Source organism: Luteimonas aestuarii (genome assembly GCF_004357985.1).
Lineage (GTDB): Bacteria > Pseudomonadota > Gammaproteobacteria > Xanthomonadales > Xanthomonadaceae > Luteimonas > Luteimonas aestuarii.
On record NZ_SMTF01000002.1, the window covers coordinates 115,343 to 230,089 of the forward strand.

At 67.9% G+C, this 114,747-nt stretch carries 93 protein-coding genes, 1 tRNA gene and 3 pseudogenes (2 of these 97 only partly in view); 47 read left to right on the forward strand and 50 right to left on the reverse strand.

What is annotated here, in order from left to right:
- On the forward strand, positions 1–269 hold the final stretch of the coding sequence (locus tag E2F46_RS02940) for a cupin domain-containing protein (protein ID WP_133320683.1). The gene continues 859 nt to the left of window position 1, outside the view; 269 of the gene's 1,128 nt are visible here — the last part of the coding sequence; its start codon lies beyond the left edge, outside the window; it ends in the stop codon at positions 267–269.
- On the opposite strand, the gene E2F46_RS02945 is transcribed toward E2F46_RS02940, so the two are convergent.
- Positions 266–484, reverse strand: a complete 219-nt coding sequence (locus E2F46_RS02945; RefSeq protein WP_133320684.1) for a hypothetical protein — start codon at positions 482–484, stop codon at positions 266–268. The genes E2F46_RS02940 and E2F46_RS02945 overlap by 4 nt on opposite strands.
- 62 nt (positions 485–546) lie before the next feature.
- Between E2F46_RS02945 and E2F46_RS02950 the strand changes: the two genes are divergently transcribed.
- Together E2F46_RS02950 and E2F46_RS02955 are read left to right on the forward strand one after the other, a co-directional pair.
- Positions 547–1,323 carry an SDR family oxidoreductase gene (locus E2F46_RS02950; protein ID WP_133320685.1) on the forward strand — a complete coding sequence of 259 codons (777 nt, stop codon included), beginning with the start codon at positions 547–549 and terminating at the stop codon, positions 1,321–1,323.
- On the forward strand, positions 1,313–1,801 hold the full coding sequence (locus E2F46_RS02955; protein WP_243720283.1) for a methyltransferase family protein: 489 nt from the start codon (positions 1,313–1,315) through the stop codon (positions 1,799–1,801). Before E2F46_RS02950 ends, E2F46_RS02955 begins: the two co-directional genes overlap by 11 nt.
- 30 nt (positions 1,802–1,831) lie before the next feature.
- Here E2F46_RS02955 and E2F46_RS02960 read toward each other — a convergent pair whose 3' ends face one another.
- The 9 genes from E2F46_RS02960 to E2F46_RS03000 all read right to left on the reverse strand — a co-directional run bounded on the left by E2F46_RS02960 (position 1,832) and on the right by E2F46_RS03000 (position 10,118).
- A complete protein-coding gene (locus E2F46_RS02960; RefSeq protein WP_133320687.1) occupies positions 1,832–2,380 on the reverse strand; it encodes a lipocalin family protein in 549 nt (182 codons plus the stop codon).
- Positions 2,377–3,456 carry an SAM-dependent methyltransferase gene (locus tag E2F46_RS02965; protein WP_243720306.1) on the reverse strand — a complete coding sequence of 360 codons (1,080 nt, stop codon included), beginning with the start codon at positions 3,454–3,456 and terminating at the stop codon, positions 2,377–2,379. The genes E2F46_RS02960 and E2F46_RS02965 overlap by 4 nt, the downstream gene beginning before the upstream one ends.
- Before the next feature lie 17 nt (positions 3,457–3,473).
- Positions 3,474–4,286, reverse strand: coding sequence for a DUF1295 domain-containing protein (locus E2F46_RS02970; protein ID WP_207949504.1), 813 nt, complete (start codon positions 4,284–4,286; stop codon positions 3,474–3,476).
- Positions 4,283–5,563 carry an SAM-dependent methyltransferase gene (locus tag E2F46_RS02975; protein WP_133320688.1) on the reverse strand — a complete coding sequence of 427 codons (1,281 nt, stop codon included), beginning with the start codon at positions 5,561–5,563 and terminating at the stop codon, positions 4,283–4,285. Before E2F46_RS02975 ends, E2F46_RS02970 begins: the two co-directional genes overlap by 4 nt.
- Complete coding sequence (locus E2F46_RS02980; RefSeq protein ID WP_133320689.1) at positions 5,560–6,333, reverse strand: DUF1365 domain-containing protein; 774 nt, start codon at positions 6,331–6,333, stop codon at positions 5,560–5,562. Before E2F46_RS02980 ends, E2F46_RS02975 begins: the two co-directional genes overlap by 4 nt.
- Positions 6,330–7,619, reverse strand: a complete 1,290-nt coding sequence (locus tag E2F46_RS02985; protein ID WP_207949505.1) for an NAD(P)/FAD-dependent oxidoreductase — start codon at positions 7,617–7,619, stop codon at positions 6,330–6,332. Before E2F46_RS02985 ends, E2F46_RS02980 begins: the two co-directional genes overlap by 4 nt.
- Positions 7,616–8,539 carry an acyl-CoA desaturase gene (locus tag E2F46_RS02990; RefSeq protein ID WP_243720307.1) on the reverse strand — a complete coding sequence of 308 codons (924 nt, stop codon included), beginning with the start codon at positions 8,537–8,539 and terminating at the stop codon, positions 7,616–7,618. The genes E2F46_RS02985 and E2F46_RS02990 overlap by 4 nt, the downstream gene beginning before the upstream one ends.
- Positions 8,540–8,820: 281 nt before the next feature.
- Complete coding sequence (locus E2F46_RS02995) at positions 8,821–9,492, reverse strand: ChrR family anti-sigma-E factor (protein ID WP_133320690.1); 672 nt, start codon at positions 9,490–9,492, stop codon at positions 8,821–8,823.
- Entirely contained in the window at positions 9,489–10,118 is a 630-nt protein-coding gene (locus tag E2F46_RS03000) for a sigma-70 family RNA polymerase sigma factor (protein WP_133320691.1), read from the reverse strand. Before E2F46_RS03000 ends, E2F46_RS02995 begins: the two co-directional genes overlap by 4 nt.
- Positions 10,119–10,283: 165 nt before the next feature.
- Between E2F46_RS03000 and E2F46_RS03005 the strand changes: the two genes are divergently transcribed.
- On the forward strand, positions 10,284–10,718 hold the full coding sequence (locus tag E2F46_RS03005; protein WP_133320954.1) for a VOC family protein: 435 nt from the start codon (positions 10,284–10,286) through the stop codon (positions 10,716–10,718).
- Positions 10,719–10,769: 51 nt separating this feature from the next.
- Here E2F46_RS03005 and E2F46_RS03010 read toward each other — a convergent pair whose 3' ends face one another.
- The 4 genes from E2F46_RS03010 to gltB form a co-directional block, all read right to left on the reverse strand.
- Positions 10,770–11,435 carry a DUF4124 domain-containing protein gene (locus E2F46_RS03010; protein ID WP_133320692.1) on the reverse strand — a complete coding sequence of 222 codons (666 nt, stop codon included), beginning with the start codon at positions 11,433–11,435 and terminating at the stop codon, positions 10,770–10,772.
- Positions 11,432–12,169, reverse strand: coding sequence for a DUF4124 domain-containing protein (locus E2F46_RS03015; protein ID WP_133320693.1), 738 nt, complete (start codon positions 12,167–12,169; stop codon positions 11,432–11,434). Before E2F46_RS03015 ends, E2F46_RS03010 begins: the two co-directional genes overlap by 4 nt.
- A gap of 82 nt (positions 12,170–12,251) precedes the next feature.
- Entirely contained in the window at positions 12,252–13,733 is a 1,482-nt protein-coding gene (locus E2F46_RS03020; protein ID WP_133320694.1) for an FAD-dependent oxidoreductase, read from the reverse strand.
- 151 nt (positions 13,734–13,884) lie between these two features.
- A complete protein-coding gene (gene gltB / locus E2F46_RS03025; RefSeq protein ID WP_133320695.1) occupies positions 13,885–18,342 on the reverse strand; it encodes a glutamate synthase large subunit in 4,458 nt (1,485 codons plus the stop codon).
- A gap of 447 nt (positions 18,343–18,789) precedes the next feature.
- On the opposite strand from gltB, the gene E2F46_RS03030 reads away from it, so the two are divergent.
- Together E2F46_RS03030 and E2F46_RS03035 are read left to right on the forward strand one after the other, a co-directional pair.
- Positions 18,790–19,551, forward strand: coding sequence for a hypothetical protein (locus tag E2F46_RS03030; protein WP_133320696.1), 762 nt, complete (start codon positions 18,790–18,792; stop codon positions 19,549–19,551).
- Between the two features lie 15 nt (positions 19,552–19,566).
- A complete protein-coding gene (locus tag E2F46_RS03035) occupies positions 19,567–21,219 on the forward strand; it encodes a hypothetical protein (protein ID WP_133320697.1) in 1,653 nt (550 codons plus the stop codon).
- A gap of 41 nt (positions 21,220–21,260) precedes the next feature.
- Here the strand turns inward: E2F46_RS03035 and tsaC are convergent, their stop codons facing one another.
- The 5 genes and pseudogenes from tsaC to E2F46_RS03060 all read right to left on the reverse strand — a co-directional run bounded on the left by tsaC (position 21,261) and on the right by E2F46_RS03060 (position 27,523).
- Positions 21,261–21,824 carry an L-threonylcarbamoyladenylate synthase type 1 TsaC gene (gene tsaC / locus E2F46_RS03040; RefSeq protein ID WP_133320698.1) on the reverse strand — a complete coding sequence of 188 codons (564 nt, stop codon included), beginning with the start codon at positions 21,822–21,824 and terminating at the stop codon, positions 21,261–21,263.
- A 109-nt stretch (positions 21,825–21,933) separates the two neighbouring features.
- Positions 21,934–24,417, reverse strand: a pseudogene (locus E2F46_RS03045) (DNA topoisomerase I); the annotation flags it as partial.
- Between the two features lie 219 nt (positions 24,418–24,636).
- On the reverse strand, positions 24,637–25,110 hold the full coding sequence (locus E2F46_RS03050; RefSeq protein ID WP_133320700.1) for a DUF494 family protein: 474 nt from the start codon (positions 25,108–25,110) through the stop codon (positions 24,637–24,639).
- 33 nt (positions 25,111–25,143) lie between these two features.
- On the reverse strand, positions 25,144–26,310 hold the full coding sequence (dprA, locus tag E2F46_RS03055; RefSeq protein WP_133320701.1) for a DNA-processing protein DprA: 1,167 nt from the start codon (positions 26,308–26,310) through the stop codon (positions 25,144–25,146).
- Positions 26,311–26,383: 73 nt separating this feature from the next.
- Positions 26,384–27,523, reverse strand: coding sequence for a LysM peptidoglycan-binding domain-containing protein (locus E2F46_RS03060; RefSeq protein WP_133320955.1), 1,140 nt, complete (start codon positions 27,521–27,523; stop codon positions 26,384–26,386).
- Positions 27,524–27,664: 141 nt separating this feature from the next.
- Here E2F46_RS03060 and def point away from each other — a divergent pair, with 141 nt between their 5' ends.
- The 6 genes from def to E2F46_RS03090 all read left to right on the forward strand — a co-directional run bounded on the left by def (position 27,665) and on the right by E2F46_RS03090 (position 33,746).
- The gene (def, locus tag E2F46_RS03065) at positions 27,665–28,177 is read left to right on the forward strand and encodes a peptide deformylase (RefSeq protein WP_133320702.1); all 513 of its coding nucleotides are present in this window, start codon (positions 27,665–27,667) and stop codon (positions 28,175–28,177) included.
- A 10-nt stretch (positions 28,178–28,187) separates the two neighbouring features.
- Complete coding sequence (gene fmt / locus E2F46_RS03070) at positions 28,188–29,129, forward strand: methionyl-tRNA formyltransferase (protein ID WP_133320703.1); 942 nt, start codon at positions 28,188–28,190, stop codon at positions 29,127–29,129.
- 1 nt (position 29,130) lies between these two features.
- Complete coding sequence (rsmB, locus tag E2F46_RS03075; protein WP_133320704.1) at positions 29,131–30,459, forward strand: 16S rRNA (cytosine(967)-C(5))-methyltransferase RsmB; 1,329 nt, start codon at positions 29,131–29,133, stop codon at positions 30,457–30,459.
- Positions 30,460–30,477: 18 nt separating this feature from the next.
- Positions 30,478–31,497: a glycosyltransferase family 2 protein gene (locus tag E2F46_RS03080; RefSeq protein WP_133320705.1), complete on the forward strand. Its 1,020-nt coding sequence runs from the start codon at positions 30,478–30,480 to the stop codon at positions 31,495–31,497.
- 96 nt (positions 31,498–31,593) lie between these two features.
- On the forward strand, positions 31,594–32,619 hold the full coding sequence (locus tag E2F46_RS03085; protein WP_133320706.1) for a glycosyltransferase family 2 protein: 1,026 nt from the start codon (positions 31,594–31,596) through the stop codon (positions 32,617–32,619).
- On the forward strand, positions 32,616–33,746 hold the full coding sequence (locus tag E2F46_RS03090; protein ID WP_207949506.1) for a glycosyltransferase: 1,131 nt from the start codon (positions 32,616–32,618) through the stop codon (positions 33,744–33,746). The genes E2F46_RS03085 and E2F46_RS03090 overlap by 4 nt, the downstream gene beginning before the upstream one ends.
- A 4-nt stretch (positions 33,747–33,750) precedes the next feature.
- Here E2F46_RS03090 and E2F46_RS03095 read toward each other — a convergent pair whose 3' ends face one another.
- The 3 genes from E2F46_RS03095 to E2F46_RS03105 are packed head-to-tail and all read right to left on the reverse strand — an operon-like array spanning position 33,751 to position 36,774.
- Positions 33,751–35,340: a PH domain-containing protein gene (locus E2F46_RS03095; protein WP_133320707.1), complete on the reverse strand. Its 1,590-nt coding sequence runs from the start codon at positions 35,338–35,340 to the stop codon at positions 33,751–33,753.
- Positions 35,327–35,851, reverse strand: coding sequence for a PH domain-containing protein (locus E2F46_RS03100; RefSeq protein WP_243720284.1), 525 nt, complete (start codon positions 35,849–35,851; stop codon positions 35,327–35,329). Before E2F46_RS03100 ends, E2F46_RS03095 begins: the two co-directional genes overlap by 14 nt.
- Positions 35,848–36,774 carry a lauroyl acyltransferase gene (locus tag E2F46_RS03105; protein ID WP_133320708.1) on the reverse strand — a complete coding sequence of 309 codons (927 nt, stop codon included), beginning with the start codon at positions 36,772–36,774 and terminating at the stop codon, positions 35,848–35,850. The genes E2F46_RS03100 and E2F46_RS03105 overlap by 4 nt, the downstream gene beginning before the upstream one ends.
- Before the next feature lie 214 nt (positions 36,775–36,988).
- Between E2F46_RS03105 and dtd the strand changes: the two genes are divergently transcribed.
- The 6 genes and pseudogenes from dtd to E2F46_RS03135 all read left to right on the forward strand — a co-directional run bounded on the left by dtd (position 36,989) and on the right by E2F46_RS03135 (position 49,108).
- Positions 36,989–37,429 carry a D-aminoacyl-tRNA deacylase gene (dtd, locus tag E2F46_RS03110; protein ID WP_133320709.1) on the forward strand — a complete coding sequence of 147 codons (441 nt, stop codon included), beginning with the start codon at positions 36,989–36,991 and terminating at the stop codon, positions 37,427–37,429.
- A gap of 196 nt (positions 37,430–37,625) precedes the next feature.
- Positions 37,626–39,497: an RNA polymerase sigma factor RpoD gene (rpoD, locus tag E2F46_RS03115; RefSeq protein ID WP_133320710.1), complete on the forward strand. Its 1,872-nt coding sequence runs from the start codon at positions 37,626–37,628 to the stop codon at positions 39,495–39,497.
- A gap of 540 nt (positions 39,498–40,037) precedes the next feature.
- Positions 40,038–41,158: pseudogene (locus E2F46_RS03120) on the forward strand (IS3 family transposase).
- Positions 41,159–41,639: 481 nt separating this feature from the next.
- Complete coding sequence (locus tag E2F46_RS03125; RefSeq protein WP_165967334.1) at positions 41,640–47,219, forward strand: RHS repeat protein; 5,580 nt, start codon at positions 41,640–41,642, stop codon at positions 47,217–47,219.
- Between the two features lie 12 nt (positions 47,220–47,231).
- Positions 47,232–48,212, forward strand: coding sequence for an RHS repeat domain-containing protein (locus tag E2F46_RS03130; protein WP_133320712.1), 981 nt, complete (start codon positions 47,232–47,234; stop codon positions 48,210–48,212).
- A 161-nt stretch (positions 48,213–48,373) separates the two neighbouring features.
- Positions 48,374–49,108, forward strand: coding sequence for a hypothetical protein (locus tag E2F46_RS03135; RefSeq protein WP_133320713.1), 735 nt, complete (start codon positions 48,374–48,376; stop codon positions 49,106–49,108).
- Between the two features lie 151 nt (positions 49,109–49,259).
- Here the strand turns inward: E2F46_RS03135 and E2F46_RS03140 are convergent, their stop codons facing one another.
- The 8 genes and pseudogenes from E2F46_RS03140 to E2F46_RS03175 all read right to left on the reverse strand — a co-directional run bounded on the left by E2F46_RS03140 (position 49,260) and on the right by E2F46_RS03175 (position 58,012).
- On the reverse strand, positions 49,260–49,469 hold the full coding sequence (locus E2F46_RS03140) for a hypothetical protein (RefSeq protein WP_207949507.1): 210 nt from the start codon (positions 49,467–49,469) through the stop codon (positions 49,260–49,262).
- A 263-nt stretch (positions 49,470–49,732) separates the two neighbouring features.
- Positions 49,733–50,865 (reverse strand): annotated as a pseudogene (locus E2F46_RS03145) (IS3 family transposase).
- Between the two features lie 330 nt (positions 50,866–51,195).
- Positions 51,196–51,834: a ligase-associated DNA damage response endonuclease PdeM gene (gene pdeM, locus E2F46_RS03150; RefSeq protein ID WP_133320714.1), complete on the reverse strand. Its 639-nt coding sequence runs from the start codon at positions 51,832–51,834 to the stop codon at positions 51,196–51,198.
- The gene (locus tag E2F46_RS03155; RefSeq protein ID WP_133320715.1) at positions 51,827–54,295 is read right to left on the reverse strand and encodes a ligase-associated DNA damage response DEXH box helicase; all 2,469 of its coding nucleotides are present in this window, start codon (positions 54,293–54,295) and stop codon (positions 51,827–51,829) included. Before E2F46_RS03155 ends, pdeM begins: the two co-directional genes overlap by 8 nt.
- Positions 54,292–55,989, reverse strand: coding sequence for an ATP-dependent DNA ligase (locus E2F46_RS03160; RefSeq protein ID WP_133320716.1), 1,698 nt, complete (start codon positions 55,987–55,989; stop codon positions 54,292–54,294). The genes E2F46_RS03155 and E2F46_RS03160 overlap by 4 nt, the downstream gene beginning before the upstream one ends.
- Positions 55,989–56,990, reverse strand: coding sequence for a ligase-associated DNA damage response exonuclease (locus tag E2F46_RS03165; protein ID WP_133320717.1), 1,002 nt, complete (start codon positions 56,988–56,990; stop codon positions 55,989–55,991). The genes E2F46_RS03160 and E2F46_RS03165 overlap by 1 nt, the downstream gene beginning before the upstream one ends.
- Positions 56,991–57,055: 65 nt before the next feature.
- On the reverse strand, positions 57,056–57,268 hold the full coding sequence (locus E2F46_RS03170) for a hypothetical protein (RefSeq protein ID WP_133320718.1): 213 nt from the start codon (positions 57,266–57,268) through the stop codon (positions 57,056–57,058).
- 99 nt (positions 57,269–57,367) lie between these two features.
- Positions 57,368–58,012: a helix-turn-helix domain-containing protein gene (locus E2F46_RS03175; protein ID WP_133320719.1), complete on the reverse strand. Its 645-nt coding sequence runs from the start codon at positions 58,010–58,012 to the stop codon at positions 57,368–57,370.
- A gap of 199 nt (positions 58,013–58,211) precedes the next feature.
- On the opposite strand from E2F46_RS03175, the gene E2F46_RS03180 reads away from it, so the two are divergent.
- The 8 genes from E2F46_RS03180 to E2F46_RS03215 all read left to right on the forward strand — a co-directional run bounded on the left by E2F46_RS03180 (position 58,212) and on the right by E2F46_RS03215 (position 70,591).
- Positions 58,212–60,224 carry a serine hydrolase domain-containing protein gene (locus E2F46_RS03180; RefSeq protein ID WP_133320720.1) on the forward strand — a complete coding sequence of 671 codons (2,013 nt, stop codon included), beginning with the start codon at positions 58,212–58,214 and terminating at the stop codon, positions 60,222–60,224.
- Between the two features lie 51 nt (positions 60,225–60,275).
- The gene (locus E2F46_RS03185) at positions 60,276–61,313 is read left to right on the forward strand and encodes a dipeptide epimerase (protein ID WP_133320721.1); all 1,038 of its coding nucleotides are present in this window, start codon (positions 60,276–60,278) and stop codon (positions 61,311–61,313) included.
- Positions 61,310–62,458, forward strand: coding sequence for a DUF819 family protein (locus E2F46_RS03190; RefSeq protein WP_207949508.1), 1,149 nt, complete (start codon positions 61,310–61,312; stop codon positions 62,456–62,458). Before E2F46_RS03185 ends, E2F46_RS03190 begins: the two co-directional genes overlap by 4 nt.
- A gap of 56 nt (positions 62,459–62,514) precedes the next feature.
- Positions 62,515–64,245: an N-acyl-D-amino-acid deacylase family protein gene (locus E2F46_RS03195; protein ID WP_133320722.1), complete on the forward strand. Its 1,731-nt coding sequence runs from the start codon at positions 62,515–62,517 to the stop codon at positions 64,243–64,245.
- A 142-nt stretch (positions 64,246–64,387) separates the two neighbouring features.
- A complete protein-coding gene (locus tag E2F46_RS03200) occupies positions 64,388–66,727 on the forward strand; it encodes a TonB-dependent receptor (protein ID WP_133320723.1) in 2,340 nt (779 codons plus the stop codon).
- 74 nt (positions 66,728–66,801) lie between these two features.
- Positions 66,802–67,842 (forward strand): N-acetyltransferase DgcN family protein, encoded by a 1,041-nt coding sequence (locus tag E2F46_RS03205; protein WP_133320724.1) that lies wholly within the window; start codon positions 66,802–66,804, stop codon positions 67,840–67,842.
- A gap of 21 nt (positions 67,843–67,863) precedes the next feature.
- Positions 67,864–68,997, forward strand: coding sequence for a YkvI family membrane protein (locus E2F46_RS03210; protein ID WP_133320725.1), 1,134 nt, complete (start codon positions 67,864–67,866; stop codon positions 68,995–68,997).
- A gap of 4 nt (positions 68,998–69,001) precedes the next feature.
- Entirely contained in the window at positions 69,002–70,591 is a 1,590-nt protein-coding gene (locus tag E2F46_RS03215; protein WP_133320726.1) for a serine hydrolase, read from the forward strand.
- A 433-nt stretch (positions 70,592–71,024) separates the two neighbouring features.
- On the opposite strand, the gene E2F46_RS03220 is transcribed toward E2F46_RS03215, so the two are convergent.
- Together E2F46_RS03220 and E2F46_RS03225 are read right to left on the reverse strand one after the other, a co-directional pair.
- Positions 71,025–71,828 (reverse strand): S1/P1 nuclease, encoded by an 804-nt coding sequence (locus tag E2F46_RS03220; RefSeq protein WP_133320727.1) that lies wholly within the window; start codon positions 71,826–71,828, stop codon positions 71,025–71,027.
- Between the two features lie 48 nt (positions 71,829–71,876).
- A complete protein-coding gene (locus E2F46_RS03225; RefSeq protein WP_133320728.1) occupies positions 71,877–72,518 on the reverse strand; it encodes an OmpW/AlkL family protein in 642 nt (213 codons plus the stop codon).
- 160 nt (positions 72,519–72,678) lie between these two features.
- On the opposite strand from E2F46_RS03225, the gene gap reads away from it, so the two are divergent.
- The 7 genes from gap (at position 72,679) to E2F46_RS03260 (ending at position 82,372) form a co-directional block, all read left to right on the forward strand.
- Positions 72,679–73,683 carry a type I glyceraldehyde-3-phosphate dehydrogenase gene (gap, locus tag E2F46_RS03230; protein WP_133320729.1) on the forward strand — a complete coding sequence of 335 codons (1,005 nt, stop codon included), beginning with the start codon at positions 72,679–72,681 and terminating at the stop codon, positions 73,681–73,683.
- Positions 73,684–73,799: 116 nt separating this feature from the next.
- The gene (locus E2F46_RS03235; protein ID WP_133320730.1) at positions 73,800–76,475 is read left to right on the forward strand and encodes a DUF2339 domain-containing protein; all 2,676 of its coding nucleotides are present in this window, start codon (positions 73,800–73,802) and stop codon (positions 76,473–76,475) included.
- Positions 76,472–77,839: a DUF3999 domain-containing protein gene (locus E2F46_RS03240; RefSeq protein WP_133320731.1), complete on the forward strand. Its 1,368-nt coding sequence runs from the start codon at positions 76,472–76,474 to the stop codon at positions 77,837–77,839. Before E2F46_RS03235 ends, E2F46_RS03240 begins: the two co-directional genes overlap by 4 nt.
- Positions 77,840–77,905: 66 nt before the next feature.
- Entirely contained in the window at positions 77,906–79,078 is a 1,173-nt protein-coding gene (locus tag E2F46_RS03245; protein WP_133320732.1) for a phosphoglycerate kinase, read from the forward strand.
- A gap of 131 nt (positions 79,079–79,209) precedes the next feature.
- Positions 79,210–80,676 carry a pyruvate kinase gene (gene pyk / locus E2F46_RS03250; protein ID WP_133320733.1) on the forward strand — a complete coding sequence of 489 codons (1,467 nt, stop codon included), beginning with the start codon at positions 79,210–79,212 and terminating at the stop codon, positions 80,674–80,676.
- 81 nt (positions 80,677–80,757) lie between these two features.
- Positions 80,758–81,762, forward strand: coding sequence for a class I fructose-bisphosphate aldolase (locus E2F46_RS03255; RefSeq protein ID WP_133320734.1), 1,005 nt, complete (start codon positions 80,758–80,760; stop codon positions 81,760–81,762).
- A gap of 124 nt (positions 81,763–81,886) precedes the next feature.
- The gene (locus E2F46_RS03260; protein WP_133320735.1) at positions 81,887–82,372 is read left to right on the forward strand and encodes a hypothetical protein; all 486 of its coding nucleotides are present in this window, start codon (positions 81,887–81,889) and stop codon (positions 82,370–82,372) included.
- Between the two features lie 146 nt (positions 82,373–82,518).
- Here the strand turns inward: E2F46_RS03260 and E2F46_RS03265 are convergent, their stop codons facing one another.
- From E2F46_RS03265 to cysK, 3 genes are all read right to left on the reverse strand, one after another.
- The gene (locus E2F46_RS03265) at positions 82,519–83,631 is read right to left on the reverse strand and encodes an AI-2E family transporter (RefSeq protein ID WP_133320736.1); all 1,113 of its coding nucleotides are present in this window, start codon (positions 83,629–83,631) and stop codon (positions 82,519–82,521) included.
- A gap of 132 nt (positions 83,632–83,763) precedes the next feature.
- Positions 83,764–84,495 carry an SDR family NAD(P)-dependent oxidoreductase gene (locus E2F46_RS03270; protein WP_133320737.1) on the reverse strand — a complete coding sequence of 244 codons (732 nt, stop codon included), beginning with the start codon at positions 84,493–84,495 and terminating at the stop codon, positions 83,764–83,766.
- Positions 84,492–85,451, reverse strand: coding sequence for a cysteine synthase A (cysK, locus tag E2F46_RS03275; RefSeq protein ID WP_133320738.1), 960 nt, complete (start codon positions 85,449–85,451; stop codon positions 84,492–84,494). The genes E2F46_RS03270 and cysK overlap by 4 nt, the downstream gene beginning before the upstream one ends.
- A 161-nt stretch (positions 85,452–85,612) precedes the next feature.
- Here cysK and E2F46_RS03280 point away from each other — a divergent pair, with 161 nt between their 5' ends.
- From E2F46_RS03280 to E2F46_RS03295, 4 genes are all read left to right on the forward strand, one after another.
- Positions 85,613–86,722 carry an efflux RND transporter periplasmic adaptor subunit gene (locus tag E2F46_RS03280; RefSeq protein ID WP_133320739.1) on the forward strand — a complete coding sequence of 370 codons (1,110 nt, stop codon included), beginning with the start codon at positions 85,613–85,615 and terminating at the stop codon, positions 86,720–86,722.
- 3 nt (positions 86,723–86,725) lie between these two features.
- Positions 86,726–89,860, forward strand: a complete 3,135-nt coding sequence (locus E2F46_RS03285) for an efflux RND transporter permease subunit (protein WP_133320740.1) — start codon at positions 86,726–86,728, stop codon at positions 89,858–89,860.
- A gap of 217 nt (positions 89,861–90,077) precedes the next feature.
- Positions 90,078–91,544 (forward strand): alanine/glycine:cation symporter family protein, encoded by a 1,467-nt coding sequence (locus tag E2F46_RS03290; protein WP_133320741.1) that lies wholly within the window; start codon positions 90,078–90,080, stop codon positions 91,542–91,544.
- Positions 91,528–92,376 (forward strand): TrmH family RNA methyltransferase, encoded by an 849-nt coding sequence (locus E2F46_RS03295; protein ID WP_133320742.1) that lies wholly within the window; start codon positions 91,528–91,530, stop codon positions 92,374–92,376. The genes E2F46_RS03290 and E2F46_RS03295 overlap by 17 nt, the downstream gene beginning before the upstream one ends.
- A 177-nt stretch (positions 92,377–92,553) precedes the next feature.
- On the opposite strand, the gene E2F46_RS03300 is transcribed toward E2F46_RS03295, so the two are convergent.
- The 4 genes from E2F46_RS03300 to E2F46_RS03315 form a co-directional block, all read right to left on the reverse strand.
- The gene (locus tag E2F46_RS03300) at positions 92,554–93,948 is read right to left on the reverse strand and encodes a M28 family peptidase (protein ID WP_243720285.1); all 1,395 of its coding nucleotides are present in this window, start codon (positions 93,946–93,948) and stop codon (positions 92,554–92,556) included.
- Between the two features lie 70 nt (positions 93,949–94,018).
- Positions 94,019–94,432 (reverse strand): large-conductance mechanosensitive channel protein MscL, encoded by a 414-nt coding sequence (gene mscL / locus E2F46_RS03305; RefSeq protein WP_133320744.1) that lies wholly within the window; start codon positions 94,430–94,432, stop codon positions 94,019–94,021.
- Between the two features lie 37 nt (positions 94,433–94,469).
- Complete coding sequence (locus tag E2F46_RS03310) at positions 94,470–95,171, reverse strand: fumarylacetoacetate hydrolase family protein (protein ID WP_133320745.1); 702 nt, start codon at positions 95,169–95,171, stop codon at positions 94,470–94,472.
- A 7-nt stretch (positions 95,172–95,178) separates the two neighbouring features.
- Positions 95,179–95,478: a hypothetical protein gene (locus tag E2F46_RS03315; RefSeq protein ID WP_133320746.1), complete on the reverse strand. Its 300-nt coding sequence runs from the start codon at positions 95,476–95,478 to the stop codon at positions 95,179–95,181.
- Positions 95,479–95,582: 104 nt separating this feature from the next.
- Here E2F46_RS03315 and E2F46_RS03320 point away from each other — a divergent pair, with 104 nt between their 5' ends.
- Positions 95,583–95,894 carry a Rieske (2Fe-2S) protein gene (locus E2F46_RS03320; protein WP_243720286.1) on the forward strand — a complete coding sequence of 104 codons (312 nt, stop codon included), beginning with the start codon at positions 95,583–95,585 and terminating at the stop codon, positions 95,892–95,894.
- A 43-nt stretch (positions 95,895–95,937) separates the two neighbouring features.
- On the opposite strand, the gene E2F46_RS03325 is transcribed toward E2F46_RS03320, so the two are convergent.
- From E2F46_RS03325 to thiS, 4 genes are all read right to left on the reverse strand, one after another.
- Positions 95,938–97,779 carry an SLC13 family permease gene (locus E2F46_RS03325; RefSeq protein WP_133320748.1) on the reverse strand — a complete coding sequence of 614 codons (1,842 nt, stop codon included), beginning with the start codon at positions 97,777–97,779 and terminating at the stop codon, positions 95,938–95,940.
- An 18-nt stretch (positions 97,780–97,797) separates the two neighbouring features.
- Positions 97,798–98,538: a tRNA (guanosine(46)-N7)-methyltransferase TrmB gene (trmB, locus tag E2F46_RS03330; protein ID WP_133320749.1), complete on the reverse strand. Its 741-nt coding sequence runs from the start codon at positions 98,536–98,538 to the stop codon at positions 97,798–97,800.
- Positions 98,539–98,626: 88 nt separating this feature from the next.
- Positions 98,627–99,424, reverse strand: a complete 798-nt coding sequence (locus tag E2F46_RS03335) for a thiazole synthase (RefSeq protein ID WP_133320750.1) — start codon at positions 99,422–99,424, stop codon at positions 98,627–98,629.
- Positions 99,425–99,616: 192 nt separating this feature from the next.
- Positions 99,617–99,817, reverse strand: coding sequence for a sulfur carrier protein ThiS (gene thiS, locus E2F46_RS03340; RefSeq protein ID WP_133320751.1), 201 nt, complete (start codon positions 99,815–99,817; stop codon positions 99,617–99,619).
- Between the two features lie 183 nt (positions 99,818–100,000).
- Between thiS and E2F46_RS03345 the strand changes: the two genes are divergently transcribed.
- From E2F46_RS03345 to qatD, 7 genes are all read left to right on the forward strand, one after another.
- Complete coding sequence (locus tag E2F46_RS03345) at positions 100,001–101,815, forward strand: autotransporter domain-containing protein (protein WP_207949520.1); 1,815 nt, start codon at positions 100,001–100,003, stop codon at positions 101,813–101,815.
- 46 nt (positions 101,816–101,861) lie between these two features.
- Positions 101,862–101,935, forward strand: a tRNA-Gly gene (locus E2F46_RS03350).
- Between the two features lie 238 nt (positions 101,936–102,173).
- Positions 102,174–104,027 carry a tyrosine-type recombinase/integrase gene (locus E2F46_RS03355; RefSeq protein WP_033470438.1) on the forward strand — a complete coding sequence of 618 codons (1,854 nt, stop codon included), beginning with the start codon at positions 102,174–102,176 and terminating at the stop codon, positions 104,025–104,027.
- 319 nt (positions 104,028–104,346) lie between these two features.
- The gene (gene qatA, locus E2F46_RS03360) at positions 104,347–106,305 is read left to right on the forward strand and encodes a Qat anti-phage system ATPase QatA (RefSeq protein ID WP_033470440.1); all 1,959 of its coding nucleotides are present in this window, start codon (positions 104,347–104,349) and stop codon (positions 106,303–106,305) included.
- 236 nt (positions 106,306–106,541) lie between these two features.
- Positions 106,542–107,189: a Qat anti-phage system associated protein QatB gene (gene qatB, locus E2F46_RS03365; protein ID WP_207949509.1), complete on the forward strand. Its 648-nt coding sequence runs from the start codon at positions 106,542–106,544 to the stop codon at positions 107,187–107,189.
- A complete protein-coding gene (qatC, locus tag E2F46_RS03370; RefSeq protein ID WP_033470447.1) occupies positions 107,186–108,535 on the forward strand; it encodes a Qat anti-phage system QueC-like protein QatC in 1,350 nt (449 codons plus the stop codon). The genes qatB and qatC overlap by 4 nt, the downstream gene beginning before the upstream one ends.
- An 8-nt stretch (positions 108,536–108,543) precedes the next feature.
- Entirely contained in the window at positions 108,544–109,296 is a 753-nt protein-coding gene (qatD, locus tag E2F46_RS03375) for a Qat anti-phage system TatD family nuclease QatD (protein WP_033470450.1), read from the forward strand.
- A gap of 162 nt (positions 109,297–109,458) precedes the next feature.
- On the opposite strand, the gene merB is transcribed toward qatD, so the two are convergent.
- The 5 genes from merB to E2F46_RS03400 are packed head-to-tail and all read right to left on the reverse strand — an operon-like array spanning position 109,459 to position 112,459.
- Positions 109,459–109,644: an organomercurial lyase gene (gene merB, locus E2F46_RS03380; protein ID WP_088384460.1), complete on the reverse strand. Its 186-nt coding sequence runs from the start codon at positions 109,642–109,644 to the stop codon at positions 109,459–109,461.
- Between the two features lie 12 nt (positions 109,645–109,656).
- On the reverse strand, positions 109,657–111,342 hold the full coding sequence (gene merA, locus E2F46_RS03385) for a mercury(II) reductase (RefSeq protein WP_088384461.1): 1,686 nt from the start codon (positions 111,340–111,342) through the stop codon (positions 109,657–109,659).
- Between the two features lie 22 nt (positions 111,343–111,364).
- Positions 111,365–111,799, reverse strand: a complete 435-nt coding sequence (gene merC / locus E2F46_RS03390; protein ID WP_088384462.1) for an organomercurial transporter MerC — start codon at positions 111,797–111,799, stop codon at positions 111,365–111,367.
- Positions 111,800–111,808: 9 nt separating this feature from the next.
- Positions 111,809–112,102 (reverse strand): mercury resistance system periplasmic binding protein MerP, encoded by a 294-nt coding sequence (merP, locus tag E2F46_RS03395; protein WP_088384463.1) that lies wholly within the window; start codon positions 112,100–112,102, stop codon positions 111,809–111,811.
- Positions 112,103–112,114: 12 nt separating this feature from the next.
- Positions 112,115–112,459 carry a mercuric transporter MerT family protein gene (locus E2F46_RS03400; RefSeq protein ID WP_088384464.1) on the reverse strand — a complete coding sequence of 115 codons (345 nt, stop codon included), beginning with the start codon at positions 112,457–112,459 and terminating at the stop codon, positions 112,115–112,117.
- Positions 112,460–112,517: 58 nt separating this feature from the next.
- On the opposite strand from E2F46_RS03400, the gene merR reads away from it, so the two are divergent.
- Complete coding sequence (gene merR / locus E2F46_RS03405; protein ID WP_088384465.1) at positions 112,518–112,928, forward strand: mercury resistance transcriptional regulator MerR; 411 nt, start codon at positions 112,518–112,520, stop codon at positions 112,926–112,928.
- Positions 112,929–113,269: 341 nt separating this feature from the next.
- On the opposite strand, the gene E2F46_RS03415 is transcribed toward merR, so the two are convergent.
- Positions 113,270–113,866 (reverse strand): GNAT family N-acetyltransferase, encoded by a 597-nt coding sequence (locus E2F46_RS03415; RefSeq protein ID WP_088384467.1) that lies wholly within the window; start codon positions 113,864–113,866, stop codon positions 113,270–113,272.
- Entirely contained in the window at positions 113,863–114,441 is a 579-nt protein-coding gene (locus E2F46_RS03420) for a MarR family winged helix-turn-helix transcriptional regulator (RefSeq protein ID WP_088384468.1), read from the reverse strand. The genes E2F46_RS03415 and E2F46_RS03420 overlap by 4 nt, the downstream gene beginning before the upstream one ends.
- 119 nt (positions 114,442–114,560) lie before the next feature.
- On the opposite strand from E2F46_RS03420, the gene E2F46_RS03425 reads away from it, so the two are divergent.
- Positions 114,561–114,747 carry the 5' portion of a thioredoxin family protein gene (locus E2F46_RS03425; protein WP_088384469.1) on the forward strand. Its footprint extends 50 nt past the window's final position, so the window shows 187 of its 237 coding nt (coding positions 1–187); its start codon is at positions 114,561–114,563; its stop codon lies off the right edge, out of view.

Here is a 114,747-nt window from a genome sequence, read left to right on the forward strand (position 1 = left end):
ACGCCACCGGGTTCGACGTGGTGTTCCGCAAGCGCGCGCTGCACCCGGGCGCGACCATCGGCGCGCACGTCAACGACAAGGACGAGATCTACTACGTCCTGTCGGGCCGGGGCGTACTGACCCTCAACGGCGAAATGCGCGACGTCGGGCCGGGGGATGCCATCCTCACCCGCAGTGGCGACAGCCACGCACTGCGCCAGTCTGGCGACGAGGACCTGGTGGTCTTCATCGTCTTCGACAACGCATCGCGGACCTCCCGCGCACCCTAGGGCGCAGCCGCTTCCGCTTCATCGCTTCGCCGGTCCGCGGCCTCCTGCAGGGTGTTGCCGACGGCCCTTGCGGCGTCGATCGGCGCCAGGATCGCGTCGTGCACGGCGCCCACCTGCGGCTCGGGCGGGCGTTCGTCGGGTGGATCCACCGGCGGCGAGCATGCGGCGCAGCAGGCCAGTGCAGCGGGAACGATCAGGCGGGTGAAGGCGCGCATCGCGGTCTCCATGCGGGGGGACGGCGCTATGCTACGCAGGACGGGGTTCGGGAGACGCGAAGATGGATCCGCATCGCTGGCGGCTCGATGGCCAACTTGCACTGGTGACCGGCGGCAGCGCCGGGATTGGCCTGGCCGTGGCGCGTGAGCTGCTCGGTTTCGGCGCTACCGTGCTGGTGGTCGCGCGCAATGCCGATGCGCTGGAATCGGCGCGCGATGAACTGGCGGAAGAGTTTCCGTCGGGCGACATCCGCGCCATGGCCGGCGACGTCGCCGACGAGGAGCAGCGCCGCGAGATCCTCGACTGGGTGGAGGACCAGGGTGACGGGCTCAACATCCTGGTCAACAACGCCGGCGGCAACCTCACCCGCGCCGCGACCGACTACGCCGAGGACGAGTGGCGCGAGATCTTCGAGGTCAACCTGTTCAGTGCGTTCGAACTCTCGCGCTACGCGCACCCGCTGCTCACCCAGCATGCCGCGTCGAGCATCGTCAACGTCGGCAGTGTGTCCGGCGAAACCCACGTCCGCAGCGGCGCACCCTATGGCATGAGCAAGGCCGCGATGCACCAGATGACGCGCAACCTGGCCGTGGAGTGGGCCGAGGATGGCGTGCGCGTGAATGCGGTGGCGCCGTGGTACATCCGCACGCGGCGAACCTCCGGCAAGCTGTCCGATCCCGACTACCTCGACGACGTGCTGTTGCGCACGCCGATGGGACGCGTGGGCGAACCCGAGGAAGTGGCGGCCGCGGTCGCGTTCCTGTGCCTGCCCGCCGCGGCCTACATCACCGGCGAGTGCATCGCCGTGGATGGTGGTTTCCTGCGCTATGGCTTCTGATCGCGCCGCGCTGCGCGCGCCCTTGCTGGTGCGTTCGACCTCGCCATTGCACTGCCTGCTCGCGTTCGCCGCCGGGGCAGGCTTGCAGCAGGCATTGGGCCTGCCGTTGCCGCAGGGCGTGGCTCGCGAAGCGATGCAGGCCATCGGAACCGGGCTTGCCAATGCCGGACTGGTCCTGGTGCTGTGGTGCTTCGTGCTGTTCGCGCGTGCGCGTACCACGCTGCTGCCCGGCGATGCGCCTGCGCGGCTGATCCTGCACGGACCGTTCCGCTGGTCGCGCAACCCGATCTATGTCGGGATGCTCGCCAGCTACATCGGGCTCGCGCTCATGCTGGACGTGCCTTGGGCACTGGCGACCCTGGCCGTCCCGGTCCTGGTCCTGCAGCGCTCCATCGTGCCGTGGGAAGAGGGTCGGTTGCACGCGCGATTCCCCCGCGAGTACGCCGACTACGCGCGTCGCGTGCGACGCTGGCTGTGAACCGGGGGCAGGCGTCGCCTGCGTCCGCGTTCAATCGCCCGCCGGTAGCGGATTCCCGGACTGCGGCACGCGCCGCACCTGCGACACGTCGTAGCCGAGTTCGCCGATGCGGCGGATCGCGGCGTCGTACTGTGCGTCGCTGACCGTGGGCGTGCGCGCCATGAACCAGACGTAGTCGCGCTTGCTGCGGCCGACGATGGTGCGCTGGTAATCGGCATCCAGGTCGACGATCACGTACTCGGCCTGGATCGGCCAGAAGAACTGCATTCCCCAGACCGCGCCATTGGTGCCCTCGCGCACGGTGCCGATCGGGTGCATGGTCTCCACCGGCGCATCGAAGCTCTCCTTGCGGAAGCGGAAGGTGGTCTGGATGCGGCCGTCGTCGCGCAGCGCGTAGGTTTCCACCGCGTCGTGGGCGGTGCGCTCGGGTCGGGTGGGGATGTGCGCGATCACGTACCAGTCGCCCATGAAACGCGGGATGTCCACTCCGGCGACGGGCGGGATGGTCGGCGGACGCGATGCGCAGGCAACCAGCAGCGCAACGGCCAGGCCGGTGATGATCCAACGGTGTGCGGTCATGGCAGGGTCTCCGGTTGGGGGCGGCGGTCGAACAGGTAGTGGGCGACGCCCCATTCCTGGCCGTCGCGGTAGCCGAACAGTTCCGCGCACGCCATCCAGAACATGCGCCAGCGCTGGAACCACAGCGATGCGGCCTGCGCGCCGTAGGCCTCGCGCAGGACGGCCATGCAGGCTTCGCGGTTCTGGTCCTGGTTCCGCAGCCAGTCGTTGGCGGTGTTGCGGTAATGGGTGCCGTCGAGCAGCCAGCGCCGCGACAGCAGCAGCTCGTCCTGGAAATGCAGCAGGGTATCCGCGGCGGGCATCAGGCCGCCGGTAAAGAAGTGCCGGCCCATCCAGTTGTCCTCGCCCTCGGTTTCGTATGGATACATCAGCGTGCGGTGCACGAAGATGTGCACGAACAGCTTGCCGCCGGGGCGCAGGCTCGCGGCGATGCGCGACATCAGCGTGCCGTAGTTGCGCATGTGCTCGAACATCTCGATCGAGATGCAGCGGTCGAACGCGTCGCGCGGTAGTTCGACGTGGTTGACGTCACCGGTGATGATGGTGATGTTGCGCAGGCCGCGCGCCTCGGCTTCGGCCTGGATGTGCTCGCGCTGGCCACGTGAGTTGGACACGGCGGTGATCCTCGCGTTGGGATAACGCTCGGCCATCCACAGCGTCAGCGAACCCCAGCCGCAGCCCAGCTCGAGGATGTCCTGGCCGTCTGCCAGCTGCGCGCGCTCGCCGTACAGCGCCAGCATCGCCTCTTCGGCGGCATCCAGCGATTCGTTGCCGGTGGGGTAGTACGCGCTGCTGTACTTCAGGCGCCGGCCCAGGCAGAGGCGGAAGAACGCCGGCGGCACTTCGTAGTGCTGACGGTTGGCGGCATCCACGTGCAGCGCGACCGGGCTGCGGCGCAGTTCGTCGATCAAGGCCGCATAGCGCGCCGACTGGGCCTCGAGGCCGCCGCCCTGCTCCTCGCGCAGGCGCTGCGCGCACAGCCTGCGCATGCCGAGGCGCAGCAGCGCGTCGGGCAACAGGCCGCGTTCGGCCAAGCCCGCCAGGCCGGAGGCATAGTCGAGCGGGGCAGCGTGCAGGTGTCCGGTATGGGTGCTCACGATGTGCGCTCCTTCGCGCCGGGCGCGTCGTCTACGGAGGGGAACCACGGGAACAGCATCGGCGTGGTGCGCTGGTACTGGCGATAGTCCTCGCCACGGGTGCGCAGTGCCTGCTGCTCGGTGAAGGGGATGCCGCTCACCCAGCGCAGGAACACGAACATCACCACCGGGCCGGCCAGCGCCAGCCACCACAGCGGCGACCCGATCGCCAGCAGCACGTAGGCGAACCAATGCAACCATTCAAAGAAATAGTTGGGATGGCGCGAGTAGCGCCACAGGCCGTTCCGGCAGGTCTTGCCGCGGTTTTCCGGGCGTGCGCGGAAGCGGGCCAGCTGGCGGTCGGCGATGGCTTCGCCGCCCACGCTGCCCAGCCAGACCACGATGGCCGCGATCCACCAGCCGAGCCCGTCGTCGCGCGGATTGGCGGCCACGGCGACGAACGGCAGCGCGAACAGCACGACCAGCCCCGCCTGGAACTGGAAAAACCCGAAGATCTTGCCCTGGTGGCTGTTCCAGTGTGCGCGCAGGTACTGGTAGCGGCCATCCTCGGGCTCGCTGCGCACGCGCAGCCACAGGTGCGCGGCCAGGCGCAGGCCCCAGGTGGCGCCGAGCACCGCCAGCAGCACTCGCGGCGTGGTGGCGCCGTCGCCGAGGGCTGCCGCCACCAGCGCCGCGGCCGCCACGCAGGCCGACCACAACACATCGACGATGCCGATGTTGCGGTGGCGCTTCTGCCAGGCCCAGCCGAACGTCATTACCACCATCGACAGCGCGAGCACCGCGCCCAGGGTCAGCCATGTCGTACTCATGCGCCTGCCTCCACCGCATCCGTCGGACGCGTGATGCCTGGCGGGGCACGATAGCCCGGCCGCGCCATCAGCAGGTGCGACACGCCGATCGAGCGCTCGCGGAATCCGCCTTCGCAATAGGCGAGGTAGAACTCCCACAGCCGGATGAAGCGATCATCGAAGCCTTGCGCGCGCACCGCGGGCAGCTGCGCCAGGAAGCGATGCCGCCAGGCCTGCAGGGTCAGCGCATAGGACGCCCCGAAATCCTGCTGCGCCAACAGCTGCAGGTCGCTGGCCCGTGTCTTGGCCTGGACGATGGCCTCGATCGACGGGATGAAGCTGCCGGGGAACACGAAGCGCTTGATGTAGTCCACGCTGTCCAGCGCCTGCCGGTAGCGGTGGTCCTCGATGGTGATGGCCTGCAGCAGGGCGAGGCCGTCCGGCTTGAGCAGGCTGCCGATCTTGCCGAGGTAGGTTGGCAGGTACCGCGCACCCACGGCTTCGATCATTTCGATCGACACCAGCTTGTCGTACTGGCCGTCGAGGTCGCGGTAGTCCTGCAGCAACAGGGTCACGCGGTCCTGCAGCCCGGCTTCGGCCACGCGCTGCCGGGCCAGTGCGTGCTGCTCGCGCGAGATGGTGGTGGTGGTGACATGGCAGCCATGGCGCCGCGCCGCGTGCAGTGCAAAGCCGCCCCAGCCGGTGCCGATCTCGACCACGCGGTCGCCGGGCTGCAGGTCGAGCCATGCGCAGATGCGGTCCAGCTTGCGGGTCGAGGCCGTCTCCAGCGTGTCGTCGGCCTGTTCGAACAGCGCCGAGGAGTACATCAGGTCACGGGACAGGAACAAGGCGAAGAACGCATTGCCCAGGTCGTAGTGGGCCGCGATGTTGCGGCGGCTGCCGGTGCGCGTGTTGCGCCGCGCCGCATGCCACAGACGCAGTGCCATGCCGCCGGCACGCGAGATCCCGCCTTCCATCGCGTCGAGCAGGTCGCGGTTGCGCACCAGCAGCTGCACCAGCGCGACCAGGTCGCTGCAGCGCCAATAGCCTTCGATGTAGGCCTCGCCCGCGCCGACGCTGCCACTGGCCGCGGCCAGCCGGTAGAAGCGCATGTCGTCCACGACCACATCGACGCGCTGCGGGGCATGCGCGTCGCCGACGACCGTGGTGCCGCAGGCGTCGGACAGCACGACGGCGCCGCCGCGCAGTCCGGAAAGCGTATCGACCAGGCGTCGGCGCAACAGCTTGTCCAGCGCGGTGGGTGCCGCCGTGGGCAGGGCATCGGCAATGCGGTTCATGCAGCGGTCCTGCGGGTGTCGTCGTGGTCGGGATGGTCGAAGACCGGGGTGCGCTTGAGCCACAGCCGCAACGCCTGCCAGTGGATGCCGGCCACCACCTGCAGCGTCATCAGCGGGTAGCGCGCCAGCACCATGGCCAGGCCGCGACTGTCCAGCGGCCTGCGCTCCATGGCGATGCCCGCATCGAATTGCAGGACATCCTCGCGCCAGACCTGCATGTGCACCCTCAGGTCGTCCCCGGGCGCGGTGAAGCGCCAGTCGTAGCGGCAATCCATTGGCAGGAAGGGCGAGACGTGGAAACGCTTGTCGAAATCCCAGTGCCAGGCGCGGCCCTGCATGCGCGCATCGGCGAGCGGCAGCACGTACTGGTGGCGTTCCTGCCACGGTGTGTTGGTGATTTCGGCGACGATGCTGTGCAGTCGGCCGCTGGCGTCATGGCAGTAATAGAAGCTGACCGGATTGAAGACGTGGCCGCCGTAGCGCAGGTGCGTCAACAAGCGCACCGGCCCGCCCGGGCGATGGCCGGTGGCGCGTTCCACGCAGTCACGCACTGCATCGGGAAGCGGCTGGTGCGCATCGCCGAGGTAGTCGCTGCGCCGGAATTCGGCGAGGTTGCGGCGGTCCGTCGACCACAGCCAGCGATCGCGGAACACATCGTCCACCTCGTCCAGGTCCAGCAGCAGCTGGGCAACGCCATACTCGAACGCATGCGCGCGCGGCAGGTGCCGCTGGTGGCGTACGCGGCCGGTATAGATGGCGCTGGCGGTCATGCCGCCACTCCAGCCGGCGTGCCCGCCGGTGCCGGATGCGCGCGCGTCGCCTCGAATGCGTCCACCATCTGGCGAGCGCTGCGGATGCCATCTTCGTGGAAGCCCCAGCCCCAATACGCGCCCGCGAACCAGGTATGGCGCTTGCCCTGGATCTCGTGGCGCCGTGCCTGCGCGCGCGCGGCGGCGTGGTCGTGCACGGGATGCGCGTAATGCATCGTGCGCAGGATGCTGGCGGGGCGGATGGCATCGGTCCGGTTGAGCGTGACCACCAACGGCTCCGCGCAGTCGATGCCCTGCAGCAGGTTCATGCAGTAGCTGACGGTGCACGCGGAGGTGGGCGATGCCGGGACGTGCGCATTCCACGCCGCCCAGGCCTTGCGCCGGCGCGGCAGCAGCCGCACGTCGGTGTGCAGCACGACTTCGTTGGACTGGTAGCGGATCGCGCCGAGGACATCGCGTTCGCACGCGTCGGCGTCGTGCAGCAGCGCCAGCGCATCGTCGCTGTGGCAGGCCAGCACCACGTCGTCGAAGTGCTCGTGTCCCGCGGGGCTGTCGAGCACCACGCCCCCTGCCTGGCGACGGACCGCGTGGACCGGATGCCCGGTGCGGACCCGTACCTTCCAGCGTGCCTGCAGTGCGTCGATGTAGCGCGAAGAGCCACCGCGCACCACGCGCCAGGGCGCGCGGCCCCGCAGCTGCAGCATCTGGTGGTTGGCCATGAACTGCACGAGGTAGCGCGCCGGGAAATCCAGCACGTTCGCCACCGGCGAGGACCACAACGCGCAGGCCATGGGCACCAGGTGGGCCTCGATGAACAGCGGTCCGTATCCGTCCTGTGCGAGGTACTCGCCAAGCGTCGGGCCGGGATCGTCGCTTGCCAGCAGCGCGGGCGCTTCGCGATAGAAGCGGCGCAGGTCCAGCAGCATCCGCCAGAACGCGGGCGAGACCAGGTTGCGGCGCTGGCAGAACAGGGCGTCGAGCGAAGTGGCGTTGTATTCCAGCCCGCTGGCCTCGTCGTGCACCGAGAAGCTCATCGTGGTCGGCTGGCTGTCCACGCCCAGTTCGTCGAACAGCGCGGACAGCAGCGGGTAGTGCGTGCGATTGAAGACGATGAAGCCGGTGTCGACCGCGTACTGCCGGCCCCCGAGATCGATATCGTGCGTGTGGGTGTGGCCACCGAGACGGTAGCTGCGCTCGAACAGCGTGACCTCGTGGCGCTGCGACAGCCACCACGCGCTCGCCAGCCCGGCGATGCCCGACCCCACCACGGCGATGCGCCGCCTCACCTGCGCGCTCGCTCGCGCGCGTGCGCATGCACCCAGGCCGGGACCGGTTTGAGGTCGTGCACCAGGCCGAGCGCCGCCATCGCGCGCAGCCCGTACCAGGTCAGGTCGAGTTCCCACCAGCGGAAGCCCTGCCGCGCCGAGCCCGGGAAGAAGTGGTGGTTGTTGTGCCAGCCCTCGCCGAAGGTGATCAGCGCCAGCCAGCCATTGTTGCGGCTGTCGTCGCGGGTCTCGAAGCGGCGCGTGCCGAAGCGATGCGCCAGCGAGTTGATCGTGACCGTGGCGTGGAACAGCACCACGGTCGACACGAAGAAGCCCCACACCAGCAGCTGCGGGCCGGTGGTGCCGAGCGCGGGCGCCCAGCGTTCCAGCGCCACGCCCAGCAAGTAAAGCGCCACCGCCAGTGCGACTGGCACCACCGTGTCGAATCGATCCAGCCAGCGCAACTCCGGGTACCTGGCAAGGTCCGGGATGCGGCTCCAGTCGGTGTGGAACCCGGCGCGGGTCAGGAACCAGCCCGCGTGGCTGCGCCAGAAGCCGTGCCGCGGCGAGTGCGGGTCCTGCGGCAGGTCGGCATGGCGATGGTGGTTGCGATGTTGCGCTGCCCACCACAGCGGCCCGCGCTGCACGCTGGCCGCGCCGATCAGGGCGAACACGAACTGCAGCGCGCGAGAGGTGCGGAAGGTGCGATGCGAGAAGTAGCGGTGGTAGAAACCGGTGATCGCGAACATCCGCACCGCATACAGCGCGACCGCGACACCCATGGCAAACCACGACACGCCCACCCAGAGCACGCCGAGGCAGGCGAGGTGCATGCCCAGGAACGGCAGCGCGCGCACCCAGTCGATGCGATCGTCTGCAACGCTGGCGGCATGGCCTCGCGATGCATCGCCTGCATCGGAGGTATCGAACCAGCGCCGCAGCGCAGACGCCCGTCCAGGGCGGTTGGCGGCGTCATCGTGTGCTGCCTGGTCGCGAGGCTCCAAGTGCAATCCCTGGTCGTACGGCTGCACATGCATACGCACGTAGTCGTCATGCGGATGCAGTCGCGCGCGATAACGCCCGGTCTGCTCAGTTTCGTGCGCAACGCGTGAAACGGAAGCCGGGTGCGCGCCGCGAGCGTGGCTGCGACATGGGGCAGGTGTCTGCCCGCAAGCGCTCGTGCACGGCGATGCGCGAATGGCTGTGCGACGCACGCCGCGCTTCAGAGCTTGAACAGCGGCTGCAGCTTGCGTGCGATCCAGCCGCGGAACTCCAGCGGTGCGTCCAGTGCAGACACGCAGATGCAGGCCGTGCCCGGCGTAGTCACGGGCTGGTGCTCGATGTCGCTGTCGAGGTCGGCCACGTCGCCCGGGGCGAAATGGCCCAACGCATCGTCGTAGGCGCCCTGCAGGATCTGGGTGACCTCGGATGCGCCGTGGCTGTGCAGCGGCATGCTCTTGCCAGGTGCGATCTTGAGCAACAGCAGGTTGGCGCTTTGCGGTGAGCGGATGCAGTGGACACCCGGCGACATCCAGCGCCAGCGCAGCGCGCGATACGACGTGCCGAAGTAGGGATGCAGCGGTGCGGGCAACCGGTCGGGGTCGTGGCGGTCCACGTCCACGACTGGCGGTGCCGCCCGCGCCGGAACATCGGTGGCACTATCGAGTCGCGCCAGCATGCGCTCGCGGAGTTGCGCTGCATTCGGCAGTCGCGCCGCCGCCGGTTGCTGGTGCTCGACCAGCGCTCCGCCGATGCGTTCGGCGTCCGCGATCCGTTTGCGGCAGGTGGCGCAGCCGTCGAGATGGGTGGCCACCACCACGTTTACCTCGGGCGGCAGCGCACCCGCGGCGAAACTCACCAGGGTGGAGGGGTCGAGATGATGCCGGGGACTCATGGCCGGCCCTCGATCTCGTCCTGCAGCTTGAGGAACGCACGGCGCAGGTGCGACTTCACCGTACCCAGCGGCATGTCGAGCTCGGCGGCGATCTCCTGGTGGCTCTTGGACTCGAAGTACGACATGCGGATCAACCTGGCCTGCACCGTCGACAGCGCATCGATGCGGCGCTTGAGCTGGGCCTGGTCCACGTAGGACTCGGCCGACGACGGGATCGCCATGCCGTCCTCGGCCGCGGCGACCGCCAGCGCATCCTGCGCTTGCATCCAGCCCGGCTCGCGCCGCACCCGGTCGATGTACAGGTTACGGGCGATGCGGAACAACCAGGTGGACAGGCTGCTGCGCGCAGGGTCGTACAGGTCGGCGCGCAGCCAAAGTTTCAGCAAGGCTTCCTGCGCCAGTTCTTCCGCCACCGCCGGCGTGGTGCCCAGCCCGCGCAGGTACAGGCACGCGCGCGGCATGAAGTGATCGTAGATCCGCATGAAGCTGTCGCGGTCGCGACGCCGCGACACCGCCTCCATTTCGCTGGACCAGTCGCGGGACTCGCGCAGGGGTTGCACGATGCTGGCCACGATGCGGCTCGCCTCGAAGGGCGATGCGGTCCTGTCTGCGGGGCGGGCATTCATCGTAGGCGAAACGGATGTGGGCGTGGTGTGTACACGGCGTGCATACGCGCGGCAGGGACGATTGGATGCAGCAGGCGGGCCGGCGCGCTGGCGGGCTGGCATGTCCATTCACCGTCCGGCGCCCCGGATCTGGGATCATCCCCGTTCCCGATCCGGATCATGTCGATGGAAACCCAGGAACTCCACCGCGGCCGCCTGATCGACCACCTGCACCTGGTGGTCGCTGACCTCGAAGCCAGTCATGCGTTCTATTCGGCGGTACTCGACGCCTTGGGCGTGCCCGTGGGAGGCCGCGGCGAGGACTGGTTCTGGGCCGATGAGCTGTTCGTCTCCAGTGCCGACAGCCAGGCCGCACAGGGCACGTTGACGGGGCGCCAGCACTTCGCCTTCCAGGCCGACAATCGCGAGCGGGTGCAGGCCTTCCATGCCGCGGCACTGGCCGCAGGCGGCCGCGACAACGGCCCGCCCGGCGAGCGCCCCTACCATCCGGGCTACTACGCCGCCTTCGTGCTGGACCCGGACGGCAACAACGTCGAGGCGGTCTACCACGGACCGGCCAGACGCAGTGCGGCCTCGGTGCACATCACCTTCGACGACTGAGGGCCCGCGCGCCCGGCGCTCGTCCTGCCTCGACCATGCTCGCGCGATCGATCAGGGCGGCAGCGCGCAGCTCGAGTCGGTGAGGATGCGCGTCACCCGCGCGAACTCTTCCTGCAGTGGCTGGCGTTCGTTGCCGCGGGCGTGGCGCCAGCTGGACTCGATCTCGCGCTGGCGGCGCTTCCAGCCGTCGCAGGCCGCCCGGTCCCCCACGCGTGCGCAGCGGTCGTACTTCATCTCGCAGGCCTCGCCGACACCGCGGGTATCCAGGCGGACGCAGCGCGGCTTCGGTGCCGGGTCCTCGCTGACGTAGCTGTCGTTGTCCCAGGTTTCGCACTGGTAGATCGGCGGCGGTGGCAGGCGCGCATTGTCGGCGATGCGCGCGGCAGCGGGCAGCTGCGGGCGTTCCGGACCGGCGATGGATTCGTCCGAGGGACCGGCGACCTGTACGAAGTCCGCCAGCGGGGGCGGCGCGAGTATGGTCTGGACCGGCGCCGCGGCGGGCGGCGGAGGCGGCATCGACGGCAGCGCCTCGACGCGGCGGATTTCCTGCCGGCTGCCGGCCGGGCAGGGCGTGTCGTTCTGGATGCTCACCGCACCGCTGGCATCGGTGCAGCGGTAGATCACCGGCGCCTGCGCATGCAGCAGGGCAAGGCCGCCGGTCACCGCGAGGGCGAGGGTGGCGGCGAGGGTGCAGGCAAGCATGCGTGTGGGTGTCATCGACAGTCCGAATCCAGGCGTGCGTTGATGCCGCGTTCCTCGACGCGCAGCGTGCTGCGTTCGGTTTCCTGCGCGTTGAAGAAGCGGCGGCGAATCTCGTCGCGACGGTCGCGCAGCCGCGCGCACACCTCCGCGGGTGGCAAGGCATGGCAGGTGTCCTGCACCCAGGTGCCGGGCGTGCCGACCGGATACGCCGGCGGTCGCGGACCGGGTCGCGGCGGTCCCGCCGTTGGCGGCGGCGCCGTGGGGGTTGGCGCGCCGACGTAGCCGCCCAGCGGGCGGTTGGCGTGGTATTGCGCCAGTGCGTTGGTGGCAGTACCGGAGGGGCCGGGCGCGGGACGGCCATGGCCGCGATAACCCAGCGTCCACAGCGGCACCCAGCGCGGGCGGCCGTCGGCGGTGTCGCTGGTGTAACGCGATCCGTCGGGTGCGATGCACTCGTACATCGGCTGCGGCGGGCGCAGCATCACCAGTTGCGGCGCTGGCGCTGGCGGCGCTGCCGACGCAGCAGGCTGCACGACGGGGCGCGGCCGTTCCGGCGCATCCTGCGGGCGCTGCATGGTGCGCGCTTCCCCGGACGAGCCGGCCGGGCAGGGCACGTCGCCAAGCGTCACGTGGCCCTTGCCATCGACGCAGCGATACACCGTGACCTCGCCCGCCTGCCGCGCCTGCGCATGACCGGCTGCCAGCAGCAGGCCTGCAAGGGCGGTGGCGAGGGTCGGGAGGGTGCGCATGCCGCCATCTTCGGCGCGATGGTGCGGCAGGGAAAGTCCGGCATCGCGCCGGCGTTCACGAACGGTACGCCTGAATGCGGCCTCAGGCCGGCTGCAGCCGGGCCTCGATGGCACGGGCACCGCGCAGCAGGCGCGCGATGCTGGCGGCGGCATCGCGGCCTTCCTGCACGGCGGTGACCACCAGGTCCGCGCCGCGCACGCAGTCGCCGCCAGCGAACAGCCGCTCGTGCGTGGTCTGGTACGGCAAGCGGCCCTGCCCACCGACCACCAGGCGGCCATTCTCCTGCGCGTCGACGCCTGCCGAAGCCAGCCAGTCCGGCACCCGCGGCGAGAAGCCGAAGGCGATGATCACCACGTCCGCGTCGATCACCGATTCGCTGCCGGCCACCGGTTCCGCACGGCGACGGCCGTTCGCATCCGGCGCGCCCAACCGCGTCTGCACCACGCGCACGCCGCTGGCGCGGCTGCCGTCGCGGCTTTCGATGGCCAGCGGCTGGCGGTTGAACAGGAAGCGCACGCCTTCCTCGCGGGCATTGGCCACTTCGCGCGCGGAACCGGGCATGTTGGCCTCGTCGCGGCGATAGGCGCAGGTGACGCTGGCCGCGCCCAGCCGCACGGCGGAACGCACGCAGTCCATGCCCGTATCGCCGCCGCCCAGCACCACCACGCGCTTGCCCCGCAGCGAAGGCAGCGCCAGCTTGTCTTCCCACCCGGCGATCGGCCGGCCCCACGGGTCCTCGCCGGTGACGATGCGGCCGTTCTGCACCAGGAACGGCAGCGCCGGCAGCACGCCATGCAGGTCCTGCCCGGGCAGCCCGCCATCGGTATAGCGATACGCGCCCAGCCCCAGGAACACTGCATCGAAATCGTGCAGCAGTGCGTCCAGCGATACATCGCGTCCCACTTCCACGCCGAGCCGGAACTCCACGCCCATTCCGGCCAGCACCGCGTGCCGCGTTGCGATCACCGCCTTGTCGAGCTTGAAGCTGGGAATGCCGAACTGCATCAGCCCGCCGATCCGCTCGTAGCGGTCGAACACGGTGGCGGCAATGCCGCTGCGCGCCAGCCGGTCCGCGCAGGCCAGCCCGGCGGGGCCTGCACCGACGACCGCGACGCGCTTGCCGGTGGCGCGGACCTTCGACAGGTCCGGCCGCCAGCCCTGCGCGAACGCGGTATCGACGATGTACTTCTCGACCGCGCCGATGGTGACCGCGCCGAACCCGTCCTCCAGCGTGCAGGCGCCCTCGCACAGGCGGTCCTGCGGGCACACGCGGCCGCACATCTCCGGCAGCGGGTTGGTCTGGTGGCACAGTTCGGCCGCTTCCAGGATGCGGCCTTCCTCCACCAGCTTCAGCCAGTTGGGGATGTAGTTGTGCACCGGGCACTTGGCTTCGCAGTACGGGTTGCCGCAATCGAGGCAACGCCCGGCCTGGTGCGCCGCCTCGGGCTGGCCGAAGCGGCCATAGAGTTCGTTCCAGTCGCCCGCGGTGCGCTCGACCAGCGGCACTTTCACCGGCATTTCGCGCGGCGCGTCGAGGAACTGGAAGGCGTTCTTCTTGCCCATCAGTGGATGCTCCTCTCCTTCCCCCGCATGCGGGGGAAGGTCGGGATGGGGGTGTTTCCGGCAAGCATGGTCGCATCGGCCTGCCCCCACCCCAACCCTCCCCCGCGGGCGGGGGAGGGGGCTATGGCCGCGCGTGCGATGCAGTCATCCATCACGCCGCCCGCCGCAATTCGTTGGCCAAGGCCTCGAGGCTCGCGGCCTTCGGCTTGACCAGCCAGAACTTGCCCAGGAAATCGCGGATGTCGTCGAGGATGCGCGCGCTCCAGGCGCTGCCGGTCAGGCGCGCGTGCGTGGCCAGCAGGTCGCTCAGGTGCTGGCGGTAGTTGTCGAAGCTTTCCGGCGAGATGCGCACGATGTCGATCAGCTCGTGGTTGTAGCGGTCGACGAAATCGCGGTCCAGGTCGAGCACGTAGGCCATGCCGCCGGTGAAACCCGCGCCGAAGTTCAGGCCGGTGCGGCCCAGCACCGCGACCACGCCGCCGGTCATGTATTCGCAGCAGTGGTCGCCCGCGCCTTCGATCACCGCGGTGGCGCCGGAGTTGCGCACCGCGAAACGCTCGCCCGCGCGGCCAGCCGCATGCAACTCGCCGCCGGTGGCGCCGTACAGGCAGGTGTTGCCGAGGATCGGTGCGTCCTGCGATGCGAACGTGCTCGCGGCCGGCGGCCTGATCACGATGCAGCCGCCGGCCATGCCCTTGCCGACGTAGTCGTTGGCCTCGCCCTCCAGCTGCAGGTGCAGGCCGCCCGCGTTGAACGCGCCGAAGCTCTGCCCCGCACTACCGGACAAGCGCAGCGTGACCGGGCGATCCGCCATGCCGGTATTGCCGTGGTGGCGCGCGACCAGCCCCGACAGTCGCGTACCGATGCTGCGATCGGTATTGCGGATGGTGCCGGTGAACGCGCCGCCTTCACCGCGTTCGATGGCCTGCGACAAGGCTGTATCGAGTTGTGCGGCAAGGCCGTCGCGCGGAGGCTGCAGCGCGGGCGTGCCGCAGTACGCCGCAGGTTGCGACGGGTCGCGCTGCAGCAGCTTCGACAGGTCGATGCGCACCGCATCGCGCGGGTTGTCGATGGTTTGCTGCAGCAGGTCGGTGCGGCCGATGATCTCGTCAAGCGAACGCGCACCCAGCGATGCCAGCAGTTCGCGCACGTCCTCGGCGATGTTGCGGAAGAACGTCTCGACGCGTTCGGGAAGTCCCTTGAAATGGTTCGCGCGCAGGCGGTCGTCCTGCGTGGCCACGCCGGTCGCGCAATTGTTGAGGTGGCAGATGCGCAGGTACTTGCAGCCCAGCACGATCATCGGCGCGGTGCCGAAGCCGAACGTGTCGGCGCCCAGCAGCGCCGCCTTCACCACATCCAGTCCGGTCTTCAGGCCACCGTCGGTCTGCAGCAGCACCTTGTCGCGCATTTCGTTGAACTGCAGCGCCTGCCGCGCTTCCGACAGGCCCAGTTCCCACGGCACGCCGGCGTAGCGGATCGAGCCGAGCGGGCTGGCGCCGGTGCCGCCATCGTGGCCGGAGATGGTGATGAGGTCCGCGCCGGCTTTCACCACGCCCGCGGCAATCGTGCCCACGCCCGCGTGCGACACCAGCTTCACCGAGATCAGCGCCTGCGGATTGACCTGGCGCAGGTCGTAGATCAGTTGCGCCAGGTCTTCGATGGAATAGATGTCGTGGTGCGGTGGCGGCGAGATCAGGCCGATGCCGGGCTTGGCGTAGCGCAGGCGCGCGATCAGTGCATTGACCTTGCTGCCCGGCAGCTGGCCGCCCTCGCCGGGCTTGGCGCCCTGCGCCACCTTGATCTGCAGCACCTCGGCATTGATCAGGTATTCCGGCGTCACCCCGAAACGTCCCGACGCGATCTGCTTGATCTTGCTGCGCCGGTCGGTGCCGTAGCGTGCGGGGTCTTCGCCGCCTTCACCGGAATTGCTGCGGCCGCCGAGCCGGTTCATGGCGATGGCGAGCGCTTCGTGCGCCTCCGGCGACAGCGCGCCGAGGCTCATCGCCGCGCTGTCGAAGCGCCTGACGATCGACGACACCGGCTCGACCTCGTCCACGGGAATCGCCGCTCCGAGTGGTTTGTGTTGCAGCAGGTCTCGCAATGCGGCGGCCGGGCGCTGGTTCACATGGTCGGCATAGATTTTCCAGTCCGCGCGCTCGCCGCTCAGCACCGCGCGTTGCAACGATTGCACCACGTCAGGGTTGTACTGGTGGTACTCGCCACCGTGCACGTAGCGCAGCAGGCCGCCGGGTTCGGGCAGCGCGTTCTCGTCCTCGGCGTGGTCGGCGAGCTGGCGCGCGTCGGCCTCCAAGCGTTCGAAGCCGAAGCCGCCGATGCGCGACGGCGTGCCGTCGAAGCACTTCGCCACCACGTCGTCGTCCAGGCCGACGATCTCGAACAGCTGCGCGCCGCGGTAACTGGCGATGCTGCCGATGCCCATCTTCGACAGGATCTTCAGCAGGCCCTTCTTGACCCCGCGCCGGTAGCTGCGCCCGATCTGCAACGGCTCGTTGCTAGTCTTGCCGCCCAGCAGGTTGCGGCGACCCAGCGCGTGCAGCGTCTGGTAGGCGAGGTACGGGTACACCGCGGTCGCGCCATAACCGATCAGGCAGGCGAAATGGTGCGGGTCGCGCGCGGTGCCGGTTTCGACCAGCAGGTTCACGTCGCAGCGCAGGCGCCTGTCGATCAGGCGCTGGTTGATCGCGCCGGTCGCGAGCAAGGCATGGATCGCGGAAGCACCCGGGCGCGGGTAGCGATCGGACAGCAGCAGGAGTTCCACGCCGTCGCGTGCCGCGTGTTCGGCCTCGTCGCAGATGCGGTCGATGGCATTCGCCAACGATTCGCCGGCATCGAAGTACAGGTCGATCAAGCGATTCGACGCCTGGAAGCGATCGCTCGCCAGCAGCTGCCGCAGCTTGCGTTGCGACAACACCGGCGAATTGAGCATGACGTGGTCGACGTTCCCGGGGCCGTCATGGAACAGGTTGCCTTCCTTGCCGATCTGGGTGGAGAGCGTCATCACGCACTCCTCGCGCAGGGGGTCGATCGGCGGGTTGGTGACCTGCGCGAAGGCCTGGCGGAAGCAGTCGTACAGCGGACGGATGCGCTGGCTCAGCACCGCCATCGGCACGTCGTCGCCCATCGAGCCGATGCCTTCCTGCTCGGTCTCGGCCAGCGGCCGCAGCACCGCCTCCTGCTCCTCGCGACTGAGCTGGAAGCGCTTCTGGAACGCCAGCAGCACGTCGGGCGGGAACGGCTCGGCGGCCAGCGCGGGATCGATCAGTTCGGTGTGCAGCCAGCTCAGTCCCTGCTTCAGCCACTGCTTGTACGGCGCGCGCGTGCGGTTGAGGTCGTCGATCGCTTCGTTGTCGAGCAACACCCCGCGCGCGAAGTCGACGGCGATCATCTCGCCCGGCCCGAGCTTGCCCTTCGCCTTCACCTGTTCGGATGGCAGGTCGAGCACGCCGGTTTCCGAGGCGATGACGAAGACGCCGTCGTTCGAGAGCGTCCAGCGCGCCGGGCGCAGGCCGTTGCGGTCGAGCGTGCACGCCGCGTGCCGGCCGTCGCACATCACCACGCCCGCGGGACCATCCCACGGCTCGGAGTTGATGGCGTAGTACTCGTAGAACGCGGCGAGGTCGGTGTCCTTGTACTCCAGCGACTGCGTGGCCGGCGGGATCAGGATGCGCATCGCCTTGGGGATGTCCATGCCGCCCAGCAGCAGCCACTCGAGCATGTTGTCCAGCGACTGCGAATCGGAACCGTGCATCGTCACCGGCGCGTCGAATTCGGTGATGTCCAGCAGCGGCGACGCCCAGGTGCCATGGCGGGCCTGCGCCCAGCGGCGGTTGCCTTCGATGCTGTTGATCTCGCCGTTGTGCGCCAGCCGCCGGAACGGATGCGCCAGCGGCCAGCGCGGCAGGGTATTGGTGGAGAAGCGTTGGTGGAACACCACGCAACGCGCCGAAAGCGCCGGATGCGACAGGTCCGGATAGAGCTGCCGCAAATGGCTGGGCAGCACCATGCCCTTGTAGCCGAGCAGCTGCGCCGACAGCGTGACCACGTAGAAGTCGGGGATGTCGCGCAGCTGTTGTTCGCTGCGACGGCGTGCGAGGAACAGCGCACGGTCGAACGCGTGCGCATCATTGCCGTCGCCTTCCACGAACACCTGTTCGATCCGCGGCATCGACGCCCGTGCCAGCTTGCCGCAGGCGGCATCATCGGTCGGCACCTCGCGCCAGCCGGCGACGCGCACGCCGACGCGGGTGAGTTCGTCGCGCAGCATCTCGCGACAGCGCGTCGCGGATGTCGCATCGTGCGGCAGGAACACGTTGCCGGCGGCGAACAGCCCGGCGTGCAGCGGAGCGCCGGCATCCCGTGCCATCGTGCGGATGAAGTCAGCGGCACCGTGCACCAGCACGCCACAGCCATCGCCCGACAGCCCGTCCGCGGCCACGCCGCCGCGATGCGCCATGCGCGACAGCGCTTCGAGCGCGGCATCGACGATCGCGCGCGAACCGTCGCCCTCGACCTGCGCGATCAGGCCGAATCCGCAACTGTCGTGTTCGCTCGCGGGGTCATGGAGGCCGCGATCCGGGCCGTGCCGCATCGTTCGAGGACCGTGTGGTGGTGGAGGGACACGCACCGGCAGGCGAGGGCGACCATCGCCTGCCGATATCGCTTCATCCGAATAGAACATATTTTGTGCGGTGCCACAACGGGCGCCACGCGCGGATTTCGTTGCACCCGAAACTTGTCGTGGCGATTGTCTGCTCGACGCCATGGTGGGTGCGTGCCGCGTCGGCGCGACGTGCGCTTGGCGGCGTGCCGTGCGGTGTCGCCAAGCAAGTTCAAGTGCCGGCTCAGCGCCGGGCAGCCCAATGGAAAACCCGCTGCGGTCCAATCCAATCCGAAGCCTTGCCACTTGATAAGCTCGGGGAAGCGGAAGAGGAAGGAAGACGCCATGGCAATGGCATGTCACAGGTTCTGGCTGTGTCTGCTGGGTTTGGGCCTGGTGGCCTGCGCCCCATCCACAGGGGCCCACAAGGAGGACGGCATGCGCGACGATGGAACCACGCAGGTGGTCACGAGCGGAGGCTTGCGATTCGACGATGCGCCGGTGGAGGCCCGCATCGGGCGGCATACCTACCGCATTCCAGCCCACTATTTCTACGACCAGATGGGGCCGACGTTCCAGGGCGACGTGAGCCTGCGCCTGCAATGGCCGGACCTGACGCCGATGCCGCCGGGCCGGACGCGAGAAAGCTCGTTCCTGGAACGGATGGCGGCGGTGAGCTATGCCATCTATTACGTGGACCGGCTGGATATCCGTGAATCCATGCGCCGGGGCTACTCCAATGCTGCCATGCCGAAGGATACGCTCGACTACCGGGATCCGGAAAATCGCCTGGACCTGCGCATTCCTCAGCCCGAGGCGATGGGGCTCATCCGCTACGACCTCGATCCTGTGTTGGACGCGGACTATGCCCGGGCGTGGGAAGCGGAAAACGGTCGTCCAGTCAAGATAAGACCGGGATGGCGCAAGGACTGGTACATCGCGCACGATGAAATGGGCGAGGTGGTGACCTTCATCAAGTGCGATACCGACGAGATAAGCGATGGGCTGATCGTTCGCGGACGTGAGCTACTCGACAACGAGAATCCGCAGGATCGACGGGTGGCGCGATGCGCACATTTTATGATCCTCCCGGAGGAACGCCTGAGCGTAAGGATCAGCTACGTGCGTGTGTTGTTGCCGGAATGGAATCGAATCGAAGGCGCGCTGAAGGATATTCTGGCGCGTACGCGCTTGGACTGACGGGGGACTGGCACCGTGAATGGATTGACGGAACGGGACCTGCGCATTCTTGGACGGTATGCAAAGGACGGCAATCGAGAGCTGTACTGGAACTACCTGGCGCATCAGCCCGGCAACGACGGGTACGCGCTGCTGGCACTGGGCGTGGTGCGGGACGACAACGTGCCGGGGCAGGTGGCCAACCGTTATGCCGCCGACTATGCGCGGGTGCAGCAGACCCGGCATGGATCGGAATTCCCGGATCGCCCGCGCATCAGCGAGCGCGAGTGGGATGCGTTCGGTGCCGACCTGATTCGCGAGGATCTGACGCGGCGAAAGGAACAGTTGGAACGCTATCGCCGCCCCGATCTGGCCCTGAACCTGCCCGTGCGCGACGTGCAGGAGTCGCACGATATTGCTTTCGATGCGCATCGCATCGACCCCAATGCCTGGACCCCACGCATCCTGCTGGAGGCGGCGCGCAGTCGCGATGGCGAGGCGGCGGCGGAGCGGATCTGGGGCGACCTGCTCAACAACGATCTGCGTGGGGTGGTGCGGGGCCGGGACACCCTTGCGCATGTCGGGCGCTACCTGGAGGGCTCGGACGGGCTGCGCTACGGGGCGGCGTTGGGGCTTGCGCGCCTGGGGGCGATTCCCGGTGGCTCGAACACCGATCCGGACGTGGTGCATCGTGCGCAAGGCGTGTGGACGCAACGCGATGCGCGCGACGGCAGTTGGCGCGATGTGTCGGCCGGGAGGCATGGCGTGTCCACATTGCAGGTCCGCGACCCCGTGCGGCTGGCCGAGCTGGATGACACCCGCGCCCTGCGCCTGGAGGTGCAGCAGCGTCGCACGCAGTTCCACTCGGATGACCCCCACCGCCAGATCGCGGCCAGCCCGCGGGTACTGGCCGACAACGGGCGGGACGAGGCCCCGGGCTTCCTGGTCGCAGCGTTGGCGCCCGAAGTCACCGATGACATCCGGGATGCCCGCCATGCCGGCAACGCCCAGTACCGGGCGGCGCTGGATCGGGTTGCGTTGTTCGAGTCTCAGCAGGGTATTCAGGGCGGCCCGTACCGCGAACAACTGGCCGCGTCGCTGGCGGTGGTGGGGAAGATCGAGAACATCGACTTCGGACGAACGTACCTGGCCAAAAGCCCGGATGGCGGTTTCGTGCTGGAGCAGCGAGCGCGTTACGGCTCCACCGAGCCGGATCAACGCATTCCGATCGATGCCGCCACCCTGTCCAACCTGCCGATCATGCAGTCTTCGCGGGAATGGGCGCGGCTGCAGTCGCCGCATTACGTTTCCGATGCGCCGGCCGCCACGCGGTCTGCCGAACAGATGCAGGCGCTGCAACGGCTGTCGGCGGGCGACCGCGAGATGTTCGAGCGCGTGCGCGCGGCTGTGCCGGCGCAGGTGGGCGACGACCATGTGTTGTCCGCGGTGCAGGGCGCGCGCGAAAACGGCATCCGCCGGGCCGAAGACATCGGGCGTGTGTGCATGGCGGGGGACCAGTTGTGTGTAGGTGGTTCGTTCACGGGAACCACACGGGTTGACGTGACCCAGCCGGTGCCGGACAGCCAGGCCACAGTCGATCGGCTGGCGCAACTGGAGCAGTCGCGGGAGCTGGTTGCGATGCAGCGACAGGAGCAAGCGCAACAGACGGGATTGGTGCGCTCAATGTAGCGTGTGCGAACACACGCGCGGGACGACCGAGCGGGTCGCGGTCAGGTGCGTATCGTCTGGTCGTCGCGCGCGTCGCGGATCGAGGTGGCCTGCGCCAGGCCGGAGGTCTCGCCGTCCAGCACGGCATCGACACCCTCGATGATCCGCGGGTCGAGTTCCGCGCGGACGCGCGGTGCCGGTTGCGTGGAGACATTGGCGCTGGTCGACACCAGTGCGCCGCCGTAGGCATTGCACAGGGCGACCACGTCGGCATGCGCCGTCACCCGCACCGCCACGCTGTCGCGTCCACCGCTGATCCACGCCGGCACGTGCTCGGTCGCCGGCACCACCCAGGTCTGCGGGCCGGGCCACGTGGCCAGCACGGCCGTGCGCCGCGAGGCCGGCAGCGCATCCCAGTCGACCAGGCCATCGAGCTGCCCCGGCGACGCGGCGATGAGGATCAGGCCCTTGTCCACCTCGCGTTGCTTCAGCGCAAGCAGGCGCAGCGTGGCGGCTTCGTCGAACGGATCGCAGCCCAGGCCCCACACGCCTTCGGTGGGGTAGGCGATGATGCCGCCGTTCCGCAGCGCGGAAACGGCGGCCTCGACCGGGTCATCGGCTGCCATGGCGTCAGAACGGCGCGTCGTCGGACTTCTTCACCACGCGCTTCTTGCCGGGCTCGAACTTCGCCGCGGTGACCAGCGGCCTGGCCTGTTCCAGGTCGGCGGAATAAGGGCGCGCGACATTCTTCGACGCCTTCTTCGCGGGCGGCTTCTTCGCCGGCGCCTTCCTTGCCGCAGGCTTTTTCGTTGCCGTTTTCTTGACTGCCGCCTTCTTCGCCGGCGCCGTCCCAGGGGCCTTTTTCGCGGGCGCCTTCTTCGCCGCGGCCTTCTTCGCGCCAAAGCCCTTGCGCGCTGGCTTGCCGGTTTCTTCCAGCAGCTTCACCACTTCATCGAACGTCAGCGTCGCCGGCTCGCGATCCTTGGGGATCTTGCCGTTGAGCCTGCCATCGCTGATGTACGGACCGAAGCGGCCGTTGAGGACCTGGATGTCGCTGCCGTCGAATTCCTTGATGATCCGGTTGCGCGCGATCTCTTCCTTCTCTTCGATCAGGAAGACCGCGCGTGCCAGATCGATCTTGTACGGGTCGTCTTCCTTCGTCAGCGAGGCGTAGGTGCCGCCGCGCTTGGCGAACGGACCGAAGCGGCCGATGCCGACGCTGACCTGCTCGCCGTTGTGCTCGCCGAGCACGCGCGGCAGCAGGAAGAGTTCCAGCGCCTCGTCCAAGGTGATGCTGTAGATGCTCTGGCCCGGCCGCAGCGAGGCGAACTTCGGCTTGTCCTCGTCCTCGACCGTGCCGATCTGCACCAGCGGGCCGTACTTGCCGATCCGCGCACTGACCTGGCGGCCGGACTTCGGGTCCTCGCCCAGCACGCGCACGCTGCCGGCGTCGGTCTTGTCCAGCGATTCCTTCTTGTCGTCCACCAGCTCCTTGAAGGGGCCCCAGAACTTCTCCATCAGCGGCACCCATTCCTCCTCGCCGCGGCTCACCGCATCCAGCTCGTCCTCGAGGTTGGCGGTGAAGTCGTAGTCGACGTAGCGCGGGAAATGGTTGCTGAGGAACTTCGACACCGCGCGCCCCACGTCGCTCGGACGGAAGCTGCGCCCTTCCATCTCGACGTACTTGCGGAACTGCAGCGTGGCGATGATCGACGCATACGTGGACGGGCGGCCGATGCCGTATTCCTCCAGCGCCTTCACCAGCGAGGCTTCGGTGAAGCGCGGCGGCGGCTGGGTGAAATGCTGGTCGGCGTGGATGCGGTCCAGCGGCACGCGGTCGCCCAACTTCATCGCCGGCAGCTTCCGGCCCTCGTCCTCGTCTTCCTTGCCCTTGCTGTCCTTGCCTTCCTCGTACACGGCCAGGAAGCCGGCGACCACGACCGTGGTGCCCGAGGCGCGGAAGCCGTGGTCGCTGCCGGCGGCCAGGTCGACGGTGACCGTGTTGAGCGTGGCCGGGATCATCTGCGAGGCGACGGAACGCTTCCATACCAGTTCGTAGAGCTTGCGCTCGTCGTCGCTCAGGAAGCCCGCGAGCTGCGACGGCGTGCGCAGCGCGGACGTCGGTCGCACCGCTTCGTGCGCTTCCTGCGCGTTCTTCGACTTGGTCTGGTAGACGTTGGGCTTGTCCGGTACGGAACTGGTGCCGAAGTCGCGTGCGATCACGTCGCGGATCTCGCCCAGCGCGTCCTGCGACAGGCTGACCGAGTCGGTACGCATGTAGGTGATCAGGCCGACGGTGCCCTCGTCGCCGATGTTGATGCCTTCGTACAGCTTCTGCGCGACCTGCATGGTCTTGCGCGTGGTGAAGCCCAGCTTGCGCGCGGCTTCCTGCTGCAGGGTGGAGGTGGTGAACGGCGGCGACGGCCGGCGCTTGCGCTCCTTGCTGGCCACGTCGGTGACGTGCAGCGCGCCCTGCGCGGCAGCGGCGATGCGCGCACGCGCGGCCTCGGCCGTGTCGCCATCGGTGATGGTGAACTGTTCCTTCTGGCTGTCCACCAGGAACTTCTGGCCGTCCAGCTTGACCAGCCGCGCGGTGAACGCCTGCGAGGGATGCGCGCACTCGGCATCGATGGTCCAGTATTCCTGCTTGCGGAACGCCTCGATCTCTTCCTCGCGCTCCACGATCATGCGCAGCGCCGGCGATTGCACGCGCCCGGCGGACAGGCCGGCCTGGATCTTGCGCCACAGCACCGGCGACAGGTTGAAGCCGACCAGGTAGTCCAGTGCGCGCCGCGCCTGTTGCGCGTCGACCAGTGGTCCGGCGATATGCCGCGGCCGGGTCATCGCGTCCTTGATGGCGCGAGGGGTGATCTCGGTGAACACCACCCGGTGCAGCTCGCGGTCCTCCAGCAGGCCGCGCTCACGCAGGATCTCGGCGATGTGCCAGCTGATCGCCTCGCCTTCGCGGTCCGGGTCGGTCGCCAGGTAGATGCCTTCCGCCGACTTGGCGGCCTTGGCGATGGCCTCGACGTGCTTCTCGTTCTTCTCGATCAGGTCGTAGCGCATGCGGAAGCCGTCGTCCGGGTCCACCGCGCCTTCCTTCGGCACCAGGTCGCGCACGTGGCCATAGGACGCCAGGACCTGGAAGTCCTTGCCGAGGTATTTGTTGATCGTCTTCGCCTTGGCTGGCGATTCGACGATGAGGAGGTGCTTGGCCATCGGGGACAGGGTTCCGGCGGCGGCAGGTGGCCGCGCCTTGCAGGGGTGTGCTTGCAGGGGTTCGTGAGACAGCGACGCCCGGGAAACGGCCCGGGCGTTCAGCTTCACGCTATTTATAGTGGAATCACGGCCACGGCAGGCCTGTCAAGCAAGCCGTTCGCCGCAGGATGGCCGAACTGCGACCCCGGCCACGGTTCGCCGGGAGGCGCGGGGCCGGGGTCAGTGCACCGGCTCGGGCTCGTCGGCGAACATCTGGGTTTCCATCCAGGCGTAGGCCGCTTCGCTGCCGGGCTGGTTGAACAGCACCATCAGCACCACCCATTTCAGGTCGTCCAGGTCCAGGTCGTCCTGGTCCAGGGCCATGGCCCGGTCCAGCACCAGCTCGCGCTGGTCGGCGTCCAGCACGCCGTGCTGCTCGAGGAACAGCAGGAACCCCCGGCATTCGACGTCCAGCTTGTCCAGCTCCGGCCCGAAATAGACCCGGGTGGGGCCATCGGCACGGCGCGTGGCCGCCTGCGGGCGTTGCTCGGCCAGACCATCGAGCCAGTCGAAGGCCTTGCTGATCTCGGCGGGGCTGAAGCCGGCCTGGAGCAGGCCGTTCTGGAGCGAATCGCGGTCGCGGAGGATGTCCGCGTCTTCGGTGAAATAGTGTTCGAACAGGTAGAGCAGGACGTCCAGGATGCTCTCTTTCATTTCCCCTCGGCCTGCGCCCGGGGGCGCGGTGTGTCAGGACAGTCGGGAATAGCGGCCGTGTTCGCAAGCGACCCGGCCCTCCAGCTCCATGACCAGCAGCATGGCCGACAGTTCCGCGGCCGTCAATCCGGTGCGGTCGACCAGACGGTCCATAGGGCTTGGGTCGTGCCCGAGGGCCGACCACAAGCGCTTGTAGTCCGGATCGGCCGGTGCGTCGGCGTGGGCGGCCACGGAAATGCCGTTCCCGGACGAGGGGATGGGGGCGGCCAGGCGCCCGCGCAAGGCGTCGCCCAGGGTTGCGGCCAGGGGCGCGAGGGCGGCGACCACCTCGTCGGCGGATTCCACCAGTGCCACGCCGTCGCGGATCAGCCGGTGGCAGCCGCGGGCCATGGGGTTGTGGATGGAGCCCGGCAGGGCGAAGACTTCGCGGCCGGCGTCGGTGGCCATGCGCGCAGTGATCAGCGCGCCGGAGCGTTCGGCGGCCTCGATCACCAGCGTCCCCAGCGACAGTCCGGCGATGATGCGGTTGCGGCTGGGGAAGTGTTCACGACGCGCCTGGGTGCCGGGCGGGTGTTCGCTGACCACCACGCCGCGTGCGGCGATGCGCCGGTGCAGGTCGTTGTTGCTGCGCGGATAGGGCACGTCGATGCCACTGCCCAGGACGGCAAGGGTGATGCCGTCGGCGCCCAGCGCGGCCTGGTGCGCGGCGGCGTCCACGCCTGCGGCCAGGCCGCTGCAGACGGCGAACCCGGCCTCGGCGAAGGCGGCGGAGAAGTCGCGGGCATTGTCGCGGCCGCCGGCGGTGGGGATGCGGCTGCCCACCACCGCGATCGACGGGTACCACAGCAGGTGCGCGTCGCCGGCAACGAACAGCGCCAGCGGCGGGCTGGGGATGCGGCGCAGCAGCGCGGGATAGTCCGGGTCATGCCAGCCGAGCAGGCGGTGGTTGGGGTGTGCCAGCCAGTCGCGGGTGCGTGCGTCGACCGGGCATGGGTCCTGCAACGCCCGCATCTGCGCCGTGTCCAGCCCGGCCGCGCGCCAGGCAGCGGGGCCGGCCGCCAGCGCGGCGTCGGGCGAGGCATAGGCCTCCAGCAGGCGCCGTCGAGGCAGCGAGGGGCCGCCCGCGGCGACCAGGCGCAGTAGCGCGTCGTCGAGGGCGGGATCGTGGAGGCCGGTATCGGCAAGGTTGGCGGGCAGCATGCCCGCAGCATGTCTTCCAGACGGAAACGGCGCCCTCGGGCGCCGTCTCGTCTGCGTGTAGGAAAACCCCCCGTCAGTACTGCGCGTCGGGGTGCTTCAACGCATACCCGACGCGCGTCGGCTTGGTGCTTTCCATGACCAGCGCGTAGCTGACGTGGTCGAAGGTGCGGAACACCATGGCGTGCGATGCATATTCGTCCGGCATGCGGTAGCGGCGTGCTCCCGGATTCGACGCATCGTTGATGCGTGACGTGTCCGGGTGGTACACGCGGTCGATGGTGTAGGGGCCGCTGCGCCAGATCGAGAACACCGTGCCGTTGTCGACGCCGTCGGCGCTACCGGCGGAGATCGCGATCACGTCGCGTGGACCGCCGCTGGTGAGCGCATCGGCCACCGCGATCACCTGCGCATCCCGGGACAGCGCGTCGCCGGACGGCGGGTGCGGGAAGAACTGCAGGTCGTAGGGCTGCGGATTGACCGGTACCACGCGATCCCCCGCGCGCACGTCCAGGCCTTCGAGATCAAGCTCGATCACGCTCATGTCGCTGATTTCGGTGGGGCCATGGACCACGGTACCCACGCCCATCTGCACCACTTCGTAGCCGAGGAAAGCGTCGTCGCGGCCTCGCGGGACCAGGTCGCGCCAGAGGTTGGTGTCGCCGTGGATGCGCGCGCCGCGGTAGTCGAGGCCGCGGGCGCGTGGCGTGCCGTAGAACTCGGCGCTGGGACGGATGACGGCATAACGTTCGCCTGCGCTGGCGTGATCCAGGTTGGCGACATAGATGCGGCGCTCCGGGCTGGCGCGCAGGCGCGAATCCTCCAGTGCCACGACGTGCGGAAGATGATCGAAGCCATCCACTACGCTGCGGTTCTTGAGGAACGGCTCGATGTCTGACAGCGGGATGGCATTGATCGGCGCTTCCTCGCGCGGCCCCGGCTCCACGCCGACGCGGTTGAGGTACGACAGGCTGATCACGTCGCCCGGATAGATCAGGTGCGGGTTCTGGATCTGCGGGTTGGCCTGCCAGATCTCCGGCCACAGCCACGGACGTTGCAGGAACTTGCCTGCGATGCCCCACAGCGTGTCGCCGCGGACCACCACGTAGGTATCGGGATGGTCGCCACGTACGCCCTGCGCAGCGGCGAAGGTCGCCACCGTCAGCAATGCGACGGCAACGCCCGTGCGAAGCCCCTGAGAAAGGTGCTGAAGCATGCTGGCCATCTAACTGGTCCCCTTGGAGTTTTCCCCTTGTAGCCGGGGCACTATAGCCTACAAATCACGGGCCGATGCAAGCCTGCGCGGGCTACAATCGGCGTTCCTCCCGCGGTTGTGACCGCTGCCACCCTTTCCCGCATGTCCCTGCTGCCGATCCTTGAATACCCGCATCCGCGCCTGCGCAACGTCGCTGGCGCCGTCGACCCCGCGCAGGCGGTCGACCCGGCCTTCCAGCGCCTGCTGGACGACATGTTCCAGACCATGTACGAAGCGCCTGGCATCGGCCTGGCCGCGACCCAGGTCGATACCCACCAGCGCTTCATGGTGATCGACGTCACTGAAGGACGCGAGCAGCCACTGGTGTTCATCAACCCCGAGATCCGCGAGGCCTCCGCCGAGCTGCGCGTGCACCAGGAAGGTTGCCTGTCGATCCCGGGCATCTATGCCGACGTCACCCGCCCGGACGGCATCGTGGTCGCGGCGCTGGACCGCCACGGCAAGCCGTTCGAGCTGCGCGTGGACGGCCTGCTGGCCACCTGCATCCAACACGAGATCGACCACCTCGACGGCAAGCTGTTCATCGACTACCTGTCGCCGCTCAAGCGCGACCGCGCGATCAAGAAGCTCGAAAAACTTCGCAAGCAGGGCTGAGGCCGTCGCCGTGCGCATCGTTTTTGCCGGTACTCCCGAGTTCGCGGTGCCTTCGCTGCACGCGGCCCATGCCGGTGGTGAAATCGTCGGTGTCTACACCCAGCCCGACCGTCCCGCCGGGCGCGGTCGCGGCCTGCAGGCCGCGCCAGTCAAGCGCGCGGCCGAAGCGTTGGGCATCCCGGTGTTGCAGCCGGAGACGCTGCGCTCGGTCGACGCGCGTGCGGCGCTGCGTGCGTTGCAACCCGACCTGATGGTGGTCGTGGCCTATGGCCTGCTGTTGCCGCAGTCGGTCTTGGACATCCCCGTGCACGGGTGCTGGAACGTGCACGCCTCGCTGCTGCCGCGCTGGCGTGGCGCGGCCCCGATCCAGCGCGCGATCGAAGCCGGCGACACCGAGACCGGGGTGTGCCTGATGCAGATGGAAAAGGGCCTGGATACCGGTCCGGTGTTGCTGTCGCAGGCCACGCCGATCGCGGCCGAGGATACCGGCGGACGCCTGCACGACCGACTGTCGATGCTGGGCGCCGAGGTGCTGGCCGAGGGCCTGGCGCTGTTGCGCGAAGGCCGGCTGCCGGCGCCACGGGCGCAGCCCGACGAAGGCGTGACCTACGCGCACAAACTGGACAAGGCCGAGGCGCGGCTGGACTGGTCGCAGCCGGCGCGCGTGCTGGCGGACAAGGTGCGCGCGTTCGATCCATGGCCGGTGGCCGAAGCCGAAGTGGCCGACGAGCGCCTGCGCATCCACGCCGCCGAGGCGTCCCCGGTCGCGCACTCCGCCATGCCCGGCACGGTACTGGCCGCGTCGCGCGCCGGCATCGATATCGCCTCCGGTGACGGTGTCCTGCGCCTGCTGCGGGTGCAGCGCGCGGGCGGCAAGGTCATCACGGCCGGCGACTACCTCAACGCGCGTCGCGACGTGATGCCGACTTCCCCCATCACGGGCGAGGGCTAGGGTGGCAGGCACGTCGCAGGCGACAGGCGTCGCGGCACGGGTGGTGGCCGCGAACGTGCTCGACGGCGTGCTCCACCACGGCCGTTCGCTCAAGGCCGGGCTCGGCGTCGCGCTGCCGGCGCTCCCCGATCCACGCGATCGTGCGCTGGTGGAAGCGATCTGCTTCGCGGCGCTGCGCATCCGCCACCGCGCCGATGCCGCGCTGGCAGCGTGGATTCCCAGCCCGTTGCCGAAGCGCGATGCGCCGCTGCGCGCCCTGCTGCTGGCCGGCTTTGCGCAACTCGATCCGCTGGGGTTGCCGGCGCATGCGGCGCTCGCCGCCACGGTCGACGCCGCGCGTGCGATGGGGCGTGCGCACCAGGCGAAGCTGGTGAACGCGTTGTTGCGACGCGCCCAGCGCGACGGCCTGCCGGAGGGCGACTGGCGCGACCTGTGGCCGTCCTGGCTGCGCGGTCGCTTGAGGTCGGATTGGCCGGACGCGGTGGACGCCATCGTGGCCGGCAGCGCCAACCAGGCGCCGACGTGGCTGCGGGTCAATCGCCTGCGCGGCACGCGTGACGGCTATCGCCAGCGCCTGCTGGACGCGGGGATCGCAGCAACCGCGCCCGGAGGATTCGAAGATGCGCTGCTGATCGAAGGCAGCCTGCCCGTGGCACAGTTGCCCGGTTTCGGCGAGGGCGACGTCTCGGTGCAGGATGGCTCGGCGCAACAGGTGGCCGATACGCTTGCGCTACCAGCGGGCGCGCGTGTGCTGGACGCCTGCGCTGCACCCGGCGGCAAGGCCGCGCACCTGCTGGAGCGCGACCCCACGCTGCGGCTGGTGGCGCTGGATGTCGACCCGGCACGCTTGCGCAAGGTCGGCGACAACTTCGCGCGGCTGCACGTGGGCGCGCAGGCCACCCTGCATGCCGCCGATGCCGTGGATGCCGACGGCTGGTGGGACGGCGAACCTTTCGACGCGATCCTGCTCGATGCGCCGTGTTCGGCCACCGGCATCATCCGCCGCCAGCCCGACGTGCTGCTGCACCGGCGCGAGCGCGACCTTGACGCTCTGGTGTTGGTGCAGGCATCGCTGCTGGATGCGCTGTGGCCGCTGCTCAGGCCCGGCGGTACGCTGGCCTACGTGACCTGTTCGATCCTGGACGCGGAAAACGCCGCTCAGGCCAGCGCGTTCCTTGCGCGCACGCCGGACGCAGAGGCGTTGCCGCTCGGCGAAGCCTACGGTCGCCCGGCCGGCCCGGGCCGCCAGCGATTGCCGGGCGAACAGGCGTGTGACGGCTTCTTTTACACAATCTTCCGCCGGGGCGTGGACGATGCGCGGGTGACCTGACCCGCCGGACCCGCCCGCGTGCCCGACAGCCCCGTCCAGCGCACATCCCGCCCGTGGTTGAGCATCCTGATCCCGGTCTACCGGGTGGAACGCTACCTGCACGCTTGCGTCGAGTCGGTGCTGGCGCAGTGCGACCGCGATGTCGAAGTCCTGCTGCTGGACGACGGTTCGCCGGACCGGTCGGGCGACATCGCCGTCGAACTGGCGCTGACGCATCCACAAACCGTGCGCACCATTCGCCATGCGACCAATGGCGGCCTGTCGGCGGCGCGCAATGCGCTGGTGGCCGAGGCGCGCGGCGACTACCTGTGGCACCTCGACTCGGACGACGTGCTGCTGCCCGGGGCGGTCGCGCGACTGCGCGAAGTGGTGGCCACGCACTCGCCCGACCTGGTGATGTGCGATTTCCGCGTGCTGCGCAACGGTCCCGCGTGGCGGCAGTGGCTGCGGCGGGAACGCCATTGTTCGAGTTTCGATGGCGTCTCCGGCCGCGTCGAATGCGATCGTTCGCAGCTGGTCGCCGGCCTGATGCGGATGCGGCGGATGCATGCCTGGACCAAGATCGCGCGGCGCAAGGTGTGGCGCCGCGTCCACTTCCCCGAAGGACGCAGCCTGATGCAGGACATGGCGGTGATGCCCGGGCTGGTGTCGGCCACGCAGACCTATATCCACGTCGACGAGCCGTGGGTCGGCTATCGCCAGCACGGTGAGAGCGCGCTGGCATCACCCAGTGATGCCAAGATCGGCCATGTGCTGGAGACCTTGAAGGACCTGCGCCAGGGGCTCGACCACCTGGACGCCCTCGACCAGGAAGCGGCGTTCGCGATGGATTACTTCGCGCTGCGTACTTTCGCGTGGATCGCACGGAAGCTGCCGGCCGGGGACGGACCCAGCGCGCTGGACCACGCCTGCCGCTCCACCTTCCGCGAACTGTTCCCGGCGGGATGCGCCAGCGTGTTGTCCGGTTGCCGCGCGCGTCGCTGGTACCTGCGCGGCGCCCGCCTGCATCGCAGCCTGCAACGGCGGCGCTGGGTCTGACGCCAGGCGGCGCGTCGCGCGTTTGCGGGGTGTTGCCGTTCGATATGCGAAAGTCCGCGCGCTGTGTAGACTCGCCGCGCCGCAGGGTGCTGCCCCATGCCCGCCACCAGGACCGATGCCCGCCGCATGACCGCGAATCCACCATGGTTGAGCGTGCTGGTGCCCGTGTACGACGTGGAGGCCTACCTCGATGCGTGCCTGCAGTCGGTGCTGGCGCAGGCGGGCGGCGGAGTCGAAGTGATCCTGCTCGACGATGCCTCGCCCGACGGCTCGGCACGCGTCGCGGCGGAATGGCGTGAACGCCATCCGCACGCCGTCCGCGTCGTCTCCCTGCCGCGCAACGCAGGCGTCGCGTCGGCGCGCAACGCACTGCTGGCCGAGGCGACGGGGCGGTACGTCTGGTTCCTTGATGCCGACGATTTGATGCTGCCCGGTGCAATCGATGCGCTGCGCACGCTGGTGCAGCGCCATGCACCGGACCTGGTGTTGTGCGACTTCCGGGTGCTGCGCGAGTCGGGCCGGCCCTACGATCCCTTGCGTGGCGGGTGGCGGCGTGCGTCCTTCTCGGGCCGTCACGACGTGCTGTCCGGCGATCGCAGCGCGCTGGTCGCGGGCCTGCTGGAAGAGCGACAGCTGCATGCGTGGTCGAAGATCGCGACGGCAGCGGCCTGGCGCGAGGTGCGCTTCCCCGACGGCCACTACTTCGAAGACATGGCGGTCGTGCCGCAACTGGTCGCGAACATCCGCACCTGGTACTACACCAGGCAGCCTTGGGTGGGCTATCGCCAGCGTGGCGGCAGCATCCTGGCCGAGATGACGCCGCGCAAGGCCGGCGACATGTTGCTGGCCGTGCAGGCGTTGCATGCGGGGTTGCTGGGCCTGCCGGGCGAACTGTCGGCGCGTGCGCGCAGCGCGCTGGACTACTTCTGCCTGCGGACGTTCGCCACGCTGGCGCGCAAGGCGCCGCACCCCGACGACGCGCTGGAACGCGATTGCCGCGCTGCGCTGCAACGGATGTTCCCCGATGGCGTGGCGTCGCTGCTTGGCGATGCGCGCAGGCGCGGCTGGTGGCTGCGCGCGCGGCGTGCGTCGCAGGCGCTGCGGGCAAGGGGATGGGCGTGATCGCTGCCGGCCGCCCGCCACGGGTGCTGCATTTCGTCACCGGCGGTTTCTCCGGCGGTGCCACCCAGGTGGCACTGCAACTGGTGGAAGCCGCGCGCAGCGGTGCCGCGATCGAGCCGCTGCTGGTGCTGCGCCGCAAGCGCCGGGGCGATCCGGCGCGGATCGAGGAGTTGCGTCGCAACGGCGTACCGCTGCGCGTCGTGCCGGGCTGGACGCATTGGGCCAGCATCCTGGCGCTGGTGCGCGTCTGCCGCGAGTTCCAGCCCGACGTGCTGGTGGCACACGGCTTCAGCGAACACCTGTGGGGGCGTTACGCCGCGCTGCTGGCGCACGTGCCGCGCATCGTGCACGTCGAGCACAACACGCGCGAGCGCTACACGCGCTGGCGGCTGGCGCAGGCGCGCTGGCTGGCGCGCCGCACGCACCGGATCGTCGGCTGCTCGGAAGGCGTGCGCGAGGCGCTGCTGGCGATGGGCATGCCACCGGGACGCACCATCGCCATCCCCAACGGCATCCGGCTGGAACCGTTCGCCGACGCCGAGGCCCATCCGCTGCCGGCGCGCACGCCGGGGATCGTGATGGTGTCGCGATTCTCGAAGCAGAAGGACCACGCCACCCTGCTGCGCGCGGTGGCCTTGCTGCGCGAACGTGGCCTGCGGCCACCGGTGGTGCTGGCCGGTGGCGGCAAGGCGCTGCATCGACGGCCGCTGGAAAAACTGGCGCTATCGCTGGGCCTCGCCGGACAGGTCGATTTCGCCGGGGTGATCCGCAACGTGCCGGAGGTTCTGGTGTCGCATCGCATCGCCGTGCTCAGCACGCATTACGAGGGCATGCCGCTGGCGTTGTTGGAAGGCATGGCCGCCGGGTGCGCGGCGATCGGCAGCGCCGTGCCTGGGGTGCGCGAGGTGATCGAGGACGGCGTGGACGGCCTGCTGGTACCGGAATCGGATCCCGTTGCATTGGCCGACGCGCTGGAGCGCGTATTGCGTGACGACGCCTTCGCCGCGCGCCTGGGCAAGCAAGCCCGTCGCACGGCCCTCGCGCGCTACGGGCGCGAACGCATGAACCAGCGCTACGAAGCGCTGTTCATCGACTTGGCGGCAGACGCGCGAAGCGAAGGCGCGTAGCGCGCTACCAGCGCAACGGACGCCGCGCGACCTCGCCGGCGATGCGTGCATGCAATCGGCGTGCCTCGTCCAGCGGCAGGTGGCGGATGCGCAGCGCGCCGGACATCGCCCCGGCGCCGGCGGTATCCACCCACACCGATGCCATGCCGAAGTGCCGGTCCAGCGGCGAGCGGCGCAGTTCCAGCGCCTGCACCTTGTCGAGCTCGGCGAAGCGCCAGCGTCGCGACCACCAGCCTTCGCGCACCGCGACCAGTCGGCCGTCGATGGCATAGCCGGCGCGCGCGGCGTGGCCGCGCGCGACCAGCCACGCCCACGGCAGCCACAGCAACGCCAGCAGTCCCCAGCTGCCGAAATGCCAGGTGGCGACCGCAATCGCCGCAACACCGAACACGATGTCGCCCAGCAGCAATCGCATCCATGCACGCCGGTGCAGCGGCGACCAGCCTGCGGGCGGCCACGCGGCGTCGCGCAGCACGTGGTTCACCAGTGCATCGCAGGCAGCGGGCGTGGCGACCGGCGCCAGTTCCTGCAGTGGTTTTTCCTGGTTGGGATCGACCTGCGAGGTGGCGGTATCGATGTCCAGCGAACGACGACCGAAGGCGCGGTGCAGCACGCTTTCGCGCAACGTCCATGCCTGGATGCGCCGGCGTGGCACGCTGGCGCGCACACGGGTCAGCAGGCCGCGTTCGACGGTCAGGCGACGGCCATGCTGGCTCAACCGGAACCCGTGGTAGCGCACGATCGCCAGCACCACCGAGAACGCGCGGATCAGCGCCAGCACCAGCAGTACGAACAGCGCTACCGAGGCTGCGGTTGCCAGCCAGCCGCCATTGAACTGGCCGACATAGCCGAAGGCATCGCGCCAGAAGTCGCGGAACAGGCCTAGCATGCGCCGCTCCGGGAACACCTGCCAGGCCAGGGCGAACGCAGCGGCCACCACCACCATGCCACGGTTCGAGATCAACCCCAGTCGCACGATCTCGCCCATGCCCAGCGACAGCAGCGTTTCGCCATCCCCGGCGGTCGAAGGCGAAACCTCCGGCGCGGCGTCGGTCGCGGCGTGCCCGCGATGGCGGATCACCCGTTCCAGCGCCAGCGCGTCGGCCAGCTTCAGCACCCGCATCTGCGCCTCGGGCCTGGTGCCGCCGGCCGATTCCAGCTTCACCTCGGCCACGCCGAACACGCGGTGCAGCAGCGTCTGGTGCAGGGCGACGTTGTGGATGCGCGAGAACGGCACCTGGCGCAGGCTGCGCTCGAACACACCGCTGCGCACGAGCAGGCTGTCGCCGTCGATGCGGTAACGATAGGTGAAGTAGCGCCAGATCGAGGCCAATGCCAGCATCGCCACGACCACCCCGGCACCGATCAACTGCCAGCTGTCCTCGCTGCGGCCACCGAACACCACCAGCGCGCCCAGCGGCACGATGAGCTGTCGCACCGATGCCAGCAGCACGAACAGCCACGACCATGGATGCAGGCGGCGTTCGTCGTCGGTGGGCAGGCGTGCTTCGGCCTGCACCACGGCCGCCGGTTCCGGCGGCGCGGGGGTGCCGGGTGGTCGCGGTGCGGGATCGCCGGGCTCAGGCGTCGTCATCGTCGGCCGTCCCCTCGGCCAGCACGTTGCGCAGGCGCTCGGCCTCGGCCGTGTCCATGCCCGCCACCGACACCGCGTTGTGCCGCGTGCCGGCGGTGTGGATGACCAGGGTGGACAGGTCGAAGCGGCGCTGCAGCGGGCCGCGCACCAGGTCCAGATGCTGCACGCGGGTGCCTGGCACGCGCGTTTCCACGCTCCAGAAGCGGCCGCGGCGCAGCGCGAAGCCGTCTGCGTCCAGCCGCCACAGCGTGTAGCGATAGCGCTTGCGCGCCAGCCAGACGAACAACCCGGGGATCGCGATCAATGTCGCCACTGCAGCGCCGATCTTCGGTGCGCCATCCGGCAGCAGCAGGCCGATCGCCACCAGTGCGCCGACCAGGAACACCAGCGACGACACCAGCGCCGACAGCGTGAACATCGTGCGCGCGCGCGGCGGCAGCGGCTGCCACCCGCTGTCTTCGCGAGCGGCATCGGTCGTACCGGGTGTTTCCATCGTTTCGAACTCGATCACTCGATGCGTTCCAGGTCGCGATAGGGATTGGTTTCGCCGCTGCCCGGCGGCCGTGCCTTGAAGCGCTTGTAGGTCCACTGGTACTGCGCCGGGTCGCGTCGCGCGATGCGTTCGACGTCGGCATTGAGCGCCGCCACCGCCACGTGCGGGTCCGCATCGGCAATGCCCGGCGAGGCGGGCGCGACGTGCAGCGCGAAGCCGAGCCCGGGTCCGACGCGCTCGCACCAGGCGAACAGCACGGTCGCGCCGCTGCGCTCGGCCAGCCGGCCGACGAGCGTCATCGTCAGCGCCTGCGTGCCGAAGAACGGCACGAACTCGCCATCGCCCACCTTGGGCTGCTGGTCGGGCAGGATGCCGACCACCCCGCCATCGCGCAGGCGCTTGAACAGGGCGCGGATGCCGGGGCCTTCGGCGCGCACCTGGGTGACGCGCGCGGCATCGGCATCGGCGCGAACGCGGCGCAGGAAGGCTTCGCCGATGGCCGATTCCGGCGGCCGGTACAGGATCGCCAGCGGCGTCTTCGCCGCCAGCCACTGGTTCAGCAGCTCCCAGTTGCCGAAATGCGGGGCCGCCACGATCACGCCCCTGCCGCTGGCCAGGGCGGCATCGAACAGGGCTTCGCCATGGGTCTCGCGAATCAGGGCGAGGTTCTCGGCGTGCGGCCGGGTCCACAGCCGTAGCGTCAGCAGCGCCTGCCGCCCGGTCGCGCGCAGCACGTCGCGGCGCAATGCGTCGCGCTGCGAGGGCAGCAGTTCCGGATAGGCGATCTCCAGGTTGCGCAGCGCCACCGTGCTTTCGCGCGCGCCCAAGCGCCACCACAGCCACGCAAGCGCATCGCCCAGCCGCCGCTGCAGCGCCCACGGTAGGCGACCGAAGGCTGCGGCGGCGGCGTAGAGCAGGGCGGCGGGGAGTTCATGTTTCATCGGCCGCCAGTGTAGCGGCGCGGGCAGTCGGGCTTGGCGCCTAGGTGGCGATATCCGCTTCGGGTCTGTTGGTCCGGTCATGGCCGGATGCCCGCATGTCCCGGCGCAGCCATCCCGGCTTGCATCGGGACAACAAGCAAAAGGGATACGCTCTGCCGCATCCCGCATCCCGCATCCCGCATCCCGCATCCCGCATCCCGCATCCCGCATCCCCATGCTTTCCCTCATCCAGCGCGTGACCGAAGCCCGGGTCGATGTCGACGGCGAATGCGTCGGCCGCATCGGCCATGGCCTGCTGGCGCTGGTGGGCATCGAACCCGGCGATGGCGAAGCGCAGGTGGCGCGGATGGTCGAACGGCTGCTGGGATACCGCGTGTTTTCCGATGACGAAGGACGGATGAACCGGTCGCTGGCCGACACCGGGGGTGGCCTGCTGCTGGTCAGCCAGTTCACCCTCGCCGCGGACACCCGCAAGGGCATGCGCCCGGGTTTCAGCACCGCGGCCGCCCCCGACGCCGCCGAGGCGGTGTTTGGCCGACTGCTGGCTGAATGCCGCGCCCGCCACGGCGGCCAGGTCGAAACAGGCCGGTTCGGGGCCCACATGGCCGTGGCCCTGGTCAACGACGGCCCGGTCACCTTCCTGCTGCGGGCCTGAGGCCTCGGGCGGCGCAGGTTGGGGCGCAGAAGCGGCGCCGCGGGTCCGGGGCGATCGGGGGTGGAAAACCATCGCCCCGGGCCCATATCGTCGTCAGCCCTGCCAACGATGGCCCGGCCACCTCCCCGCCCGGGCACGACCCGGCCCGGCGGGCTGGTATAATTACGGGTTCACTTTTCTCCCCGGTGCGCGCCATATGGCGAACGAACGTCCTGCCCAGCAGTCCGACATCAAGCTCCTGATCTCCAAGGGGCTGGAGCAGGGCTACCTGACCTACGCCGAAGTCAACGACCACCTGCCCGACGACCTCGTCGATCCGGAGCAGATCGAGGACATCATCGGCATGATCAACGGCATGGGCATCGACGTGCACGAAGTCGCGCCCGATGCCGAAACGCTGCTGCTCACCGGCGACTCCAGCGGCAACCGCGAGGTCGACGACACCGCCGCCGAGGAAGCCGCCGCGGCGCTGACCTCGCTCGACACAGAGGGTGGCCGCACCACCGACCCGGTACGCATGTACATGCGCGAGATGGGCACGGTGGAACTGCTGACGCGCGAGGGCGAGATCGCCATCGCCAAGCGGATCGAGGAAGGCCTGAACCAGATGGCCGCGTCGCTGGCCAGCTTCCCCTGGACGATCGAGCTGCTGCTCGAGGAATACGAACTGCACAAGGCCGGCAAGAAGCGCCTGGCCGAAGTGGTGGTCGGTTTCAACGATGGCCTGGACGAGGAGCCGGCGCCCGCCGCCGCGGCCCCGTCGAGCGATTCCGACGATACCTCCGACAGCGACGATTCCGACGACGATTCCGACGACGACGATTCCGACGACGCCGAGGAAGCCGGCCCCACCGGTCCGGACCCGGCGGAAGTCGCGCGTCGCATGGAGGAACTGGCGGCCAACTACGCCAAGTTCCAGAAGTCCTCCGCCAAGAACGGCCCCAGCGCCAAGCCCGTGCTGAAGTTGCGCGAGGAAATGGCCGCGCAATTCGTCACGTTCAAGCTGCCGCTGCCGCTGACCGACGTGCTGGTCAGGAAGCTGCGCGACGTGGTGGGCGAGATCAAGGACCACGAGCGCCGCATCCTCGACCTGTCCACCAAGGTCGCGAAGATGCCGCGCAAGGACTTCATCCGCGCGTGGGACGGCAACCAGACCAATACCGCGTGGGTCGACGAGCTGGTCAAGCGCAAGCAGAAGTGGTCCAGCGGCCTGCGCGACGTCAAGGACCAGATCGTCGCCGAGCAGGAAGCCACCATCGCGATCGAGAAGGCGATGGGCGTGACCCTGGCCGACCTGCGCGAGATCAATCGCGCCATGGCCTACGGCGAGACCAAGGCCCGTCGCGCGAAGAAGGAAATGGTCGAGGCCAACCTGCGCCTGGTGATCTCGATCGCCAAGAAGTACACCAACCGCGGCCTGCAGTTCCTCGACCTCATCCAGGAAGGCAACATCGGCCTGATGAAGGCGGTGGACAAGTTCGAATACCGCCGCGGCTACAAGTTCTCGACCTATGCCACCTGGTGGATCCGCCAGGCGATCACCCGTTCGATCGCCGACCAGGCGCGCACCATCCGCATCCCGGTGCACATGATCGAGACGATCAACAAGCTCAACCGCATTTCCCGCCAGATGCTCCAGCAGTACGGCCGCGAGGCCACGCCGGAGGAGCTGGCCAAGGAAATGGACATGCCCGAGGACAAGATCCGCAAGGTGATGAAGATCGCGAAGGAACCGATCTCCATGGAGACCCCGATCGGCGACGACGAGGACTCGCACCTGGGCGATTTCATCGAGGACACCAACGTCGAGTCCCCGGTCGAGGCCACCACCAACACCAACCTGATGGAAACCGTGCGCGACGTGCTGGCCGGGTTGACCCCGCGCGAGGCCAAGGTCCTGCGCATGCGCTTCGGCATCGACATGAACACCGACCACACCCTCGAGGAAGTGGGCAAGCAGTTCGACGTGACCCGCGAGCGCATCCGCCAGATCGAAGCCAAGGCCCTGCGCAAGCTGCGCCACCCCAGCCGTTCGGAACAGCTGCGCAGCTTCCTCGATATCGAGTAAGCCAAGGCACCGACACTGGATCGTCAGAAGGCCCGCGCTTGCGGGCCTTCGGTCTTATGGGCGGCAGGGTCCGGTGGCGACCTGCCAAGCCAGGCCTTCCGATCCCGACGGCGTGGGGCATAATGCCGGCGCGGGCCTATAGCTCAATGGTTAGAGCAGAGGACTCATCGAAATGGTGTCGCCGCGCCGTAATGCGCGGACGAGAACGGGATGAATTCAGGGAAACCGCAGCGGCCAGGCCGGCGGCAATCCTGAGCCAAGCCGGCGGTACACCGCCGGAAGGTGCAGAGACTACCTGGGGGCTGAAGTGCCCTTGATGACAGGCTAGAGCGTCCCGCACCCCACCAGCGGCAGCTGAGGGTGATGAGATAGTCCACGCGGGGCGAAATCCCCGGCAACGTGAATCCTTTGGTTCCAGGTTCGAGTCCTGGTGGGCCCACCAACAAGCAGTCTAAAGCTGGCCCCGAGAATTTGAACAGCGCGGTAGGTGGATTTCCTGCTCACAGAGGCGATGATGACTGCCCTACGAGGAGCAGACCGATGGCAAGACGCCCCCGCCGCAACCACTCGCCGGCCTTCAAGGCCAAGGTGGCTCTGGCCGCCGTCAAGGGCGACAAGACGCTGGCTGAACTGGCGCAGCAGTTCGACGTCCACCCCAACCAGATCACCCAGTGGCGCAGTCAACTGCTGGAGAACACTGCCGGCGTGTTCGGCGGCACGGCCGATGCAGGCCCGCCCCCGGTGGACCTGAAGGCACGATCGGGGGGCTGACACTGGAGAACGATTTTTTGAAGGCGGGCTCACCAAGGCGGGTTTGCTGAGCGCTAGGCGATGATCGACCGCGACCATCCACTCCCCTTGAGCAAGCAGGCCGGGGTGGTGGCTATCAGCCGGGGCGGCGTGTACTGCCTGCCGCGTCCGGTGTCGGCGCAGGATCTGGCGCTGATGCGCCGGATCGACGAGCTGCACATGGAGCTGCCGTTCGCCGGCAGCCGGATGCTGCGCGACCTGCTGAACGCCGAAGGCATTGCCGTGGGCCGCAAGCATGTGGCCACGCTGATGCGACGCATGGGCATCGAGGCGCTGTATCGCAAGCCCAACACCAGCCGGAAGCATCCCGGGCACAAGGTCTCCCCGTACCTGTTGCGGGCCTGAAGATCGACCGGCCCAACCAGGTCTGGGTCATGGACATCACCTACCTCCTGATGGCCCGCGGCTTCGTCTACCTGGCGGCGGTGATCGACTGGTACAGCCGCCGGGTGCTGGCCCGGCGGGTTTCGATCACGATGGACACGGACTTCTGCATCGAGGCGGTCGAGGACGCCATCGCCCGGTACGGCACGCCTGCGATCTTCAACACCGACCAGGGCAGCCAGTTCACCAGCCAGGCCTTCACCGGCCTGCTGAAGGAGCACGGCATCGCCATCAGCATGGACGGCAAGGACTGCTGGCGCGACAACGTGTTCATCGAACGGCTGTGAAAATCGGTCAAGTACGAGGACGTCTACCTGCACGCCTACGACAGCGTCAGCAACGCCAAAACAGTACTCGCCCGCTATTTCGACTTTTACAACCGTCGCCGACCGCACAGCGCACTTGATCGGCTTATCCCCGATCAGGTCTACTTCAACCAACCGCTGCTTTGGCCGAAGGAAGCTTGAACCCGCAGGCGATCCACTTATCGGACACGGCTGTGCTGTTCAAACGAGTGGGGCCAGCTCTCCTGCGGTTTGGTCGCTACCTGGCTTGGGAGACAAGTCACACTCTTGTCAGAATAGTCCTACAGACATGCGGACCGCAGGTTTGTAGTCTGAGGACGTAGTTTAATAAGCTGCTCGGCAGCAGACCGCAGAATTGTGTTCCGTGGCGTTCGGTTGAGGGGCTAGCATGTACCTACTCAGGTTCGTCTAGCAGCTGCACTGCTCCCGCGGGCCCAACGTATGAGCGTTGAATGGTTAGAGTTGGCGTGTAGCTTTCGAATGTTGCTGGTGGTTAGTGTCAATTCAAATGGATGTGCCCAAGTGTTGGGTGGGTTAACGTGCGGGCGATGGTGGAACACAACTTCGGGCGAGTCCCGGATTTCATCTGGGGGGTGGGATGGGAAAGTGGAGTTATGCTGCTTCAGTATGTGTCGCTATTGCATTGTCGATTCCCGTAGGAACCGCAGAGGCCACCGAACCTATAAGCTACGGTGAGCAGGTTATCGGTCCGCAGAAGCACGCTGTTAACATCAAGGCGTTGGGCCCTGATTTGTTTGGCGAGGAGATTAGCTCCTACACGGGGGGTATTTCGTTCTCTCAGACCGACCTCTCCTTGCCAGGCAACAGTTCCCTCCCTGTTTCGGTGATGCGTCGCCTTGTGGTTGATGGCAACAAATCTCCCAGTACCAACACAGATCTGAGTATCTGGAGAGGCTACGCCTTTGGAGAATGGGAGCTGGACCTTCCGTATCTCACCGGAACGTACTCGGAGGTTGATGGGTGGGTTGTCAACACATCCAATCCGAACGCGCGCTGTTCGTCCCCAACCACTTACAACCAGTATCGACCGAATAGCATTACGATTGGTATCGTTCATTTCAACAACTACAGCTTCTGGAACGGCCTGCAGCTCAACACGCCCGGCGGAGGCGAGGAGCAACTTCTGTTTCGGTCCTCGAGTGGGCCCTTGCCGATGCCGTCCGCCGGCGCGTGGACGGCACTCACTACCAAGAGTCAATGGCACTTTGGATGCCTGCCGAACTTGCAGAGCGGGCAGGCTGGGGAAGGATTCTTGGCGCTTGCGCCGGATGGCACCAGGTATTGGTTGGACTGGATGGTCACTTATGAGGACCGGCCGCTGCGAGGCTCGGGCCACGTGCCAGATTGTTGCGGTGCCCTCCCTCATCGACAGGACGCTGAGCTTTCGCGCAGCGTCTATCGACTGTATCCAACCCGTGTGGAAGACCGCTTTGGTAACTTTGTCACATACACGTGGTCGGGAAACAGCGTCACGTCCATAACCGCCAGTGATGGCCGAACTATCAGTCTGACCTACAGTGACGGAAAAATAGCGTCGGCTACGGCCGGATCTCGTACCGTACACTACGGATATACCGACGGTCTATTGACCTCAGTTATGCTCCCGGATGGAAGTAGTTGGAATTTTTCTACCGGCGCTGTGGTCGGTCTTCGTCGCTTTGTTGCGCTGACGACGGATCCATTCGACTATCCGATGGAATGCCAGCTGATGCGGTCGCTGGCTGGTACCGAAGCCGAGCTGACAATGACGCATCCGTCGGGCGCGCACGGAGTGTATCGCCTCGGCTACAATCGCCTGCATCGCTCCAATCTGAACGGGTCCACAGGCTTCTGCGGTGCGGTCAATGCCCCCGATGGGCTCCCGATAAGGTGGCTCGAGCGGCAACCCCTGGTACCGACGCGATACGACGTGCTGGCCGTAAGGCGCAAGACGTTGTCCGGCCCTGGATTGCCTGCGAACCAATCCTGGCAATTCCAGCACCAAGACACCTTCCAAACCAAGGTGCCCGAGGGCTACCCGATCAATGGAACGCGTACCGTGACCACCACTCGGCCCGACGGAAGTACCGTTGTTGAAGTTTTCGGAACGGATGCGCTGGCAAACGAGGGGCAACTACTCAGCAGGGAGGTGCGTGAAGGCTCGAGCGTCCTGACGCGGCAGGAGAATACCTATGTACAGACCTCGCAGATGGGCACCATGCCTTTCCCGGACTGGATGGGTGAACCGTTAGCATATGAGTACATACGCGGGCGCGGGGACTACAACCGCCCACTTATCTCCTCGCAGGTCCAGCAACAAGGGGCGTCGTTTTTCAATACGGTGACTGCGTTCGATGTGCTCGCTCGTACTACGCAAACTACCGAGCGCAGCGAGTTGATCACGCCAGGAGTTACGTCCTATAGCCGTACGATCTCGACAACATATGATGACAATCTGTCAGCGTGGGTGCTGGGGCAGGTCAAGCAGCACTCGGTCAATGGAGTGGTGGCAGAAGCAGCCACTTATAGCCCGACATCGGCATTGCCGTTGACAAAATCATCCTTCGGCAAGCTCCAGCAAACCTTCACCTACAACGCCGACGGCACGCTGGCTACGGTCAAGGATGGCAACGACAATGTGATCGCGGTGAGCGACTGGTTCCGCGGAATCCCCCGCATGATCCAGTATCCGGCAACGCCCGAGGCGCCCGGCGGTTCATCTCAATCCGCCACCGTCGACAACAACGGCTGGATTACCTCGGTGACCAGTGAGACGGGCAACACCACCTGCTATGGCTACGACGCCATGGGACGACTGAACAGGCTCGCACATCCATCGGAGACGACATTCGGTGCTTGCGACGATCCGCTTACGGAGCTTATCGTTACATGGAACCCGACCACACTGCTGTTCGATAAGGCTGCCTCGGCCGAGTACGGGGTTCCCGCAGGACATTGGCGGCAGACGATCAGCACCGGCAATGCCCGCAAGATTAGCTATTACGATGCCCTGTGGCAGCCACTGCTTGTTCGGGAATACGACACCGCCAATGTCGCGGGCACCCAGCGCTTTACGCGCTTCAGCTATGACCACGACGGCCGTACGACTTTCGCCTCGTATCCCGGCCAATCCGACGCACTGACCAGTGGAACATGGACTGAATATGATGCCCTCGGGCGGATCACTTCAGTCTCTCAGGACAGCGAACTTGGTGTGCTGACGACGCTGATGGCCTATGAGAGCCAGTTCCGCACCACCACCACCAATCCGCGCACGGCGTCGACCACCACGCGCTTCAAGGCCTACGGGCAGCCCTCGACGGATTGGCCTTCGCAGATCGTACATCCAGAAGGCGCGATTACCGACATCGTGCGCGACGACTTCGGCAAGCCGCTGTCGCTCACACGTCGGAACAATTCGGGTAGTCTGCTCGTAACGCGCGCTTACGATTACGACAATCACCATCAATTGTGTCGCAGCTTGGAGCCCGAGATCGGAGCTACCCTGATGGGGTACGACGGTGCCGGTAATCTGGCCTGGTCGGCGGCGGGCTTGTCTTCTACGTTCGGATGCGCCGACGGCTTCAACGCCGCGGTGCTCGCACGCAAGGTGTCACGCACTTACGATGCCCGCAACCGCGTGGCGTCGCTGACGTTTCCCGATGGATTGGGCAATACTGCTTACACCTATACCAAGGATGGCAAGCAAGCCACGCTGGTGACGGCAAACGGGAGTGGTATCGACGTCACCACCACCTACGGTTACAAGCGACGTGGGCAACTTGCCAGTGAGCGGCAACAGTGGGGCAGTGTCGATCTGACGGTGGGCTATACCTATGACGGCAACGGCGCGTTGTCCGCGATGGCCACGCCGGGCCTGATCGTGGGCTACTCGCCCAACGCGCTGGGTCAGGCAACCCAGGCCGGTTCCTACGCCACCGGCGTGCAGTACTACCCCAATGGCGCCATCAAGCAGTTCACCTACGGCAACGGGATCGTGCACTCGATGGCGCAGAATGCGCGTCAGCTGCCCAGCCGGGTCATCGACAGTGCCGGTGTGCTCGACAACGAGTATGCCTATGATGCCAACGGCAACGTGCAGTCGATTCTGGATGGGTGGGACGGCAACCAGAATCGCACCATGACCTATGACGGACTGGACCGCCTGCTGATGGCCAGCTCGCCCGCCTTCGCCGCCAGCGGCGGCGGACAGGTGCACCAATTCACCTACGACGTGCTGGACAACCTGACGTCCTGGACCCGTGCGGGGGCCAAGGACTATGCACAGTACCTCTATACGAACAACCGCCTGACCAATATCAGGAACTCAGGTGGCGCCACCATTGTCGGCCTGGGCTACGACGCGCAGGGCAACCTGGCCAACAAGAACGGCCAGACCTACAGCTTCGATTTCGGCAACCGGCTTCGCAGCGCTACCGGCAAGGGCACCTACGCCTACGATGGCCTAGGCCGACGTGTACTGGACCGGACGACCGCGGACAAGCACAGTCTGTACAGCCAAGCGGGCCAGTTGCTTTACGAGAACGACCTGCGCAGCGCGAAGATCACCAATTACGTGTATCTGGGCGGAAGCTTGGTGGCGCGTGTCGTGAATTCCACAGCACCAGCCACGCCCTCCTTGAGCGCACCCTCCTTCAATGCGACTGGCAGCTATACCGTCAGCTGGACGGCGTCCTCCGGGGCCACGGGGTATCAGTTGGAGGAAGCGGTGTCGGGCGGCGCCTGGGCGCCTGCCTACAGCGGCGCAGCCTTGAGCCTGGCCGTGACTGGCAAGCCGGCCGGCAACCACGGCTACCGCGTGCGGGCATGCCTCAATGCTGGCTGCAGTGCGTGGAGCACGACTGCGTCGGTGTCCGTGCAGTACCCGCCAGGAATCGCGCCGGTGCTGAGTGCACCAGGGACGGCGGCCGGCGGCAACTACACCGTGACGTGGACCAGCATCGGGGGCGCGACTGAGTACAGGCTGCAGGTCGCAGTCAATGGCGGCGCTTGGGGCGCAGCGTATACAGGCAGTGCGTTGAGCCAGTCCTACAGTGGCCAGACGACGGGCGCCTATGGTTATCGCGTGCAGGCCTGCAACCCGGCCGGCTGCGGTCCCTACTCGGCCACGGTTCCCGTGCAGTCGGTGCATGCGCCATCTACTGCGCCTGCGCTGAGCGTTTCCCCCGTGGGCGCGCAGGGCAACTTCACCATCGGCTGGACGGGCGTCAGCGGCGCCACGAACTACAGCGTGGATCGAAGCGTGAACGGGAGCTCATGGGCCAACGTCTACAACGGTCCAGGCACAACGCTGAGTTACACCTCACAGCCGGCAGGCAGCTATGCGTTTCGGGTGACGGCCTGCAATGCCGACGGCTGTGGTCCGGACTCGGCCGTGGGTACGGTGCAGGCAATCTATGCGCCGATGGGAACGCCAAGCATCAGTGTGCCGGCCGTGGGTGCCAATGGATCTTATGCGGTCAGTTGGTCCTCGGTGGGCGGCGCGGACAGCTACATCCTGGAACGCAATTTCAACGGCGGGGCGTGGTCCGCCGTGTATAGCGGTGCGGGCACGGGCCAGAGCTACAGCGGCCAGGCCGGCGGCAGTTATTCGCTCCAGGTCAAGGGCTGCAATGCGGCCGGCTGCGGGCCGAACTCGGCGACGGGCACGGTGCAGGTAGTGTATGCGCCCACCAGCGCACCTGTCGTGTCTACGCCGTCCGGCAACGGTACGGGCAGCTACACCATTAGCTGGAGCAGCGTCAGCGGGGCAGCCAGCTACCAGTTGCAGGAGCAGGTGAGCGGGGGCGGCTGGAGTACGATCCACAACGGTGCAGCGACGTCCATTGGGGTGACGGGGCGCGTGCCCACCACGTATGGCTATCGCGCAGTTGCATGCAACGTTGCCGGCTGCGGGCCGTACTCGGTTACGGCGACCACCGTGGTGTCCTACGTCCCGGCGGTGCCTACCGGACTGACGGGATGGAAGGAGCGGGATGAGCAGTCCCAGCCTGCGGTGACCTACTGGCGCGTGGACTGGAATGCGTCGGCGGGCGCGAGCTACTACGACGTCGAGATGAAGGTGGGGACAGGCGCAAGGTCTCCGTTGTCCTCCGGCCCCAACACCTTCGTCACCGGGACAGGCATCGGTACTCGGCAGTACTGGGTGCGCGCCTGCAACTCGTCCGGCTGCTCGGCCTGGTCCAACCCGTACACGCTCTAGGGGAGAGAGGCCATGGAATCCGGAATTGCAAAATGGATTGGGATGACCATGCTGTGGCTTGGCGCTGCGTTCGGGCTACATGCACAAACGGTGGTGGAATACATCCACACCGATCTGCTGGGGACGCCGGTCGCGGTAACCAACAGTGCAGGCACCGTCATCGAGCGCAGCGTTTACGAGCCGTATGGGCAATTGATCAACCGGCCGCTGACGGATGGGCCGGGATTTACGGGGCACGTGCAGGATGCTGCTTCTGGGCTCACGTATATGCAGCAACGCTATTACGATCCGATGCTTGGGGTGTTCCTATCCGTTGATCCGGTGACGGCATACAGCAGTCCCATTGCACAGTTCCATCGATACAGGTACGCCAACAACAACCCGTATCGGTTTACGGATCCGGATGGACGCCAAAGCGTTGGCGAAATGATCGATTCCGGCGCTGAGGGTTGTGGTCCATACAGTTGTGCAGGGTGGGCAGCGCTAAACGCAACATGGCAGGTCTTCGGTGCTGAAGGCATCAGCCAGATTGCCGACAAGGGTTGGTCGAATGCGGGTGCGGGAAGCAGGTTTGGTGCTGGTTGGGAAGCAGCAGCCGTAATTCCTTTCGCCAAGGTTGCGCGCACGGGTACTGTTCTTATCGGCAGCGCACAAAGGACTACACGTGCGGGAATGGCTAGCGGGCATGCATTTAGGCAGTTGCGAGAAGCGGCTGCAATGCTCAGAACAGGCGGATACGAGAAGATCTCTCTGCATAGATCGCTCAGAACTCTTACTGATGGCGCAGTTAATAGCCGTCTTAAGCCGGATGTGGCAGGTCTCAGGCCGGACGGAAAAATCGATATCACTGAGGTCCTTTCCCCAGGACAGAAGGCTGCAGATTTGCAGGCGAAGTACGCAGGCGCACTAGGAGACCGAATGGGCGATTTCAAAGCGGTTGAGGCGACAAAAGTGATGTGCACGGGCAGCCGAATTGCGCGAACCTCATGCTAGTACCTCCGCCTCTTAGCACTGATCTTTCGGCGCTCTCAATTGCTGAGCCATGGGCGCCGTATTCCTATCTTCTAGGCGGTGCGAACCCGCAGCTTAGCTCCGCTACTTGCCTCTACTTCGACGGTATTGCATCGGAATGCTCTCTGGCGCAAACGCTTGACTTGGTAGAGAACTTGTTTGGTAGGTTCGACTCGAAGTCCAAAGTGCTGCTGGTGGGAGGAGACAAGCAGATCCTGTCGGCGCGCTACTCGATGAGAACCCTGCGAGAGTCCGTTTCAGACCACAATGTTCATCGAGCAATCGAGACTGTCGAATTCTTTCCTAAAGGTCGCACCACCATTGATGATACGTGGCGTCCTTCCATCTACTTCGCACGTTCGCTTCGCACCCCCACATCCGCATTCTTCTCCATCAATGCGACGTTAAACGAGCAAGCCGCACTGAATTTGCTACTCGAGGGGGATCGATTGTTCCGCAGTTGTGCAGCCTATGGGTTCCTGTTTCCCGCATGGTTCTCTCCGCTCGGTTACTACTGGGGAATATCCGTGGAGCCCTCCTACCGTGCCTTGGGTGCATGGGGGAGCCGAGAGTCTGGACGGCTTTCACATTGGCGAGATAACGCCCAGATAGGCATCCAGCAAGGTGGTGAGAGACACTTCTATCGAGCTTGTGATGGCTACTTGAGGGATGTTTATCCTCTGATGTTGCTTGGCGAACGTCATTTGGCACGGCGTGTGGGTGACGGCACGCTGGCCGATGCGCTCCCTTCAGTGGGTCATGTGTCTGCCGAGAGCGGAAAGTTCCTATGTCGCATACGCAACGACAACCTCGTTCGTGCACAGCAGCTCTTGGATGCCAACGACATCACGTTGTCTGGCCGAAGGTTAGAGATGTAGCCAGCGTAGCGGGTAAGCGAAGCGAACAACGGTGTCAGAGACACTTACGACAAGGCCGCTGAGAGAAGGTGTCAGGGACAATTAACCTGCGCCCATGAAGCACAAGGCCCGCACTGCGGGCCTTGTCGTTGTTGGGTTGTGATGCTGTCGCTCAGCGATCTGGGCTGCGCTCGAACCTTCGCGCATCGTGCTTGAGGATCATGCCTTCGAGCAGCGAGCGCACGACCTGCTGGTCTTCGGGCGACATGCGTGAGACGGCCTCGAAGTGCAGGCGCAGATCGTCGCCGGGGCCGCGTTCGTTGTGATCGAACAGCAGCGCATCGCCGCTGACGCCAAGCGCGATGGCGAGCCGGCGCAGCACCGGCAGCGTGGGCTGGGATCGATGGGGTCAGAGTCATTGATCGTCTGACGCCGATCAATGGGGTCAGGGTCGCCACCAGCAAAGCAACACGCACAAGGCCCGCATCGCGGGCCTTGTGCGTTGTTGGGGTTGTGATCGCGTCGCTCAGCCTTCGGCTGTCTTCTTCTCGTTGGCGCGAGCCGGCTAAATGCGCAACTGCGACTGCTTGGCCTGGTGCTTGAGGATGAGTCCCTCTGGCCTGCCCCCACCGGCCGTACCAATGATTACTGATAAAGCCCGGGGTTGAAGATTACTGTGCCGTTGGCTTGTTGTGCTCGGTGGTTGGCAGCGAACTGGGCAGGCGGGATCCGGCCGCAGCTGCTGTGTGGGCGGACCTGGTTGTAATCGCGACGCCAGTCGGCGATGACCTGGCGGGCCTGGACCAGCGAGGTGAACCAGTGCTCGTTGAGGCACTCGTCGCGGAACTTGCCGTTGAAGCTCTCGATGTAGCCGTTCTGCATGGGCTTGCCCGGCTCGATCAACAGGTGCTCGATGCCATGTCGTTGCGTCCAAGCGATGAAGGCCCTGCTGGTGAACTCGGGGCCGTTGTCGGTGCGCACGGCCCGTGGGTAACCGCGGAAGCAGGCGGCCTGGTCCAGCACGCGGACCACGTAGGCGCCGCCAATGCCGTGGTCGACCGTGATGTCGACGCACTCGGTGGGTGAAGTCGTCGGCCACGGTCAGGCACTTGAGGCGCCGGGCGTTGGCCAGGGCATCGCTGACGAAGTCAATGCTCCAGACCCCGTTGGGGCCGTGGCGATCGCCAGCGGTTGCCGCTCAAGCGGCGGCCGCTTGGTCTTCCTGCGTCGGCGCACGGCGAGGCTGGCCTCGCTGTAGAGCCGGTAGACCTTCTTGTGGTTCACGTCGGGGAACTCCGGGCGCAGCAGGCCGTGCAGGCGGCGATAGCCGAACCTGCGCCGAATCTGCGCCAGTTCCATGATCCGCGCCGACAGCGCCTGCATGGCAGGCGTTGGCTCGGGCGGGTGGCGGAAGGCATCGCGGGATAGCCCCGCAAGGCGGCAGGCCCGGCGCTCGCTCAACACGGTCTGGTCGAGCATGCGGCGGACTGCCTCGCGCTTGCGTTGCGGGGCTAGCGTTTTACCCCGAAGCCGATCTTCAGCGCCTCGATGTCCAGGTGCGCGTCGGCCAGCAACCGCTTGAGCCGGTTGTTCTCGGCTTCCAGCTCCTTCAGGCGCTTGGCGTCCTCGGCCTCCATCCCGCCGTACTTGGCCCGCCAGGCGTAGAAGCTGGCGGGACTGAAACCGTGCTGGCGCCCCAGTTCGGAGACCGCCATGCCGGCCTCGGCCTGCTTGATGAATCCGATGATCTGTTCGGTGGTGAAGCGACTCTTGCGCATGTCCGTCCTCTCGGGTTGACGGACTTTACAGCTTCACGTGGTACGGCTCAGTGGGGGCAGGTCAAATTGACCCTCAGATCCAATCATTTCGTGAAGATTTGACAGGAACAGTCTCGTCAAGTTCGAAAGGTAGGGGATATGGCTCTATCTGATTCATCTCTTCATAAACCATGATCGCGAGAAAAGCTGACGAATCAGGCGTTAGAGCCACCGCGTCATAAGTGAGTCAACCTATGAGTCACTGGTCTTGCGGTACCACAATAAAGGTAATAGAATCAATTGCTTATGGTGTTGTTGCTGCTGATGGTGGGCCCACCACTTCCGCCCGTGCTAGGGCAGTCGCAGCAGCAGCGATCCGTTGCAGGCGACGAGGCCGGTGCCCGGTGCGCGCCGCACCGCATGGCCGCCGGTGAAGGCGGAGAACGCGGGCAGCACGGTCATGCGGGGTTGCAGCCAGAACACCGGATGCCGGCCGGCACCCGGCAGGCGCAGCACCGGATGCACGTGGCCGCAGATGACATGCGCGTTCGCGTCCGCGGCGTCGGGTGGCGCGTGGCGGAACACGAACGGTGGTTCGAGGGTGTCTTCGGCGATGACGTCCACGCCGGCGATGCCGGCATCGAGTGCGCGGTCGTGGTTGCCGGGGACGACGCCGAACGCGACCTTGCCGTGCGCGTCGCGCAGCGCGCGCCAGGCTGCGTCCACCGCGGCGTGGCGCCGTGCGTGCAGGAAATCGCCGAGGATCCACAGCGCGTGCGCGCCGGTCGCGCGCAGCAGCGCATCGATCCGGCGCAGGTCATGCGTGGTGCCGCCGGTGGGCACCGGGATGCCGGCCGCGCGGAAGGTGTCGCCCTTGCCCAGGTGCAGGTCGGCGATCAGCAGGCGCTGCTCGCGCGGCCAGTACAGCGCGCGGTCGGCCAGCAGTTCCATCGGCTCGCCGGCGATGTCGATGCGCAGCGACTCAACCATGGCGACGCTCCAGTCGCTCGGCCGCGCGCTGCACGCGCGTGCGCCAGTCCTCGCTGCTGTGCGCGCCACGCATGAACTCGGCCCACAGCGGGAACGACAGCGGGGTCAGGCTCTTCGGCCGTTGCAGCACGATGCGTTGTGCATGGCAGCGTGCCAGCACATCGGCCAGCGCGCGCACGTCGAGCTGCGCCTCGAACACTTCGCGCGATGCCTGCTGCAGCAACAGGTGGCCCGGGTCGTGCTGCTGCAGCACGTCGTACAGCAGACCGCTGGAGGCCTGCAGCTGGCGCATGCTGCGCACGGCGCGTCCAGGCAGCGAGGGCGGCAGCAGGCCGGCGACGCGCGCGATGTCGCGGAACTGCCGACGCTCCAGCTCGCCGACGTTGGCGCCGGCCTGCAGGTCGTCCAGCAGGCCATCGGGTGACAGCAGCGCGCGCAGGGTGTCGACATCCATGCTGGTGTCGCTGCGTGCGGTGATGGCGACGCCATAGTCGTTCACGGCGAAGGCAAAGGTATTCGGTGCCAACCGGCTCCAGCGCAGCGCCAGCAAGGCGCCGAGGCCTTCGTGCACCAGGCGCCCGGCGAACGGATAGACGAACAGGTGCCAGCCTTCGCGGGTCTTCGCGAACTCGGCCAGCAGCGTGCCGGGCGAGGGCAACGCCGACAGGCGCTCCTGCAGCGCCAGCAGTGGCCCGAGCGCGTGCAGTTCCGGGCCTTGGCGTGGCCCGGACAGGACCTTGGCGACACGGGCGCCGAGTGCGGTCGACATCGGCATGCGTCCGCCCTGCCAGCGCGGCACGATGCCGTTTGGCTTGCCGGCGATGCGCACGTACGCGGTCATGTCCTGCAGCCGCACCAGTTCCAGCGTGCGGCCTGCGAACTGGAAGCGGTCTCGCGGACGCAGCCGCGCAAGGAAGCTTTCCTCCACGCTGCCCAGGGTGCCGCCACGCATCAGCTTGACCTGCAGCGCGCCGTCGCTGGTGATGGTGCCGATCGACAGCCGGTGGCGCAGTGCGATGCGACGGTCGTGCACGCGGTACAGGCCATCTTCGTCGCGCACCACGCGCAGGAACTCGGGGTAGTGCTGCAACGCCTCGCCGCCCTGCACGACGAAGGCGAGCACCGCGTTCCACTGTGCATCGGTGAGCGCGGCGAAAGCGTGCGTGCCGCGGACCTCGTCGCGCAGCGCATCGGCATCGAAGCCGCCGCCCAGCGCCAGGGTGACGCAGTGCTGCGCCAGCACGTCCAGCGACAGCGTGGGCGGCGGTCGCGCTTCGATCTCGCCATCGGCCAGCGCCTCGCGCACGGCGGCGTACTCCGCGAGTTCGAGGGCATGCGTCGGCACGCACACCACGTGGCCGGCCTCGCCCGGACGATGGCGGGCACGGCCCGCACGCTGCAGCAATCGCGCCATGCCCTTCGGGCTGCCCAGCTGGATCACCTGGTCGACGGCGGGGAAATCCACGCCCAGGTCCAGGCTGGAGGTGGCGACCACGCAGCGCACACTCCCGTCGCGCAAGCCCTGTTCGACGGCGGCGCGCAGTTTCGGGTCGAGCGAGCCGTGGTGCAGCGCCAACTTGGCCGGATCGTCCAGCCACACCGACGACAGCGCGCGATGCCACAGCTCGGCCTGCGAGCGTGTGTTCGCGAACAGCAGGGTGGTACGCGCGGCATCGAGTTGTGCAGTGACGCGCTGCACCTGCGACAGGCCGACATGGCCGGCCCAGGGGAAGCGCTCGCCGCCTTCGGGCAGCAGCGTCTGTACCGTCAGCGAGCGCGGTTTCGCGGCATGCAGGATCGGTGCGTCCCCGACATGCGGCAGCAGCACGTCGCGGGCCTGCTCGAGGTTGCCGAGCGTGGCCGACAAGCCCCAGATGCGCGCGTCCGGCGACCAGCCGCGCAGGCGTGCCAGGCACAGCTGCAGCAGCACGCCGCGCTTGTTGCCCAGCAGTTCGTGCCATTCGTCCACCACCACCACGCGAAGGCCGGAGAGCTGCGCCCGCGTGTCGGGATAGCTGAGCAGCAGGGCCAGCGATTCGGGCGTGATCACCAGCGCGTCGGCGCGGCCCTGTCGGGCCAGCCGCTTGTCGCGCGAACTCGCATCGCCGGTGCGCATCGCCACCGTCCAGTCGAGGCCCAGTGCGGCGATGGGCTCGCGCAGGGCGCGCACGCTGTCGTTGGCCAGTGCCCGCAATGGCGTGATCCACAGCAATCGCGTGCGTGCCGTCGTCGCCGCCTTGCGCCGGGTGCGCGTCGCGGCCTTGTCGCCTTCGGCCAGCGCTTCCAGCAGCGGGCCGCCCAGCGCGGCGAGCGTCTTGCCGCTGCCGGTGGGCGTGACCAGCAGGCCGGACTCGCCCTTGCGGTAGCGGCGCCAGGCCTCGCGCTGGAACGGCGCCGGCGACCAGCCCTGGCGATCGAACCAGGCGGCCAGCGGCGCGTCGAACCGCGTACGCGCCGTCATCGCGCCAGTGCCTTCAGCGTCTCCAGCCGGTCGGCTTCGGCCATCGGCTTGTCATGGCGCCAGCGCAGGATGCGCGGGAAACGCACGGCGATGCCGGACTTGTGCCGGCTGGAGCGATTGACGGCTTCGAAGCCGAGCTCGAAGACATGGTGCGGCTGCACCGAACGCACCGGGCCGAAGCGTTCCAGCGTATGGGCGCGGATCCAGCGGTCGAGCTGCAGGATCTCCTTGTCGTCCAGGCCGCTGTAGGCCTTCGCCACCGGCACCAGCGTGTCGCCGTCCCACAGCCCGAAGGTGTAGTCGGTGTACAGCGTGCTGCGCCGACCGTGGCCCGACTGCGCGTACAGCAGCACGGCATCGATGGTCAGCGGATCGATCTTCCACTTCCACCAGTCGCCGCGCTTGCGGCCGGACTGGTAGGGCGCACTGGCACGCTTGAGCATCAGGCCTTCCACGCCGCGTTCGCGGGCGTCGCCGCGCAGGGCCGCCGCGTGCGTCCAGTCGCGTGCGTCGACAAGCGGCGACAGCGTGATGCCGCAGTCCGGCGACGCGGCCAGCACTGCGTCGAGTGCGGCACGGCGTTCGTGTTGCGGGCGTTCGCGCCAGTCTTCGCCGTCCAGCTCCAGCAGGTCGTAGGCCTGCATCCGTACCGGCGTGTCGGCCAGCGTCTTCGGGCCGGGCTTGCGGCGTTGGATGCGTGTCTGCAGCGCGGTGAACGGCATCGGCCCGGCGTCGCCCTCGCGCCATGCCAGCAGTTCGCCGTCCAGCACGCAGTCGCGCGCGAGACGCGAGGCGCCGGCTTCGATCTCGGGGAAGCGGCCGTCCAGCCGTTCCTCGCCGCGCGACCACAGTGCGACTTCGCCATCGCGGCGGATCAGCTGCAGGCGGATGCCGTCCCACTTCCACTCCAGCAGCCAGTCGTCGATCGGGCCGAGTGCGCGCGCGACGGCATCGGGATCGTTGGCGAGCGCAGGTGCGGTGTCGTCGTCGCTGGTGTCGTCCGCGGATGATGTGCCGTCGACAACGCCCGCGCGCAACACCGCCTCCAACGGCGTCGCGAGGAAGAACGGATAGGGCTGCTGCCGGTCGGTCGGCAGTTCCTGCGGCGACAGCAGTTGCTCGAGGAATTCCGGCGTTGGCGTCCACGCGCCCAGCATGCGTTGCGCGATGCGCGCGATGTCGATGCCGCTCATCTCCGCCAGCGCCTGCTGCACCAGCCGCTGCGACACGCCCACGCGCAGCGCGCCGGTCAGCAGCTTGTTGAACACCAGGCGCTCGTCGAAGGCGAGGCCGCGCCATGCCTGCAGCACCACCTCGCGACGTACCTCGACCTCCTGGTTGGCGACCGGCAGCAACCGCGCCTCGATCCAGTCGGCCAGCGCGATGTCCTCGCCGGGCGTAACAGGGTCGTCGAGCAGCAGCGCCAGCGTCTCGGCCAGGTCGCCGACCTGGTCGTAGCTGTCGTCCACCAGCCAGTCGGGCAGGGCGGAGGCCTGCGCGATCCATTCGCGCAGCTCGCGCGTGGTGGCGATCTTCTTCCTCGCGCCGGCCACCTTGCCGCCGGCCAGCAGGTGCAGCGCCCAGGCGGCATCGCGCGGCGGCGCGGCGCGGAAGTAGCGCACCAGCGCCGCGCGCTTGTCGAGCGTGGCGGTGCTGCGGTCGAGTTCGCGATAGAGCGCGGCGAAACGACGCATCAGTCTTCGCCACCGAAATCGGTGCGGAACGCGCCGGCATCGATGCCGTCCTCGCGCAGCGCGCGCACGATGGCATCGGTGTTGCCGTGCGTGGCGATCACGCGCGACGCGCCGGTCTCGCGCACGGTGCGCATCAGGTCCGGCCAGTCGGCATGGTCGGACACCACGAAGCCGCGGTCGTAGTTGCGGCGGCGGCGATTGCCGCGGATCCGCATCCAGCCCGAGGCGAAGCCGGTCTGCGCGCGGCGGAAGCGACGCATCCATGCGCTGCCGGCGGCGGAGGGTGGCGCCAGCACCAGCTTGCCGGCGAAGTCGGCGCCCTTGGCCTGTTCGGACACCGGTTCGGTGGCCAGCATCGGGATGCCCGCCTGCCGATAGACGTCCACGCCCGCGGCGATGGCGCCGTGCAGCAGTGCCGGCGCGTCGGTGTGCGCCGCCAGTTCCGCCAGCACGCGCTGCGCCTTGCCCAGCGCGTAGCAGAACAGCACCGCGGCCACGCCTTCCGCCGCGCAGGCATCGCGCCACTCGACGATCTCGCGCGCCACCTCGCGCGTGTCCGGCCAGCGATACACCGGCAGCCCGAAGGTCGCCTCGGTGATGAAGGTGTCGCAGGGAACCACTTCGAACGGCGCGCAGGTGGGGTCGGGCTGGCGCTTGTAGTCGCCCGAGGCGACCCAGACCTCGCCCGCCACCTCCACGCGGACCTGCGCCGAGCCGAGCACGTGGCCGGCGGGGTGCAGCGATACCTTCGCATCGCCGAGCGTGAACGACTCGCCGTGCGCATGCGCGTGGTACTGCTGCCGGCCCAGCCGCCACTGCAGGATCGGCAGGCTGCCGTGCGTGCAGTGGTACTCGGCCATGCCGGTGCGCGCGTGGTCGCCGTGGCCATGCGTGATGACCGCGCGCGGGACCGGGCGCCAGGGATCGATGTGGAAATCGCCGCGCGGGCAGTACAGGCCTTCGGGTCGCAGCTGGATCAGGTCGCGGTTTGGCGTCGGCATCGTCATCGCGGGTCGAGGCGAGCCGACGGCGGCGCGGGCGCGGCCCGCACGAGGTCCGACGGCGATCAGCGCGGCCCGGCATCCCCCGAGACGAGGCTGCGGAACGTCAGCTCCGACAGCGCTGTCCAGGCCGGGTGCGCATGGCGCGCCATCGGTCGCGGTGCATCGCAGTCCCAGCCCAGCACCTCGCCGTCGGGCGATTCGGTGACGGGCACGCCGTCGACCAGCGCGAACAGCGTGCCGACGGGAAACGCTTCGGGAAGCAGGGGAGTGCGCATGCCGACATCATCCAGTGGCCTGGCGCATAGGCTGAGACTGGCGCCGTGGTGCCGGCGTGAGCATGGCCGGCAGGCCGCTGGGCCGCGGCGCGGCGACGTCTACTTCCGGGCGGCGGGCTTGCCGGTGTCGCCGTGCAGGGTCAGCAGCGATTCCATCAGCTGTTCGTCGGCACTGGAACACACGCCCAGCAGCAAGGCTTCCTCGCATCCCGGCGCGGCGAGGTAGGCGTGGCCCATGTTGGAGTCGATGTACACGCCTTCGCCGGCCCGGAGCACGATCGGGTCGTAGAACTCGGTATGCACCTCCACCGCGCCTTCGATGACGTGGATGTACTCCTCGCCACTGTGCCGCACCAGCTCGCCGAACTGCGCCAGGGTGGTGGCGCGCACGCGGGTCAGCACCGGGATCATGCGCTTGCGGCGCAGCTCGGTGCACAGGTAGTAGTAGTCGTAGTTGGGCGTATTGACGCGCACGCCGTCCTCGATGCGGGCGATGCTGCGGCGCGCGGTGACTTGCGGCTCGCTGCTGGCGTCGGGTTCGGCGAACAGCTCCGACATGCGGAGATTGAGCCGCTGGCTGATCTGCAGCAGCTTGTCGTAGGTCAGGCTGAGCCGGTCGTTCTCCACCTTCGACAGCGTGGACAGCGGGATGCCGGTGCGCTCGCTCATTTCCTTCAGCGTCCAGCCGTTGCGCGCGCGCAGGGCCCGCAGCAGGCTGCCGATGGTGGGGTGTTGCGCTGTCATGCGCCGGTGACTCCTGTCGGGCCGGGACGTGGGGTGCCTGCATCTTGCCGAGGAACCACGGCACTGACCAGCCCGGGTTGACAATTTTCTGATCAGGATCATTATGGCCCGAATAGGCCCTTCGCCGGTTTGGCAGGGCGGGCGCTGCACCGGATTGCCGGGGGCATGGCGCCGTAACGCACACCCTGGGAGAGCCGTGATGCGCCTGTCCGTCGTCCTGTCCGCCGCCGCCGCGGCTGCCCTCGCCCTGCTGTCGGTGACGCCACAAGGCGCGGCGCGGCAGCTGGTGCCGCCGCTGCCGGAGGAAACCGCCGTCGCCGATGCCACCGCCGCGCCCGAGGCCCCCGTGGTCGACGGCGTGCCGGTGCTGTCGCGCGCCGACGCCGAGGCCTGGCTGGATGGCTTCATGCCCAACGCGCTGGCCAGCGGCGACCTCGCCGGCGCCGTGGTGGTGCTGGTCAAGGATGGCGAGGTGCTGCTGCAGAAGGGCTACGGCCATGCCGACCTCGAAACCCGCGCACCGGTCGATCCCGATAACACGCTGTTCCGGCCCGGCTCGGTGTCGAAGCTGTTCACCTGGACCGCGGTGATGCAGCTGGTCGAGCAGGGCAAGGTGGATCTCGACGCCGACATCAACACCTACCTCGACTTCGAAGTGCCGCCGGTCGACGGCACGCCGGTCACGATGCGCCAGGTGATGACCCACACCGCCGGTTTCGAGGAGCAGATCCGCGGCCTGATCGGCCACGACATCGACGACGTGGTGCCGCTGGGCGAGGCGCTCAAGCGCTGGGTGCCGCGCGGCATCCATGCACCGGGCAGCACGCCGGCGTATTCCAACTACGCCACCGCACTGGCCGGCTACGTGGTCGAGCGCGTCTCGGGGCAAAGCTTCGACGACTACCTCGACCAGCACATCTTCGCCCCGCTGGGCATGCGTTCGTCCAGCTTCCGCCAGCCCTTGCCCGACGCACTGCTGCAGCGCATGTCGAAGGGCTATGCGCGTGCGTCGGACGGCGAGGTGAAGCCCTACGAGTTCATCAGCCTGGCGCCCGCTGGCAGCCTGGCGTCCACCGGTGCGGACATGGCGCGCTTCATGATCGCGCACCTGCAGCGCGGCGCGTACGGCGACGCGCGCATCCTGTCTGAAGCCACGGCCGAGCAGATGCACGGCACCGGGCAGGCCTCGGTGGGGCCGCTGAACCGGATGATGCTCGGCTTCTACGAGACTACAGTGAACGGTCGCCGCGCGATCGCGCATGGCGGCGACACGCGCTGGTTCCACAGCGACCTGCAATTGTTCCCGGACGATGGCTTCGGCGTGTTCGTGTCGATCAACAGCACCGGCAACGACGGCGCCACCCATCGCCTGCGTGCAGCGCTCACGCGCGGACTGGTCGATCGCTACCTGCCGGGCCCCGGTCCGGAAGACACCGGCATGGACGAGGCGACCGCACGCGAGCAGGCCGCGCAGATCGCCGGCAGCTACGCCAGCAGCCGCCGCCCGGACAGCAGCCTGCTGTCGCTGGTCGGCTTGCTGGGCCAGGTGAAGGTGGTGCCCAACGACGATGGCACGATCACCGTGTCGATGCTGCAGGGCGCGTCGGGCGCGCCGAAGAAGTGGCGGCTGATCGCGCCCTATGTGTGGCAGGACACCACAGGCAACGACCGCCTTGCCGCCGAAGTCGTGGACGGGCGCGTGGTCCGCTTCAGCGCCGAGCCCTATGCCGCGATCATGGTCTTCGACCGCATCACCGGCTTGCACGTGGTGGCGCTGCCGCTGCTCGTCGCCAGCCTGCTGGTACTGCTGCTGACCGTGTTTGCATGGCCGGTGTCGGCGCTGGTGCGCCGCTACTATCGCGTGCCCTACGCGCTGCAGGGCGCGGATGCACGCGCGCATCGCCTGATCCGCATCGTCGCGCTGCTGGTGTCGCTGGCGGTCATCGCCGCGTTCGGCCTGGTGGTCTGGATGATGGCGGACTTGCCGCGGCTGGGCGCCTCCAGCGATGGGCTGGTCAACCTGGTGCGCCTGTTCGCCACCGTGGTGCTGCCGCTGGGTGCGCTGGCGTCGCTGTGGAATGCATGGCAGGTGCTGCGCAGCCGCCGTCGCGTGTGGGCCAAGCTGTGGAGCGTGCTGATCGCACTGGCCTGCCTGTTCCTGCTGTGGCTGGGCTTCGCCTACCACCTGTTCGGCTACGGCGCGTACTACTGATCGCTGCACGGCCGGTCGCGTGCGCGACCGGCCTTCCTCCACTTACCTGTCATGAAAGGAGCACGCGTGCCTGCCGTGCCGGTCCAGCTCGAGCTGCACAACGAACCCCTGCCGATGTCGGCGCCGTTCCGCATCGCCGGCCACGTGTTCGAGGCGATGCCGGCGACCGTGGTCACCCTGCGCGACGGCGCGCTGACCGGTCGCGGCGAAGCGGCCGGCGTGTACTACAACGACGATCATCCCGACACCATGATCGCGACGCTGGAAGCATTGCGCGAACGCATCGAGGCCGGGCTGGACCGCGACACGCTGCGTACCCTGCTGCCCGCCGGCGGCGCACGCAATGCGCTGGACGCCGCGCTATGGGAACTCGAATCGAAGCGTAGCGGCCTGCCCGTGTGGCAGCTCGCCGGGCTGGACGGCGTGCACCCGCTGCTGACCACCTTCACCGTCGGCGCGGACGATCCCGGAACGATGGCCGCACGCGCCGACGCCTACGTGCAGGGCCCGATGCAGGCGCGCGCGCTGAAGCTGAAACTCACTGGCGACGCGGCACTCGACAGTGCGCGGCTGCACGCGGTGCGCGCGCGCTGCCCGGGGCAGTGGATCGGCGTGGACGCCAACCAGGGCTACGACGGCAATACGCTGCCGCAACTGCTGCCTGCCTTGCGCGACACCGGCGTGGCGCTGCTGGAGCAACCGTGCGTGCGCGGTCGCGAGCGTGAACTCGATGGCATCGCGCGCGCGATGCCGTTCGCCGCCGACGAAAGCATCCTCGACCTCGCCGAACTCGAGGCGCGGCACCACCGCTTCGACGTGATCAACATCAAGCTCGATAAGTGCGGCGGCCTCACCGAAGGCCTGCTGATGGCGCGGCGCGCGCGCGAACTGGGCAAACAGGTCATGGTCGGCAACATGTGCGGCACCAGCCTCGCCGCGGCACCGGCGTTCGTGCTGGGCCAGCTGTGCGACGTGGTCGACCTCGACGGCCCGACCTTCCTGAAACAGGACTGCACGCCCGGCGTGGTCTATCGCGATGGCCATGTCACCTGTCCCGAGAACGTCTGGGGCGCAGCGGCCACGACATGACGCCGCCCGTCGCCACCTCGCTGGTCCCGGCCGACAACGCCTTCGCGCTGCTGGCGGTGTTCTTCCTGCTGGCGGCGGTGGGTGCGGGACTGGAGAAGACGGCGGTCGGCCGCCGCGTGTCCGGGGTGATGGTGGTGATCGCGCTGGCGATCGCGCTGGCGCACTTCAACGTGATCCCGTCGTCGGCGCCGGTGTACGGCGTCATCTGGACCTGGCTGGTGCCGCTGGCGATCGCGCTGTTCCTGCTGCGCGCGGACCTGGTGGGCATCGTCATCGAAGGTGGGCGCACCCTGGTCGCGTTCCTGTTCGGCGCGGCCGGCGTGGTGGCCGGTGCCTGGCTCGGTGCGCGCCTGCTCGACCTGGGACCGTTCGAGGCCGAGTACGCCGGCGTATTCAGCGCCACCTACATCGGCGGTTCGCTCAACTACGCGGCCGTCGCCGAAGCCGTCGGTTTCCGCGATCCGTCGGCGCTGGCGACCGGCGTGGCCATCGACAACGTGGTCGGCTTGGGCTACCTGCTGCTGGTGGGTGCGGCGGCGACGTGGTCGGTGTTCCGCAGTCGCTTCGCGTGGCGTGCGGAGCTGCTCGAAGGCGGTGCCAGCGACGCGCCCGAAGCGCAGCGCGCGCCGACGATCATCGACCTGTCGCTGGCACTCGGGCTGGCGGCGCTGGCTTGCGCCGGCGGCATGGCGATCGCGGCACGGCTGGGGCAGGCCCCTTACGCCATCCTCTACATCACATTGCTGATGGTGGCCATCGCCACGCTGGGCCGGCGCTGGCTGCAGGCGATCGCCGGGCCGGAACTGGCGGCGATGCTGTTCATGTACCTGTTCTTCGCGATGCTCGGCGCGGGCGCGGACCTTGGCGCGATGGCCGGCGCGGCGCCTGCGCTGTTCGCCTACGTGCTGGTGATCTTCGCGGTGCACGTGGTGTTCATCCTTGCCGGGGCGCGGCTGTGCCGGCTCAACCATGGCGAAATCGTCATCGCGTCCACGGCCTGCATCGGCGGTCCGCCGATCGCCATCGCGTTCGCGGTGCTGTTCGGCTGGCGCCGGCTGGCGGTACCGGCGGTGGCGACCGGCGTGCTTGGCTACGTGCTGGGCAACTTCGTCGGCATCGGCCTGTACGAGGTGGTCGGCGGATGAGCGCCGCCAGACCCTGGGCACGCCGCAACCTGTTTGCCTTCAATGGGAGCACGCACATGCACCGACCGACCACTGGCCTGCTGACGGCCGCCCTGATCGCCGCGCTCTCCGCGTGCACCGCCACGCCAATCGCGGCGGAAGACGACAGCCACTACGACCTGCTGATCCGCAACGGCGCGGTGTACGACGGCAGCGGCGCGCCGCCGCAACGGGTGGACGTGGCCGTACGCGGCGACCGGATCGCGGCACTGCTGCCCGCCGGCAGCGAAGCAACCGCCGGGCGCGTGCTCGACGCCCGGGGCCGCGCGGTGTCGCCCGGCTTCATCAATACGCTGAGCTGGGCGACCGAATCGCTGATCGAGGACGGCCGCGGGCTCAGCGATACCAAGCAGGGCGTCACCCTGGAGATCTTCGGCGAGGGCTGGTCGATGGGTCCGGTCAATGCCGCGATGAAGGCCGACGCACTCAGGCAGCAGGGCGACATCCGCTACGACATCCCGTGGACCACGCTGGGCGGTTACCTGGAATTCCTGGAGCAGCGCGGCGTCACGCCCAACGTCGCCTCCTTCATCGGCGCCACGACCGTGCGCATCCATGCGCTGGGCGAGGACGACGTGACCCCGACGGCGGAACAGCTCGCCGGCATGCAGGACCTCGTGCGCGAGGCGATGCGCGAAGGCGCGCTGGGCGTCGGCAGTTCGCTGATCTATCCGCCGGCCACCTTCGCCAGCACCGACGAACTGATCGCGCTGGCCAGTGCCGCCGCGGAAAGCGGCGGTGGCTATGTCTCGCACATCCGCAGCGAAGCCGACCGCTTCCTCGAAGCGCTGGACGAAACCATCGCCATCGCCCGCGCCACCGGGCAGCGCGCCGGCGTGTACCACCTCAAGGCCGCCGGCCAGCAGAACTGGCCGAAGATGGCGCAGGCCATCGCCAGGATCGAAGCCGCGCGCGCGGAAGGGCTGCAGGTCAGTGCCGACATGTACGCCTATCCCGCGGGTGCGACCGGGCTGACCGCCAGCCTGCCGCCGTGGGTGCAGGCCGGCGGGCACGACGCAATGGTTGCGCGCCTGCGCGATCCCGCGATCCGCGCCCGGGTGCTGGCCGAGATGCGCGACCCGGCGGTCGATTGGGAGAACCTGCGCCTGTTGGCCGGTTCCGACGACCGCCTGCTGCTGATCGACTTCCGCAACGAAGCACTGAAGCCGCTGGCCGGACGCACCCTGGCCGACGTGGCGCGCGAACGCGGCGCCAGCGCCGAGGACACGCTGATCGACCTGGTCCTCGAGGACGACTCGCGCGTGGGCGCGGCGTACTTCCTGATGAGCGAGGAGAACGTCGAGCTCGGGCTGAAGCAGCCGTGGGTGACGCTGGGCTCGGATGCCGCGTCCTCGGCGGCCGAGGGCGTGTTCCTGAGGTCGAGCGCGCACCCGCGCGGCTACGGCAATTTCGCGCGCTTCCTGGGCCACTACGTACGCGATCGCGGGCTGATGCCACTGGAAGAGGGCATCCGCCGCCTGACCGGCCTGCCGGCGCGCTACTGGAAGCTGCGCGACCGCGGCTGCCTGCAGCCGGGCTGCCATGCCGACATCGTGGTCTTCGACCCGGCCACCATCACCGACCACGCCACCTTCGACCGTCCGCAGCAGTACGCCAGCGGCGTCCACGACGTCTTCGTCAACGGCGTGCAGGTCCTGCGCGACGGCGAGCACACCGGCGCCACCCCGGGTCGAGTCGTCCGCGGGCCGGGCTGGACGGGGCAGGGTGCCGACGCCGCCATCGACTGACGCACTCAGGATCGTGAATTTCCGAATGAGTTGACAATTCTCTGATTAGGACGATGATGCCTGATCAGGACGTTCCTGCCCGCGCAATACGCCTGCCGGGACGACACACCACTGCCGCTACACCGCCCGGGGGAGACCAGCCATGCACGCCCATCCATCCACGCCAGCCCGGCAACGCACGCCGCTCAGCCTTGCGATCCTCGGCGTCCTCGCCTGCTTGGCCGCACCGCCGCTACTGGCACAGGACACCGCCACCGGCGAGGCGTCCGCCAACCGCGATGCCGAGAACCTGGACACGGTGGTGGTGACCGCCAACAAGCGCGTGGAGAACGTGCGCGAGGTGGGGGCGTCGATCAGCGTGATCGGCGAACGCCAGCTGGAAAACCTCGGTGCGGTGTCGCTGTCCGACTACGCCGCGTTCATCCCGGGGCTTCAGGTGCAGAGCAACGGCAGCCCCGGCCTGACCCGGGTGTCGCTGCGGGGCGTCGCGGCGCTGTCGTCGGGCGCGACGGTCTCCACCTACATCGACGAAGTGCCGGTCGGCTCCAGCGGCATCTACCAGGGCGCGAGCACGCTGATGCTCGACCTGTTGCCTTACGACATCAGCCGCATCGAAGTGCTGCGCGGTCCGCAGGGGACGTTGTACGGCGCGGGCGCGATCGGCGGCCTGATGAAATACGTGACGCGTCCGGCCGAGGCCTACGAGGCGGAGGCGCGCGTCGGCCTTGGCCTGCGCAGCGTAGCCGGTGGCGAGCAGGACTGGAACGCGCGCTTCGGCGCCACCCTGCCGCTGCAGCAGGATCGGCTGGGGCTGAGCCTGAGCTTCGCGCGCAACGGCCTGCCCGGTTACACCGACAACGCCGTGGACGGGCGTGAGGACATCAACAGCGGCGAACAGATCGGCGCGCGTGCGGCGCTGTCGTGGACCGGCGATGCCTTCGACGCCACCGTGTCGATGCTGCACCAGAGCATCCGCAGCGACGACCGTGCGGGCGTTGCGCTGGACCCGGACACGCAGGTGCCGCTGTTCGGCGACCAGGTCGACCTGGCCTGGCAGCCGCGTCCGTTCGAGAAGGACCTGACGCTGTTCTCGCTCAGCCTCGACTGGAACCTTGGCTGGGGCAACTTCGTCTCCGCGACCGGCTGGTCCGACACCAGCACCGTCGACCAGATCGACTCGACTGTGCAATTCGGCGAGGTGGCGAACCTGCTGCTGGGCCTGCCCGAGCCGGGCAGCTCGTTCGTGCGCTACAGCTACGACATGGAAAAGGTGACGCAGGAGTTCCGCCTGCAATCGGACAGCGGCGGCGCGTTCGAGTGGATGGTCGGCGCGTTCTACACCAAGGAAGACGCCATGCAGAGCCAGGTCGCCTGGCTGGGCCAGCGCGACGGAACGCCGTTGCCGGCGCCGTTCGACAGCATGTTCGGCACGCTGGCGGTCATCAACCTGCCCAGCACCTACGAGGAATTCGCGCTGTTCGCCAACGCCTCATGGCGGTTCGGCGAGCGCTTCAAGCTCGATGCGGGCGTGCGCCAGGCGCGCAACGACCAGTGGTTCAGCCAGAACGTACCGGAGGGCATCCTGGCGCCGATCGGCGAGACGCCCGGCGAATCCAGCGAGACCGTCACCACCTGGAGCGTCAGCCCGCAGTTCAAGCTGTCCGAAGACGCGATGATCTACGCACGCGTCGCCACCGGCTACCAGCCGGGCGGCCCCAACGTGGCGTTGCCGGGCATGCCGCCGAGCGTCGACTCGTCGATGCTCGACAGCTACGAGATCGGCGTGAAGTCGCAGTTCGCCGACCGTCGCGTGACCGTGGACGTGTCGGCCTTCCGCATCGACTGGGACGACATCCAGGTCGCGTCGTCGTTCAACGGCGTCGGTGGACTGGTCAACGGCGGTGAAGCGACCAGCCAGGGCGTCGAGCTGACCACCCTGTTCCGCGCCACCGAAGGGCTCACGCTGGGCTTCAACGCGGCCTACACCGATGCCAGCATCAAGAACGATTTTGCCGCCACGGTGATTCCGCAGGGCGCGTTCGACGTGGTGCTCAACACCGGCCTCGCCGGCGACCGCATGCCGTACACGCCGAAGCTGTCGTGGTCGGGTACGGCGGAATACGCCTTCTCGACTGCGACCGGGCTCAATGGCCAAGTCGGTGCCGCGGTACGTTGGGTGGGTGATCGCGTGAACGACACCACCGAGCGCCAGCGCGTCACTGCGCCGGGCGATCCGTCCACGATCCTGCAGGAAGAGATCACCCTGCCGCTGGAACTCGACAGCTACCGCTCGATGGACCTGTACGCCGGCGTCGGCAAGGGCAACTGGGGCGTGCGTGCCTTCGTCAACAACGTCACCGGCGAGAAGGCCTGGTCGTCGATGGCGCTGGTGGCCGGCGCCCTGACCGGGGCGCCGTCGCACATCGGCGCAGTGCCGATCCAGCCGCGCACCTTCGGCCTGGAGTTCGATGTCCGCTTCTGATCGGCCCGCCTGATACGAACGCCGTCCGCACAGGCGGACGGCGCCCGCCCGCGCAAGGACCCGAGCGTCACCGCATGCAGACCGCTGCCCACGTACTGCGCGAAGCCGACCCGCTTCCGCAACCCTACCTGCTGTTCCTCGGCGACGTGGTCGAGCCCGGCTACGCGAAGACAGCGTTCGGCCTGCGCGACTGGGCGCGCGAGCGCTGCGTGGGCGAATTCGCGTGCGAGGGCGCCAAGGTCAGCGCGGGCCTGCCGGCGATGACGCCGGCGCAGGCGCGGATGTCCGGCGCGAAGGCAATGGTGATCGGTGTCGCCAATCCCGGTGGCCGCATCCCGGCGAGTTGGGTGCCGCAGCTGGTGCAGGCGCTCGAGGCCGGGCTGGATCTCATCGGTGGCATGCACGCCCGGTTGTCGGGCATCGAGCCGCTGCGCAACGCGGCGCTGGTGCTGGGGCGACGCCTGATCGACGTGCGCGATCCGCCCGCCGCCATCGCCGTGGCCAGTGGCCGCAAGCGGAGCGGCAAGCGCCTGCTCACGGTCGGCACCGATTGCGCGCTGGGCAAGAAGTACACCGCGCTGACGCTGGCGCGCGAGCTGCGTGCGCGCGGTATCGACGCGGATTTCCGCGCCAGCGGGCAGACCGGCATCCTGATCGCGGGCGAGGGCATGCCGCTGGATGCGGTGGTGGTGGATTTCGCCGCCGGTGCCGCGGAGACGCTGTCGCCCGACGCCGACCCCGCGCACTGGGACGTGATCGAAGGCCAGGGTTCGCTGTTCCATCCCGCCTACGCGGGCGTGTCGATGGCCTTGCTGCACGGCAGCCAGCCCGACGTGGTGGTCGTCTGCCACCAGCCCGGGCGTACGCACGTGCTCGGCTATCCCGGCTTCGCGATGCCGTCGCTGGAAGACACCATCGAACTCACGCTGCGCCTCGGTGCGCGCACCAATCCCGCGATCCGCTGCGCCGGCATCAGCCTCAACACGGGCGAACTGGACGCCGACGCTGCGCAGCGCGTGATCGAGGACACCGGATCCCGCCTCGGCCTGCCGGTGGCCGATCCCATCCGCGGCGGCGATGCGCTGTCGCGGCTGGTCGATGCCTGCCTGGCCTGAGCGCAGGCAGCGGGCAGGGCGATGAGCGCACGTCCCGGCCCCACGTGGTTCCAGCGCTTCCTGCTGCCGGGGCTGGCGTTCAAGGGCTTCGTGATCGGCGGTGGCTATGCCACGGGGCGAGAGCTGGCCGAATTCTTCCTGCCTGTGGGTGCGCAGGGCGGGTTGCTGGGGCTGCTGCTGACGATGGTGGTGTGGAGCGTGGTCTGCGCGTTGACCTTCGCGCTGGCGCACGCGACGACCAGCCGCGACTATCGCGCGTTCTTCCTGGTGTTGCTGGGGCGGGGCGCGGTGTTGTTCGAGCTGGCATACATCGCGCTGATGGTACTGATCCTGGCCGTGTTCGGCGCCGCCGCCGGTGCGCTGGTGTCGGCGATGACCGGGCTGCCGCCCCTGGCCGGCACGCTGGCGCTGATGGTCGCCATTGCGACGGTGGTGGCGCTCGGCAATCGTTCGGTGGAGCGGCTGTTCGGCTGGGCTTCATTGCTGCTGTACGCGGTGTACTTCCTGTTCATCGTGTTCGCGGTGCAGGCCTTCGGCGACCGCATCGTGGACGCGGTCGCCACGCCGCAGCCGCGCACGGGCTGGGTGCAGGGCGGGCTGACCTATGCCTGCTACAACGTGGTCGGTGCGGTGGTGGTGCTGCCGATGCTGCGCCACCTGCGTCACCGTCGCGATGCGGTGGTGGCGGGCCTGCTGGCCGGCCCGCTGGCGATCCTGCCGGCGATCGCGTTCTTCGCCTGCATGCTGGCGTGGATGCCGCAGGTGGCCTCGCAGCCGCTGCCGGCCGATTACCTGCTGCAGCAGATGCAGCGCCCGCTGTTCCACGTCGCGTTCCAGGCGATGATCTTCGCCGCACTGCTGGAGAGCGGCGTGGGTGCGGTACATGCCGTCAATGAGCGCGTCGCCACGGCATGGCGTGCACGGCGCGGCACGGCGCTGTCCGGCACGATGCGGCTCGGCATCGCAGGCGTGGTGCTGGTCGGTTCGATCTTCATCGCCCAGCGCTTCGGCCTGGTCGCCCTGATCGCCAACGGCTACCGTGCGCTGGCGTGGCTGATCCTGTTCGTGTACGTGCTGCCGCTGCTGACCGTGGGCGCTTGGCGCCTGTGGCAGGTCCGCAGCGGTGCGCATCCTCATCTCGTATCGAAGGAATAGCGACATGAAGCTGCCTGTATTGCCGCGCGTGATCGCAGCCGTCGTGCTGCTGTCGACTGCATGGGTAGCGTCCGCCACGCCGCCGGAAGGCTTCGACGATCGCGTGCGCGCCGCCATGCAGGGGCGCGACGTGCCGGGCATGGCGATCGCCATCGTCGAGGACGGACGGATCGTGCATGCGAAGGGCTACGGCGTGCGTGCGCTGGGCGCGAGCGAAGCGGTCGATGCCGATACGATCTTCCCGACTGGCTCGACCGGCAAGGCGGTGACCGCGGCGGCGCTGGCGATCCTGGTCGACGACGGCAAGCTTGGCTGGGACGACAGGGTCATCGACCACCTGCCGGACTTCCGCATGTTCGACCCGTGGGTCACGCGCGAGATGACCGTGCGCGACCTGCTGGTGCATCGCAGCGGCCTGGGGCTGGGGGCAGGGGACCTGCTGTTCATCCCGCGCACCACGCGCAGCCGCGCCGACATCGTGCGCGCGCTGCGCCACATCCAGCCCGCGACGAGTTTCCGCAGCGGTTACGCGTACGACAACATCCTGTACATCGTTGCCGGCGAAGTGGTGGCGGCAGCCAGCGGGAAGGCCTGGGAAGCGTTCGTGCGCGAGCGCATCTTCCAGCCGCTGGGCATGGCGACCGCAGCCAGTCACGAGGAAGATCGCTTCGCCACCGCCAACCGCGCGCAGCCGCACGCGCGCCTGCATCCGAAACTGCGCGGCCTGGGCGCGCAGGTGATGCTGCCCGAGCGCGAAGGCCTCGGGCAGGTCGGCGCACCCGCCGGCGGGCTGTCGTGGAGCGCCAATGATTTCGCGCGCTGGCTACAGGTGCAGGTGGCGCGCGGCGCATTGCCCGGCGACGGCGACCGCCGGCTCTGGAGCGAGACGCAGGCGCGCGAGATGTGGACGCCGCAGGTCAACGTGCCGATCCGGCCGTTCCCGGCGCCGATCGCCGACATCACCCCGCAGTTTTCCGGCTATGCGCTGGGCTGGAACGTGCAGGACTACCGCGGCGTGAAGGTGGTGCAGCACGGCGGCGCGGTGTTCGGCGTCCTGGCGTTCGCGCTGCTGGTACCGGAGCGCAACCTCGCCATCTCGCTGCAGATCAACGCCGAAGACGTCGACGTACTGCGCGGCCTGGGCTACGAACTGCTCGACCATTACCTGGGTTTCGAATCGCGCGACTGGGTAGGCGCGTTCGGCGAGTGGAACCGGCAGCGGCTCCATGGTGGCCTGGCGCTGCTGGACGCGACCGGCACGCAGGCACGCGCGGCATCGCGCCCCTCGCTGCCGCTGGCCGGCTACGCCGGTCGCTATGCCGACGCGTGGTATGGCCCGATCACGCTGGCGATGCGCGATCGCGCGTTGCGCATGGATTTCCTGCAGACGCCGGGCATGGCCGGCACCCTCACGCACTGGCAGTACGACACCTTCCGCGTCGACTGGGACGACCGCTCGATCGAGCCCGCGTACGCGACCTTCGCGCTGGATGCCGATGGCAAGGTCGAGCGGATCACGATGAAGGCGGTCTCGCCGCTGGCCGACTTCAGCTACGACTACCACGACCTGCTGTTCGTGCCGAAGCCGGAGTAGTTCAGTCATCTCCGCTGCATAACCGTCATCCCCGCGTAGGCGGGGACCCATGGACGTTGGTTCTCGTGGGTCTCCTGCTGGGCCTGGGAAAGTGGTCGCTGGCGCAGGCCCGGTGCCGCCGCAAGTCGCGGCCCGATATCCGCCTGGTTGCGACGGCACCGCGCCTGCGCTGGAGAGTTCCGGTGCCCTCCCGGAAAAGCCGCTTGCGCGCCTCCCCGCTTGCCGGCCAGTTCGCGGTGAAAATTGGGTACGCCGGTCGGGCGCCACGCCGACCAAGCGGATATCGGGTCGCGACTCGGTGTGGGGCCCGACAGGCGTCGTGCCGATGTCCGGGTTTGGTGCTATGCGCTCACTGGAGCGAGCCAGGCAGCGATGGCTATGGAACGGCAACCATGCGTGTGCGCCGACCGCGGCGACAGATTTCGCGTGCAACCTACTTCCGGGCCAGCTTCGCGTTCAACAGCTCCGCCAGCCGGATGCCACCCAACTGCACCTGCCGCTCCGCCGTCGCCAGGTTGGCGCGCAGGTAATCGTCGCCGACATTGCGGTTGTCCGGATAGAAGCCCGGTTGCAGCACGATGCGGCAGGCCTCGCCCGCCCACTGCGCCGGCGCCACCGCCGAAAATTCGACCGCCGGCACGGACGGCCGGGTGATCCGCAGCCACCAGTAGTGGACCGTTTCGTCCAGGCCGCGCGAGCGCAGCACCGGCGTATCCCACAGCGCATGCAGGTTGGTGCCGCGTCCGGCGTGCTGGACCTGGAAGGTATTGCCGCCGCGATCACGGGCGAACCCGGCGTGCAGCGGCTGGTGCACGTCGCCGACGAAGTGGACCACGAACTTCAGCGCCTGCAGGCGTTCGGCGTCGCTGCGCGCGGGGTCGGCCAGGATCGCCGCCTGCGCGTTGATCGCCTCGACGACGCAGTTGCCGTCGCGGCAGTCGCGCGCGGCCTCGTAGGCGCAGTCGTGTTCGCCGATGTTGACATAGTGCCAGGTGGAAGAACGGCGACCCAGGTCGGGATCACGCTCGCGCAGCTCGTCGGCCCAGGTGGCCACGTCGGCCAGCGAGGCGTGCCGTTCCGTCGCCAGCAGGCGCAGCGCTTCGGCGCGCGCTTCGGGCGTGAGCTGGTACTCGGCCAGCCGGGCGACGAGGCGATGCCCCAGCGGCCCCCAGGCCGACGCCGGCCAGGGCGCCGCGAGCAGCAGGACGATGCAGAGCAAGGTGGTCAGGCGAGACATGCCGGTATGTTACCGGCATGTCGATGACCGCCGCGTCCGCGGCGTGGCTCAGAACTTCGTCACCCAGGCCACGCCGTAGACCAGTGGGTCGATCTCGGCCTTGCCGATCTTCACGCCGTCGACCGAGACGTCGCTGCCGATGTCGATCCAGCGCGCATCGAGCCGCAGCGCGCTGCGCTGGCCGATGGCGAAGTCCACGCCGACGTGCGCGGCCAGGCCCCAGGAGTCGTCGAGCTTCAGGCGCGTGCCGGTCAGTGCGCCGGTCGTGCCTTCGCTGAAGAAGGTGGTGTAGTTGACGCCGGCGCCGACGAAAGGCGTGGCCTTGCTGGCGTTCGCGAAGTGGTACTGCAGCGACACGGTGGGGGGCAGGTGCCTGGCGCTGCCGACCTTGCCGACGCCGCGGATGTCGATGTCGTGCTGGAACGGCAGCGCGGCCAGCACCTCGATGCCGACGTTGTCGCGCAGGAAGTACTCGACGGTGATCGTCGGGCGGACGCTGCTGCCGATTTCGGTCGGAGGCAGCGGGCCGAGGCCCAGCGCGGTGGCGTCGAGGCGGCCGCTGTCCGACTTCGGATCGACGTTGTGCACGCCCAGGCCGAGCGTCCAGTCGCCCCTGGACTGGGCTGTCGCGGGGGCTGCCACGGCCATGGCGGCCGTGAGCAGGAGGAGGGGAGGCAGGCAGGTCTTCATCGCGGGGTCCCTGGAGTGGAATGGCGTGAATCTGCGCCTTTGCGGGCTGCCGCACCTTGATCCGGATCATTGCGCGCGACGGCCGCAATCGTGGCGGCGGCCCACTGCCACGGCTGCTAAAATGGCCGTCTTCCCCACCACGCTCCGGGAGCAGTGCGACATGGCGATCAAGGTAGGCATCAACGGCTTCGGCCGCATCGGGCGCAACGTGCTGCGTGCGGCCTTGCAGAACTTCGACGGCGACATCGAGATCGTCGCGATCAACGACCTGCTCGACCCGGACTACCTGGCCTACATGCTGCAATACGACTCGGTGCACGGCCGCTTCAAGGGCACGCTGGCGGTCGAGGGCAACACCCTGGTGGTCAACGGCAGGAAGATCCGCCTGACCCAGGAGCGCGACCCGGCCAACCTGAAGTGGGGCGAAGTGGGCGCCGACGTGGTGATCGAATCCACCGGCCTGTTCCTGACCAAGGAGACCGCGCAGAAGCACCTCGACGCCGGTGCGAAGAAGGTGATCCTGAGCGCGCCGTCGAAGGACGACACGCCGATGTTCGTCTACGGCGTCAACGACAAGACCTACAAGGGCGAGGCCATCGTTTCGAACGCTTCGTGCACCACCAACTGCCTGGCGCCGATCGCCAAGGTGCTCAACGACAAGTGGGGCATCAAGCGCGGCCTGATGACCACCGTGCATGCCGCCACCGCCACGCAGAAGACCGTCGATGGCCCCAGCAGCAAGGACTGGCGCGGTGGCCGCGGCATCCTCGAGAACATCATTCCGTCCAGCACCGGCGCGGCCAAGGCCGTGGGCGTGGTCATCCCGGCGCTCAACAAGAAGCTCACCGGCATGGCGTTCCGCGTGCCGACCAGCAACGTCTCGGTGGTCGACCTGACGGTCGAGCTGGACAAGGCCGCCAGCTACGACGAGATCAAGGCCGAGATGAAGGCGCAGAGCGAAGGCGCGCTGAAGGGCATCCTGGGCTACACCGAGGACAAGGTGGTGGCCACCGACTTCATCGGCGAGACCTGCACCTCGGTGTTCGACGCCGATGCCGGCATCGCGCTGGACCCCACCTTCGTCAAGCTGGTCAGCTGGTACGACAACGAGTGGGGCTATTCCAACAAGTGCCTGGAGATGGTGCGGGTGGTCGCGGGCAAGTGACCTGCCGGTAGCCCGTCGCGATACCCGAAGCCCCGCAGCCGCGGGGCTTCTTGTTTTCCGGCGGGGCGCGGCTATGGTGGCGGTCGCCGCATCGATGCGGCTGGAGGAGGGGGCGCGTGGAAGGGATCCTGGTCTTGCTGGTGTTGGCCGTACTGGCGATCCCGGTGCTGCTGATCGTGGCACTGGTGTCGGTGAGTGGACTGAAGCAGCGCGTGCGCCTGCTGGAGGAGTCGCAAGAGGCCTTGCGTGCGGCGTTGGCCGCGCTGGCGTCGACGCCGCGTGCGCCGATGCGACCGCCAGCGGCCGAGGTCGCGCCGACGCCCGCGCCACCATCCGCGCCGGCACCTGAAACGTCCCCCGCGCCGTCATCGGTGCAGCGCCCGCCGCCCGCGCCCGCCACGCCGCCTCGCACGATGCAGGCCGCGGCGCCCGCGCCCGGGCGCGTTGCAGCGACCGCGCCGCCGCCATCCGAACCGCAGCCGCCCGGCGTGGTCGAGATCGCTGCGCGGGTGGTCAAGCGCTGGTTCACCACCGGCAACGTGCCGGTCAAGGTGGGCATGCTGGTGCTGTTGGCCGGCGTGGCCTCGCTGCTCAAGTACGCCAGCGACCAGGGCTGGCTGACCCTGCCGCCCGAGCTGCGCCTGGCCGGCGTGGCCGCCGCGGCCCTGGCCGGGCTGGTGTTCGGCTGGCGCCAGCGCGCGCAGCGTCCTGCGTTCGCACTGGCACTGCAGGGCGGCGCGATCGGCATCCTGCTGCTGGTCGTGTTCGCCGCGTTCAAGATCTTCGGCCTGCTTCCGGCCGTGGCTGCGTTTGCGCTCAGCGTGCTGCTGATCGCCGGACTGGGCGTGCTGGCGGTGCTGCAGGATTCGCGCACGCTGGCGGTGCTCGGCGTACTGGCGGGCTTCCTCGCGCCGATCTGGCTGTCCACCGGCAGCGGCAACCACGTCGCGCTGTTTTCGTACTACGCGGTGCTCAACGCGGCGATCTTCGGCATCGCCTGGTTCAAGTCGTGGCGGGTGCTGAACCTGCTGGGCTTCGCCTTCACCTGGGGCATCGGCCTGCTGTGGGGGGTGCTGTCGTACACGCCGGACAAGCTGTCGAGCACGCAGCCGTTCCTGCTGCTGTTCTTCGCCTTCTACCTGCTGATCCCGATCCTGCACGCGCGTCGCCGCCCCGCCAGTCGCCGCGACCTGATCGACGGCTGCATCGTGTTCGGCACGCCGTTGATCGCTTTCTCGCTGCAGGCCGCGCTGCTGGAAGGCGAGCGCCTGCCATTGGCCTTCTGCGCGCTGGGCTTGGCGGCGCTGTATGCCGCCTTGGCGTGGTGGCTGAGGCGGCGCGAGGGCTCCCCGGTCTTGCTGCAGGCGTATGCGCTGCTGGCCGTAGGCTTCGCCACGCTGTCGGTGCCGCTGGCGCTGTCGGCCAGCGCCACCGCCGCGGTGTTCGCGCTGGAAGGTGCCACGCTGGTCTGGCTGGGCCTGCGCCAGCAACGCGCCTTGCCGCAGTGGACGGGACTGGGCTTGCAACTGGCCGCAGCGGTGGCGTTTGCCATCGCGTTCGATGGCAGCCCGGGCGCCGGGTTCGCCGTCGCCAATGCGGTGTTCATGGGTGGGCTGCTGATCGCGCTGGCCGGGTTTGCCAGTGCGTGGAGCTATCGCGATGCGGGTCGTCGCGAGCCTGCGCTGATGTACTACCTCTGGGGCCTGGCCTGGTGGTGCGGCAACGCCCTGCAGGAGATCGAGGCGTTCGTGGCGATCGATGCGCGTGCCGATGCCACGCTCGCCTTCGTCGCGCTCAGCGGCTGGCTGGCCGCGGAATTGCATCGCTTGCGTCCGGCACGGGCGCTGGCGCTGACCACGCTGGCCGGCTTGCTGGCAGCGATTCCGCTCGCGTTCGCGCAAAGCGCCGCGCACGCGCATCCGTTCGCGGGCCATGGCGTGTGGGCGTGGCTGGTGTTCGCGGTGCTGGGCGTGCGCAGCCTGGTGTGCCTGCGCGCTGGCGACGACCGCAGCGCGGACTGGGCGCAGTTCGCGTGGTGGCTGGTGTGGCCGGTGGTGGCATCGCTGTTCTGCCTGTGGCTGGCGATGCATTTCGAACTGGCGCTCGGCTGGCGCTTGATGCTGGCGGTGCTGCCGTGGCTCGCGCTGGTCGCCGCGTCGATCTGGCGCTGGTCGTGGCTGTCCGCGCCGCGGGGTGCGGGGTTCGATGCATATCGCATGGCGTTGCAGTCGGTGCTGTTCGCCGTCATCGCGGCGTGGTGGGGCACGACCCAGTTCGCGCCTGGCGGCAGTGCGCCGCTGCCGTGGCTGCCGCTGCTCAATCCAATGGAGCTGGCGCAGCTGGCGGTGCTGGCGCTGGCCGCGCAGTGGTTGTGGCGCGAAGCCGCCCCCGCCGCGCTGGTGCGACTGCGCGTGCCGCTGCTGTCGCTCGCCGGGTTCGTGTTCGTCACCGTGGTCACGCTGCGCGCGGTGCATCATTGGGGCGGCATCGCATGGGATGATGGACTGGTCTCGTCCAGCCTGGCGCAGACCAGCCTGACCGTGGTGTGGAGCCTGCTGGGCGTGGTCGGCTGGATCGTCGGTTCGCGCCGCGGCCAGCGCATGCTGTGGCTGGCGGGCGCGGTGCTGATGGGCGTGGTGCTGGCGAAACTCGTGCTGGTCGATCGCCAGCACCTGGGCAACCTGCTGGGCATCGGCTCGTTCATCGCCTACGGCCTGCTGTGTACGCTGGTGGGGTATTTCGCGCCGGCACCGCCGCGTGCGGACGCGCAACCCGAGGAGGACGCGGCATGACGAGGTGGCAACGGCTGGGCCTGGTGGGGCTGTCGGCACTGGCGGCGGGCGGTGCGATCGCAGCGGTCGCGGCCGATTACGCCTGGCAATGGGCACTGGCGCCACAGGCCGGCGACAGCGGTGCCTATCGCGTGGTGCTGGACGCATCGGTGTACGGCGCGCTGCAGTCCCGCAGCCTGCGTGATCTCGACGTGGTCGATGCCGGCGGCGCGACCGTGCCGGCCGCGGTGCTGCCGGCCATGTCGCCCGCGGCCAGCATCGGCGAGCGCGTGCCGATGCGCTGGTTCCCGCTGCCCTCCGGCCCGCGCGATGCCGGCAACGACATCGCGCTGCAGGTCGAGCGCGATGCCGACGGCACGGTGCGTCGCGTCGAGACACGCCTGTCCGGCGCGCGTGCGGCGCAGGCACGTCCTACCGAAGCCTGGCTGGTCGATGCCAGTGCGGTGGACGGCATCGTCGCGCTGTGGCTGGAATGGGCGCCGGGCCAGACGCCGCTGGACGTGGCCTATCGCGTCGAAGGCAGCAACGACCTGCGCGACTGGCGCATGCTGCAGCCGCGCGCGCCGCTGGTGGACCTGGTGCGCGACGGCGAGCGCCTGCAGCAGCGGCGCATCCCGCTGCAGGGCAGTGCGCGCTACCTGCGGCTGCTGCCGTCCGATGGCAGCGGCACGCTGCAGCTGTCCTCGGTGCAGGCCGAGCTTGCGCCTGCGGTGGCGGACGTCGCCTGGCAGTGGCAGGCACTCGACGGCGCGGCCATCGATGATCGCGGCACCACGCATTACGAGTACACGCTGGACGGGCGCTTCCCGATCGAACGCGTCGACCTGCAATTGCCCGGCAACAGCGCCGGCGAGTGGACGCTGTACAGCCGTGACGAGGCGACCACGCCGTGGGTGCGTCGCACCGGGCCATGGGTGTCGTTCCGCATCGGCGAACGTGGTGCGGACCGCTCCGCGCCGCAGGTGCTGTCGTCGGCGGTGCGCGACCGCCACTGGCGGCTGTCGGGTTCGGTGCCGTCGGCGCAGGTGCCGCAGTTGCGCCTGGGCTGGCAGCCGGAAACCGTGGTGTTCGTGGCGCAGGGCACGCCGCCCTACACGCTGGTTGCCGGCAGCGCGCGTGCCGCACGTGCGAATGCGCCGATGCCGCAACTGCTGGAGGCGATCCGGCGCCAGCACGGCGTCGACTGGCAGCCGGCGGTGGCGACACTCGGCGAACGCCAGCAGGCTGCAGGCGAGCGCGCGCTGGTGCCGGTCGAAGAACCCCGCGACTGGAAGGCCTGGCTGCTGTGGGCCCTGCTGGTGGGCGGCGCGCTGTTGGTGGGCACGTTCGCCATCAGTCTGCTGCGCGGCAAGCCGGCATCCTGACGCGCGTTTGCCGCACCCGGGCGCAGGCGGGACAATGGCGGTCTTCTTCCCCTTGGACGCGCTGCCATGCCCATCCTGCGAATGACCGACCTCGACCTTGCCGGCAAGCGCGTGCTGATCCGACAAGACCTCAACGTCCCCATCGAGGACGGGCGCATTACGTCGGAGCAGCGCATCACTGCGTCGATCCCCACGCTCAAGCTTGCGCTCGCGCAGGGCGCGGCGGTGATGGTCACCTCGCACCTGGGACGGCCCAAGGAAGGCGAGTGGAGCGAGGAGAACTCGCTGGCGCTGGTGGCGAAGCGGCTGGGCGAACTGCTCGGCACCGACGTGCCGCTGGTGCGCGACTGGGTGGATGGCGTGGACGTCGCGCCCGGCAGCATCGTGCTGCTGGAGAATTGCCGCATGAACGTCGGCGAGGGCAAGGATGACGAAGCGCTCGCGAAGCAATACGCCGCGCTGTGCGACGTGTTCGTGATGGATGCCTTCGGCACCGCGCACCGCGCGCAGGCCTCCACGCATGGCGTGATCCGCTTCGCGCCGGTGGCCGCGGGCGGACCGCTGCTGATGGCCGAACTCGACGCGCTGGACAAGGCGTTGGCCAATCCGGCGCGACCGTTGCTGGCGATCGTGGCCGGCAGCAAGGTCTCGACCAAGCTGGAGCTGCTGTCGAACCTGGTGGGCAAGGTGGACCAGCTGATCGTCGGCGGCGGCATCGCCAACACCTTCATCGCGGCCGAAGGCCATGGCGTCGGCAAGTCGCTGCATGAAGCCGACCTGCTCGACACCGCGAGGAAGATCACCGCGGAGGCCAAGGCACGCGGTGCCGACATCCCGGTGCCGACCGACGTGGTGGTGGCCAAGGCCTTCGCCGCCGATGCCGAAGCCACGGTCAAGGCGGTGGACGCGGTGGCCGACGACGACCTGATCCTCGACATCGGACCGGACACCGCGGCGCGTTACGCGACGCTGATCGCGACCGCCGGCACCGTGGTGTGGAACGGCCCGGTCGGCGTGTTCGAGTTCGATGCCTTCGGCAAGGGCACCGAGACGCTGGCGCGCGCGATCGCGGCGTCCAACGCGTTCTCCATCGCCGGTGGCGGCGACACCCTGGCGGCGGTGGACAAGTACGGCATCGCCGAGGACGTGTCCTACATCTCCACCGGCGGCGGCGCCTTCCTCGAATTCCTCGAAGGCAAGACCCTGCCCGCGGTGGCGGCGCTCGACGCGCGCGGTTGAGGGCGCAACGGCGACGCGCATTGCGTCGCTGGAAGTTGTCCCGTGGACAAGCGTAAAACCGCAGTGATCGTGGGCTAGGATAGCCGGCGCACCTGCTTGCAGCGTGCGCCCCCTCCCACGCAGGCCTCGCCATGTCCGAACAACGCCCCCGTACCCGCATCCTCGCCACGCTCGGCCCGGCCACAGACTCGCCCGGCGTGCTGGAGGCCATCCTGCGCGCGGGCGTGAACGTCGTGCGCCTGAACTTCTCGCACGGTGATCCGTCGGGCCAGGCGCTGCGTGCCGAGGCCGTGCGTGATGCGGCGAAGCGCGTCGGCGTCGAAGTCGGCATCCTCGCCGACCTGCCGGGGCCGAAGATCCGCGTCGAGCGCTTCGCCGAGGGCAAGGTGATGCTGAAGGCGGGCGATCGCTTCGACCTGCTGGCCGAGGAAGACGCGCCGCCCGGCACCCGGCACGAAGTGGGCGTGAGCTACCTCGGCCTGCCGGGCGACCTGTCGCCGGGCGACGTGTTGATGCTCGACGACGGCATGGTGCAGCTGAAGGTCGAGCGCATCGAAGGACAGCGCATCGTCAACACTGTGCTCAACGACAGCGTGCTGTCCGACCGCAAGGGCCTGAACAAGCTGGGCGGCGGCCTCTCGCTGGGCGCGCTGACCGACCGCGATCGCGAATTGATCGGCATCGCCGCGGGCATCGGCGTCGATTTCATCGCGGTGTCGTTCTGCCGCAACGCCGCCGACATGGAAGAGGCGCGCAGCATCGCGCGCTCGCACGGCAGCGATGCCGCGCTGGTGTCGAAGGTGGAGCGTGCCGAAGCCATCGAGAACCTTGCCGAGGTGATCGACGCCAGCGACGTGGTGATGGTGGCGCGCGGCGACCTGGGCGTGGAGATCGGCGACGCGGAATTGCCGGGCCTGCAGAAGAAGATCATCCGCGAGTCGCTGGCGCGCGACAAGGTGGTCATCACCGCCACGCAGATGCTGCAGTCGATGGTCGACAGCCCCATGCCCACGCGCGCGGAAGTGCTGGACGTGGCCAATGCGGTGATCGACGGCACCGATGCGGTGATGCTCTCGGCCGAAACCGCGGCCGGCAGTTTCCCGGTGCGTGCGGTCGAGGCGATGGCGCGCATCTGCGCCGGTGCCGAACGCCAGTTCCAGCCGCAGACCGACTTCGCGCAGGCGCAGCGCAACCTGGAGCGCGCAGACCAGGCCATCGCCATGGCCACGATGTTCCTCAGCGACCACATCGGCGTGCGCGCGATCGTGGCGATGACCGAGTCCGGCGGCACCGCGCGCTACCTGTCGCGCTTCCGCACCGGCACGCCGATCTACGCATTCACCCGCTCCGAGGGCGCGCGCCATCGCATGGCGATGATGCGCGACGTGTTCGCGATGGATTACGACAGCCGCGGCCAGACCCCGCGGGAAGCGGCGCGCGGCAGCATCCACAAGCTGGTCGAGGCCGGCCTGCTGCAGCCCGGCGACCGCGTGGTGTTCACCAGCGGCGAGCACATGGAGACCAAGGGCGCGACCAACACGCTGCGCCTGCTGCAGGTGGGCGAGGACGGCCGCGCCGAGGGCCTGGGCGAGCTGTAGCGGCACGCCGCGGCGACGCGGAGAGGTAATGGGGCGGGCGCTATACTCCCGCTCCTTTCCTCCGATCGTCCGGACGCCCGCATGAGCATCGAACAGCTTGCCGAAACCGCACGTGCCATGGTCGCGCCCGGCAAGGGCATCATCGCCATCGATGAGTCCACGGCCACCATCGGCAAGCGCTTCGAAGGCGTGGGCATCGCCAACAACGAAGAGAACCGCCGCGCCTATCGCGAACTGCTGCTGACCACGCCGAACCTGGGCGACCACATCAGCGGCGCGATCCTCTACGACGAGACGCTTCGCCAATCGACCAGGGCCGGCGTGCCGTTCACCCGGGTCATGGCCGAGAACGGCATCCTCCCCGGCATCAAGGTCGACAAGGGCACGCAGCCGCTGGCCGGGTTCCCGGGCGAAGTGGTGACCGAAGGCCTCGACGGCCTGCGCGCGCGGCTGGAGGAGTACTACAAGCTCGGTGCGCGCTTCGCCAAGTGGCGCGCGGTGATCCACATCGGCGACGACACGCCGTCCGGCACCTGCATCGAAGCCAACAGCCACGCGCTGGCGCGCTATGCGGCGCTGTGCCAGGAACAGGGCCTGGTGCCGATGGTGGAGCCCGAAGTGCTGATGGACGGCGAGCACGACATCGAAACCAGCTATGAAGTGCACGAAGTGGTGCTGCGCGCGCTGTTCGACGCGCTCTACAACAGCAACGTCGCGCTGGAAGGCACCATCCTCAAGGCGTCGATGGTGCTGCCGGGCAAGTCCAGCGGCGAAGCCGCCGACGTGGATGAAGTGGCCGAAGCGACGCTGATGTGCCTGAAGTCGTCGGTGCCGGCGATCCTGCCGGGCATCGTGTTCCTGTCCGGCGGCCAGAGCGACGAGGCGGCCACCGCGCACCTCGATGCCATGAACCGGCTGGGGCCGAACCCGTGGCCGCTGTCGTTCTCGTATGGCCGCGCCATGCAGTCGGCTGCGCTCAAGCTGTGGTCGCAGGACCTGGTGGGCAACTTCGCCAGGGCGCAGCAGACCGTGCATGCCCGCGCGCGGGACAACGGCCTCGCCGCGCAGGGCAAGTGGCAGGGATGATGGCATCGGGACGAGATGCGTCTCCGCTCTCGGTCCCGCATCGCGTTTCCATCCCGTGAACGCCGCCCTCACGTTTGCTGTGGAACGCTCCACATCGATCCTGTCCCGGAGAGGGCGCGCAACCATGCCGAACAAGTCGTCCGTCGCCGCATCACTGCTGCTGGCGATCTCCGCCGGCCTGCTACTGTCCGCACCCGGCACAGCCCATGCGGGTACGACGGCACCGACCTGCATCGCGCCGGGCCAGTGCTTCGTTACCCGCAATTACTGGTCAGGCCCGGTGCCGAATAACCTGTACACCGCGCATGCGGGCGGTACGCTGTTCGGCATCGCGCCGTCCCGCGTGAGTGCCTGCAGGGTGCTTTCGAACGTGCTTCGCAACAACGGCCGCATCGCGCAGCAGGAGCGCAACTGCCTGCCTGCCCTGCGTGCGGGCAATCCATTCGTGATCTTCGCGCTTGACCGCCATGGCGTGAACAACACGATGTTGTTCAGGGCCACCTGCAACAACCCGACGCGCTTGCGTACGCGGTTGACCCTGGTCATCGACGGTCGCCAGTATTCCGGTGCGGTGGCGGAAGCGGTGGTTCGGCCCTGCTCGTCCACCTAGGCATCCCACCTGGGCAAGACGCATGCGGGTTCGTACTCTCGAAGGCAACGGCGACGCGCGCAGCGGCTCGCGCTGGCCTTCTGGCCCGTTGGCCCCGGATCCGGCTGGTGCTTTGCACGCCAAACCCCCGCGCCCGCAGGCCCGGGTCACGCCGAGGACGCCCGCTCATCCTCGCGCGGTCCGTCGAGCTGGCCGTTGCGCGACATCAGCACCGCGATCGGCCGGGTGCCGTGGAACTGCGACAGCACGATCACCAGCACGGCGGTGATCGGGACCGCCAGGAACGCGCCCGGGATGCCCCAGAGCCCGCTCCAGATGGCGAGGCTGGCGAGGATCACGAACGGGCTGAGGTTCATCGAATCGCCCATCAGGTACGGGTCGAGGAAGCTGCCGATGGCGAACTGCGCGGCGGACAGCAGGACCAGCAGGGTCAGCACCGTGCCGAGGTCGCCGAACTGCACGATCGACCATGCCACTGGCAGCAGCACGCCGACGAACGAGCCGATGTAGGGCACGTAGTTCAGTACGCCGATCACCACCGCCCAGAAGCCTGCGAACTCGACATTGAACGGTGCCATGATCAGCCAGCTCACCACCGCAAGCAGCACGTTGACCAGGGTTTTCACGCCCAGGTACTGGCCGATGCGGGTGTTGATGCCTTCCAGCACGTGGCGCACGCGCGACACGTCACGCGGGTCGTCCGACAGCCGTTGCAGCTTGTCCGGGAACACGCGCTTTTCCAGCAGCAGGAACACCACGTACAGCAGCACCAGAAGCAGCGTTGCCGCCAATGCGGTCACCGAGACCACGGTGGTGCCGATCACGTCTTCCAGCTGCACGCGCTCGAGTACCTGCTCGCGCAGGGTGGTCCAGGTGGGTGCGGTTTCCATGCCGAAGAACTCCGCGCCACTCTGGATGCGCGCCAGCAGCGCGTCCTGGTAAGTGGGCGCCAGCTGCACCACGCGGCCGACGTTGTTGACCACCAGTCGCACCCCGGCGAACAGCGCGATGGTGATGCCGATGATCGACAGCGCGTAGCGCGACCACGCGGGCAGGCGCGGGCCGACCACCGGGAGGGCGGTGGCGACGCGCGCCAGGCCGATGATCACGTACACCACCAGCACGCCGAACACGATCGGTACGAACACCTGCTTGCCGATGTACAGCACCCAGCCGACCACGACCGCCAGGCCGGCGCCGTAGGCCACCGATTGCAGTCGGTCCGGGCCGAGCACGGATTGGGCGCTGCGTGGCGTCATGGCGAGCGGGGCGGGCGAGGTGTCATGCCGGCCATTGTGGCACTACACGTGCACGCTGGGCGTAGAGACTGTTTGCGCTTGCGGACGCGCCGTCGTCCGGCGCGTGCGAGCCCTCTCATGCGATCCGCGTGCTCACCACGGCACCGGCTGGCCACGCCAGTCGAAGAACCCGCCGGTGGCCGAAGCATCCAATGCATCGACCACGCGCAACAGGTGCATGGCCGCGATCCTGGGGGGATGCACGTCGAGCCCGCGTTTGGCGAAGGGCGCGGACAGCGCGGTGTCGACCGTGCCGGGATGCAGCGCCACGCATAAGGCCTGCGGCGCGCGCCGGGACAGTTCGATGGCAGCGGTGCGCATCAGCTGGTTCAGCGCGGCCTTGGAGGCGCGGTAGGCATGCCAGCCGCCGAGGCGGTTGTCGCCGATCGAGCCGACGCGCGCGGACAGGGAGGCGAACACTGATTTCCCGTCGCGCGGCAAGTGCGGCAACAGGTGTTTCATCAGCAGGGCGGGGCCGATGGCATTGATCGCAAAGGCCTGCGCAAGATGATCCGGCTGCAGCTCGCGCAGGGATCTTTCCGGCGAAAAGCGGGCGTCGTGCAGGAAGCCAGTGGCATCGATGGCGAGACGGATCTCGCCTCGTGCTGCCGCAGCCTCGACGGCGGCCGCAATGCTGTCCTCGCGCAGCAGGTCCAACGGCAGCGGGCCGTCGCGCCGCGTGCCAAGCACGCAGGCAAACCTGCCGCCCGCCGACAGCGCATCCACCAAGGCGCGGCCGATGCCGCCGCTGGCCCCGACCACCAGCGCAACGCCGCCGTCTGGAAACGAATCGAGCGCGGGCGGCGTCGCGTCCGGCGCGTTCATCCCAGCGAGGCCAGCCAGTCGTCGTCCGAGCCTTCGTTCACGCCCTCGAACAGCGGCGTGGAGAAGTAGCGCTCGCCGGTATCGGGCAGCATCGCCAGGATCACGTCGCCATCCCGCGCGCCTTGCGCAACCCGCTGTGCGGCGGCGATGGTGGCGCCCGCGGAGATGCCGCAGAAGATGCCTTCCTCCGCGGCCATCCGCCGCGCCGTGGCGATGGCGTCGGCATCGTCGATCGACAGCACTTCGGCAGCGACCTCGCGGTTGAGCACCTGCGGCACGAAATCGGGCGTCCAGCCCTGGATCTTGTGCGGCGACCAGTCCTTTCCCTGCAGCAGCGCCGCGCCGGTCGGTTCGCAGGAGGTGACGCGCACTTCAGGCCGGGCCACGCGCAGGACTTCGCCCACGCCGGTGAGCGTGCCGCCGGTGCCCCAGCCGGTGACGAAATGATCGAGCCGGCGACCGGCGAAGTCGCGCAGGATCTCCGCCGCGGTGGTCTGGCGGTGGTAGGCCGGGTTGGCTTCGTTCTCGAACTGCCGCGCGAGGAACCAGCCATGCTGCTTCGCCAGCGCCTCGGCGCGGCGCACCATGCCGCTGCCGCGCTCGGCGGCAGGCGTGAGGATCACCTTCGCGCCATAGGCGCGCATCAGCTTGCGGCGCTCGATCGAGAAGGTTTCCACCATCGTCGCGACGAATTTGTAGCCGCGCGCCGCACACACCATCGCCAGCGCCACGCCGGTATTGCCGGAGGTGGCCTCGACCACGGTGTCGCCCGGCTTCAGCAGGCCCCTGGCTTCGGCATCGAGGATGATCGCCAGCGCCAGGCGGTCCTTGACCGAGCCGCCGGGGTTGAACGCTTCGACCTTGGCGTAGAGCTCGACGTGGGCGGGCGCGATGCGGTGCAGCCGGACCACCGGAGTGTGGCCGATGGTATCGAGGATGTTGTCGTGGAGGGCCATGGCGGGCTCCGCAGTGGGGGAGCCGACAGCCTGCCCCTGAACGCACGGGGACGCCAGTGGTTGACAGGGAAACAGCGCTCCTCGCCCCATCCGAAGGCACACGTGGTGGACACGCCGCCCCAGTAGAATCGGGCGGATTACCCCCATGATTCCCGCCCCCCATGCCCCCAAGTCGTCGTTGTCGATCGTCCCTGCCGATTCTCGGCGTCCTGCTGGCCTGCACGCTGCTGGCTGGCTGCGGCGACGGTGGCCGCGCCGCCACGGGACCGCAGTCCGCCCCGGCCGCCGTGGTGACCACGCAGGTCGTCGGCATCCAGCCGTGGGGCGACACCATCGCCGCGCTGGGCACGGTGCAGGCGCGCGAGTCGGTGACGCTGACCGCGAAGGTCAGTGAAACCGTCGAGCGCGTGCACTTCGAGAGCGGCCAGGAGGTTGCGGCGGGGGCGGAGCTGGTCACGCTGTCGGGCAACCAGCAGCGTGCCGCGCTGCAGGCGGCAGAGGCCTCGGCGCGCGAGGCGGAACAACAGCTCCGGCGCGGCAGCGAGCTGGTGCAGCAGCAGTTGATCGCGCGCTCGCAGCTGGACACGCAGCAGGCCACGCGCGATGCCGCGGTGGCGCAGGTGGCGCAGATGCGGGCCAACCTCAGCGACCGCAGCATCCGCGCGCCGTTCGCCGGCATGCTCGGTCTCCGCCAGGTCAGCCCGGGGTCGCTGGTGACGCCGGGCACCGCCCTCGCAACGCTGGACGACATCTCGCGCGTCTATGTCGATTTCCCGGTGCCGGAAGTGCAGCTGGCGCAGCTGGCCGTCGGCCAATCGCTGTCGGGCACCAGCGCGGCGTGGCCGGGCGAGACCTTCACCGGCACCGTGTCCACCATCGATGCGCGCATCGATGCCACCACGCGCGCGGTGGTGGTGCGCGGCGACTTCCCCAATCCCGACCGCCGCCTGCGTCCCGGCATGCTGGTGCAGGTGACGCTGCAGCGGCCGCAGCGCGAGGCGTTGGTGGTGCCGGAGATCGCCGTGGTGCAGGTGGGGCGCGAGACCTTCGTGTGGCGCGTGCGCGAGGACGACACGGTCGAGCGCGCCACCGTGCAGGTGGGCGAGCGCCGTGCCGGCCGCGTCGAGGTGGTGACGGGCCTGTCGGATGGCGATCGCATCGTCGTCGACGGCACCGGCAAGTTGCGTCCGGGCATGGCGATCACCGAAGGCCCTGCCGCCGCGCCGCAGGCCCCCGCGGATGCGGATGCGCCCGCCGCGACCGGAGGCTGAGCCATGGTCCTGTCCGACATCTCCATCAAGCGCCCCGTGTTCGCGGTGGTGGTCAGCCTGCTGCTCGTGGTGCTGGGGGCGATGTCGTTCATGCGCCTGACCCTGCGCGAACTGCCCAACATCGACCCGCCCATCGTATCGGTCGAGGTCACCTATCCCGGCGCTTCGGCGGCCGTGGTGGAGACCCGCGTCACCCAGATCCTCGAGGACGGGCTGGCCGGCATCGAAGGCATCCGCACCATCCAGTCGTCCAGTCGCAACGGCCGCGCCGACGTCACCATCGAGTTCAACCTCAGCCGCGACATCGAGGCCGCGGCAAACGACGTGCGCGACCGCGTCAGCCGCGTCATGAACCGGCTGCCGGACGAAGCCGACCCGCCGCAGATCGCGAAGGTCGAAGCCGATGCCGACGTGATCATCTGGCTGAACATGCGTTCGACCACGATGGACACGATGGAGCTGACGGATTACGCCGACCGCTACATCGTCGACCGCCTGTCCTCGATCGATGGCGTGGCGCGCGTGCAGCTGGGCGGCGGCCAGCGCTACGCGATGCGCATCTGGCTGGATCGCGACGCCATGGCGGCGCGCGGCATCACCGCGGCCGATGTCGAGAACGCGCTGCGCCGCGAGAACCTGGAATTGCCGGCGGGCCGGATCGAGTCCGAAACCCGCGACTTCACCCTGCGCGTGGAACGCGGCTACCAGCGCCCCGAACAGTTCGCGCAGATCCCGCTGATGCGCGGCGACGATGGCTACATCGTGCGCATCGGCGACGTGGCGCAGGTCGAACTGGGCCCCGAGGAGCGCCGCGCCTACCTGCGCAGCAATGGCCAGCCCAACGTGGGCCTGGGCATCGTGCGCACCTCGACGGCGAATGCGCTGGACGTGGCCAACGCAGCGCGCGCCGAGGCCGAGACCATCCAGCAGACGCTTCCGCAGGGCACCGAGATCTTCGTCGCCTTCGACAGCACGGTGTTCATCGACGCCTCGATCAAGCGCGTGTTCTGGACGCTCGGCGAGGCGATGGTGCTGGTGTTCCTGGTGATCTGGCTGTTCCTCGGCAGCCTGCGCGCGGCGCTGATCCCGGCGGTGACCGTGCCGGTCTGCCTGGTGGCGGCGTTCATCGCGCTCTACGCGTTCGGGTTCTCGATCAACCTGCTCACCCTGCTGGCGCTGGTGCTGTGCATCGGCCTGGTCGTCGATGACGCGATCATCGTGCTGGAGAACGCGCAGCGACGCGTCGACCTCGGCGAGCCGCCGCTGGTCGCCGCCCGGCGCGGCACCGCGCAGGTGGCGTTCGCGGTGCTGGCGACGACGGCGGTGCTGGTGTCGGTGTTCCTGCCGGTGGGCTTCATGGAAGGCAATTCCGGGCGCCTGTTCCGCGAGCTGTCGGTGGCGTTGGCGGGCGCGGTGGCGCTGTCGGCCTTCGTCGCGCTGACGCTGACGCCGATGATGTGTTCCAAGCTGGTGCGCCCGCACGGCAAGGAGCGCGGCCTCAATGCATGGATGATGCGCCAGTTGGGCCGGGTCAGCTCCGGCTATGGCCGTCGCGTCTCGCGGATGGTGGAGCTGCGGCCGCGCAACCTGCTGCTGCTGGTGCTGGCGGCGATGGCGCTGTGCGTGCTGGTGGCGTCGCTGCTGTTCTGGCGCGTGCCCAGCGAACTGGCGCCGGCCGAGGACCGCGGCCGCTTCTTCGTGGCCGTCGATGGCCCGGAAGGCGCGGGTTTCGACTACACGGTCGGCCAGATGCAGCAGGTCGAGCAGATCGTGCTGGGGCAGATCGGCGACGACCGTCCGATCCAGCGCGCCAACTCGCGCGTCCCGCGCGGTTGGGGCGGCAGCGAGGAAATGCATACCGGCCATGTCATCGTGTTCCTGCAGGATTGGGGCAATCGCAGCGAGAGCACGGACGAGGTGGTTGCCGGTTTGCGGCGCGAGTTCGCCAAACTACCTGGCGTGCAGGCGCGTGCCAACGTGCCCGGCGGCCTGGTCGGCAGCCGTGGCCAGCGCTACCAGCTGGTGCTGGGTGGACCGGATTACGCCGAGATCGCCGGATGGCGCGACCGCGTGCTGCAGCGCATGGAATCGAACCCGAACATCATCGACCCCGATTCGGACTACAAGGAAACGCGGCCGCAGATGCGCGTCAACATCGATCGGGTGCGCGCGGCCGACCTGGGCGTGCCGGTCACCGAGATCGGACGCACGCTGGAAACGATGATGGGCTCGCGCCGCGTCACTACCTACGTCGACAACGGCGAGGAGTACGAGGTGATGCTGCAGGCGGGACGCGAGAACCGGATGACGCCGGACGACCTCGCCAGCACCTACGTGCGCGGCGGCAATGGCGAACTGATCCCCATGGCCAACCTGGTGACGCTGAGCGAGATCGCCGAGCCCGGCAGCTTCAACCGCTTCAACCGGCTGCGCGCGATCACCATCAGTGCGGGCCTCGCGCCCGGCTACACGATGGGCGAAGCCCTGGCGTGGACGCAGCAGGTGGTGGACGAAGAATTGCCCGAGTACGCGCAGATCGACTGGAAGGGCGAGTCGCGCGAGTACCAGGAGGCCGGCGGTGCGATCCTGGTGACCTTCCTGCTGGCGCTGCTGATCGTGTATCTCGTGCTGGCCGCGCAGTTCGAAAGCTTCATCCATCCGCTGGTGATCATGCTGACCGTGCCGCTGGCGGTGCTGGGGGCGCTGCTTGGGCTATGGATCACCGGCGGCACGCTCAACCTGTTCAGCCAGATCGGCATCGTGATGCTGGTGGGGCTGGCGGCGAAGAACGGCATCCTGATCGTCGAGTTCGCCAACCAGCTGCGCGATGACGGCCGCAACGTGCGCGATGCCATCGCCGAGGCGTCGTCGGTGCGCCTGCGCCCGATCCTGATGACCGCCGCGGCGACCATCATGGGCGCGGTGCCGCTGGTGGTGGCCGGTGGGCCGGGCTCGGCCAGCCGCGCAACCATCGGTGTGGTGATCATTTCGGGCGTGGCGTTCTCCACCCTGCTGACGCTGTTCGTGGTGCCCGCGTTCTACGCGCTGCTGGCACCCTACACGCGTTCGCCGGAAGCGCTGGCGAAGAAGCTGGAGCAGCTGGAAGAGGAAGTGGAGCCGGTGAGCGGCCATGCCTGACCGCTTTGCGCACGCCCGCAGTGCGCCATAGGGGCACTCGACGCGCAAGACGCGACGCGGACGAGCCGCCCGACACGATCGGCTGCGGGCATCGCCGGTCGCTACCGGCAGTGGGGAACGCGCCGCGTTTCGCGATTCCGGCGCGATGGGTCAGAATCGGGGCCACGTGCCGGCAGCGCCGGCGTCCGATGTCCCACCCGAGCGAAGGGGAGCGTCCTTGGAACAGATCGTCAACACCCTCAATGGCTGGATCTGGAGTCCGCCGCTGATCTGGCTGTGCCTCGGCGCAGGCCTGTACTTCTCGATCCGCACGCGCTTCCTGCAGGTGCGCGGCGTGGGCGAGATGGTGCGGCTGATGCTGTCGGGCCAGAAGTCCGAGGCCGGCGTGTCGCCGTTCCAAGCGCTGGCGATGTCGCTGTCGGGACGCGTGGGCATCGGCAACATCGCCGGCGTGGCCACCGCGATCTACTTCGGCGGGCCGGGCGCTGTGTTCTGGATGTGGGTGGTGGCCTTCCTGGGCGCGTCGACGGCTTACGTCGAATCCACGTTGGGCCAGATCTACAAGGAGAAGGACGACGACGGCCAGTACCGCGGCGGCCCGGCGTACTTCATCGAGAAGGCGATGGGGCAACGCTGGTACGCATGGATGTTCGCCATCGTGACCATCGTCGCCACCGGCTTCCTGCTGCCCGGCGTGCAGGCGAACGGCATTGCCGCCGGCATGCAGAACGCCTGGAACATCCCGCCGACCGCGACCGCGGCGGTGATCGTGGTGGCGCTGGGGTTCATCATCTTCGGCGGCGTCAAGCGCATCGCCGCCTTCGCGCAGGTGGTGGTGCCGTTCATGGCGCTGGCCTACGTGCTGATCGCGCTGGTGATCATGTTCCTCAACGCCGGGCAGCTGCCGGCGATGTTCATGCTGATCATCAACAGCGCGTTCGGGCTGGAGGCGGCGTTCGGTGCCGTGCTGGGCCTGGCGATCGAATGGGGCGTCAAGCGTGGCATCTATTCCAACGAGGCCGGGCAGGGCACCGGGCCGCATGCCGCCGCCGCCGCCGAGGTCTCGCACCCGGCCAAGCAGGGCTACGTACAGGCGTTCTCGGTGTACGTGGACACCCTGCTGGTCTGCAGCGCGACCGCCTTCATGATCCTGTCGACCGGCATGTACAACGTGCTGGGTCCGGACGGCACCATGATCGCCGAGGCCTTGCCGGGCGTGCCGGTGGGGCCGGGCTTCGCGCAGAACGCGGTGGAATCGGTGCTGCCGGGCTGGGGCGCGGGCTTCGTGGCGCTGGCGCTGCTGTTCTTCGCCTTCACCACCATCATGGCCTATTACTACATGGCCGAGACCAACGTGGCCTACATCAACCGCAAGGTGCATCGTCCGTGGATGACCTTCGTGCTGCGCATCGCGCTGCTGGCGGCGGTGACCTTCGGTGCCGTGCGCAGCGCCGAGATGGCATGGACGCTGGGCGACATCGGCGTGGGCATGATGGCGTGGCTGAACATCATCGCCATCCTGATCCTGCAGCGCCCGGCCTTCGTTGCGCTGCGCGATTACGAGCGGCAGCGGAAAGCGGGCCTGGATCCCACCTTCGATCCCGACGCGCTGGGCATCAGGAACGCCGAATTCTGGCGCCAGCGCAAGCTGGAAGAGGACGCGTCGGATGCACCCAGGCCGTAGGCCGCCTCCCGGCCCCGGGCGCGACAGTCCCTGGGGCCGTCGTGGCGGTGCGACGAGCGCACCGGTCGACGCGCGTCCGCCAGTGGCGTCGGGCGATGCGAAGGAGTTGCGGCTGTACGGATTGAACGCGGTGCGCGCGGTGTTCGCGAAGCGCCCGGATGCGATCCGCAAGCTTTACCTGTCCGAGGCGCGGATCCCGCAGGTGCAGCCGCTGTTGAAGTGGTGCGTGGCCAACCGCATCGGCTACCGCGTGGTGGCCGACGAGGATGAATTGCGCAGGCTGGCCTCCAGCACGCATCACGAGGGCATCGTGGCCGATGTGCTCCGCGTGCCGCCGCTATCGCTGGACGCATGGCTCGAAGCGCTGCCGGAAGGACCGTGCTGCGCACTGTGGCTCGATGGCGTGGGCAATCCGCACAACCTTGGCGCGATCCTGCGCAGCGCGGCGCACTTCGGCGTCTCGGGGCTGCTGCTGTCGGCGAGCTCCGCGCTGGCGCTGTCCGGTGCCGCCGCACGTGTCGCCGAGGGCGGTGCGGAAGCGGTGCCGATGGTGCGGTTGCCGGACGATGACGATGCCGTCGCACGCCTGCGTGTCGCGGGTTTCTCGCTGGCCGCCACCGTCGTGCGCGACGGCGAGGACGTGTTCTCAACGCCGTTGCCACGGCGGCTGGTCTACGTGATGGGGGCGGAACGCGACGGCATGGACGATGCGCTCGCATCCGCTTGCGACCTGCGCGTGTCGATCCCCGGGAGCGGCGCGGTGGAGAGCCTCAACGTGGCTTCCGCGACGGCGGTTTTCCTGTCGCAGTGGCAGTCGCGACGAATGGAATAGGGCGGGCCCAGGCCCGCCGCCACACAACATCGATACCGCTGCGGCGGGCCTGGGCCCGCCCTACGGCCCTCTGCTTCGTGTCGGGAGGCGCGTCATCCCCGCGAACGCGGGGAGACCCGTGGACGTCCGCAGCGTCGCGCGCCGGATCAGGGCGATCGAGGCCGCCGTGCATCCGCGTCAGTCCGACGCGTGGTCTTTCGCCGCGCTCCCGAAACCACCTTCGGCCTGCGCGGTGAGGTACGCGAATACCGCATAGGCCGCGACGTTCTGCGCGATGTCGTCCGGGTCCACCTTGTCCAGTGTGTCGTCGGCGTTGTGGTGGAGGTCGAAATAGTGGGTGCCGTCCTGCCCCAGCCACGCCCAGGTCCCGCCTGCCTGCGCCAGCGGGATCAGGTCCGGGCCCGGGCCGCCCTGCCCGGGCAAGTGCTCGATGCCCAGCGGCGCGAGCGCCTCGGCGACCTGGCGCACGGCGGCCTGCGCGTACTCCGGTGCGTTCGAGCTGAAGCCGTAGATCCGGCCCGCGCCGAAGTCGCTTTCCGCGGCGATGACATGCTTGCCGATGTCGGCGGCGTGCCGCTCGACGTACTGCCGCGCGCCGATCAGGCCTTGTTCCTCGTTGGCGAACGCGATCACGCGGATGCTGCGCTTCGGACGCTGCGGCATCTGGCCGATCAGGTGGCCGGCGGCCAAGGTGATGCCGACACCAGACGCATCGTCGATCGCACCGGTCCCCAGGTCCCAGGAATCGAGGTGGTTGGCGAGCACGACGTATTCGTCCGGTAGTTCGCTGCCGGTGATCTCGCCGATCACGTTCTGAGAGGTGTATTCGCCGTTGAACCCGACATCCAGTGCCAGCCGGACCTGCACCGGCCCGCGTTGCAGCAGGCGGCCCAACTGGTCGGCATCGGGCAGCGACATCGCCGCGGCCGGAATGGGCGCCACGCCCTCCGCGAACCGGGTCATGCCGGTGTTGGCGACGCGATGCGGACTGGTGCCCACCGAGCGCATCAGGTAGCCGATGGCACCCTTGCTGCTCGCCACCGACGGGCCACGGCTGCGCACCGGGCCGGCCGCGTCGTAGCCGCTGCCATCGCGCGTTCGCGCCATGCGGTAGTCGACGAACGCGATCTTGCCGACCAGCGAACCGGCGGGCGCTGCCTCCAGCGCGGCGTAATCGGAGAAGCGCACGATCTCCGCCTCGACCGTGCCGCCGGGACTGCCGCCCAGCGCGGTGATCACCAGCGGTTGCGCATGCGCGCCGAGCACCCGTGCCGATTCGCTGCGACGCTCCCACTTCGGGAACGTCACTGGTTCGGTCCAGACCCTGTCGTAGCCGAGTTCGGCGAACCTTGCCTTGGCCCACTCGACCGCGCGCGCATCCGCTTCGCTGCCGGCCAGTCGCGGTCCGATTTCGGTGGTCAGCGACTCGACCAGCGCATGGCCGGTGGTATCGGCCAGGGCGCGTTCGCGAAGTTCACCGGCGGCGGCCAACGCTTCGGCGGGGATGCGGGTTTCGGAGGCGGATGCGGGCAGGGCCAGCAGGCAGGCGGACAGCAGCAGGGCGAGGCGCATGCGCGACTCCATCAACGAAGAAGCCGCAGGATAACAACCCTGCGGCTTCGGTCGCCTGCATGCGGAGCGATCAGCGCTTCAGTGAATCGCGGATCTCACGCAGCAGCACGATGTCTTCCGGCGGTGCGGCCGGTGCTTCCGGAGCCGCTTCCGGCTTGCGATGCATGCGGTTGATCGCCTTGACCAGCAGGAAGATCGCGAAGGCGACGATGACGAACTGCACCAGCGTGTTCACGAACTCGCCGATGCCGATGACCACGGCGGGGATTTCCTCGCCGGCGGCATCCACGGTCGCTTCGCGCAGCGTCCAGACGATGTCGGCGAAATCCACGCCACCCATCAGCAGGCCGATCGGCGGCATGATGATGTTGTCGACCAGCGAGGTGACGATCCTGCCGAACGCGGCGCCGATGACCACGCCCACGGCGAGGTCGATGACGTTGCCGCGCATCGCGAATTCCTTGAACTCGTTGATCATGCCCATCGCGTGCCCCGGGGTGTGGTGGAAGACGGGCGCTAGCCTACCGGATGCGAAAGTGCAGTTCGATCACGTCGTCGAGACATGCCGTGCAGGTATCGCCCGGCTGCAGCGCGGCCACGCCCGCCGGCGTGCCCATGAACACCAGGTCGCCCGCGCGCAATGCATACAGCTTCGACAGTTCGTGCAGGATCTCCGGCACATCCCAGATCAGCTGGTCCAGCGTGGACTGCTGGCGGCGCTGGCCGTTGATGTCCAGCGACAGCATGCGCGGAGCCAGCGCGCCGATCCGAGCGGCCGGCACCAGTTCGCTGAGGGGTGCGGACTGGTCGAAGCCCTTGGCCACGTCCCACGGCAGGCCTTTCGCCTTGGCGGTGGCCTGCAGGTCACGGCGGGTCAGGTCCAGCCCCACGCCATAGCCGAAGACAAGCGCGTCGGCATCGGCAGGCGCCAGCACGCCCTCGGGCGCATCGCGGCCCAGGGCCACCACCAGCTCGACCTCGTGGTGCAGGTCGGCGGTGCCGGGCGGGTACGCAACCTCGCCATCGGTGACGATGGCATCGGCGGGCTTCATGAAGAACACCGGCGTACCGCGCTCGTCCTTCGAGGCAGGCGCGGCGGCGCCCATTTCGCGCGCATGGTCGGCGAAGTTGCGTCCCACGCAGTAGATGCGGCGAACCGGAAAAGCGCCGCCGCCGCGCACGGGCACGCGCGGCACCGGGGGTGCTTGGATCACGTCCGGCATCTCGGGCTCAGCGCAGCAGGGGCTGGTCGCCCTTGCGCACCACGCGGTATTCGGCGTCGAACGCGTCGTCGCGCTTGATCGCACCGGGGCGGGCACTGCGGCCCAGCAGGCGACGCAGCAGCGCAAAGCCGATCATCAGCGTGCCCACCACCAGGCCCACGACCAGCAGCACCAGCAGCAGCGCCACGCCCAGCAGCCCGAACGCAACACGGAGGAGCGGATTGCGCGGCTTGCGCGGCGCGAACGCATTGCCCAGCGGCGAAGCGGCGAAGCGGGCGCGGAATCCGTGGAAGAAGGCTTGGGTCATGGGGCGTGACAGAATGCGGGACTGCGTGGGCGACGAGTATCGGGTGCGGCCCGTATGGAGTTGTAATGACATCGTTAAACCGTGGCGCGCCAACGGCACGACGGATGGCACTCACAGCGCTGCCGGAAGGCGCGCCGGTCGAGGCCGAAGCCGTGGTCGACGGCCAGCCTGAATCGGTGATCCTGCTGCGCCGCGGCGACACCGTGCAGGCGTGGCTGAACGTGTGTCCGCATGCCGGACGACGGCTGGACTGGTCGCCGGGCCAGTTCCTGCGCAGCAAGGACGGGCTGCTGGTCTGCGCGGCGCACGGCGCCAGCTTCGAACTGGGCGGTGGCGAATGCGTGGCAGGGCCGTGCCGGGGCGAATCCCTGCGCGCGGTGCCGGTCGAGGTGCGCGACGGCGAGGTGGTGCTGTAGGCGCGCATCCGCGCCGTGTCGCGCGGCATTCGGAACGCAAGGCTCAGAACAGCAGGTTGACCATCAGCACCACGATCGCGGTGTAGATGAACGACAGCGGCACGCCGATCTTCCACAGCTCGCGCGGGCGGTAGCCGCCGGGGCCGGCGATCATCGACATCACCGGGTTGGACTGGGTGACGAAATTGTTGGACGCCGACAGTGCCACGATGAAGGCGAAGGCCGTCGGATTGCCGTCCGCCGCCAGCGCCAGGTTGATCGCAAGCGGCACCACCACGATCGTCGCGCCGACGTGGCTGATCACCATCGAGAACGCCGCGGTGAGCAGCGCGACCGCGAACTCGAGCAGCCAGATCGGCAGCCCGGTCGGCAACTGTTCGACGGTGTGCCCGGCCACCCACGCCGCCGCGCCGCTGCTGTCCATCGCCCAGCCCAGCGGGATCAGGCAAGCCATCAGGAACACGGTCTTCCAGCTGATCGCGCCGTAGGCCTCGTCCATCTTCAGCACGCCGAACACCAGCATCCCGGCCACGCCGGTCATCAGCGCGACCGAGGTGGGCACGCGCCCGGACAGGGCGATCAGCATGGTCACCGCGAAGATCGCCATGGCGATCTTGAACTTCTGCGGGCGCTGCTCGCCCTTCGGGTAGTCGGTGACCACCACGATGTCCTTGTCGGACGACAGCCGCCCCAGGTCCTGCCAGATGCTGTGCACCACCAGCATGTCGCCGGCGCGCAGGGTGGTGTCGCGGACCTCGTCGCGGAGCACGGTCTTGTCGCGGTTCACGGCCAGCAGGCTGATGCCGTACTGCGAGCGCATCTGCAGTTCGCCCGCGGTCTTGCCGATGAACTTGGAGGTGGGCGGGATCACCGCTTCGGCGATGCCGGCGCGGCTGGGGTTGAACAGGTCGGCGAAGTTGCGCAGGCGCGTGCTCATGCGCAGGAACTGGTTCTGCGCGAAGTCCGCGACCTGCTGCCGTTGGCCCATCACGCCGAGCACGCTGCCCACCCAGATGCGCGCGTCGGCCGGCGGCGCCAGCCGCGATTCGTTGCCGGTCTGCAGGGCCAGGATCAACGGCGCGTGGTGGATGGCTTCCGCTTCACCATAGGTCATGCCGACCAACGGGCTGTCGGCGGTGACCGTCAGCTCGAACACGTCGCCTTCGATGCCGTAGGTGCGGGTGAAGTAGCTCTCGGTGCGCGCCGGGGTGACGTTGCTGTCGCCTTCGCCGCGCAACTGCCTGTTGCCATGGAAATGGAAGTAGGCCAGCCCGCCCAGCAGCAGCACCAGGCCGATCGGCAGCGGTGCGAACATGTTCAGCGGTTCCAGCGTCGCCGCGCCGGAGGGCAGGTTGGCGTTGGCCGCCACCAGCAGGTCGTTGAGCAGGATCAGCGGCGAGTTGCCGACCATCGTCAGCGTGCCGCCCATCACGATGGCCACGCCGATCGGCAGCAGCATCCGCGACAGGCTGATGCCGGTGCGCGAGGCCAGCCGCGATGCCACCGGCATGTACAGCGCCATCACCGACGGGTTCTGCATCACCGACGAATTGAGGCCGGCGATGCCGGACGTCAGCAGCAGTAGACGGTGTTCCATGCCGTGCGCGCGCCGCAGCAGCCACGCGGCCAGCCGGTTCAGCGCCCCGGTGCGGTCCAGGCCCATGCCCAGGATCATGGTGGCGATCACGCTGATCACCGCGTTCGACGAGAAACCGTTGAACACGTCCTCCGGTTGCACCAGCCCGGTCAGGCCCAGCATCACCAGCACCACCAGCGCCACAAGGTCCGCGCGCACGCGCTGGAACACGAACAGCACCATCGTCAGGACCACCAGGCCCAGGACGATCTTCATGTCAGTTGTCAGTGCGAGCGTGGTGGCGTCCATGGTCGTCGGCGGTGGGCCTCAGTCGTCCGTGCGGTCGTACAGCAGGTCCCAGACACCGTGCCCCAGGCGCTGGCCGCGGGTCTCGAAATGCGTCTGCGGGCGCCACTCGGGGCGCGGCACATGGCCGCGCGCGCCGGCGCGGTTGCGCAATCCCTTGGTGGCGTCCAGCACGTCCCACATGTGTTCGGCATAGTCCTGCCAATCGGTGGCGAGGTGCAAGCGGCCGTCGTCGCGCAGCTTGCGCACCAGCAGGTCGGCGAACGCGGGCTGCACCAGCCGCCGCTTGTTGTGGCGCTTCTTGTGCCACGGGTCGGGGAAGTAGATGCGCACTTCGTCGAGCGAGGCATCGGCGACTTCGCGTTCCAGCACCTCGACCGCATCGTGGTGGTACACGCGGACATTGCGGAGGTCATCGGCCGCCAGCGCGTTGAGCAGGCGGCCGACACCCGGCGCATGCACCTCGATGCCGATGTGGTCGCGTGCCGGATCGCGCGCGGCGGCGCAGCGCAGCGCCTCGCCGTTGCCGAAGCCGATCTCCAGCACGCGCGGCGCGTTGCGGCCGAAGGCGGCATCGAAATCGCGCACGGTGCCCGTGTAATCCAGGCCGTAGCGCGGCCATTGTTCATCGAACGCGCGCTGCTGCGCGTCGGTGAAGCGGCCCTGGCGCAGCACGAAACTGCGGATCTCGCGGCGGCCTTCGGTGACGGTGAAGGGCTTGGGCGGAACCTTGGCGCCATCGCTGGAGAAGGGGTCGGTCATGCGATGGACCCGTAGGGCGGGTCTCGACCCGCCGTGCCCTGGCATTGCAATGGCGGGTCGAGACCCGCCCTGCGGCACTGGCCTTCCATCATTCGATCAACCCGTCGACCGGCGACGAGGCCGAGGCATAGCGCTTGCGCGGGATGCGGCCGGCGAGGAAGGCATCGCGACCCGCCTGCACCGCAAGCTTCATCGCACGCGCCATGCGCACCGGATCCCTGGCGCCGGCGATGGCGGTGTTCATCAGTACCCCGTCGCAGCCAAGCTCCATCGCGATGGCCGCATCGGATGCGGTGCCCACGCCGGCATCGACGATGATCGGAACCTTCGCGTTCTCGATGATCTCCAGCAGGTTGTAGCGGTTCTGGATGCCGAGGCCCGAGCCGATCGGCGCGGCCAGCGGCATCACCGCGACGCAGCCGATCTCCTCCAGCCGACGCGCCAGGATCGGGTCGTCGCTGGTGTACACCATCACCTCGAACCCGTCGGCCACCAGCTGCTCGGCGGCCTTGAGGGTCTGCACCACGTCCGGGAACAGCGTCTTCCGGTCGCCCAGCACTTCCAGCTTTGTGAGGTTGTGGCCGTCCAGCAGTTCGCGTGCCAGCCGGCAGGTGCGCACCGCGTCCTCGGCGGTATAGCAGCCGGCGGTGTTGGGCAACAGCGTGTAGCGATCCGGCGGCAGCACGTCGAGCAGGTTGGGCTCATTCGGGTCCTGCCCGATGTTCGTGCGCCGGATGGCGACGGTGACGATCTCCGCGGCGGCCGCTTCGGTCGCGCGGCGGGTTTCATCGAGGTCCCTGAACTTGCCGGTGCCTGTGAGCAGGCGCGAAGCGTAGGCCTTGCCTGCGATGACGAGCGCGTCATCGGGGGTGCGTGGGGTGGTCATCACGCGATTATCGCGCAATCGCGCGGCCGGGGTGTGCCGTGCAGGCGGGAAGATTCAGCGATGCCCTGCGAATTGCGCGCGTGCCGAGGGATTCGTTGCCGGCGAGCGAGGACTTGTCGGCAGTTCGATCAGGCCGACGATCACGGTCCCGTCCATCGATCCCTGCACAACGTTGTCGTTACGTCGGCCCGGTTACCCGCCGCCGAGCGCGTGCACGATCTCGACGCGATCGCCGGCCTGCAAGGCATGTTCGGCATGGCGCCCGCGCGGCACGATCTCGCCGTTGATCTCCACCGCCACGCGGCGTTCGGCGAGGCCCTGCGCGGCGAGCAGGGTGGCGATGGTGGCGTCGTCCGCGACCGTCGTCGGGTCGCCGTTGAGGATGATGTCCATGGTGGGATTGTCGCCGGTGCGGCGCCGGGCCGCATCCCTGCTTGCCGCACTGCGGCGTGAGCGCCGTCGGGGCATCGGGGACACTGCACACCATGCGGCGCCGTATTGGCGGCCGCCTTCCCCGTTTGCCGGAGCCGTTGCATGTCCCGATCCACACGACGTTGCCTTCCCGCCAGGGCCCTGCTGGCCGCAGCCCTTGCACTGGCCGCCGCGCCCGCCATGGCGCAGCAGGACACCTTCACCCGCACCGTGTTCATCGGTGACAGCCTGACCGATGCCGGTTTCTTCCGTCCGATCCTGGTGCAGCAGGCCGGCCCGCAGGCGGCGATCCTGGGTCGTTTCACCACCAACCCGGGCCTGACCTGGGCCGAGTGGCTGGCGGACTACTACGGCACCAATGCCTCGGCCAACGGCAACGGCCAGTCCGGCGACAACTACGCCGTGGGTGGCGCCCGCGTGGGCGTGGACACGGTGGGCGCGCTGGGGCCGACGCCCTCGATGGTCACCCAGACGACCCGCTACCTCGCGGCGAACAGCGGGCGTGCCGATCCCGGCGCGCTGTACACCCTGTGGGGCGGCGCCAACGACCTGTTCGCGGTGTCGGCCAACCCCGCGCAGGCGCAGCAGATCATCGGTGCGGCGGTGGCCGCGCAGGTCGGCATCGTCGCCACCTTGCAGGGCGCCGGCGCGCGCTACGTGATGGTGCCCAACATCCCCGACATCGGCATCACGCCCAGTTTCCGCGCGCAGGGTGCCGCGGCGGCCGCGCAGGGCACGGCGCTTTCGCAGGCCTACAACAACGCGCTGTACGGCGGGCTGGCCGGCAACAACCTGCGCGTGATCCCGCTGGATACCTTCACCTTCCTGCGCGAAGTGGTGGCCAGCCCGGCGCTGTACGGCTTCGCCAACGTCACCGGCACCGCTTGCCAGCCGCAGATCACCGCACAGTCGATCACCTGCAACCCCGGCACCTATGCGGTGCCTGGCGCCGACCGCAGCTACCTGTTCGCCGATGGCGTGCATCCCAGCTCGGCCGCGCACGAGATCATCGGTGACTTCGCGGTATCGATGATCGAAGGCCCGCGCCAGATCGCGGTGTTGCCGCATTCGGCGGCCATGACCGGGCGCGCGCGCGCCGAGCGCGTGGGCGCCGCGGTGTCGGTCAAGCCGGAGCAGGCAGGCCGCCGCTGGTGGGCCGACCTGCGTGGCGATTTCCAGCGCTTCGGCCATGGCGACGAGTACGACGGCGTGGGTCCGGCGCTGACCGCCGGCCTCGACTGGGCCAGCGGCAACGCCATCTTCGGCGGTTTCGTCGGCTACGGCCGTCAGGACAACGATTGGGGTTTCCGCCGCGGCAGCTGGAAGCAGTCCGAAGCCACGCTGGGCCTGATGGCCGGCTGGTTCGGCGACAGCGGCGCGTGGGTCAACGCGCAGGCCAGCTACACCCGCCTGGACCTCGACGTGCGCCGCAACGTCGCCCTGGGCCCGGCCCTGCGCTCGCACCATGCCTCCACCGATGGCTCCAACCTGACCGCCGCGCTGCATGCGGGCTGGAATTTCGGCGAAGGCGCCCTGCGCCACGGCCCGGTGCTGGGCGTGGTGTCGCAGCGCATCGACATCGACGGTTTCGCTGAAAGCGAGCCCAACCTGTCGACGTCACTGGCGTACCCGGACCAGTCCTTCGATTCGCTGATCGGCAGCGTGGGCTGGCAGGCCAGCTACATCATCAACGGCCACCTGCAGCCCTACGCGCGCTTCACCGTCGACCGCGAGTTCGAGGACGTGGCCGAAGAAGCCTTCGCGCAGGCGCAGTCGGTGCCGGGCGCGCTGGAATACGCGGTGCCGGGCCTGCAGCGCGACGACCGCTACGGCTCGTTCACCTTCGGCGTGCGCACGCAGCTGTTCGGCATGGATGCCAACCTCGGCAGCAGCGTCACCGCGGGCCAGAAGGGCGGCAACCACGCCACCGTGTTCGCGACGATCGGCGGCGGCTTCTGATCGCGTTGCCAAGCTGCGCCACGCGGGCATAGACTGCGCCGGTCACGCGGGTGTAGTTCAATGGTAGAACTGCAGCTTCCCAAGCTGCTAGCGTGGGTTCGATTCCCATCACCCGCTCCACCGCATCAATCTGCGGACTTCCGCAGAAGTCCAAGAGAGTCTGTAAGTCGTTGCCACGCAAAGACTTTTCCTCTCTTTGATGTTCTGCTGTGGTCCACTGCGATCCGCCTACAGCCGGGACTTTTAAGTCCACAAACAAGTCCATTTTTGCGGGCGCGGCTGATTCCGGATTGTTGATGGAGGGGCGAGGTCGACGTGACCAGCATCTGGTTCCTGACTCATGTTCAGGAGCAAGAGCATGGCACTCTCAGACCTGGCCGTTCGACAGGCCAAGGCAACTGGCAAGGCATACACCCTCCCTGACTTGGATGGCCTCTCCCTGGCCGTCACGGCGGCAGGGGGCAGGACTTGGCACTTCCGCTACTACTGGGCGGGCAAGCAGAAGCGGATGTCGCTCGGCACCTACCCGGAGGTGACGCTTCGAGAGGCCCGCAGCCTACGCGATGACGGCCGCGCCCTGCTGGCCAAAGGCATCAATCCTCGCGTTCACCGCAAGCAGAAGCGCACCGCTGTCCGGCTCGCCGACGAAAACACTTTCGAGGCGGTGTATCGCAAGTGGCTCAAGCATCGCGGGCTCAGCCTCAAGGAAGGCCGGCAGACGACTCTCTCGATCCTTCCGCGCATCTTCGACAAGGATGTGCTGCCGACCTTGGGCAAGCGGTCGATCTATGAGATTAAGCGTCCCGACCTCTTGGAGGTGATCGCCAAAATCGAGAAGCGCAGGGCGCTCTCCGTCGCCGAGAAAGTCAGGACGTGGTTCAACCAACTGTTCCGCTACGCGCTGGTGATCGTGCCGGGCCTGGAGCAGAACCCTGCCTCCGATCTCGATGTGGTGGCGCTGCCACTGCCACCCGTCAACCACAACCCGTTCCTGCGCATGGCCGAGCTGCCCAAGCTGTTGCAGCGGCTGCGGAGCTATCGCGGCCGGCGGCAGACCCAGCTCGGGCTGCGGCTATTGCTGCTGACGGGCGTGCGAACCGGTGAGCTGCGGCAGGCGACGCCGGATCAATTCGATCTGGACCGTGGGCTGTGGATCATCCCGCCCGAGGTCGTGAAGCAACTCCAGGTGGACATGCGCAAAAAGCGGCAGCAGCCGAAGGACATCCCGCCATACATCGTGCCACTGTCGATTCAGGCCATGGAGATCGTCCGGCACCTGCTGGATGAGTTCAAGCCGGCCCAGCGCTACCTGTTCCGGCACGACAGCGACTTGAAGAAGCGCATCAGCGAGAACACGCTCAATGGTGCGCTCAAACGCATGGGCTATCAGGAACGCCTGACCGGACACGGTATCCGTGGCACGATGTCCACTGCGCTCAACGAGATCGGCTACCCGAAGGTCTGGGTGGATGCACAGCTCTCGCACGTCGATCCCAACAAGGTCAGCGCGACCTACAACCATGCCGAGTACGTGGAGCAGCGTCGCCGCATGATGCAGGACTGGGCCGATCGGCTCGACCTCTTCGAGCAGAACCAGGTCGAGGCGGCCAGCATGCCGCTCACCGTGCATCTGGAAGGCGTGCCCGCGTTCCCGAATGAGCAAACCGCAAGCGCACCCTCCACGCCGGTTGCCGCTTCGCCAATCCTGCTCGTGACGAAGCCGGGTGACGCCATGCCGTTGGTTTCTGCCGCCACACATCGGCTGCCGGCGGTTCCGCCCCCTCGATCAGCCGCGCCGCTGGTGCCTTCGGACATTCAGCGCGAGAGGATGGAGCTGTTCGATGTCTTCGAAGCGCCGCACAACCTTCCCGTCGCTGCGTTTGCCAAGATGGCGGGCAAATCCCGCAGGTGGATCAGCTACGAGATCAAGGCGGGCAACTTGCTGGCGTTGAACGTAGGCAACCGCGGCCAGCGCGTGCCGGACTGGCACCTCGACCCACTCAAGCACGAGCTGATCCAGTCCGTCCTGAAGCTGACCAGGGGTGCGGACCCTTGGCAGATCTACCATGCACTGCTGCAACCGCGCTCGATGCTGCGGGGGTGTTCGGCACTGGAGGGCGTGACGGCCGGCAATCTCGACAAGCTCGTGATGGCGGTGAGCACGACCGTAAAGGAAAACGAGTGGTCCCCGCAGCAGGCGAGGTTGGCCTGAGCGGCGCGCGGCGAACGCCGGCCTCTCGGGCTTGGCATGCATCCCGGTAAGATGCCTATCGAACTGCGCGTCGAGAATGCAGACTCTGATCGCTCATGACCACCCAGTCTGATTGATCTTGGTTAGTAATTCAGACAGCGTGATCGAGCCAACGGCGGGACTCGACCCGAAGCGGCCGGAAGGAATACGCAAGCCCAACCGCTGGTTCGCCCTATGGGGCAACAATCTAGTCACAATGAATGAACTGTCCTAATAGCGTTGCGTATGGGACTTTAGCGTCATTACTTGCTGCGAGTCACTGTGAGGAAGAGAGGGCGGGATGATTCTCACGGACAATGAGACAAAGGTCGACCTCCTCAACAACGAGGCGATCGCCAAGACCATCATCGAGCTGCTGTGCGAAAAGCCCGAGCGCGCCGTGACGATCGGCGTTCACGGCGACTGGGGCGCCGGAAAATCCAGCATCTTGGAGATGATCGAGAACGGCCTCGGTTCGGATGAGGACGTGCTCTGCGTCAAATTCAACGGATGGCGTTTTCAAGGATTCGAAGACGCCAAGATCGCGCTGATTGAGGGCATCGTCACCGGGCTTATCGAAAAACGCCCGTTGCTCACCCAGGCCGGCATGGCCGTGAAAGACATCTTCCGGCGGATCGACTGGCTCAAGATCGCGCGACACGGGGGCGGTCTGGCTTTCACTGCGTTCACCGGCATCCCCACAGCCGATCAGGTCGGCGCGGTGGTCGGCACCTTGAAGGGCATCTTCTCCGATCCCGCGAAACTCGCCACGCAGGAGAATTACGACAAGGCCATCGACGGTGTGCAGGGTCTGCTGAAACCAGGTGAGTCGAAGAATGTGCCGGAAGAGATCGAGGCGTTCCGAAAAGCCTTTGACGACCTGCTCAAGCAGGCGGGCGTCAAGCAACTGATCGTTCTCATCGACGATCTCGACCGCTGCCTGCCCGACACGGCGATTGAAACCCTCGAAGCCGTCCGCCTGTTCGTATTCACCGCCCGCACCGCGTTCATCGTCGCGGCCGACGAGGCGATGATCGAATATTCGGTGCGCAAGCATTTCCCCGAACTGCCGGACACGACCGGCCCCCGCGACTATGCACGCAACTATCTCGAAAAGCTGATCCAAATTCCGTTCCGGATTCCGGCTTTGGGCGAGACCGAAACTCGTATCTATGTCACCCTGTTGCTCATCGGTGCCGAGCTGGGCGAGGACGATGTCGATTACTCGGCGCTCATCATCGTCGCGCGTGAATTGCTCAAACGCCCTTGGCAAACGGCGGGGCTCGACGCGCAGACGGTCAAAACCGCCTTGGGCGACAAAGCCGGCAAGGTCCAGAACGCGCTAACCTTGAGCGATCAGATCGGTCCGATCCTAGCCAGCGGCACTCAGGGCAATCCCCGGCAGATCAAGCGCTTCCTGAACACCCTGCTCCTGCGCCATCAGACCGCACTCGCGCGCGGCTTTGGGGACGAGGTGAAGCTGCCCGTCTTGGCGAAGCTTATGCTGGCCGAACGGTTCCTCTCCAGATTGTTCGACCAGATCGCCAGCGCCGCCGCCCGCGATCCGGAAGGCCGCTGCGTAGATTTGGCGGCGCTTGAAGCCGCCGCATCGGAGGAGAAGCCAGCCCCCAAAGCGAAGCGGGCCGGGCCGAAGATCAGTTCCACCGATGACGCCAAGGCGACCGCCGTGCCGGACTCCCAGGACAGCGCCATCCTCACCGAATGGAAGGCGGCCGACGCGATACGGTCTTGGGCGCGGCTGTCACCGGCCTTGGCCGAAGTCGATCTGCGCCCCTATCTGTTCGTGACCAAGGATCGGAAAGACTATTTTGGCGCGGCCTCCGTCCTCGGGCGTCTCGCCGCGGTGGTCGAAAAGTTGCTCGGCCCGAAACTTGCCGTCCAGGCGTTCGAAGGTGAACTCAAACAGCTCGTTCCGGCCGAGGCCGCGCAGATCTTCGAGGAGCTGCGCGGGCGCGTCATGGGCGGAGACACCTTCGATACCGTGCCGCCGGGGGTCGATGGGCTCGCGGTGCTGGTTCGCGCGCATCCAACGCTTCAAGCTAATCTTCTCGATCTGCTGGAAGCCTTGCCGGTGGATCGGTGCGGGCCGTGGCCCGCGTCGGGTTGGGAGGGCGTTATCAAGGATTCCGACGCCGTGGCGCGCTTCGAGAAGCTACTCCAAAAATGGTCCACCTCCGGTTCGTCCTTCTTGAAGCCTACGGCGAGCGCCGCGCTTCGCACGCGGAAGGGTGGGCGCTGATGGGCACATCGAACGCCTATGGGGGTGCGGGTGGAGCCACCCCGCTCATTCCGAGTTGGTTGCAGGGTGACGGCGACGGCGGGGCCGGCGCGGCCGGGGGCGATGGCAACGGGACACAATCCCCGTCACCCGATGGATCGCCCTCAGCCGTTCCTCCCGCGCCAGCGCCTCGGCCAATCGCGCCGGTAGGGGCATCGGATCGGTTCACGTCCGCCCGAAACAATTTCACTCGCTTCGTGAGTTCGGGCGGCAGCGACCGCAGAAGTCTCGGCCGTGCTGTCTCGCAATATGTGTCCAAGTCGGCGGGTGGCTCACGCCAAGCCTCGCAGCGCATGGGCTCATCGCGCGGCGTGGGTGCCGGGCTCGTCCGATTCCTCAACGACGCCAGCGCCAATGGCGTTCGCGAAGCGCTGCGAACGCTCAACCTCGAAAGCCTCGCGGGGCGGCCGATCGAGGAAGTGTTCGCGGGGCTCGCCGACTACATCTGCCCCGAAGGCGGGTCGATCGACGAGGGAATCGCGCGAGACGCCTTCGTCGAGACGATCGCCGATCTCGCCGGTGCGGGCATTACCGACATCGACGCGCTCACACCCGGCCAGATCCAGACCGTCTTCGAACTGTATGCGACGCACGCGATCGAGGCGCGCATCTGCAACGACATCGGCACCAAGGTCGTTATCTTGCCCACCGATCCGCGCGCGGCCGAGAGGGTTCAGGCGCAACTGCGTGATTTCATCCAGCGCGGCGTCAGCGATGCGATCAACGCCGCGGGTGTCAACATCCAGTCGCTGACCCCTGATGCGGTGATGGGCTTCGTGACCGACGTCTACCAATCTGCATTCGACGTGTTGCAGACGATGGGCGACGGGGAGGCCGCAAAATGAGGCGCCATGTCATCATCGGCCGTTTCGGGCCGGACGATAAGACCCGCGTCCCGAAGGCGCGCGACGAGGTTGCATCGACCTTGCAGTTGGTGACGAGCAAGCGTCTCGATCATGGAATCGGCCGCGCCTTGGCCGACCTCAAGGCGCTGCACCTTACCCCGAGCGAGATCGGCGCGGACATGCTCGTCGTCGCGGCCCATGTCCACGCGGCAGACACCCGCATCTCCCGCTCCACGGAATCGCAGGACGCCTGGACGCGCGAGATTCGTCTGGTCATCCCTGTGAGCGATCCGGTGCGATGGACGGCCGCCGCGCCCATCCTGGTCCGCGCCCTGAACTTCCTGACCGGCGACAGATGGGATGTGGGCTTCCGCAAACGGGCCAAGGGCTATGCGAAGCTGGTTCCCGCCGCGGCACCCACACTTATTCCCGCCCCGTTCGATGGCGTGAGTCTGTTCTCCGGTGGCTTGGACAGTCTGATCGGCGCGATCGACAGCTTGAATGATGGCGAGATGCCGCTCCTGGTCAGCCACGCGGGCGAAGGGTTGGTGAGCAAGTCGCAGGAGCAGTGCTTCGAAGGTTTGAAAGCCGCTTACAAATCATCCGCCTTCGATCGGCTGCGGGTGTGGATGAGCTTCGATAGCGGGCTCGTCGAGGATGTCGGATCGGAGGACACCACGCGCGGCCGCTCGTTCCTGTTCTTCTCCCTGGGCGTCGCCGCCGGCACCGCGCTCGGCCGCGACTTCGTGCTCAAGGTTCCAGAGAACGGGCTGATCGCGCTAAATGTGCCGCTCGATCGGCTTCGGCTCGGCGCGTTAAGCACCCGGACGACGCATCCTTTCTACATGACCCGGTGGAACGATTTGCTCCAGGCGCTCGGCGTCGGAGGGAAGGTCGAGAATCCCTATTGGGACAAGACCAAAGGGGAGATGGTGGCCCAATGCGCCAATCCGGCCCTATTGAAGCAACTCGCCCCGCTGTCGCTATCATGTTCGTCGCCGACGAAGGGGCGCTGGACCAAGAAGCCGCAGGGTCACTGCGGATACTGCCTGCCATGTCTCATCCGGCGAGCCTCTCTGCGAGGCAAGGATTCGACGGTTTACGGCGTACCCGACCTGAATGCTGCCACGTTGGACACCAGGCAGGCCGAAGGTCAGCAGGTCCGATCCTTCCAGATCGCAATCGCGCGGCTATCGAAGCGCCCGGAACTCGCCAAGGCCCTCATCCACAAGCCGGGGCCACTCTATGACGACCCCTCCCGCCACGATGACTTGGCCGATGTCTATCGCCGTGGATTAGAAGAGGTCGGGCGCTTGCTGACTGGCGTTCGCGCCGCACCGTCGTGAGAGGCCTCATGCGATCGGGTCTCGTCGATTTTCATTGCCACCTCGATCTCTACCCCGACCACGCGGCCGCGGTGGAGCGTTGCGAGCGCGATGGCGTCTTCACCCTTACCGTGACCACCACGCCCAAGGCTTGGCCGCGGAACCACGAACTGGCGTCCGCCACCCGTCATGTCCGGGCGGCCCTCGGACTGCATCCTCAACTGGTCGCTGACCGCGCCCACGAGATCGAACTTTGGGAGGAGTTCTTGCCTAGAACCCGCTATGTGGGAGAGGTCGGGTTGGACGCCGGCCCGCGGTTCTATAAGTCTTTCGAGACGCAGAAGGAGATTTTCGCTCGCGTGTTGTCGCTCTGCGCAGCGGCGGGGAACAAGATCGTCACGATGCATAGCGTCCGAGCGACCAAGGCCGTGCTCGATATGATCGAGAAATACATGCCGCCTTCGCGCGGTCGCGTGGTGCTTCATTGGTTCACCGGCACCGCAGCGGAGGCCAGGAGGGCGGTTGATCTCGGCTGCTACTTTTCGGTGAACGCGGAAATGCTCGCCAATGAAAAGCGCGCCGCGATAACCAAGACGCTGCCGTTGGATCGCGTTCTGACGGAGACAGATGGGCCGTTTACAAAGACCGATGCTCGTCCGACCACACCGAGCGATGTCTGGATCGCTGCGGAAGGTTTGGCGCGTCTGCATGGAATCCCGCCCATTGATATGTCCGCCACCATATTGCGGAATCTGAAAAGCCTGCTCGAAGAACAGGGCTAGTTTGTGCGTACCGCCGGGTAGTTGCGCAGTGATCGCCAGAGAAGCTGCGCAACCTCGCCGCAGAAGCTGATCAGCGAGTGCCGGGCCGTTGCGCGGTCGGCGGTGGGCAGAGAGTCAGCATGCGGCCAGGAGCGTGTGCCAGTACGAGAGCGGACTGGCTGCTCATCGCGACAGGCTCCTCCGTGAGAGTTCTTGGCCCAGGCGGAACGCTTCTTCGACGCTGACGATGGTCACGTGCTTGTGCGTACCCGTCCAGACTTCCGCGGTGGATGCCGAGGCGAAGAAGTGCACGTGACGGCAGAACGTGCCGCGGATGTCACGCGAGGCACCGAGAAGTGATGGGTGCATTCCGATTCTCCGTCAGCCCGCGCAGCAGGACAGCTGCTTCACATCCTTGGTGAAGGTCTGTGCTGCAAGCTTCAGCCCCTCGACCATCGTCAGGTACGGGAACAGCTGATCGGCCAGGTCCTGCACAGTCATGCGATGTCGAATGGCCAGTGCCGCCGTCTGGATCAGCTCACCCGCTTCCGGTGCGATCGCCTGCACGCCGATCAGCCGACCCGATCCGGCTTCCGCCACCAGCTTGATGAAGCCGCGCGTGTCGAAGTTGGCGAGCGCGCGCGGCACGTTGTCGAGTGTCAGCACGCGGCTATCCGTCTCGATGCCGGCGCGGTGCGCTTCCGCTTCGCTGTGGCCGACGGTCCCGACCTGCGGATCGGTGAACACCACCGCCGGCATCGCCGACAGATCCAGCGCGGCCTCGCCGCCGGTCATATTGATGCCGGCACGCGTGCCGGCCGCCGCCGCCACGTATACGAACTGCGGTAGGTCGGTGCAGTCACCGGCGGCGTAGATGTCGGACGCGTTCGTGCGCATGGTCGCGTCCACGACGATGGCGCCTTGCTGGTTGGTTGTCACGCCGGCGGTGCCGAGATTCAGGCTGCGGGTGTTGGGGGTGCGGCCGGTGGCCATGAGCAGGCGATCCGCGCGCCGCTCGCCGTGATTCGTGGTGAGCACGAACTCGCCGTCGACATGCGCGATCCGGCTTGCCTGAGTCTGTTCCAGCACTTCGATGCCTTCGGCGCGAAACGCGGCCGTCACCGTCTTGCCGACCTCGGGGTCCTCGCGGAAGAACAGTGAGCTGCGCGCCAGGATCGTGACCCGGCTGCCCAGCCGCGCGAACGCCTGCGCCAGCTCCACGGCGACCACGCTCGATCCGATCACGGCCAGCCGCTCGGGAATGGCGTCGCTGGCCAGCGCCTCGGTGGAGGTCCAGTACGGCGTGTCTTTCAGGCCCGGGATCGGCGGGATCGCAGGGTTGGCGCCTGTAGCGATCAGGCAGCGGTCGAAGTGCACGACTTGCTCGTCGCCGTTCCTCAGCTTCACGATAAGCGCGCGGTCATCCTTGAAGCGCGCCTCACCGCGCAGCACGGTGATGGCGGAATGGCCGTCGAGAATGCTCTCGTACTTGGCGTGGCGCAGCTCCTCGACACGCCCCTGCTGCTGCGCCAGCAGCTTGTCGCGCAGGATGGCAGGCGCCGCCGCGGCGATACCCCCGTCGAACGGGCTTTCGCGGCGCAGGTGCGCGACATGCGCCGCGCGGATCATGATCTTGGACGGCACGCAGCCGATGTTGACGCAAGTGCCGCCAATGGTTCCGCGCTCGATCAGCGTGACACGCGCCCCGCGCTCGGTGGCCTTCAGCGCGCCCGCCATCGCGGCGCCGCCGCTGCCGATCACGGCGAGATGCAGGGATTCATCACTGCCTGGGCGCTTACCGTCGCCGCCGAGCCAGGACTGCATGTTGCCCAGCAAGCCGCCGGAGGGCGGTGGCGTACGGCCCTCGTCCACGCGGGCCTGATAGCCGAGCGCGTCCACAGCCGCGATCAGTGCGTTCGCGGTCGTGCCGTCTGCCAATGCCACCTCGGCCGAGCCCAGGGTGTAGGACACGCGCGCGGACTGAACGCCCGGCACTTTTTCCAGCGCCTGCCTGACATGTGTCGCACAGGAGTCGCAGGTCATGCCGGAGATCTTGAGTTGAGTCATGGTTGAGTTCCGATGAGCGGGGTCAGGATTGTTTGGCCGGGAGTTCGCAGTGCTCCGGGTCGCAGCGCCGGCTGGCCGGCGATACGAGGTCCCAGACGGACACGGCGATCATCAGGCCGAGTCCGGTATAGGTGGCGTAGCTGCTCCAGCCGTACTTGAACCAGGGGTACAGCGACAGCAGCAGGACGGTCGGCCCCAGCATCCCCAGCAGGCTGCGGTGCCACTGACGGTGGTTGAACCAGCCCAGGGCGTTGATGACCAGCGCCAGCGAGGCAAACACCGGCAGCAGGGTGTTGATGAACACCCCCTCCCATTGACTCAGGAACCCAAGGCCCACGGCCGCACCGAGGCTGGCAATGGCGGGGAAACACATGGCGCATCCCATCGCCGAGATGAGCGCACCCACTGAACCCGTTTTGTCGCCGATGCGAGTAATCCACTGAATCAACTGCTCCATGTCGCGCTCCTACTGCCGCACCGTGGACGGAAAGCCGGCGTTCGCCGTCGCCCGGGTCATGTCCTCGACCGTGGTCTTGGCATCGTCGAAGACGACTGTGGCTTGCTTGTCCTTGAAGCTGACATCCACCGACTCGACGCCGACCACGCGCGACAAGGATTTCTTGACCGTGATCGGACAGGTGACGCAGGTCATGCCCGAGACGTCCAGCGTGACGGTGCGAGTCGCCGCATGAACCGCGCTGCATTGGCAGCAAGCCAGTACGGCGGCCAGCCCCAGAGCAATGAATAGACTCTTGACCATGATCAGTCTCCTTCAGAAGAACAGAACTGCGTAGTAGGGGAATGTGAGCAGGCCGGCGACCAGCGTCGCCACACCCAAGAAGATCCACTTGCGTCGCCGCTGTACGCGCGGATCGGCGCAGGCCCGGTCAGGTTCGCAGACCTCGGCGGTTCGGAAAATGCCGCGGTAGGCGAAGAACAGGGCGAGGACCGCCACCGCCACGAAGATCGGGCGGAAGGGTTCGAGAACCTTCAGCGTCGCCAGCCACGAACCGCCGAGGCCGGCCATGACCAGCACCAGCGGCAACACGCAGCACACCGAAGCGCCGAGACCAGCGGCGACGCTGGCGGCGAGCGAGAGGTTGGAACGGTCCTGCATACAGCCTCCTGTGAACGGATGCTGTTACGCTACGACCGTAGCTGACTACGGAGTCAAGATGCCCGAGACCTACACCATCGGCAGCCTGGCGCAGCACACCGGCGTGCATCTGGAAACGATCCGCTACTACCAGCGCCGGGGGCTGGTGGACGAGCCGGAGCGCCCGCTGGGCGGCATCCGGCGCTACACGGCGCACCACGCCCGGCGGCTGCGCTTCATCCGCCATGCGCAGGATCTCGGCTTTTCCCTCGATGAAGTCGGCGATCTGCTGAAACTCGAGGACGGTGCGCATTGCCGGGAGGCGCGAACGCTGGGGGAGCGCCGGCTCGCCGACGTCCGCAACAAGCTGACGGACCTGCAACGCATCGAATCTGCGCTGGCCGCACTGGTCGATCGCTGCGCATCGGTCAAGGGCCGGGTACGCTGTCCGCTGATTGCTTCCCTGCAGCAGACCATTGATCCGCAATGAATCGGCACCGACGCGCGCGCCTCGCCAACACAGCCGGGCAATCGGGCGCGTCAGACTGGCGTCGATCCACAATGGGCAGGATCGGGTAGCGAATCGACTGGAAAGCCTGCGCCCTCGGCGTGGAGCCGATGGCCCGCGTTGGATCGCCACTCCCAAGTGTGAGCATGCGCCGGCTTTTGCTCGTTCAAACCGGTCGTCGACCTCGATCATTCCGTGTGCGCGATCGAGCAGGCCGCGGCAGTCTGCGCTCGGGCTCTGCAGATACAAATCACATCTAGGGGAAGATGGCGCGCTCGTTGAGCAGCACAGACCCGTGGGCGCACTGAAGCCGGATTGCCGCGTCACTCTCCAGGCCGATGCATCTCCCAATACCGGGATTCACGCGAGGTACCATCGGCCCGCGTGCAGAGCCTGGTTCCCATGTACTGGAATCCTGCGGTCTCGATGACACGAGCAGAACGCAGATTGTCCAGTGCGGCAGTCACCACGATCAGCCTGACGCCGAAGGCGTCAAATATCCAGTCAAAGCTGCGTGCTGCGCCGAGCTTGCCTTCACCTTGGCTTTGGCGGTCCGCGCGGTAGCCTCCGGCAATCTCTGCTGCGGAGTGCTCCGGCCAGACGGTGAAGCAGGAGTAACCGCACACGCCACCGGCGGCGTCGAGCATCACGACGAGCAAGCCTTCGCCATCCGCGTGCTTGCGCTGCGCTGCCGCAATCCAGTCAGATATGTTGCGAAGCGTGGTCGGGCGCGGCAGATCGTAGATGGGATCCGATACCCGAGGATCGACCAGAAGCTCGGTGAGCCCTGCCGCATGCTCAGATCTCGCCAGGCGGTAGTTGGCCCCAAGCGTCAGAGGATCGGCGCGTCGCACCTTCGCCCGGATGGCGAGTGCTTCTTCGGGAGGGACTTCGAGTTGCGTCAGCGGCGGGGCGCTCATGTGGACACCGCAACGCCCGCTACATCGGCCGGACGGGTCCACTCCCGGCAGATGCGCGTGGTCTGTTCCCGCGCCAGCGGCTCACGGGTCAGTCCGCAGCGAGCGCCTCGCTTTTCCGTCAGGAAGTGCGCGCAGCGTTGGCACACACCGAATGCGCGCTGGCCGTTCTGCCGTTGCAGCGCGGTCAACAGGCCGCGCAAGGCGTCGGCCAACGGCGGCGCTTCCGAAGGCATCGCGCTCAGGGCCTGCTCCAGGCGTTGCGCCCAACCGTCACGCAGAACTTTGGCGCCCGCCGCAGTCGGCTCCAGGTGAATACGCCGCCCGTGCTGGGGATCGGGCGTCTTCACGATCAGGCCCTGCCGCTCCAATAACTGCAGGGACTGCGACACGGTGCCGCGCGTGATGCCGAAGTATTGCGCCACCGCGATCGGCAGATTGCTGTAGCGATTGGCGCGATCCAGGTAGGCCAGGATCTGCAGATGGATGGGCAGCAGGCCGTGTCGCGCGGCGTCATCGCGCAGTGATTGCTGGATCAGGGCGCCGAGGCGCTCGAGCAGAACCGGTGTGTCATCCATGCCCGCAATGTATCGCTTCGATGCATTATTGACAATGACGGTTTGGCGGCAGTAGAGTCCATAATGTATCGCCTCGATACATTAACGATGTTCCACCGCCAACATCCCAGGAGAAGTCCATGTCCCAGAAAGCCGTCTTCTTTCATGCCGGTTGCCCGGTATGCGTGTCCGCCGAGCAGCAGTTCGCCAAGTCACTCGATCCTGCCCAGTTCAATGTGGAGATCGTGCATCTGGGCGAACAGAAAGCCCGTCTCGCTGAGGCAGAAGCGGCGGGCGTCAAGTCCGTGCCCGCGCTGGTGATCGGCG

Excerpts from the sequence above, each read along its gene's own strand:
- E2F46_RS02945 (WP_133320684.1), bottom strand. The coding sequence starts at position 484 with ATGCGCGCCTTCACCCGCCTGATCGTTCCCGCTGCACTGGCCTGCTGC.
- E2F46_RS02950 (WP_133320685.1), top strand. The coding sequence starts at position 547 with ATGGATCCGCATCGCTGGCGGCTCGATGGCCAACTTGCACTGGTGACC.
- E2F46_RS02955 (WP_243720283.1), top strand. The coding sequence starts at position 1,313 with ATGGCTTCTGATCGCGCCGCGCTGCGCGCGCCCTTGCTGGTGCGTTCG.
- E2F46_RS02960 (WP_133320687.1), bottom strand. The coding sequence starts at position 2,380 with ATGACCGCACACCGTTGGATCATCACCGGCCTGGCCGTTGCGCTGCTG.
- E2F46_RS02970 (WP_207949504.1), bottom strand. The coding sequence starts at position 4,286 with ATGAGTACGACATGGCTGACCCTGGGCGCGGTGCTCGCGCTGTCGATG.
- E2F46_RS02975 (WP_133320688.1), bottom strand. The coding sequence starts at position 5,563 with ATGAACCGCATTGCCGATGCCCTGCCCACGGCGGCACCCACCGCGCTG.
- E2F46_RS02980 (WP_133320689.1), bottom strand. The coding sequence starts at position 6,333 with ATGACCGCCAGCGCCATCTATACCGGCCGCGTACGCCACCAGCGGCAC.
- E2F46_RS02995 (WP_133320690.1), bottom strand. The coding sequence starts at position 9,492 with ATGAGTCCCCGGCATCATCTCGACCCCTCCACCCTGGTGAGTTTCGCC.
- E2F46_RS03000 (WP_133320691.1), bottom strand. The coding sequence starts at position 10,118 with ATGAATGCCCGCCCCGCAGACAGGACCGCATCGCCCTTCGAGGCGAGC.
- E2F46_RS03005 (WP_133320954.1), top strand. The coding sequence starts at position 10,284 with ATGGAAACCCAGGAACTCCACCGCGGCCGCCTGATCGACCACCTGCAC.
- E2F46_RS03010 (WP_133320692.1), bottom strand. The coding sequence starts at position 11,435 with ATGACACCCACACGCATGCTTGCCTGCACCCTCGCCGCCACCCTCGCC.
- E2F46_RS03015 (WP_133320693.1), bottom strand. The coding sequence starts at position 12,169 with ATGCGCACCCTCCCGACCCTCGCCACCGCCCTTGCAGGCCTGCTGCTG.
- E2F46_RS03020 (WP_133320694.1), bottom strand. The coding sequence starts at position 13,733 with ATGGGCAAGAAGAACGCCTTCCAGTTCCTCGACGCGCCGCGCGAAATG.
- gltB (WP_133320695.1), bottom strand. The coding sequence starts at position 18,342 with ATGCGGCACGGCCCGGATCGCGGCCTCCATGACCCCGCGAGCGAACAC.
- E2F46_RS03030 (WP_133320696.1), top strand. The coding sequence starts at position 18,790 with ATGCGCGACGATGGAACCACGCAGGTGGTCACGAGCGGAGGCTTGCGA.
- tsaC (WP_133320698.1), bottom strand. The coding sequence starts at position 21,824 with ATGGCAGCCGATGACCCGGTCGAGGCCGCCGTTTCCGCGCTGCGGAAC.
- E2F46_RS03050 (WP_133320700.1), bottom strand. The coding sequence starts at position 25,110 with ATGAAAGAGAGCATCCTGGACGTCCTGCTCTACCTGTTCGAACACTAT.
- dprA (WP_133320701.1), bottom strand. The coding sequence starts at position 26,310 with ATGCTGCCCGCCAACCTTGCCGATACCGGCCTCCACGATCCCGCCCTC.
- E2F46_RS03060 (WP_133320955.1), bottom strand. The coding sequence starts at position 27,523 with ATGCTTCAGCACCTTTCTCAGGGGCTTCGCACGGGCGTTGCCGTCGCA.
- def (WP_133320702.1), top strand. The coding sequence starts at position 27,665 with ATGTCCCTGCTGCCGATCCTTGAATACCCGCATCCGCGCCTGCGCAAC.
- E2F46_RS03085 (WP_133320706.1), top strand. The coding sequence starts at position 31,594 with ATGCCCGCCACCAGGACCGATGCCCGCCGCATGACCGCGAATCCACCA.
- E2F46_RS03095 (WP_133320707.1), bottom strand. The coding sequence starts at position 35,340 with ATGACGACGCCTGAGCCCGGCGATCCCGCACCGCGACCACCCGGCACC.
- E2F46_RS03105 (WP_133320708.1), bottom strand. The coding sequence starts at position 36,774 with ATGAAACATGAACTCCCCGCCGCCCTGCTCTACGCCGCCGCCGCAGCC.
- dtd (WP_133320709.1), top strand. The coding sequence starts at position 36,989 with ATGCTTTCCCTCATCCAGCGCGTGACCGAAGCCCGGGTCGATGTCGAC.
- rpoD (WP_133320710.1), top strand. The coding sequence starts at position 37,626 with ATGGCGAACGAACGTCCTGCCCAGCAGTCCGACATCAAGCTCCTGATC.
- E2F46_RS03130 (WP_133320712.1), top strand. The coding sequence starts at position 47,232 with ATGGAATCCGGAATTGCAAAATGGATTGGGATGACCATGCTGTGGCTT.
- pdeM (WP_133320714.1), bottom strand. The coding sequence starts at position 51,834 with ATGGTTGAGTCGCTGCGCATCGACATCGCCGGCGAGCCGATGGAACTG.
- E2F46_RS03155 (WP_133320715.1), bottom strand. The coding sequence starts at position 54,295 with ATGACGGCGCGTACGCGGTTCGACGCGCCGCTGGCCGCCTGGTTCGAT.
- E2F46_RS03160 (WP_133320716.1), bottom strand. The coding sequence starts at position 55,989 with ATGCGTCGTTTCGCCGCGCTCTATCGCGAACTCGACCGCAGCACCGCC.
- E2F46_RS03165 (WP_133320717.1), bottom strand. The coding sequence starts at position 56,990 with ATGCCGACGCCAAACCGCGACCTGATCCAGCTGCGACCCGAAGGCCTG.
- E2F46_RS03170 (WP_133320718.1), bottom strand. The coding sequence starts at position 57,268 with ATGCGCACTCCCCTGCTTCCCGAAGCGTTTCCCGTCGGCACGCTGTTC.
- E2F46_RS03175 (WP_133320719.1), bottom strand. The coding sequence starts at position 58,012 with ATGACAGCGCAACACCCCACCATCGGCAGCCTGCTGCGGGCCCTGCGC.
- E2F46_RS03180 (WP_133320720.1), top strand. The coding sequence starts at position 58,212 with ATGCGCCTGTCCGTCGTCCTGTCCGCCGCCGCCGCGGCTGCCCTCGCC.
- E2F46_RS03185 (WP_133320721.1), top strand. The coding sequence starts at position 60,276 with ATGAAAGGAGCACGCGTGCCTGCCGTGCCGGTCCAGCTCGAGCTGCAC.
- E2F46_RS03190 (WP_207949508.1), top strand. The coding sequence starts at position 61,310 with ATGACGCCGCCCGTCGCCACCTCGCTGGTCCCGGCCGACAACGCCTTC.
- E2F46_RS03195 (WP_133320722.1), top strand. The coding sequence starts at position 62,515 with ATGCACCGACCGACCACTGGCCTGCTGACGGCCGCCCTGATCGCCGCG.
- E2F46_RS03200 (WP_133320723.1), top strand. The coding sequence starts at position 64,388 with ATGCACGCCCATCCATCCACGCCAGCCCGGCAACGCACGCCGCTCAGC.
- E2F46_RS03205 (WP_133320724.1), top strand. The coding sequence starts at position 66,802 with ATGCAGACCGCTGCCCACGTACTGCGCGAAGCCGACCCGCTTCCGCAA.
- E2F46_RS03210 (WP_133320725.1), top strand. The coding sequence starts at position 67,864 with ATGAGCGCACGTCCCGGCCCCACGTGGTTCCAGCGCTTCCTGCTGCCG.
- E2F46_RS03215 (WP_133320726.1), top strand. The coding sequence starts at position 69,002 with ATGAAGCTGCCTGTATTGCCGCGCGTGATCGCAGCCGTCGTGCTGCTG.
- E2F46_RS03220 (WP_133320727.1), bottom strand. The coding sequence starts at position 71,828 with ATGTCTCGCCTGACCACCTTGCTCTGCATCGTCCTGCTGCTCGCGGCG.
- E2F46_RS03225 (WP_133320728.1), bottom strand. The coding sequence starts at position 72,518 with ATGAAGACCTGCCTGCCTCCCCTCCTCCTGCTCACGGCCGCCATGGCC.
- gap (WP_133320729.1), top strand. The coding sequence starts at position 72,679 with ATGGCGATCAAGGTAGGCATCAACGGCTTCGGCCGCATCGGGCGCAAC.
- E2F46_RS03240 (WP_133320731.1), top strand. The coding sequence starts at position 76,472 with ATGACGAGGTGGCAACGGCTGGGCCTGGTGGGGCTGTCGGCACTGGCG.
- E2F46_RS03245 (WP_133320732.1), top strand. The coding sequence starts at position 77,906 with ATGCCCATCCTGCGAATGACCGACCTCGACCTTGCCGGCAAGCGCGTG.
- pyk (WP_133320733.1), top strand. The coding sequence starts at position 79,210 with ATGTCCGAACAACGCCCCCGTACCCGCATCCTCGCCACGCTCGGCCCG.
- E2F46_RS03255 (WP_133320734.1), top strand. The coding sequence starts at position 80,758 with ATGAGCATCGAACAGCTTGCCGAAACCGCACGTGCCATGGTCGCGCCC.
- E2F46_RS03260 (WP_133320735.1), top strand. The coding sequence starts at position 81,887 with ATGCCGAACAAGTCGTCCGTCGCCGCATCACTGCTGCTGGCGATCTCC.
- E2F46_RS03265 (WP_133320736.1), bottom strand. The coding sequence starts at position 83,631 with ATGACGCCACGCAGCGCCCAATCCGTGCTCGGCCCGGACCGACTGCAA.
- E2F46_RS03270 (WP_133320737.1), bottom strand. The coding sequence starts at position 84,495 with ATGAACGCGCCGGACGCGACGCCGCCCGCGCTCGATTCGTTTCCAGAC.
- cysK (WP_133320738.1), bottom strand. The coding sequence starts at position 85,451 with ATGGCCCTCCACGACAACATCCTCGATACCATCGGCCACACTCCGGTG.
- E2F46_RS03280 (WP_133320739.1), top strand. The coding sequence starts at position 85,613 with ATGCCCCCAAGTCGTCGTTGTCGATCGTCCCTGCCGATTCTCGGCGTC.
- E2F46_RS03285 (WP_133320740.1), top strand. The coding sequence starts at position 86,726 with ATGGTCCTGTCCGACATCTCCATCAAGCGCCCCGTGTTCGCGGTGGTG.
- E2F46_RS03295 (WP_133320742.1), top strand. The coding sequence starts at position 91,528 with ATGCACCCAGGCCGTAGGCCGCCTCCCGGCCCCGGGCGCGACAGTCCC.
- E2F46_RS03300 (WP_243720285.1), bottom strand. The coding sequence starts at position 93,948 with ATGCGCCTCGCCCTGCTGCTGTCCGCCTGCCTGCTGGCCCTGCCCGCA.
- mscL (WP_133320744.1), bottom strand. The coding sequence starts at position 94,432 with ATGGGCATGATCAACGAGTTCAAGGAATTCGCGATGCGCGGCAACGTC.
- E2F46_RS03310 (WP_133320745.1), bottom strand. The coding sequence starts at position 95,171 with ATGCCGGACGTGATCCAAGCACCCCCGGTGCCGCGCGTGCCCGTGCGC.
- E2F46_RS03315 (WP_133320746.1), bottom strand. The coding sequence starts at position 95,478 with ATGACCCAAGCCTTCTTCCACGGATTCCGCGCCCGCTTCGCCGCTTCG.
- E2F46_RS03320 (WP_243720286.1), top strand. The coding sequence starts at position 95,583 with ATGGCACTCACAGCGCTGCCGGAAGGCGCGCCGGTCGAGGCCGAAGCC.
- E2F46_RS03325 (WP_133320748.1), bottom strand. The coding sequence starts at position 97,779 with ATGGACGCCACCACGCTCGCACTGACAACTGACATGAAGATCGTCCTG.
- trmB (WP_133320749.1), bottom strand. The coding sequence starts at position 98,538 with ATGACCGACCCCTTCTCCAGCGATGGCGCCAAGGTTCCGCCCAAGCCC.
- E2F46_RS03335 (WP_133320750.1), bottom strand. The coding sequence starts at position 99,424 with ATGACCACCCCACGCACCCCCGATGACGCGCTCGTCATCGCAGGCAAG.
- thiS (WP_133320751.1), bottom strand. The coding sequence starts at position 99,817 with ATGGACATCATCCTCAACGGCGACCCGACGACGGTCGCGGACGACGCC.
- E2F46_RS03355 (WP_033470438.1), top strand. The coding sequence starts at position 102,174 with ATGGCACTCTCAGACCTGGCCGTTCGACAGGCCAAGGCAACTGGCAAG.
- qatA (WP_033470440.1), top strand. The coding sequence starts at position 104,347 with ATGATTCTCACGGACAATGAGACAAAGGTCGACCTCCTCAACAACGAG.
- qatC (WP_033470447.1), top strand. The coding sequence starts at position 107,186 with ATGAGGCGCCATGTCATCATCGGCCGTTTCGGGCCGGACGATAAGACC.
- qatD (WP_033470450.1), top strand. The coding sequence starts at position 108,544 with ATGCGATCGGGTCTCGTCGATTTTCATTGCCACCTCGATCTCTACCCC.
- merB (WP_088384460.1), bottom strand. The coding sequence starts at position 109,644 with ATGCACCCATCACTTCTCGGTGCCTCGCGTGACATCCGCGGCACGTTC.
- merA (WP_088384461.1), bottom strand. The coding sequence starts at position 111,342 with ATGACTCAACTCAAGATCTCCGGCATGACCTGCGACTCCTGTGCGACA.
- merC (WP_088384462.1), bottom strand. The coding sequence starts at position 111,799 with ATGGAGCAGTTGATTCAGTGGATTACTCGCATCGGCGACAAAACGGGT.
- merP (WP_088384463.1), bottom strand. The coding sequence starts at position 112,102 with ATGGTCAAGAGTCTATTCATTGCTCTGGGGCTGGCCGCCGTACTGGCT.
- E2F46_RS03400 (WP_088384464.1), bottom strand. The coding sequence starts at position 112,459 with ATGCAGGACCGTTCCAACCTCTCGCTCGCCGCCAGCGTCGCCGCTGGT.
- merR (WP_088384465.1), top strand. The coding sequence starts at position 112,518 with ATGCCCGAGACCTACACCATCGGCAGCCTGGCGCAGCACACCGGCGTG.
- E2F46_RS03415 (WP_088384467.1), bottom strand. The coding sequence starts at position 113,866 with ATGAGCGCCCCGCCGCTGACGCAACTCGAAGTCCCTCCCGAAGAAGCA.
- E2F46_RS03420 (WP_088384468.1), bottom strand. The coding sequence starts at position 114,441 with ATGGATGACACACCGGTTCTGCTCGAGCGCCTCGGCGCCCTGATCCAG.